Annotated in this window: 108 protein-coding genes (2 of these 108 running past the window's edge); 69 read left to right on the top strand and 39 right to left on the bottom strand. The window is 66.0% G+C overall.

Features of this window, described 5'->3' with window-relative positions; all coding sequences use genetic code 11:
• On the bottom strand, window positions 1-583 hold the 5' portion of the coding sequence (locus CLU87_RS17835; protein ID WP_099731311.1) for a type II asparaginase. The gene continues 494 nt to the left of window position 1, outside the view; 583 of the gene's 1,077 nt are visible here — the first part of the coding sequence; the start codon lies at window positions 581-583; its stop codon lies beyond the left edge, outside the window.
• A gap of 208 nt (window positions 584-791) precedes the next feature.
• Between CLU87_RS17835 and CLU87_RS17840 the strand changes: the two genes are divergently transcribed.
• The gene (locus tag CLU87_RS17840) at window positions 792-1,721 is read left to right on the top strand and encodes a LysR family transcriptional regulator (RefSeq protein ID WP_099731312.1); all 930 of its coding nucleotides are present in this window, start codon (window positions 792-794) and stop codon (window positions 1,719-1,721) included.
• 63 nt (window positions 1,722-1,784) lie between these two features.
• Here CLU87_RS17840 and fabB read toward each other — a convergent pair whose 3' ends face one another.
• From fabB to CLU87_RS17870, 6 genes are all read right to left on the bottom strand, one after another.
• Entirely contained in the window at window positions 1,785-3,008 is a 1,224-nt protein-coding gene (gene fabB / locus CLU87_RS17845) for a beta-ketoacyl-ACP synthase I (RefSeq protein WP_099731313.1), read from the bottom strand.
• Window positions 3,005-3,526, bottom strand: a complete 522-nt coding sequence (gene fabA / locus CLU87_RS17850; RefSeq protein ID WP_008907199.1) for a 3-hydroxyacyl-[acyl-carrier-protein] dehydratase FabA — start codon at window positions 3,524-3,526, stop codon at window positions 3,005-3,007. Before fabA ends, fabB begins: the two co-directional genes overlap by 4 nt.
• Window positions 3,527-3,687: 161 nt before the next feature.
• Window positions 3,688-5,319: an apolipoprotein N-acyltransferase gene (gene lnt / locus CLU87_RS17855; protein ID WP_056059501.1), complete on the bottom strand. Its 1,632-nt coding sequence runs from the start codon at window positions 5,317-5,319 to the stop codon at window positions 3,688-3,690.
• On the bottom strand, window positions 5,319-6,203 hold the full coding sequence (locus CLU87_RS17860; protein ID WP_099731314.1) for an HlyC/CorC family transporter: 885 nt from the start codon (window positions 6,201-6,203) through the stop codon (window positions 5,319-5,321). The genes lnt and CLU87_RS17860 overlap by 1 nt, the downstream gene beginning before the upstream one ends.
• A 107-nt stretch (window positions 6,204-6,310) precedes the next feature.
• Entirely contained in the window at window positions 6,311-7,051 is a 741-nt protein-coding gene (locus CLU87_RS17865) for a GNAT family N-acetyltransferase (RefSeq protein WP_099731315.1), read from the bottom strand.
• Between the two features lie 347 nt (window positions 7,052-7,398).
• Window positions 7,399-7,881, bottom strand: a complete 483-nt coding sequence (locus tag CLU87_RS17870) for an Lrp/AsnC family transcriptional regulator (RefSeq protein WP_015012403.1) — start codon at window positions 7,879-7,881, stop codon at window positions 7,399-7,401.
• A 165-nt stretch (window positions 7,882-8,046) separates the two neighbouring features.
• Here CLU87_RS17870 and CLU87_RS17875 point away from each other — a divergent pair, with 165 nt between their 5' ends.
• The 4 genes from CLU87_RS17875 to phhA all read left to right on the top strand — a co-directional run bounded on the left by CLU87_RS17875 (window position 8,047) and on the right by phhA (window position 12,159).
• Entirely contained in the window at window positions 8,047-8,988 is a 942-nt protein-coding gene (locus tag CLU87_RS17875) for a triacylglycerol lipase (protein ID WP_099731316.1), read from the top strand.
• Window positions 8,989-8,991: 3 nt separating this feature from the next.
• Entirely contained in the window at window positions 8,992-9,981 is a 990-nt protein-coding gene (locus CLU87_RS17880; RefSeq protein WP_099731317.1) for a lipase secretion chaperone, read from the top strand.
• Window positions 9,982-10,170: 189 nt separating this feature from the next.
• Complete coding sequence (gene hppD, locus CLU87_RS17885) at window positions 10,171-11,292, top strand: 4-hydroxyphenylpyruvate dioxygenase (RefSeq protein WP_099731318.1); 1,122 nt, start codon at window positions 10,171-10,173, stop codon at window positions 11,290-11,292.
• A gap of 15 nt (window positions 11,293-11,307) precedes the next feature.
• Window positions 11,308-12,159: a phenylalanine 4-monooxygenase gene (gene phhA, locus CLU87_RS17890; RefSeq protein WP_099731319.1), complete on the top strand. Its 852-nt coding sequence runs from the start codon at window positions 11,308-11,310 to the stop codon at window positions 12,157-12,159.
• 894 nt (window positions 12,160-13,053) lie between these two features.
• On the opposite strand, the gene CLU87_RS17900 is transcribed toward phhA, so the two are convergent.
• Entirely contained in the window at window positions 13,054-13,950 is an 897-nt protein-coding gene (locus CLU87_RS17900) for a triacylglycerol lipase (RefSeq protein ID WP_099731321.1), read from the bottom strand.
• Window positions 13,951-14,048: 98 nt separating this feature from the next.
• Between CLU87_RS17900 and CLU87_RS17905 the strand changes: the two genes are divergently transcribed.
• The 9 genes from CLU87_RS17905 (at window position 14,049) to CLU87_RS17945 (ending at window position 24,153) form a co-directional block, all read left to right on the top strand.
• Window positions 14,049-14,792: a hypothetical protein gene (locus tag CLU87_RS17905; RefSeq protein ID WP_099731322.1), complete on the top strand. Its 744-nt coding sequence runs from the start codon at window positions 14,049-14,051 to the stop codon at window positions 14,790-14,792.
• A 74-nt stretch (window positions 14,793-14,866) separates the two neighbouring features.
• Window positions 14,867-16,549, top strand: coding sequence for an AMP-binding protein (locus CLU87_RS17910; RefSeq protein ID WP_099731323.1), 1,683 nt, complete (start codon window positions 14,867-14,869; stop codon window positions 16,547-16,549).
• Between the two features lie 469 nt (window positions 16,550-17,018).
• Window positions 17,019-17,972 carry a sugar ABC transporter substrate-binding protein gene (locus CLU87_RS17915; protein ID WP_099731324.1) on the top strand — a complete coding sequence of 318 codons (954 nt, stop codon included), beginning with the start codon at window positions 17,019-17,021 and terminating at the stop codon, window positions 17,970-17,972.
• A gap of 87 nt (window positions 17,973-18,059) precedes the next feature.
• Entirely contained in the window at window positions 18,060-19,721 is a 1,662-nt protein-coding gene (locus tag CLU87_RS17920; RefSeq protein WP_099731325.1) for a sugar ABC transporter ATP-binding protein, read from the top strand.
• Window positions 19,718-20,710 carry an ABC transporter permease gene (locus CLU87_RS17925; protein ID WP_099731326.1) on the top strand — a complete coding sequence of 331 codons (993 nt, stop codon included), beginning with the start codon at window positions 19,718-19,720 and terminating at the stop codon, window positions 20,708-20,710. The genes CLU87_RS17920 and CLU87_RS17925 overlap by 4 nt, the downstream gene beginning before the upstream one ends.
• A 35-nt stretch (window positions 20,711-20,745) precedes the next feature.
• Window positions 20,746-21,768: a LacI family DNA-binding transcriptional regulator gene (locus tag CLU87_RS17930; protein WP_099731327.1), complete on the top strand. Its 1,023-nt coding sequence runs from the start codon at window positions 20,746-20,748 to the stop codon at window positions 21,766-21,768.
• The gene (gene rbsK, locus CLU87_RS17935; RefSeq protein WP_099731328.1) at window positions 21,765-22,709 is read left to right on the top strand and encodes a ribokinase; all 945 of its coding nucleotides are present in this window, start codon (window positions 21,765-21,767) and stop codon (window positions 22,707-22,709) included. The genes CLU87_RS17930 and rbsK overlap by 4 nt, the downstream gene beginning before the upstream one ends.
• The gene (gene rbsD, locus CLU87_RS17940) at window positions 22,706-23,095 is read left to right on the top strand and encodes a D-ribose pyranase (protein ID WP_099731329.1); all 390 of its coding nucleotides are present in this window, start codon (window positions 22,706-22,708) and stop codon (window positions 23,093-23,095) included. Before rbsK ends, rbsD begins: the two co-directional genes overlap by 4 nt.
• 125 nt (window positions 23,096-23,220) lie before the next feature.
• On the top strand, window positions 23,221-24,153 hold the full coding sequence (locus tag CLU87_RS17945; protein ID WP_099731330.1) for an MBL fold metallo-hydrolase: 933 nt from the start codon (window positions 23,221-23,223) through the stop codon (window positions 24,151-24,153).
• A gap of 96 nt (window positions 24,154-24,249) precedes the next feature.
• On the opposite strand, the gene CLU87_RS17950 is transcribed toward CLU87_RS17945, so the two are convergent.
• Window positions 24,250-24,840 (bottom strand): DUF4124 domain-containing protein, encoded by a 591-nt coding sequence (locus tag CLU87_RS17950; RefSeq protein ID WP_099731331.1) that lies wholly within the window; start codon window positions 24,838-24,840, stop codon window positions 24,250-24,252.
• A gap of 122 nt (window positions 24,841-24,962) precedes the next feature.
• Entirely contained in the window at window positions 24,963-26,948 is a 1,986-nt protein-coding gene (locus tag CLU87_RS17955) for a lytic transglycosylase domain-containing protein (protein WP_099731332.1), read from the bottom strand.
• 14 nt (window positions 26,949-26,962) lie between these two features.
• Between CLU87_RS17955 and CLU87_RS17960 the strand changes: the two genes are divergently transcribed.
• From CLU87_RS17960 to CLU87_RS17970, 3 genes are all read left to right on the top strand, one after another.
• Window positions 26,963-27,535, top strand: a complete 573-nt coding sequence (locus CLU87_RS17960) for a 5-formyltetrahydrofolate cyclo-ligase (RefSeq protein ID WP_056059531.1) — start codon at window positions 26,963-26,965, stop codon at window positions 27,533-27,535.
• A 132-nt stretch (window positions 27,536-27,667) separates the two neighbouring features.
• Window positions 27,668-28,360 (top strand): glutathione S-transferase family protein, encoded by a 693-nt coding sequence (locus tag CLU87_RS17965; protein WP_099732232.1) that lies wholly within the window; start codon window positions 27,668-27,670, stop codon window positions 28,358-28,360.
• An 8-nt stretch (window positions 28,361-28,368) separates the two neighbouring features.
• Window positions 28,369-28,677 carry an NIPSNAP family protein gene (locus CLU87_RS17970; protein ID WP_099731333.1) on the top strand — a complete coding sequence of 103 codons (309 nt, stop codon included), beginning with the start codon at window positions 28,369-28,371 and terminating at the stop codon, window positions 28,675-28,677.
• Between the two features lie 23 nt (window positions 28,678-28,700).
• Here the strand turns inward: CLU87_RS17970 and CLU87_RS17975 are convergent, their stop codons facing one another.
• A complete protein-coding gene (locus tag CLU87_RS17975; RefSeq protein WP_099731334.1) occupies window positions 28,701-29,156 on the bottom strand; it encodes a hypothetical protein in 456 nt (151 codons plus the stop codon).
• 39 nt (window positions 29,157-29,195) lie between these two features.
• Here CLU87_RS17975 and CLU87_RS17980 point away from each other — a divergent pair, with 39 nt between their 5' ends.
• Together CLU87_RS17980 and CLU87_RS17985 are read left to right on the top strand one after the other, a co-directional pair.
• Window positions 29,196-30,455 carry a multifunctional CCA addition/repair protein gene (locus CLU87_RS17980; RefSeq protein ID WP_099731335.1) on the top strand — a complete coding sequence of 420 codons (1,260 nt, stop codon included), beginning with the start codon at window positions 29,196-29,198 and terminating at the stop codon, window positions 30,453-30,455.
• Between the two features lie 108 nt (window positions 30,456-30,563).
• Window positions 30,564-31,022: a GNAT family N-acetyltransferase gene (locus tag CLU87_RS17985; protein ID WP_099731336.1), complete on the top strand. Its 459-nt coding sequence runs from the start codon at window positions 30,564-30,566 to the stop codon at window positions 31,020-31,022.
• Window positions 31,023-31,043: 21 nt separating this feature from the next.
• Here CLU87_RS17985 and CLU87_RS17990 read toward each other — a convergent pair whose 3' ends face one another.
• Window positions 31,044-31,685, bottom strand: a complete 642-nt coding sequence (locus tag CLU87_RS17990) for a DUF1109 domain-containing protein (RefSeq protein ID WP_099731337.1) — start codon at window positions 31,683-31,685, stop codon at window positions 31,044-31,046.
• Entirely contained in the window at window positions 31,682-32,227 is a 546-nt protein-coding gene (locus CLU87_RS17995) for a sigma-70 family RNA polymerase sigma factor (RefSeq protein WP_056059542.1), read from the bottom strand. The genes CLU87_RS17990 and CLU87_RS17995 overlap by 4 nt, the downstream gene beginning before the upstream one ends.
• A 212-nt stretch (window positions 32,228-32,439) precedes the next feature.
• On the opposite strand from CLU87_RS17995, the gene CLU87_RS18000 reads away from it, so the two are divergent.
• From CLU87_RS18000 to CLU87_RS18015, 4 genes are all read left to right on the top strand, one after another.
• Window positions 32,440-32,733, top strand: coding sequence for a DUF2282 domain-containing protein (locus CLU87_RS18000; RefSeq protein WP_099731338.1), 294 nt, complete (start codon window positions 32,440-32,442; stop codon window positions 32,731-32,733).
• 2 nt (window positions 32,734-32,735) lie between these two features.
• Entirely contained in the window at window positions 32,736-33,584 is an 849-nt protein-coding gene (locus tag CLU87_RS18005; protein WP_099731339.1) for a DUF692 domain-containing protein, read from the top strand.
• Complete coding sequence (locus tag CLU87_RS18010; protein ID WP_099731340.1) at window positions 33,575-34,345, top strand: DNA-binding domain-containing protein; 771 nt, start codon at window positions 33,575-33,577, stop codon at window positions 34,343-34,345. The genes CLU87_RS18005 and CLU87_RS18010 overlap by 10 nt, the downstream gene beginning before the upstream one ends.
• A gap of 70 nt (window positions 34,346-34,415) precedes the next feature.
• Complete coding sequence (locus CLU87_RS18015) at window positions 34,416-34,841, top strand: DoxX family protein (RefSeq protein WP_225581125.1); 426 nt, start codon at window positions 34,416-34,418, stop codon at window positions 34,839-34,841.
• 21 nt (window positions 34,842-34,862) lie between these two features.
• Here CLU87_RS18015 and trxC read toward each other — a convergent pair whose 3' ends face one another.
• A complete protein-coding gene (gene trxC, locus CLU87_RS18020) occupies window positions 34,863-35,300 on the bottom strand; it encodes a thioredoxin TrxC (protein ID WP_099731342.1) in 438 nt (145 codons plus the stop codon).
• 144 nt (window positions 35,301-35,444) lie between these two features.
• Between trxC and otsB the strand changes: the two genes are divergently transcribed.
• Genes otsB through otsA form a run of 3 tightly spaced genes read left to right on the top strand, consistent with a single transcriptional unit; the run spans window position 35,445 to window position 39,410 of the window.
• Entirely contained in the window at window positions 35,445-36,182 is a 738-nt protein-coding gene (gene otsB, locus CLU87_RS18025) for a trehalose-phosphatase (protein ID WP_099731343.1), read from the top strand.
• Window positions 36,179-37,984: a glycoside hydrolase family 15 protein gene (locus CLU87_RS18030; protein WP_099731344.1), complete on the top strand. Its 1,806-nt coding sequence runs from the start codon at window positions 36,179-36,181 to the stop codon at window positions 37,982-37,984. Before otsB ends, CLU87_RS18030 begins: the two co-directional genes overlap by 4 nt.
• A 49-nt stretch (window positions 37,985-38,033) precedes the next feature.
• Window positions 38,034-39,410: an alpha,alpha-trehalose-phosphate synthase (UDP-forming) gene (gene otsA / locus CLU87_RS18035; RefSeq protein WP_099732233.1), complete on the top strand. Its 1,377-nt coding sequence runs from the start codon at window positions 38,034-38,036 to the stop codon at window positions 39,408-39,410.
• 29 nt (window positions 39,411-39,439) lie between these two features.
• On the opposite strand, the gene CLU87_RS18040 is transcribed toward otsA, so the two are convergent.
• Entirely contained in the window at window positions 39,440-39,634 is a 195-nt protein-coding gene (locus tag CLU87_RS18040) for a DUF2905 domain-containing protein (protein WP_056745516.1), read from the bottom strand.
• Between the two features lie 21 nt (window positions 39,635-39,655).
• Window positions 39,656-40,774 (bottom strand): class I SAM-dependent methyltransferase, encoded by a 1,119-nt coding sequence (locus tag CLU87_RS18045; protein WP_099731345.1) that lies wholly within the window; start codon window positions 40,772-40,774, stop codon window positions 39,656-39,658.
• 10 nt (window positions 40,775-40,784) lie between these two features.
• Between CLU87_RS18045 and CLU87_RS18050 the strand changes: the two genes are divergently transcribed.
• The 8 genes from CLU87_RS18050 to CLU87_RS18085 all read left to right on the top strand — a co-directional run bounded on the left by CLU87_RS18050 (window position 40,785) and on the right by CLU87_RS18085 (window position 49,175).
• The gene (locus CLU87_RS18050) at window positions 40,785-41,579 is read left to right on the top strand and encodes an SDR family oxidoreductase (protein ID WP_099731346.1); all 795 of its coding nucleotides are present in this window, start codon (window positions 40,785-40,787) and stop codon (window positions 41,577-41,579) included.
• Window positions 41,580-41,612: 33 nt separating this feature from the next.
• Window positions 41,613-41,996 carry a dihydroneopterin aldolase gene (locus CLU87_RS18055; protein WP_199170844.1) on the top strand — a complete coding sequence of 128 codons (384 nt, stop codon included), beginning with the start codon at window positions 41,613-41,615 and terminating at the stop codon, window positions 41,994-41,996.
• Between the two features lie 43 nt (window positions 41,997-42,039).
• Complete coding sequence (locus CLU87_RS18060; protein WP_099731348.1) at window positions 42,040-43,866, top strand: LTA synthase family protein; 1,827 nt, start codon at window positions 42,040-42,042, stop codon at window positions 43,864-43,866.
• A gap of 33 nt (window positions 43,867-43,899) precedes the next feature.
• Entirely contained in the window at window positions 43,900-44,811 is a 912-nt protein-coding gene (ttcA, locus tag CLU87_RS18065; RefSeq protein WP_099731349.1) for a tRNA 2-thiocytidine(32) synthetase TtcA, read from the top strand.
• Window positions 44,812-44,866: 55 nt separating this feature from the next.
• The gene (locus CLU87_RS18070; RefSeq protein ID WP_099731350.1) at window positions 44,867-45,478 is read left to right on the top strand and encodes a DUF4136 domain-containing protein; all 612 of its coding nucleotides are present in this window, start codon (window positions 44,867-44,869) and stop codon (window positions 45,476-45,478) included.
• Window positions 45,479-45,501: 23 nt separating this feature from the next.
• On the top strand, window positions 45,502-46,143 hold the full coding sequence (locus tag CLU87_RS18075) for a histidine phosphatase family protein (protein WP_056059569.1): 642 nt from the start codon (window positions 45,502-45,504) through the stop codon (window positions 46,141-46,143).
• Window positions 46,127-47,293 (top strand): DSD1 family PLP-dependent enzyme, encoded by a 1,167-nt coding sequence (locus CLU87_RS18080; RefSeq protein ID WP_099731351.1) that lies wholly within the window; start codon window positions 46,127-46,129, stop codon window positions 47,291-47,293. The genes CLU87_RS18075 and CLU87_RS18080 overlap by 17 nt, the downstream gene beginning before the upstream one ends.
• 79 nt (window positions 47,294-47,372) lie before the next feature.
• Window positions 47,373-49,175, top strand: a complete 1,803-nt coding sequence (locus CLU87_RS18085; protein ID WP_099731352.1) for a lysoplasmalogenase family protein — start codon at window positions 47,373-47,375, stop codon at window positions 49,173-49,175.
• On the opposite strand, the gene ruvB is transcribed toward CLU87_RS18085, so the two are convergent.
• The 3 genes from ruvB to ruvA form a co-directional block, all read right to left on the bottom strand.
• Window positions 49,132-50,190, bottom strand: a complete 1,059-nt coding sequence (gene ruvB / locus CLU87_RS18090) for a Holliday junction branch migration DNA helicase RuvB (protein WP_099731353.1) — start codon at window positions 50,188-50,190, stop codon at window positions 49,132-49,134. The genes CLU87_RS18085 and ruvB overlap by 44 nt on opposite strands.
• A 22-nt stretch (window positions 50,191-50,212) precedes the next feature.
• Window positions 50,213-52,132, bottom strand: coding sequence for a trypsin-like peptidase domain-containing protein (locus CLU87_RS18095; RefSeq protein ID WP_099732234.1), 1,920 nt, complete (start codon window positions 52,130-52,132; stop codon window positions 50,213-50,215).
• 93 nt (window positions 52,133-52,225) lie between these two features.
• On the bottom strand, window positions 52,226-52,801 hold the full coding sequence (gene ruvA, locus CLU87_RS18100) for a Holliday junction branch migration protein RuvA (protein WP_099731354.1): 576 nt from the start codon (window positions 52,799-52,801) through the stop codon (window positions 52,226-52,228).
• 80 nt (window positions 52,802-52,881) lie between these two features.
• Between ruvA and CLU87_RS18105 the strand changes: the two genes are divergently transcribed.
• From CLU87_RS18105 to CLU87_RS18125, 5 genes are all read left to right on the top strand, one after another.
• A complete protein-coding gene (locus CLU87_RS18105; RefSeq protein ID WP_099731355.1) occupies window positions 52,882-53,838 on the top strand; it encodes a PhoH family protein in 957 nt (318 codons plus the stop codon).
• Between the two features lie 62 nt (window positions 53,839-53,900).
• Window positions 53,901-54,359, top strand: a complete 459-nt coding sequence (gene ybeY, locus CLU87_RS18110) for an rRNA maturation RNase YbeY (RefSeq protein ID WP_056059581.1) — start codon at window positions 53,901-53,903, stop codon at window positions 54,357-54,359.
• 131 nt (window positions 54,360-54,490) lie between these two features.
• Window positions 54,491-55,273: a sulfite exporter TauE/SafE family protein gene (locus CLU87_RS18115; protein ID WP_099731356.1), complete on the top strand. Its 783-nt coding sequence runs from the start codon at window positions 54,491-54,493 to the stop codon at window positions 55,271-55,273.
• Window positions 55,274-55,347: 74 nt separating this feature from the next.
• Window positions 55,348-56,589 carry a nitrate/nitrite transporter gene (locus CLU87_RS18120; protein WP_099731357.1) on the top strand — a complete coding sequence of 414 codons (1,242 nt, stop codon included), beginning with the start codon at window positions 55,348-55,350 and terminating at the stop codon, window positions 56,587-56,589.
• Between the two features lie 226 nt (window positions 56,590-56,815).
• Window positions 56,816-58,189: an immunoglobulin domain-containing protein gene (locus CLU87_RS18125; RefSeq protein WP_099731358.1), complete on the top strand. Its 1,374-nt coding sequence runs from the start codon at window positions 56,816-56,818 to the stop codon at window positions 58,187-58,189.
• A 55-nt stretch (window positions 58,190-58,244) separates the two neighbouring features.
• Here the strand turns inward: CLU87_RS18125 and dtd are convergent, their stop codons facing one another.
• Together dtd and CLU87_RS18135 are read right to left on the bottom strand one after the other, a co-directional pair.
• Window positions 58,245-58,691 (bottom strand): D-aminoacyl-tRNA deacylase, encoded by a 447-nt coding sequence (gene dtd, locus CLU87_RS18130; protein WP_099731359.1) that lies wholly within the window; start codon window positions 58,689-58,691, stop codon window positions 58,245-58,247.
• On the bottom strand, window positions 58,688-59,638 hold the full coding sequence (locus tag CLU87_RS18135) for a cation diffusion facilitator family transporter (RefSeq protein WP_099731360.1): 951 nt from the start codon (window positions 59,636-59,638) through the stop codon (window positions 58,688-58,690). The genes dtd and CLU87_RS18135 overlap by 4 nt, the downstream gene beginning before the upstream one ends.
• A 127-nt stretch (window positions 59,639-59,765) precedes the next feature.
• Here CLU87_RS18135 and CLU87_RS18140 point away from each other — a divergent pair, with 127 nt between their 5' ends.
• The 4 genes from CLU87_RS18140 to CLU87_RS18155 all read left to right on the top strand — a co-directional run bounded on the left by CLU87_RS18140 (window position 59,766) and on the right by CLU87_RS18155 (window position 63,301).
• Window positions 59,766-61,310, top strand: a complete 1,545-nt coding sequence (locus tag CLU87_RS18140; protein ID WP_099731361.1) for a sensor histidine kinase — start codon at window positions 59,766-59,768, stop codon at window positions 61,308-61,310.
• Window positions 61,300-61,932, top strand: a complete 633-nt coding sequence (locus CLU87_RS18145) for a response regulator transcription factor (RefSeq protein WP_008907145.1) — start codon at window positions 61,300-61,302, stop codon at window positions 61,930-61,932. Before CLU87_RS18140 ends, CLU87_RS18145 begins: the two co-directional genes overlap by 11 nt.
• 138 nt (window positions 61,933-62,070) lie before the next feature.
• Window positions 62,071-62,565 carry a heme-binding protein gene (locus CLU87_RS18150; RefSeq protein WP_099731362.1) on the top strand — a complete coding sequence of 165 codons (495 nt, stop codon included), beginning with the start codon at window positions 62,071-62,073 and terminating at the stop codon, window positions 62,563-62,565.
• Between the two features lie 43 nt (window positions 62,566-62,608).
• Window positions 62,609-63,301 (top strand): ankyrin repeat domain-containing protein, encoded by a 693-nt coding sequence (locus CLU87_RS18155; protein ID WP_099731363.1) that lies wholly within the window; start codon window positions 62,609-62,611, stop codon window positions 63,299-63,301.
• 78 nt (window positions 63,302-63,379) lie between these two features.
• On the opposite strand, the gene dbpA is transcribed toward CLU87_RS18155, so the two are convergent.
• The gene (gene dbpA / locus CLU87_RS18160; protein WP_099731364.1) at window positions 63,380-64,798 is read right to left on the bottom strand and encodes an ATP-dependent RNA helicase DbpA; all 1,419 of its coding nucleotides are present in this window, start codon (window positions 64,796-64,798) and stop codon (window positions 63,380-63,382) included.
• A 93-nt stretch (window positions 64,799-64,891) separates the two neighbouring features.
• Here dbpA and CLU87_RS18165 point away from each other — a divergent pair, with 93 nt between their 5' ends.
• The 4 genes from CLU87_RS18165 (at window position 64,892) to CLU87_RS18180 (ending at window position 70,707) form a co-directional block, all read left to right on the top strand.
• Window positions 64,892-66,967 carry a bifunctional diguanylate cyclase/phosphodiesterase gene (locus CLU87_RS18165; protein WP_099731365.1) on the top strand — a complete coding sequence of 692 codons (2,076 nt, stop codon included), beginning with the start codon at window positions 64,892-64,894 and terminating at the stop codon, window positions 66,965-66,967.
• Between the two features lie 45 nt (window positions 66,968-67,012).
• Window positions 67,013-68,494: an AMP nucleosidase gene (locus tag CLU87_RS18170; RefSeq protein ID WP_056745571.1), complete on the top strand. Its 1,482-nt coding sequence runs from the start codon at window positions 67,013-67,015 to the stop codon at window positions 68,492-68,494.
• A gap of 24 nt (window positions 68,495-68,518) precedes the next feature.
• Window positions 68,519-69,655, top strand: a complete 1,137-nt coding sequence (locus tag CLU87_RS18175) for a GGDEF domain-containing protein (protein WP_099731366.1) — start codon at window positions 68,519-68,521, stop codon at window positions 69,653-69,655.
• A gap of 116 nt (window positions 69,656-69,771) precedes the next feature.
• Window positions 69,772-70,707 (top strand): ATP-binding cassette domain-containing protein, encoded by a 936-nt coding sequence (locus CLU87_RS18180; protein ID WP_056745575.1) that lies wholly within the window; start codon window positions 69,772-69,774, stop codon window positions 70,705-70,707.
• Here the strand turns inward: CLU87_RS18180 and CLU87_RS18185 are convergent.
• Together CLU87_RS18185 and purT are read right to left on the bottom strand one after the other, a co-directional pair.
• Window positions 70,682-73,093, bottom strand: a complete 2,412-nt coding sequence (locus CLU87_RS18185; RefSeq protein ID WP_099731367.1) for a bifunctional diguanylate cyclase/phosphodiesterase — start codon at window positions 73,091-73,093, stop codon at window positions 70,682-70,684. The two genes, CLU87_RS18180 and CLU87_RS18185, sit on opposite strands and share 26 nt — an antisense overlap.
• Before the next feature lie 63 nt (window positions 73,094-73,156).
• Window positions 73,157-74,359, bottom strand: a complete 1,203-nt coding sequence (gene purT, locus CLU87_RS18190) for a formate-dependent phosphoribosylglycinamide formyltransferase (protein ID WP_099731368.1) — start codon at window positions 74,357-74,359, stop codon at window positions 73,157-73,159.
• A 108-nt stretch (window positions 74,360-74,467) separates the two neighbouring features.
• On the opposite strand from purT, the gene CLU87_RS18195 reads away from it, so the two are divergent.
• The 8 genes from CLU87_RS18195 to CLU87_RS18230 all read left to right on the top strand — a co-directional run bounded on the left by CLU87_RS18195 (window position 74,468) and on the right by CLU87_RS18230 (window position 82,600).
• Window positions 74,468-76,099 (top strand): sigma-54-dependent Fis family transcriptional regulator, encoded by a 1,632-nt coding sequence (locus CLU87_RS18195; protein ID WP_233193815.1) that lies wholly within the window; start codon window positions 74,468-74,470, stop codon window positions 76,097-76,099.
• A gap of 233 nt (window positions 76,100-76,332) precedes the next feature.
• Window positions 76,333-77,244, top strand: coding sequence for a sulfurtransferase (locus CLU87_RS18200; RefSeq protein WP_056745584.1), 912 nt, complete (start codon window positions 76,333-76,335; stop codon window positions 77,242-77,244).
• Between the two features lie 87 nt (window positions 77,245-77,331).
• Window positions 77,332-77,901, top strand: coding sequence for an OsmC family protein (locus CLU87_RS18205; RefSeq protein ID WP_008905298.1), 570 nt, complete (start codon window positions 77,332-77,334; stop codon window positions 77,899-77,901).
• Window positions 77,902-77,944: 43 nt separating this feature from the next.
• On the top strand, window positions 77,945-79,102 hold the full coding sequence (locus tag CLU87_RS18210) for an acyl-CoA dehydrogenase family protein (RefSeq protein WP_099731370.1): 1,158 nt from the start codon (window positions 77,945-77,947) through the stop codon (window positions 79,100-79,102).
• Window positions 79,099-80,424 (top strand): FAD-dependent oxidoreductase, encoded by a 1,326-nt coding sequence (locus CLU87_RS18215; RefSeq protein ID WP_099731371.1) that lies wholly within the window; start codon window positions 79,099-79,101, stop codon window positions 80,422-80,424. The genes CLU87_RS18210 and CLU87_RS18215 overlap by 4 nt, the downstream gene beginning before the upstream one ends.
• Before the next feature lie 156 nt (window positions 80,425-80,580).
• A complete protein-coding gene (locus tag CLU87_RS18220) occupies window positions 80,581-81,159 on the top strand; it encodes a DUF3455 domain-containing protein (RefSeq protein ID WP_099731372.1) in 579 nt (192 codons plus the stop codon).
• A gap of 107 nt (window positions 81,160-81,266) precedes the next feature.
• Window positions 81,267-81,833 (top strand): sigma-70 family RNA polymerase sigma factor, encoded by a 567-nt coding sequence (locus CLU87_RS18225; RefSeq protein WP_056059648.1) that lies wholly within the window; start codon window positions 81,267-81,269, stop codon window positions 81,831-81,833.
• The gene (locus CLU87_RS18230) at window positions 81,830-82,600 is read left to right on the top strand and encodes an anti-sigma factor domain-containing protein (protein WP_099731373.1); all 771 of its coding nucleotides are present in this window, start codon (window positions 81,830-81,832) and stop codon (window positions 82,598-82,600) included. The genes CLU87_RS18225 and CLU87_RS18230 overlap by 4 nt, the downstream gene beginning before the upstream one ends.
• Before the next feature lie 196 nt (window positions 82,601-82,796).
• On the opposite strand, the gene cynS is transcribed toward CLU87_RS18230, so the two are convergent.
• The 6 genes from cynS to CLU87_RS18260 form a co-directional block, all read right to left on the bottom strand.
• Window positions 82,797-83,240 (bottom strand): cyanase, encoded by a 444-nt coding sequence (cynS, locus tag CLU87_RS18235; protein ID WP_008905293.1) that lies wholly within the window; start codon window positions 83,238-83,240, stop codon window positions 82,797-82,799.
• A 112-nt stretch (window positions 83,241-83,352) separates the two neighbouring features.
• On the bottom strand, window positions 83,353-84,228 hold the full coding sequence (locus CLU87_RS18240; protein ID WP_099731374.1) for an ABC transporter ATP-binding protein: 876 nt from the start codon (window positions 84,226-84,228) through the stop codon (window positions 83,353-83,355).
• Window positions 84,218-85,087: a nitrate ABC transporter permease gene (gene ntrB, locus CLU87_RS18245; RefSeq protein WP_099731375.1), complete on the bottom strand. Its 870-nt coding sequence runs from the start codon at window positions 85,085-85,087 to the stop codon at window positions 84,218-84,220. The genes CLU87_RS18240 and ntrB overlap by 11 nt, the downstream gene beginning before the upstream one ends.
• A 1-nt stretch (window position 85,088) precedes the next feature.
• Window positions 85,089-86,495, bottom strand: a complete 1,407-nt coding sequence (locus CLU87_RS18250) for a CmpA/NrtA family ABC transporter substrate-binding protein (RefSeq protein WP_099731376.1) — start codon at window positions 86,493-86,495, stop codon at window positions 85,089-85,091.
• A 146-nt stretch (window positions 86,496-86,641) separates the two neighbouring features.
• Window positions 86,642-87,337 (bottom strand): response regulator transcription factor, encoded by a 696-nt coding sequence (locus CLU87_RS18255; protein ID WP_099731377.1) that lies wholly within the window; start codon window positions 87,335-87,337, stop codon window positions 86,642-86,644.
• The gene (locus CLU87_RS18260) at window positions 87,334-88,542 is read right to left on the bottom strand and encodes a PAS domain-containing sensor histidine kinase (RefSeq protein WP_099731378.1); all 1,209 of its coding nucleotides are present in this window, start codon (window positions 88,540-88,542) and stop codon (window positions 87,334-87,336) included. Before CLU87_RS18260 ends, CLU87_RS18255 begins: the two co-directional genes overlap by 4 nt.
• A 90-nt stretch (window positions 88,543-88,632) precedes the next feature.
• Here CLU87_RS18260 and CLU87_RS18265 point away from each other — a divergent pair, with 90 nt between their 5' ends.
• From CLU87_RS18265 to CLU87_RS18275, 3 genes are read left to right on the top strand one after another with little or no spacing between them, the layout of a single operon-like run.
• Window positions 88,633-89,484 (top strand): ABC transporter permease, encoded by an 852-nt coding sequence (locus CLU87_RS18265; protein ID WP_099731379.1) that lies wholly within the window; start codon window positions 88,633-88,635, stop codon window positions 89,482-89,484.
• A complete protein-coding gene (locus CLU87_RS18270; protein ID WP_099731380.1) occupies window positions 89,481-89,996 on the top strand; it encodes a hypothetical protein in 516 nt (171 codons plus the stop codon). Before CLU87_RS18265 ends, CLU87_RS18270 begins: the two co-directional genes overlap by 4 nt.
• Window positions 89,993-91,345: a GAF domain-containing protein gene (locus CLU87_RS18275; protein ID WP_199170845.1), complete on the top strand. Its 1,353-nt coding sequence runs from the start codon at window positions 89,993-89,995 to the stop codon at window positions 91,343-91,345. The genes CLU87_RS18270 and CLU87_RS18275 overlap by 4 nt, the downstream gene beginning before the upstream one ends.
• 27 nt (window positions 91,346-91,372) lie before the next feature.
• Here the strand turns inward: CLU87_RS18275 and CLU87_RS18280 are convergent, their stop codons facing one another.
• Both CLU87_RS18280 and CLU87_RS18285 read right to left on the bottom strand, forming a co-directional pair.
• Window positions 91,373-92,110, bottom strand: coding sequence for a hypothetical protein (locus CLU87_RS18280; protein ID WP_099731382.1), 738 nt, complete (start codon window positions 92,108-92,110; stop codon window positions 91,373-91,375).
• Window positions 92,111-92,298: 188 nt separating this feature from the next.
• Window positions 92,299-93,888, bottom strand: a complete 1,590-nt coding sequence (locus CLU87_RS18285) for a GMC family oxidoreductase (protein WP_099731383.1) — start codon at window positions 93,886-93,888, stop codon at window positions 92,299-92,301.
• Window positions 93,889-94,017: 129 nt separating this feature from the next.
• On the opposite strand from CLU87_RS18285, the gene CLU87_RS18290 reads away from it, so the two are divergent.
• From CLU87_RS18290 to CLU87_RS18345, 11 genes are all read left to right on the top strand, one after another.
• Window positions 94,018-94,866: a 3-hydroxybutyryl-CoA dehydrogenase gene (locus tag CLU87_RS18290; protein ID WP_055396310.1), complete on the top strand. Its 849-nt coding sequence runs from the start codon at window positions 94,018-94,020 to the stop codon at window positions 94,864-94,866.
• An 87-nt stretch (window positions 94,867-94,953) separates the two neighbouring features.
• Window positions 94,954-95,787: a crotonase/enoyl-CoA hydratase family protein gene (locus CLU87_RS18295; RefSeq protein ID WP_199170846.1), complete on the top strand. Its 834-nt coding sequence runs from the start codon at window positions 94,954-94,956 to the stop codon at window positions 95,785-95,787.
• Window positions 95,788-96,058: 271 nt separating this feature from the next.
• The gene (locus CLU87_RS18300) at window positions 96,059-96,523 is read left to right on the top strand and encodes a MarR family winged helix-turn-helix transcriptional regulator (protein ID WP_099731384.1); all 465 of its coding nucleotides are present in this window, start codon (window positions 96,059-96,061) and stop codon (window positions 96,521-96,523) included.
• A gap of 72 nt (window positions 96,524-96,595) precedes the next feature.
• A complete protein-coding gene (locus CLU87_RS18305) occupies window positions 96,596-97,012 on the top strand; it encodes an organic hydroperoxide resistance protein (RefSeq protein WP_056060042.1) in 417 nt (138 codons plus the stop codon).
• A gap of 273 nt (window positions 97,013-97,285) precedes the next feature.
• Window positions 97,286-97,672, top strand: a complete 387-nt coding sequence (locus tag CLU87_RS18315; protein ID WP_099731385.1) for a DUF1304 domain-containing protein — start codon at window positions 97,286-97,288, stop codon at window positions 97,670-97,672.
• Between the two features lie 134 nt (window positions 97,673-97,806).
• Window positions 97,807-98,565 (top strand): metallophosphoesterase, encoded by a 759-nt coding sequence (locus CLU87_RS18320; RefSeq protein WP_056059678.1) that lies wholly within the window; start codon window positions 97,807-97,809, stop codon window positions 98,563-98,565.
• 97 nt (window positions 98,566-98,662) lie between these two features.
• Window positions 98,663-100,099, top strand: coding sequence for a bifunctional serine/threonine-protein kinase/universal stress protein (locus CLU87_RS18325; RefSeq protein WP_099731386.1), 1,437 nt, complete (start codon window positions 98,663-98,665; stop codon window positions 100,097-100,099).
• A gap of 105 nt (window positions 100,100-100,204) precedes the next feature.
• Window positions 100,205-101,299: a DUF2855 family protein gene (locus CLU87_RS18330; protein WP_099731387.1), complete on the top strand. Its 1,095-nt coding sequence runs from the start codon at window positions 100,205-100,207 to the stop codon at window positions 101,297-101,299.
• A gap of 44 nt (window positions 101,300-101,343) precedes the next feature.
• Window positions 101,344-102,402: a serine/threonine protein kinase gene (locus CLU87_RS18335; protein ID WP_099731388.1), complete on the top strand. Its 1,059-nt coding sequence runs from the start codon at window positions 101,344-101,346 to the stop codon at window positions 102,400-102,402.
• A gap of 166 nt (window positions 102,403-102,568) precedes the next feature.
• Window positions 102,569-103,336, top strand: coding sequence for a response regulator transcription factor (locus tag CLU87_RS18340; protein ID WP_099731389.1), 768 nt, complete (start codon window positions 102,569-102,571; stop codon window positions 103,334-103,336).
• 62 nt (window positions 103,337-103,398) lie between these two features.
• Complete coding sequence (locus CLU87_RS18345; protein WP_099732236.1) at window positions 103,399-103,707, top strand: hypothetical protein; 309 nt, start codon at window positions 103,399-103,401, stop codon at window positions 103,705-103,707.
• Window positions 103,708-103,882: 175 nt separating this feature from the next.
• Here CLU87_RS18345 and htpG read toward each other — a convergent pair whose 3' ends face one another.
• The 7 genes from htpG to CLU87_RS18380 all read right to left on the bottom strand — a co-directional run.
• Window positions 103,883-105,856, bottom strand: a complete 1,974-nt coding sequence (gene htpG, locus CLU87_RS18350; RefSeq protein WP_099731390.1) for a molecular chaperone HtpG — start codon at window positions 105,854-105,856, stop codon at window positions 103,883-103,885.
• A 158-nt stretch (window positions 105,857-106,014) separates the two neighbouring features.
• Window positions 106,015-106,950: an exopolyphosphatase gene (locus CLU87_RS18355; RefSeq protein ID WP_099731391.1), complete on the bottom strand. Its 936-nt coding sequence runs from the start codon at window positions 106,948-106,950 to the stop codon at window positions 106,015-106,017.
• 96 nt (window positions 106,951-107,046) lie between these two features.
• Window positions 107,047-108,348 (bottom strand): triacylglycerol lipase, encoded by a 1,302-nt coding sequence (locus CLU87_RS18360; RefSeq protein ID WP_233193816.1) that lies wholly within the window; start codon window positions 108,346-108,348, stop codon window positions 107,047-107,049.
• Window positions 108,349-108,389: 41 nt separating this feature from the next.
• The gene (locus CLU87_RS18365) at window positions 108,390-109,250 is read right to left on the bottom strand and encodes a pseudouridine synthase (RefSeq protein ID WP_233194301.1); all 861 of its coding nucleotides are present in this window, start codon (window positions 109,248-109,250) and stop codon (window positions 108,390-108,392) included.
• A gap of 323 nt (window positions 109,251-109,573) precedes the next feature.
• Window positions 109,574-111,910, bottom strand: coding sequence for a bifunctional diguanylate cyclase/phosphodiesterase (locus CLU87_RS18370; RefSeq protein ID WP_099731392.1), 2,337 nt, complete (start codon window positions 111,908-111,910; stop codon window positions 109,574-109,576).
• Window positions 111,907-112,515, bottom strand: a complete 609-nt coding sequence (locus tag CLU87_RS18375; protein WP_099732238.1) for a methylamine utilization protein — start codon at window positions 112,513-112,515, stop codon at window positions 111,907-111,909. Before CLU87_RS18375 ends, CLU87_RS18370 begins: the two co-directional genes overlap by 4 nt.
• Before the next feature lie 59 nt (window positions 112,516-112,574).
• Window positions 112,575-112,987: the 3' end of a DUF4394 domain-containing protein gene (locus CLU87_RS18380; protein WP_099731393.1), read on the bottom strand. The gene runs 481 nt beyond the window's last position; the window shows 413 of its 894 coding nt (coding positions 482-894); the start codon falls outside the window, past its right edge; it ends in the stop codon at window positions 112,575-112,577.

Genomic DNA, 112,987 nt, shown 5'->3' on the forward strand with positions numbered 1-112,987 from the left:
TGCTCACGTCGCGACCGCTCTGGATCTCGTCGTTCATCGTGACCAGCACGCCCTTGCCGGCGGCGTCCTTGCTGGCGGCCACAGTCACGGCGTCGTACAGGTTCAGCGCGCCGTCAGCCGACAGGGCCGTGCCGGGACGCATGGAGCCGACCACCACGATGGGCTTGTTGGTGCGCACGGTGAGGTTCAGGAAGTACGCGGTTTCTTCCAGGGTGTCCGTGCCGTGGGTGATGACGATGCCGTCCACGTCTGCCTGCTTGGCCAGGGCCGACACGCGCTGCCCGAGGCGCAGCAGGTGCTCGTTGGTGAAGCTCTCGGAGGCGATCTGGAACACCTGCTCACCCGACACCTTGGCCACATTGGCCAGCTCAGGCAGGCCTGCCAGGAGCTTGTCCACCGGCACCTTGGCGGCGGCATAGGTTGCGCTGTTGGCGGCCGAGGCGCCCGCACCGGCAATGGTGCCGCCCGTGGCCAGCACCACCACATTGGGCTTGGCAGCCTGGGCCATGGCAACGGCGGAGGCAGCAGACAACAGCAAACCCGCGAGCCAGCGGCTGGCGGTGGGGGAGGAAGAAATGCGCATGAAGAGGTCTCCTGATTTTTTTGGGTGGCAGCACGCGTTGCGCCGCTTTATTCACAACCGCCGGTGAAGCGGTGCCGCATCCTATGAGAAACCAGAACACAGTCATGCGGAATAATTGACCCACCCTTATGAATTCAGCTCATACCCCAGAACTGCCGTTCGAAGGCCATGAAGTGCCCCTCGGCCACCGCCACAAGCCAACTCCGCCATGAACTTGAGACAACTGGAAGTTTTTCAGGCCGTGCTGCAAACCGGCAACATGAGCGCAGCGGCGCGGTTGCTGTGCATCACGCCCTCAGCAATCAGCAAGGCCGTGGCACACACCGAGTTGCAGCTGGGCTACCGGCTGTTCAACCGCTCGCCGGCAGGCCTGACCCCGACGCCCGAGGCCCAGGTGCTGGCCACCGAGTCCACCGGTATCTACCGGCAGCTGGATGCGCTCAAGCGCACCGCGCGCAACCTGGCCACCAGTGATTCGGGCGATGTGCGGCTGGGCGCCATACCGTCCATCACGCACGAATTTCTGCCGCGCCTGCTGCAGCACCATGCCGAGCAGCATCCGCAGGTGGGTGTGGAGGTGCGCACCATCCACCAGGACCAGATGACGCAGGCCCTGCTCACGCGCAGCGTGGACTTTTGCCTGGGCTTCTACAAACACCCCCACCCACAAATCGCGAGCGACCTGCTGGTCAGTGGTCGCTTGTACCTGGCGGTCGCGACCAGCGTGTGGGCGCGTGCTCCCCGTGCCGCCAGCCCCGGTGCGCGGCTGGCGCAGGTGCCCGTGATCCGCCTAGTGGGCGACGACCCCATGCGCCAGGCGATTGACGAAATCGCACACCGCCTCGGTTCCCCCGCCGGGCCCGGCATCCAGGTGCAGACATCACGCCTGGCGCTGGAGCTGGTGCGCCGGGGCATGGGCTGGACGGTGGTGGACTTTCTCACCGCCAAGGGGCTGGACCCTGCGCAGATGGTGGCACAGGAGCTGCACGAGCTGGCCCCCATGTCGCTGTACAGCTACCACGCGCGCGCCTTTCCGCCCGGTCTGCAGGCCACCCGCATGCTGGGCATGTTGCCCGCCTTGCTGCACGAGGCCCTGCAGCCCAACCCCAAGGCCCGTCAGGCGCTGACGGCCCGATAGAGCCCATGAAAAACGGCCTGCATGTCCAGAGACAGGCAGGCCGTTGCGGTGGGGAGTCCGCGGTCAGTGGTTCCAGCGGCGCAGCACCAGGCTGGCGTTGGTGCCGCCAAAGCCGAAGCTGTTGGACAACACCGTGTTCAGCTGCGCATCACGCGTTTGCGTGACCAGAGGCATGTCGCCCAGGGCCGGGTCAGGTGTCTCGACATTGGCAGAGCCAGCGATGAAGCCCTTGTTCAGCATGATCATGCAGTAGATGGCCTCCTGCACGCCCGTGGCGCCCAGCGAGTGGCCGGTGAGCGACTTGGTGGACGAGAACGGTGGCACCTTGTCGCCAAACAGCGCACGCATGGCGCGCACTTCCTGCATGTCGCCCACGGGGGTCGAGGTGCCGTGGGTGTTGATGTAGTCGATGGGGGCGTCCAGACCTTCCATGGCCTGCTGCATGCAGGCAATGGCACCGTCGCCCGACGGGGCCACCATGTCTTCACCGTCGCTGGTGGCGCCAAAGCCCACCACTTCGGCCAGGATGGTCGCGCCACGGGCCTGGGCGTGCTCCAGGCTCTCCAGCACCACGGCACCGCCGCCGCCAGCGATCACGAAGCCGTCGCGGTTCGCGTCGTAGGCGCGTGAGGCCTTCTCGGGCGTTTCGTTGTACTTGCTGGACATGGCGCCCATGCCGTCAAACAGCAGCGACATGCCCCAGCTCAGCTCTTCGCCACCGCCTGCAAACATCACATCCTGCACACCCCAGGCGATCTGCTGCGCGGCCGCGCCGATGCAGTGGGCGGACGTGGAACAGGCCGATGTGATGGAGTAGTTGATGCCCTTGACCTTGAAGTTGGTGGCCAGGCACGCAGAAACCGTGGAGCTCATGCAGCGCGTGACCTGATAGGGCCCCACGCGGCGGATGCCTTTTTCGCGCAGCGTGTCGGCCGCTTCGATCTGGTTGGCGGGCGAGCCGCCACCCGACCCCATGATGAGGCCGGTGCGCGGGTGGCTGACCTGTTCGGGCGTGAGGCCTGCTTGCTGGATAGCGTCTTCCAGTGCGATCTGCGCATAGGCCGCCGCATCGCCCATGAAGCGCAGCTGCTTGCGGTCAATGCGCGCTTCGATATCGATCTCCGGGGCGCCGCCCACCTGGCTGCGCAGGCCCAGTTCCTTGAACTTCTCCACGGCCTTGATGCCGCTGGTGCCCGCACGCAGCGAAGCTTCCACGGAGGCCAGGTCGTTGCCAATGCACGAGACGATGCCCGCGCCGGTGATGACTACGCGCTTCTTGGTGGTCATGCTGCGTCCTTACCGTCTTCCTCGCGCTTGAACAGACCCACGCGAAGGTCGTTGGCCACATAGATTTCCTTGCCATCGGCCAGCAGGCGGGCATCGCCGATGGCCATGACCAGCTTGCGCTTGATGACGCGCTTGATATCGATTTCGTAGGTGACCAGTTTCACGTCAGGGCCGACCTCGCCGGTGAACTTGACCTCGCCCGCACCCAGCGCGCGGCCCCGGCCCGGCAGTTGCAGCCAGGTCAGGTAAAAACCGATGAGCTGCCACATGGCGTCGAGCCCCAGGCAGCCAGGCATGACCGGGTCGCCCTGGAAGTGGCAGGCAAAGAACCAGAGGTCGGGTTTGACATCGAGCTCGGCGCGGATCTTTCCCAGCCCGTGCGCGCCACCATCGCTGTCGATGTGCGTGATGCGGTCAAACATCAGCATGGGTGGCAGCGGCAGACGCCCGCTGTCAGCGCCGAACAGCCGGCCCTCGCCCGAGGCGATCAGTTGTTCGTAGGAAAAGGAATCTGCCATTTTCAGTCGTGCTCCAGAACGGCGGATGGCCCGCCTCAAATCATCGTTTTACGCAACACCAGCCCCCGGTTGCGGGCCTCTATTATCAAGGCATAGGGAGCCGCCTCTAAACACGGGGGTGCGCAGGCCCCTGCGCCGCCGGGCGCAATGCCTGACCTGGATCAATTGCCACGCGGCCTGCGGCCCCTGCTGGCGACCATGGCCCCCACCAGCACCAGAGCCCCCAGCGCCCACAGCGGCCACAGCCCCCAGCGGGACACCCACCACGCGTAAGGCGTGATGGCCCAGCCACTTTGTGCGTCCAGCCCCCGGCCCTGCACCTCGCCCTTGAGCACTCCGCGCGTGTAGCGGGCCAGCTGGTGCGTGACAACGCCCCGGTGGTCGATGATGACGGTGGCGCCCGTGTTGGTGGCGCGCACCATGGGGCGCTCGAATTCGAGCGCACGCATGCGGCTGATGTGCAAGTGCTGGTCGATGGCCAGGGTGTCGCCAAACCAGCCGATGTTGCTGAAGTTGACAAACACCGTGGGGGCCTGGGCGGGGTCGATGAATCGCGCGCCCAGCTCCTCGCCGAACAAGTCTTCGTAGCAGATGTTCGGCGCGATGCGCTGCCCCGCCACGGCAAACGACGCCTGGCCCACCGTGCCCCGGTTGAAGTCACCCAGCGGGATGTTCATCATGGCCGTGAACCACTTGAAGAACGGCGGAATGAACTCTCCAAACGGCACGAGGTGGTGCTTGTCGTAGCGGTAGGGCTCTGCCTGGGTCGTGGCACTCATGCCCAGCACGGAGTTGGTGTAGCCCTGCGCTTCATCCCCCAGCGGAATGCCCACCATGGCGGCCTGGGCCCCTTGCGCATAGCGTTGCTGGATGCCCTCCAGATACCCCGGAATGAGCTGCTGCGGCAGCAGCGGTATGGCGGTCTCGGGCGCCACCACCAGGTCAGCCTGGGCGTTGCGCAGGGCCTCGGCATACCACTGCAGGGCCACGGGCACGCCGCTGCCGGACTGGAACTTTTCGTCCTGGGGGATATTGCCCTGCAGCAGCTCCAGGCTCAGGGCGGGCGCTGCGCGCCGTGCCGGGGTGTGGCACAGATTGACCGCGCACAGCCGGTCCACCGTGGCCCAGGCCAGCAGGCCGCCCGCCGCCAGCACCAGCGCCCACCAGCGCACGGTGCGCAGGTCGGTGGCACGCACCTGCACCACGCCCATCGCCAACGCCGCAGCCACCGCGCTGATGCCATACACCCCCATGTGGCGGGCCAGCACGGCGAGCGGCCCATCCACATGCGCGTAGCCGCCAGCACCCCACGGAAACCCCGTCCACCAGACGCCTCGTGCCAGTTCGGCCAGCAGCCACAGCGCTCCGAAAAGAAGAGCACTCCCGGCACGATTCATCGGCGCATACCGGCAAAACAAGGCCAAAGCCGCCGAATAGTAGCTGGCAAGAAAGGCAGCGAGCCCCAGCACCGCTGCCACGGCCAAAGGCGCGGGCAGGCCACCATAAGAATGCATGGAAATGAACAGCCACCAGAAAGTGCCTGCCAGCCAGGCGGTGGCAAACAACCCACCCACGAGCGCACCGCGCCGCCAGGGCGCAGCGACGCGCGGGTGCTCCACAGCAAAAGGCCGCACCATCCAGGCGAGCGCAGCCACCGAAGCCAGCTGCAGCCACCACAAGGGTTGGCCGCTGCCCGGCCAGGCCAGCGAGGCCGCCTGGGCCAGGCCCGCCGCCAGTGCCAGCAGCAGTTGCGGCAGCAGCGGCCCGCCCGCCATCCGAGAGCGCCGCGACATCAGCCGTCGGAGGGAGTGTCTTCGACCCTGGACACCTTGAACCAGCGCACCGCCCCGCCCTTGGTGTGCAGCACCACAAAATGCAGGCCGCTGAGCTGCAGATGCTCACCGCGCTTGGGCACATGGCCCATTTCGTGGGCAATCAGGCCGCCGATGGTGTCGAAATGCTCGTTGGGGTCGCTACCCACGATGGTCACCTCAAAGGCCTCGGCCACACGCTCGATGGGGGTGTCACCACTCACACGGTAGGTCCGGTCGGCCAGGCCAAAGATGTCGCCATCGTCTTCGGGGATGTCGAACTCGTCCTCAATCTCGCCGACGATCTGCTCCAGCACGTCTTCGATGGTGATGAGCCCGGCCACGCGGCCAAACTCGTCGATCACGATGGCCAGGTGGTTGCGGTTGCCACGGAACTCGCGCAGCAGGTCGTTCAGGCCTTTGCTTTCGGGCACAAACGCTGCCGGGCGCAGCAACGCACGGATGTTCAGCTCGGGCGCCCGCTGCAGCTTGAGCAGGTCCTTGGCCATCAGGATGCCAATGATGTTCTCGCGCTCGCCCTGGTAGACCGGAAACCGTGAATGCGCGGTGCTGATCACCAGGTGCAGCAGCTCATCGAAAGGCGCGTCAATGTTGACGAGGTCCATGCGCGGTGCTGCCACCATCACATCGCCCGCCGTCATGTCGGCCATGCGGATCACGCGCTCCAGCATCACGCGCGATTCGGCGCCGATGACCTCGTTGTCCTCGGCCTCGGCCAGGGTTTCAATGAGTTCTTCCGTGGAGTCCGGCCCAGGATGGATGAACTCGGCCACTTTCTGCAGGAAGGTGCGCTTGTCTTCCCTCTCGGGCGGTCGCCCGGGGTGCGCGGGGTGCGGGTCAGACACTGTCTGGAGTGCAGGACGTGCGGTAGTGAATCAGGCCCCTAGGATAGCGGATTGCCGTGACAGCCGGCCACCACCGGCGTCACGGCCGGGGGCGTGACCGCCATGGCTCACTCGGCCGATTGGTGGCGCGCGTGTTGCACGCCGCTGCGCACTTCCTGCACATTGGCCAGAAAGTCCCAGAACTGCTTGGCCTGCTTTTTGAGCTGGTAGTCCACCTCGGCGAACTGCTGCTCGACCATCTCGGTCATGCGCGTGTCGAGGCTGGCGGGTGGGATCTGCAAGTAGGCCTCCGACTCGGACCCGTCGCGGCGCACGGTGGCACCGGCGTTGCGCGCGATCTTGAGCATGGCAGTGTTTTCGGACAGCGCATGGATGAACACCATGTTCACGCCCTCATTGCGCGCATGCATCACGGCGCGCTCGAACAGGCGGGCGCCAAAGCCACGGCCCCGTGCCTGCTTGAGCACGGACACACCAAACTCTGCGCAGGGCTTGTGCTCGGGGTTTTCCGAAAATGCCAAGTGGGCCATGGCGATGAGTTCAAGGCGGCGGTTGTAGATGCCAAAGATCTCGTCGCGCTCGAAGTTGAGCTGCTCGGCGTAGCGGCGGATCTGTTCGTCGTTGGCGGCATAGCCAAACCGCAGGTAGCGGTCTGCAGGCTCCAGCTGCAGCAGGTGCTGGGTGATCCGCTCCCGGTAGGAGGGGCCCAGGGAGCGGATAGGAACCATCACGGGCGTCTCCTGCTGGTGGATGTGAATGTCAGAGGCAGAAGAGCCGCCGGTTACCGGGCGCAGCAGGTCCCGGCCTGCGTACCAGGATGCCTTGAGCCAGTCTTTGGTTGCGAACATGTCGCCAAATATAAGGGTTTTCCCTCATTTTTTCCAGTCCAAATTGCTGCGCCGCAACAAAATAGTGATCCTACTCAAAATGCGAAAAAATCAGCCACAAGCGCTAGAAGATCATGCCTCAACAGCTATCAATTTCAGAGCATTCATGATCAGAATCTCCTCTGCACGGGTCGCAGACGCGACGGCTGGGGTGGCTGCACTCCTGTCTTCGCCAACCCTTCTTTGCACACGCCAGAGCGTAAAGCGCGGACCGCGTTACAGCAACCTCCGCCACATCAACAGACGCCACAGAGAGTCACGCCCGTGACGTGCACAGGCTCTGTCAACGAGTGAAGGCCAGCGCCGGATTACACCGGCACGGCCGTGGTCGCCTTCACGCGGTCGAGCACAAAACTGGTCTTGCAGTCCTGCACGCTAGGGTGCTTGAGCAATGTGTCCATGATGAAGCGGCTGTAGTGCGCCATGTCGGCCACCACCACGCGCAGCAGGTAGTCCATTTCGCCGGTGAGCGATGCGCACTCCACTACTTCGGGCCAGGTCTGCACACTGGCGCGAAACAGGTCCATGGGGTTGCGCTTGTGGCTTTCGGTGTGTTTTTCGAGCCGCACATTCAGGTAAGCCGTGAGACCCAGCCCCACGGCTTCGGGCTGCACCAGGGCCACGTAGCGGTGGATCACGCCGCTGTCTTCCAGCCGCTTGACGCGGCGCAGCACGGCACTGGGCGACAGGCCCACCTGTTCACCGATGACGTCGTACGTCTCGCGGCCATTGTCCTGCAGGCGGCGCAGGATGGCGCGGTCCAGCTTGTCGAGTGCGTCAAAGGCTTTCATGACGCAGGATTTTACGAACAACTGCGTAATTTCTGCATGGTGCGCCGCACACACGGGTATGTCCCGATAGTGACTCCATGGGCTGAATACAAAAATTGATCTCGCAAAAAAGAACGGTCGTTCGTTTTTGCGAGCATAAGAAACCATACCAACGGAGACAAACACATGACCGGATTTTTCAGCCGCTTTTTGCGGCGACTGGTGCTGGCAGCAACGGCGGGGTTGCTGCTGCTGGGCGTGGGCGCACAGGCACAAACGGGCTACACCCAGACGCGCTACCCGATCGTGCTGGTGCACGGCCTGTTCGGCTTTGACTCGGCCCTTGGGATCGACTACTTCTACGGCATCCCCGACGCACTGCGCCAGGGCGGCGCCAAGGTCTACGTCGCCCAGGTCTCGGCAGCCAACAGCACCGAGGTGCGCGGCGAGCAATTGCTGGCACAGGTCAAGACCATCCTGGCGCTGACCGGGGCCCCCAAGGTGAACCTGGTGGGCCATTCGCACGGTGGCCCCACCACCCGCTATGTGGCGGGCGTGGCGCCGCAGCTGGTGGCATCGGTCACCTCGATTGGCGGCGTGAACCGGGGTTCGCGCGTAGCCGACATCCTGCGCGGCGTAGCGCCCGCAGGCTCGGTGTCCGAAGCCGTGGCCAGCGCCGCCGCCAAGGCGCTGGTGGGCCTGATCAACCTGACCTCCGGCGGCACCGGCCTGCCCCAGATGCCCACGGCGGCGCTGGACTCGCTGACCACGGCAGGCTCGGCCAAGTTCAACAGCCGCTTTCCGCAAGGCGTGCCCACCTCCGGCTGCGGCAGCGGCGCCGAACTGGTGAACGGTGTGCGCTACTACTCCTGGACCGGCACCCTGCCCCTGACCAACGTGCTCGATGCCAGCGACGCCCTGCTGGCCACGCTGAGCCTGACCTTTGGCGAAGCCAACGATGGCCTGGTGTCGGCCTGCTCGTCGCGCTTGGGCAAACACCTGGGCGACTACCGCCAGAACCACCTCGACGAAGTCAACCAGCTGCTGGGCCTGCGCGACTGGTTCTCCACCGACCCGGTGACGCTGTACCGCCAGCACGCCAACCGCCTCAAGCAACAAGGCCTGTAAGCCATGGCCCAGCCCTCGCGCACCTGGGCGGTTGCCGCCGCAGTCCTGGCCCTCACCACGGTCGCCGTGGTGTGGTGGCTGGGGGGCCCTGCCGGGTTCGGCGCGGGGGATACCCACCCATCGCCGGCGGGGGCGGCCGCCGCCTCCGCCGGTGCCCAGGTACAACCCTCGCCAGCACAGGGCGCGGACCACAGCTTTTTTGCACGCCGCCGCGCCATCACCACCGACGGCCCGGCCGACCCCCTGCTGGTGCACGGCCTGCGCGACACGCTGGAAGCACTGCTGATGGAAGCAGGCGACGCCAGCGACCCAGCCACGCTCAAACAGCGCCTGGCCGCACTGGTCAACCGGCATTTCCCCGCCGCCCTGGCCACGCGAGCCCTGGCACTGGCCGAGCGCTACGTGGACTACCGTGTGGCCCTGGGCAGCTTGCGTGCGCCGCAGGATCTGACCGACCCACGCGCACTGCGCGACGCGCTGGAGGCGCGCCACAAGGTGCGCCTGCAGTTTTTTGACGACGCCGAATACGACGCCCTGTTTGCCCGCGAGGCCGACCTGGACCGCTACACCCTGGCGCGCCTGGAGATTGAGCGCAACACCCAGCTCAGCCCCGAGCAGCGCGCCCAGGCGCTGCAGGCGGCCGATAACGAACTCTCCACCGAGCGCCGCGCCGAACGCAGTGCCGCCACCGCTCACATGGCGGCCGCAGCGCAGACGGCCGCCTTCAACGCCAGCAACACCGACGAGCGCAGCCGCTACGCCACCCGCAGCGCGCAGTACGGCCCGGCAGCCGCCCAGGCCATGGCGCAGCTGGACAGGGACGAACAGCACTGGAACCAGCGCCTCGACCAGTACAGCCAAGCCCGCACCCAGCAGGGCGAGGGCCCCGGCCTGCAGCAACTGCGCCAGCAGCTGTTCTCGCCCGAAGAGCAACAACGCATTGACGCCGCCCTGGCGCTGCGCCAGCTCAACGCGGGCACCTCGGGCTCATAGGGACCTTCTGCCGACCGCGCAGCGCTGCGGCGGCCAACCTCGCCCAACGCGCCGTCAGACTGCGCGAAATTTTGACCATTCACAAGATTCCTGCAAATCAAAGGCCAAAGCCTCTTGATTTCGCCAGAAACATGAGGCAGGCCGCGCCTACAGTCCATGACATTCATCAACGAATGCCGGAGACACCCCATGAATGCCGCCTTGCCGCAAGAAACCACCGCCCAGCTCGCTGCCTGGGACAACCCCATGGGCCTGATGGGCTTCGAGTTCGTCGAATTCACCTCGCCCCAGCCCGGCGTGCTGGAGGCGGTGTTTGAAAAGCTCGGTTTCACCCTGGTCGCCAAGCACCGGTCCAAGGATGTGGTGCTGTACCGCCAGAACGGCATCAACTTCATCCTGAACCGCGAGCCCCACAGCCAGGCCGCCTACTTTGGTGCCGAGCATGGCCCCTCCGCCTGTGGCCTGGCCTTCCGTGTGAAGGATGCGCACAAGGCTTACAACCGCGCGCTGGAACTGGGCGCCCAGCCCATCGAGATCCCCACCGGCCCCATGGAGCTGCGCCTGCCCGCCATCAAGGGCATTGGCGGCGCACCGCTGTATTTGATTGATCGCTTTGAAGACGGCAAGTCCATCTACGACATCGACTTCGAATTCATCGAAGGCGTGGACCGCCGCCCCGTGGGCCACGGCCTGAACTTCATCGACCACCTCACGCACAACGTGTACCGGGGCCGCATGGGTTTCTGGGCCAACTTCTACGAGAAGCTGTTCAACTTCCGCGAAATCCGCTACTTCGACATCCAGGGCGAATACACGGGCCTCACGTCCAAGGCCATGACCGCGCCCGACGGCAAGATCCGCATCCCGCTGAACGAAGAATCCAAGCAGGGTGGCGGCCAGATCGAAGAATTTTTGATGCAATTCAACGGCGAGGGCATTCAGCACATCGCACTGATCTGCGACGACATCCTGGCCACCGTGGACAAGCTGCAGATGGCCGGCGTGCCCATGGCCCCAGCTCCCAACGACATTTACTACCAGATGCTCGAAGGCCGCCTGCCCGGCCATGGCCAGCCCGTGGGCGAGCTGCAGTCGCGCGGCATCCTGCTCGATGGCACCACGGCCGACGGCACGCCGCGCCTGCTGCTGCAGATTTTCTCCACGCCCATGCTGGGTCCCGTGTTCTTCGAATTCATCCAGCGCAAGGGCGACTACCGCGACGGCTTCGGCGAAGGCAACTTCAAGGCGCTGTTCGAGTCGCTCGAGCGCGACCAGATTGCCCGTGGCGTGCTTGAGGCCAAGAAGGCCTGAGCGGGAGCGAACGCCATGACCACCGAGTCTGTCGTCAAACCCGTCGTGTACGGGGCGAGCGACCGCCCTCCCCGTGGCGACTACAGCCGCGCCCGTGCCGACTACACCTGCACCCAGGACTGGGCGAGCTACACCGCCGCCGACCACGACACCTACCGCCGTCTGTACGAGCGCCAGCGCGCCCTGCTGCCAGGCCTTGCCAGCCAGGCGTTCATCGACGCCCTGCCCTCACTGGGCGCGAGCGACCGCATCCCGCGCTTTGAAGAGGTGAACGAGCGCCTCTACAAAGCGACCGGCTGGGAGCTGGTGGGCGTGCCCGGGCTGATCCCGGAGGTGCCCTTCTTCACCCTGCTGGCCAACCGCAAATTCCCGGTGACGGACTGGATCCGCAAGCCCGAAGAGTTCGAATACATCGTCGAGCCCGACATTTTTCACGACCTGTTCGGGCATGTGCCGCTGCTGTTCAACCCGGTGTTTGCGGACTATGTGCAGCGCTACGGCCAAGGCGGGCTGAAGGCGCAGGGGCTGGGGTCGTGCGAGATGCTGAGCCGCTTGTACTGGTACACGATCGAGTTTGGGTTGATCCGCGAAGCGGGGCAGTTGCGGGCCTATGGCGCGGGCATCCTGAGTTCGTCGGGCGAACTGGCGTATTCGGTGCAGAGCCTGGAGCCGCAGCGCATTCCGCTGCAACTGGAGCGCACCATGCGCACGCGCTACAAGATCGATACGTACCAGCAGACGTATTTTGTGATTGACAGTTTTGAGCAGCTGTTTGAGATGACGGCGGCGGACTTTGCGCCGATTTATGAGCGGCTGCGGGGGTTGCCAGAGTTTGCAGCGGATGAGCGGGAGGCTGTGGCGGCTTGATGTTTTGAAGAAACTGGCTGCCAGCGCTAGTGAATCATGCCCTGAAAGCTGCGCTTTTAATAGCAACTTGCATCCAGGAATGCGGGGCTGGGCTGGGGTTTTTGGGCCTTTTGGATGAATCGGTCTCTGTGCCTGGGTTGAGGGCGGGGGCCGGGAGTCGCCCGGCAGGCGAGGCACTTTTCTTTGCTTCGCCAAAGAAAAGTACCCAAAAGAAAGGCGACCCCACTGTCTGCGTCCCCTGCGCTGACGCTACGGGGCAACCTGCGGTGCTCGGGTTTGGCGGGGTCTCGCTCAACTCGCGCCGCTGCGCGTCGCTCAGACACACGCGAGCCCTGATCCGCCAAACCCTGCGCTCCTCGGCGCATCCAGAGGGGCACGGCGAGCAGAACATCATCGCTGCGCTCGGCACCGAATCGCGGGCGCAAGCGCCACGCGCTGCGCAGCCTGGGCCGAGCGAAGCAATGGCCCGTGGGGCTGTTGGGATGTTCGGCTGTCCCACCCCTGCGGGCTGCGCCTGCGGCGGGGCGGCTGCGGGGTGGCACGCGCGTCGGAGCGTGCGTGCTTCGTGCTCTGACTCGCCGTGGATGTCTGAACGAAGCTGCAACGCAGCGCAGTGAGTTCCACGGCGCACCCCGCAACCGACACGACGCAGGTCTGCCCCGTAGCGAAGCGCAGGGGTCGCAGACTGGGGGTCGCCTTTTCTTTGGTGACTTTCTTTTGGCGAAGCAAAAGAAAGTTACTCGCACGCCGGGCGACTCCCGGCCTCCGCCCTACAACCAAACATGCAGTCCGATGTGCAACTCACGCCCGATGTAGCCATCGAAAACACACTACAAAATCAATAGCTACCAGCACCTTGCATACGAGCGCTAGCAGCCAAAAGGCCTCAAAGAATCACCCTCGACTTACCTCCTCCAGACAAGCCTTCATCACCCCAGGGTCAAACGCCATCTGCACATGCGCAACCCCTTCCACCAACCGGTGTTCTGCCCCCGCCAACGCCGCTGTGGTCGCCGGAAACACGATGTTGTCGCAGTTCGAATACCAGCAGGTAAACAACGCTGCCCGCCCCGCAGGCTCCGCCCGCTGCAAGGCCACCACCCAGTCCCCCGCCAAGCTCATCTGCCGCCCATTCACCGTCCGGCTGAAACGCCCCAGCCATGTGCCCCCATGCGGCGTGCCCAGCGTCAACACCCGGTGCACCCGCCCATCCGCCTGGTGCGCCCGCAGCCACGCCCGCACCGCCAAGCCACCCATGCTATGGCACAACAGCACCGGCGCCTGGCCCGTGGCCGCCGTCACTTGGCGCACAGCGTCTTCAATGATGTCCGCGTACTCGTCAATCGAGCCCATCACCGGCTCCAGATTCACCGCCACATAGGCATGCCCCCGCGCCTGCAAAGGCGCAAACCACGGCAGCCAGAGCCCCCGGTTGCACATGAATCCATGCACCAGCACCACGCCCCGCTTTCCGGTCGGCTGCACAGGCAGCCAATCGGGCAATGACTGGTGGCGAAACGGCTGGCGCCAGCAAAACACCATCAGCGCCACCCACCCCTCGGTCCACCAGGCACCCACCACCTGCGACAGGCGGGCACGTGGCGCAGCGTCGGTGCGGTTGGTGATGTGCATCAGCACAAACTCCAGCGCCATCACCACCAGGTACAGACACAGCGGTACCAAGGCCCCCAGCACGGCACGCCAGGGTGAATGGGGCCACTGCCACACCAGCCAGGCGGCCATGGTCAGCAGGATGAACAGAAGCAGGGTTCGTTGCCAGCGCGCGATCATGGTGGTGATGGGCAGATGTTGTAATTGACCAGCCGCATTGTGCGGTCTGACCACCGCCCGACACCGCACCCCGCAGAACGCAGAAAGGACCCCGCCCCATGGATGCCGCCCAGACCATCCGCGACTGCATCGCCGACGTGACCGCCCTGCGCCTGCACCGCACGGGCGACCCGGCGCTGGGGGCGGCGGTGGGCAGCGTCAAAAGCCTGCAGGCCCGGCGCTTTCGCGGCACCTATGCGGACCTGATGGGCTCGCCCGCGTTCGGGCCCGCAGCACAGTTCTTTTTGGAAGAGCTGTACAGCGACACCGACTACACCGACCGCGATCTGCAGTTTGGCCGCATCGCCGGCACGCTGCAGACCATGTTCCCCCAACCGGTCGTGAACACCGCCGTGGCCCTGGCGGTGCTGCACGCACAGACCGAGGGACTGGACCAGGACATGGGCCGCGCGTGGTTGCTGCACGAAGCCGATGCGGCCAACGTTGCCGCCCGCTACACCGCCGCCTGGCGCACTGTGGGCCAGCGCCATGCGCGCCAGCAGCAGCTGCAGCGCGTGCTGGCCATGGGGAATGACCTGGCGCGCCTCACGCGCACCCCCGGCCTGCGGATGATGCTGCGCATGATGCGCGGCCCGGCCAACGCCGCGGGCATGGGCGCGTTGCAGAAGTTTCTGGAGGCGGGGTTTGACACCTTCGGCCAGCTTGCGCGCCAGCGCGGCGGGGTGGAGCAGTTTCTGGCCACCATCGAGCAACGGGAGCGGGCGCTGATGGAGCAACTGTTCGATGCCGATCCTGTCACCTGCGGGACCCAGCTCGCCAGCACACTAGGACAAGCCCGATAGCCCGCAACGCGCCCGCCTTCCACAATCTGTGCCCACCTATCAATGGCATTTGGCGAGCACAAGGAAACAAGCGCATGGAAAAGATCTGGCTCAAGAGCTACCCCCCGGGCGTCCCACACGACGTGAAGCCCGAGCAATACCGCTCTGTGGCCCACCTGCTGGAAGAGTCGTTCCGCAAACACGCATCGAGCCCGTTTTCGGTCTGCATGGACCAGTGGATGACCTATGGCGAGCTGGAACGCCGCTCGGCCGCGCTGGGCGCCTATCTGCAGAGCCTGGGGCTGGAGCCCGGCGCGCGCGTGGCCATCATGCTGCCCAACATCCCGCAGTTTGGCGTGACCATGGCCGCCGTGCTGCGCGCTGGCTACACCTGCGTGAACGTGAACCCGCTGTACACCGCCCGCGAGCTGGAGCACCAGCTCAAGGACTCAGGCGCCACGGCCATCGTGATCCTGGAGAACTTTGCCCACACGCTGGCTGAGGTCATTGACCACACGGCCGTCAAGCATGTGGTGATGGCGTCCATGGGCGACCTGCTGGGCTTCTGGTTTGGCAAATGGATCACCTTCGCCGTGCGCCACCTGGCCAAGATGGTGCCTGCCTACGACCTACCCCTGTCGAACGGCCGCAAGGTCGTCACCTTCAAGAAGGCACTGTCGCTGGGCGAGCACAAATCCCTGGCCCCCAGCCAGGCCACGCTCGATTCGATTGCCTTCCTGCAGTACACCGGCGGCACCACGGGCCTGTCGAAGGGCGCGGTGCTCACCCACCGCAACATCGTGGCCGCCACGCTGCAGGCCGAGGCGTGGTTCACGCCCGCGCTGTCCAAGGTGGGCGACCTCTCCAAGGCCAACAGCATTGCCGCACTGCCGCTGTACCACATCTTCGCGCTCACGCTGTGCCTGCTGGCCATTCGCCAGGGCTCCAGCCTCACGCTGATCCCGAACCCGCGCGACATTCCGAAGTTCGTGGCAGAACTCAAGAAGCGCCCCTTCCACATGCTGCCTGCGGTGAACACGCTGTTCAACGCGCTGCTGCAAAACCCGCAGTTCAAGACGCTGGATTTTTCGCACCTGTGCGTGTCGCAGGCCGGGGGCATGGCGGCCAGCGAGGGCACCGCCAAGCAATGGCAGAAGGTGACTGGCAGCACGATGATCGAAGGCTGGGGCATGAGCGAGACCTGCGCCATCGGCACCAACAACCCGGTGATCAGCACCACCTTCAGCGGCAACATCGGCCTGCCCTTGCCGGGCATCGACATCGCCATCAAGGACGACGAAGGCAACAGCCTGCCCCAGGGCGAGTCGGGCGAGATCTGCATCCGCGGCCCCAACGTGATGGTGGGCTACTACAACCAGCCCGAAGAAAACGCCAAGGCCTTCACGCCCGACGGCTTCATGCGCACGGGCGACATCGGCATCATGGACCCGCAGGGCTACACCCGCATCATCGACCGCAAGAAGGACATGATCCTGGTGAGCGGCTTCAACGTGTTCCCCAACGAGCTGGAGCAGGTCATCAGCCTGTGCCCCGGCGTGGTCGAATGCGCAGCCATTGGCGTTCCCGATGAGAAGCAGGGCGAGGCCATCAAGGTGTTCATCATCAAGAACGACCCGGCCCTGACCGAGGACGAGGTGGCCAACTACTGCCACCAGAACCTCACCGGCTACAAGCGCCCCAAGTACATCGAGTTCCGCGACGAGCTGCCCAAGAGCAACGTGGGCAAGATCCTGCGCCGAGAGCTGCGCAAGGCCTGAGGCCGTTGTTCCGAAGGGCAGAGCGACAAACGCTGCCCTCCATCACCTCCCCCAGGGCGCTTCGGCGCCCTTTTTCTTGGGCGTAAACCCTGCAGATCGCCCCACTGCGCCGGTAGTCCAATGTCTGCATCTTCGGGTTTTTACTGATTAGCAAACGTTTGCGCAAACGTTTGCTTTCGTTATCATCCCGATCGCGACAAGGCACCGGGCATCCGTAGCCGCTCCTTTTTGGGGGCGCTGCCGGGGATTTCCCTCCACGCTGTCGGTCGCCTTAGGGCGACGCTGAATAAGCCTCCGCGATGCGGCGAGCCCTGGATCGGGATGGACTGCAAGGCGCAAACCAGAGTGATAGCCGTAGTTATCGCGAGGATTTGCAACGCTGCAGACCGTCCTGAGCCAGGGATGCGCCGGGCGCGAGAGGCTTGTTCAGCGTTGCCTCAGTCCACATTCCAACCTGGAGACAACACCCATGCAGTTCACCCGCCGTTCCGTTCAGACCGCCGCCGCCCTCGCCGTTGTGGGCAGCCTGCTGGCCAGCCCTGCGTTTGCGCAGGACAAGCCGAAGATCGCGCTCATCATGAAGTCGCTGGCCAACGAGTTCTTCCGCACCATGGAAGACGGCGCCAAGGCGCACCAGAAGGCCCATGCCAAGGAATACACGCTGGTGGCCAATGGCATCAAGAACGAGACCGACACGGCAGCCCAGATCAAGATGATCGAGCAGGCCGTGGCCCAAAAGGTCAGCGCCATCGTGCTGGCACCCGCTGACTCCAAGGCGCTGGTGCCCGTGGTCAAGACGGCCATCGACAAGGGCATCCTCGTGGTCAACATCGACAACCAGCTCGATGCCGACGCGCTGAAGGAAAAGAACATCACCGTGCCCTTCGTGGGCCCCGACAACCGTGCAGGCGCCAAGCTGGTGGGCGACCACCTGGCCAAGACGCTGAAGGCCGGTGACAAGGTCGGCATCATCGAAGGCGTGTCCACCACCTTCAATGCGCAGCAGCGCACTCTGGGCTACCAGGACGCCATGAAGGCCGCCAACATCACCGTGGTGGGTGTGCAGTCCGGCAACTGGGAGATCGAAAAGGGCAACACCGTGGCCGCCGGCATGATGCGCGAGCACCCTGACCTGGTCGCCCTGCTGGCTGGCAACGACAGCATGGCCCTGGGCGCCGTGGCCGCCGTGAAGGCTGCGGGCAAGACCGGCAAGGTGCAGGTGGTGGGCTATGACAACATTGGCGCCATCAAGCCCATGCTGGCCGACGGCCGCGTGCTGGCCACCGCTGACCAGTACGCCGCCAAGCAGGCCGTGTTCGGCATCGAGCTGGCGCAGAAGGCCCTGGCCGCCAAGACGCCGCAGAACCAGCTGCCCGCCACGGTGAAGACGGATGTGGTGCTGGTGACGAAAGACAGCAAGTAAATCCGAGAGCGGCGAACAAGGCCCTTCTGGCGTTGTTCCCCGCTCAACCGATAAACACCGCCCTGCAGCCGCCCACTTCAAGCCCCCATGCCCAGTCGCTCGCCCGCTCCTCAGTCCCCGCCCTTGCTCGCCATCCAGGCAGTAGGCAAGGACTACACCGCCACCGTACTCGACGGCGTGAACGTGGAGCTGTTTGCGGGCGAGGTGCTGGCGCTGACCGGGGAAAACGGCGCGGGCAAGAGCACGCTGTCCAAGATCCTGTGCGGGCTGGAGCAGCCCACGCGCGGCGGCATGCAGCTGGCGGGGCAGGCCTACGCCCCCACGTCGCGCCGCGATGCCGAGCGCCACGGCGTGCGCATGGTGATGCAGGAGCTGGGCCTGGTGCCCACGCTCACCGTGGCCGAGAATTTGTTGATGGGCCGCCTGCCACACCGCCTGGGCTGGCTGCAGCGCGATGTGCTGCACGCCGCCGCCCGTGCGCAGCTGGCCAAGATCGGGCTCGACAACATCGACCCCGCCACCCCGGTCTCGCAGCTGGGCATCGGCCAGCAGCAGATGGTCGAGATCGCGCGCAACCTGCAGGACGACACACGCATCCTGGTGCTCGATGAGCCCACGGCCATGCTCACGCCGCGCGAGACCAATTACCTGTTCGAGCAGATCGCGCACCTCACCGCACGCGGCGTGGCCATCATCTACGTGTCGCACCGGCTCGAAGAACTGCGCCGCATTGCCGACCGCGTGGCCGTGCTGCGCGACGGCCGCCTGGTGGACGTGCGCCCCATGGCGGGCATGAGCGAGGACGACCTGGTGCAGCGCATGGTGGGCCGCGTGGTGAGCGACCTGGACCACCGCCCGCGCCGCCCCATCGGCCCCGTGGTGATGAGCGCTGAAAACCTGGGCCGGGGCACCGCAGTGCAGGACGTGAGCCTGGAGCTGCGCGCGGGCGAGATCTTCGGCATTGCCGGGCTGGTTGGATCGGGCCGCACCGAGCTGGTCCGCCTGCTGTTCGGCGCGGACCGGGCAGACCGCGGCAGCGTGACGCTGCACCCATCTTTTGAGCAAAAACAACCGCAAGCGCTAGTGAATCATGCGCCAGCAGCTACACAAAACATAGCAAATTCACCCACACTAGCACCCACCGCCCCCCGCACCTGGCAGCGGGGTTTCGCGTCGCCGCTGCAGGCCATCGCCGCCGGTGTGGGCCTGGTCACCGAAGACCGCAAATCCCAGGGCCTGCTGCTCACGCAGCCCATCCGCATCAACGCCACGCTGTCCGACCTGTCGGCCGTGTCGCGCGGCGGCTGGCTGCAGCGCGGGCTCGAAAGCCGCCTGGTGCAGGGTTTTGTGCGCACGCTGGGCATCCGCTGCCGCAGCCCCGAGCAGCCCGTGGGGCAGCTGTCGGGCGGCAACCAGCAAAAGGTGGTGTTTGCCCGCTGGCTGCACCGCGAAGGCCGCGTGCTGCTGCTCGATGAACCCACGCGCGGCGTGGACGTGGGCGCACGCGCCGAGCTGTATGGCGAGCTGGACCGCGTGGCCCTGGAAGGCCGCGCGCTGCTCATGGTGTCGTCCGACCTGCGCGAGCTCATGGCCATGGCCGACCGCATCGGCGTGATGAGCGCGGGCCGCCTGGTGGCCGTGTTCGAGCGCGGCGAGTGGTCCGAGCAATCGCTGCTGGCGGCCGCGTTCTCCGAGCCCGGCGGGCGCACCAGTACCACCCCTTCAACTTCTTCTCCTGTGACCGCATGAACGCCCCCACCCCATCTGCCGCGCCCGCTGCGGCGCCCTCCTCCGCCTCGGTCTGGCGCAGCCAGCTGGGCACCTACCTGGGCCTGCTGGCCGTTTTGGCGGGCATGGTGGCGCTGTTCTCGTCGCTGTCCGAATACTTCTGGAGCGCCGAGACCTTCATCACCATCGCCAACGAAATCCCGGCACTGGCCGTGATGGCGGTGGGCATGACCTTTGTGCTCATCATTGCGGGCATCGATTTGTCGGTGGGCTCGGTGATGGCGCTGGCCGCCGCCACCTCGGCCGCCGCCATCCTGCAATGGGGCTGGACGGTGCCCGCCGCCGCCGCGCTGGCATTGGCCACGGGCCTGGTGTGCGGCACCATCACCGGCATGATTTCCGTCGCATGGCGGCTGCCCTCGTTCATCGTGTCGCTGGGCATGCTCGAGGCCGTGCGTGGCAGCGCGTATGTGGTGACCGACTCGCGCACGCAGTACGTGGGCGATGCGATCTCGTGGCTGTCGGCACCCTTCTTTGGCGGCATCTCGTTCGCGTTCTTGCTGGCCGTGGTGCTGGTGGTGGTGGCACAGCTGGTGCTGTCGCGCACGGTGTTTGGCCGCTGCGTGGTGGGCATTGGCACCAATGAAGAAGCCATGCGCCTGGCCGGTGTGGACCCGCGCCCTATCCGCGTCATCGTGTTTGCGATGACCGGCCTGCTCGCGGGCCTGGCGGGCCTCATGCAGTCGGCCCGGCTCGAAGCGGCCGACCCCAACGCCGGCACCGGCATGGAGCTGCAGGTGATTGCGGCCGTGGTGATTGGCGGCACCAGCCTCATGGGCGGGCGCGGCTCGGTGATCAACACCGCGTTTGGCGTGCTCATCATCGCGGTGCTGGAGGCAGGCCTGGCCCAGGTCGGCGCCAGCGAGCCCAGCAAGCGCATCATCACGGGTTTTGTGATCGTGGCGGCCGTCATTGTGGACACGCTGCGCCAGCGCCGCGCCGCCCGCTGAACCTGTTTCAACACACCGATTTTTCTTCTTCCTGCATGGCTACTATCAAGGACGTTGCGCGCCACGCCGAGGTGTCGGTCACCACGGTATCGCACGTGGTCAACGGCACGCGCCGCGTGAGCCCCGAGGGGCGCGAGCGGGTCGAGGCCGCCATCCGCGCCCTGGGCTATGTGCCCAGCGCCATTGCGCGCAGCCTCAAAAGCAACAACACGCGCACGCTGGGCATGCTGATCCCCAACAGCTCCAACCCCTACTTTGCCGAGATCGTGCACAGCGTGGAAGACCGCTGTTTTGGCGCGGGCTACAACGTCATCCTGTGCAACACCAACGACGAGGCGCACCGCCAGGGCACCTACCTGCAGGTGCTGGCCGAGCGGCGCATCGACGGGCTCATCGTGGTCTCCACCGGGCATGACGCCACGCTGGCCACGCAGCTGGCGGGCCTGTCCATCCCCACGGTGCTGGTGGACCGCGAAATCGACATCGCCGGGCAGCAGCCCTGCGACCTGGTGGAAACCGCCCACATGCAGGGCGGCCTGCTGGCCACACGCCACCTGCTGTCGCTGGGCCACCGGCGCATTGCCTGCATTGGCGGCCCCGACGGCATTGCCCCCAGCGAGCAGCGCATTGCCGGCTGGCGCACCGCGCTGGCCGATGCGGGCTGCGGCACGGGCGAGGGCCTGCTATGGCATGGCAACTTCACGAGCCAGGGTGGCTACGAAGCCATGCACGCCGTGCTGCGCGCGCCCGAGCCGCCCACCGCCGTCTTCGTGTGTAACGACCTCATGGCCATGGGCGCGCTGTGCGCCGCGCACGAACGCGACCTGCGCGTGCCCGAGGCACTGTCCATCGTGGGCTTTGACGACATCGAACTGGCCGCCTTCACCAGCCCACCGCTCACCACCGTGGCCCAGCCCAAGCAGCGCATCGGCGCACTGGCCGTGGACATGCTGCTGGAGCGCATCGACGGCAAGCGCCAGGACGCGCGCAAGGTGATGCTGCAGCCCGAGCTGCGCGTGCGCGCCTCCACGGCCCATGCGCCCGGAGGTGCTGCATGAGCACTAATCACGCTCCCCGCATCGCCGTCGTCGGCAGCCTGAACATGGACCTGGTGCTGCAGGTGCAACACGCGCCCGGCCCTGGCGAGACCGTGCTGGCCGACGCCCTGCATCTGGTGCCCGGCGGCAAGGGCGGCAACCAGGCCGTGGCCTGCGCACGCCAGGGCGCCCAGGTGGCCCTGTTTGGCCGCGTGGGCGACGACGGCTACGGCCACACGCTGCGTGCGGGGCTTGACGCCGACGGCATCGACCACAGCGGCGTACAGACCGACACCGACACCACCACCGGCGTGGCCGCCATCACCGTGGAGGCCACAGGGCAAAACCGCATCGTGGTCGTGCCCGGCGCCAATGGCCACTTCGTGCTGGATGCCGCCGCGCTGAGCGCTGCGCTGCAAGGCGCAGGCGGCCTGGTGCTGCAGTTCGAAACGCCCCTGCCCCAGGTGCTGGCCGCCGCCGAGATGGCCCATGCGGCGGGTTGCCCGGTGGTGCTCAACCCCTCTCCCATCCAGCCCCTGCCCGATGCGATGTGGCCGCTGGTGCACACGCTGGTCGTGAACGAGGTGGAAGCCGCCGCGCTGGCGGGCCAGAGCGTGACCACGCCCGCCGATGCCGCGCAGGCCGCACAGACCCTGCGCGCCAAGGGCCCCGCACAGGTGGTGGTGACCCTGGGCGCGGCAGGCGCGGTGGCCGCCGATGCGGCAGGCAACCGCTACCACCCCGGCCTGGTCGTGCAGGCGGTGGACACCACGGCCGCAGGCGATACCTTTCTGGGCGCGCTGGCCGTAGCCCTGGCACGCGGCGAGCCGCTGGACGCCGCCGTGCGCGAAGGCATCCGCGCATCGGCGCTGTGCGTCACCCAGCCGGGCGCCCAGCCTTCCATCCCCACCCGCGCCGCCGTGGCGCAAAGCCCCCAACCGCCCGCCTGGAGCCCCCTGTGAAACGCACCGCCCTGCTGCACGCCGAACTCTCCCACGCCATCGCCACCCTGGGCCACGGCGACATGCTGGTGATCGGCGACGTCGGCCTGCCCATCCCCAACGGCCCGCGCCGCATCGACCTGGCCCTCACGCCCGGCATCCCGGCCGTGGCCGATGTGCTGCGGGTGGTGCTGGAAGAAATGCAGGTCGAGAAAGCCGTGATCGCCACCGAAGCCGTGGAGCGCAACAGTGGCCAGTTGCCCACGTGGTGCCAGCTGCCGGTGGTCCCGGGCACCGTATCGCACGATGAGTTCAAGCGCCTGACCCAGCAGGCCCGCGTGATGCTGCGCACCGGCGAATGCACGCCGTATGCCAATGTGATCCTGGTGGCGGGCGTCACGTTCTGACACAGCCTGGGCGGCCAGGCTGCGGGTTTTGGAGGACTTCGGGCAGGTGCGACCTGCGGTACGCTGGGCAGCAGCCCACGGCGCGGCGTTAAAGCCCGCCACCGAAGCCCCGAATTCCTGCACCCATGCCCACCAAAGCGCCCCACGATCTCCTGCCCCCTGAAATCACCGTTCTCGAACGCGGCTGGCTGTCGGCCAACAACATCCTCTTCATCGGCCAGCACGACACAGCCATCGTGGACACCGGCTATTGCAGCCATGCCGAGCAAACCGTGGAGCTGGTGCGCGATGCTCTCGCGGGCCGCAGGCTGGACCGCCTGCTCAACACCCACCTGCACAGCGACCACTGCGGCGGCAATGCCGCGCTGCAAAAAGCCTGGCCCGGCGTGCTCACGGCCATACCGCCCGGCCAGGCCGATCATGTGCGCCAGTGGGATGCCTATGCGCTCAGCTACACCCCCACCGGGCAGGAGTGCCCGCCCTTTCGGGCCGACACGCTGCTGGTGCCAGGCTCGTGCGTGCTGCTGGGCGACAAGCCCTGGCAGGTACATGCGGCGCCGGGGCACGACCCGCACTCGGTGGTGCTTTTCGAACCCCAGGGCCGCGTGCTGATCTCGGCCGATGCGCTGTGGGAAAACGGCTTTGGCGTGGTGTTCCCGGAGCTGGAGGGCGACGATGCCTTCGCCCAGGTGGGGGCCACGCTGGACCTGATTGAAACGCTGTCGCCCCAGGTCGTGATCCCGGGCCACGGGCCGGTGTTTGCCGATGCGCCCCGCGCCATCGACGGCGCCCGCCGCCGCCTGGACGGCTTTGTGCACAACCCAGGCAAGCACGCGCTTTATGCGGCCAAGGTGCTACTCAAGTACAAGCTGCTCGAATGGCAGCAGATCGGGATTGCCGACCTCACGGCCTGGGCGCAGACCACGCCGTATTTCGGCATGCTGCGTGCACGGCACTTTGCCACGCAGACCGAGGCCGAATGGCTGCAGAGCCTGGCAGATGAACTGGTGCGGTCAGGCGCCGCTGCGCGCAAGGGCGAGGTGCTGCACAACGTGTGAGGCCTGGCGCCTCGGCATGGCTGGGTGCCAGTGCGTGCCCTGACGGAGGGACCCCACCACTGGCGCAAAGCGCCTGGGCGGATCAGCACAACGCCCTCAGTGTTTGTATTGCTTGTCGCAGCCCGTCACGTGGTTCTTGCTGCTGGACATGCACTGGTAAAACGACTTCTTGTTGCCCGATGCGCCCTGGCAGTCGGACACGCTGTACTTGCCCTTGGCTTCGCGGATCTTGGGTGCTGTGGCATCGAAAGCCGCTTGGGTCATGTAGCCGTCCCGCACGTTCTTCTGGCCCACTTCCAGCATCAGGTCGGCCTGGTAGTGGATGTTGTCCACGGCCACGGCGCAGTTCAGGGGTGCCTGCTGGCTGTCCACCGTGCCCAGCGATTTCTTGAGCCCTTCGCCAAACTCCTCAACGTCCTTGGAGACCTTCTTGGTGCCATCGGGGTTGTACTGCTGGCCCGCCTTGGCGCTGGTGCCCTTGCTGCCAGAGGAAGAGCCGCTGCCCCCGCTGGTGCCGTTGTTGCTCTGCAGCTTCAGTGGCTCGGCATCCTGCTTGGCGGGCGGGGGCTGCGAGCCGTAGTGGGTCTTGCCCTCGGCGTCCACCCATTTGTACACGGGTTGCGCCTGAGCACCCGCGCCCCACGCCCACACTGCGGCCACACAGGCCATCCATGCCAGTTTGCCCATCACACCCTCTCTCTTTTAATTAAAACCCACTGAAGCGCCAGTTGAACATGCGCCTTCAGCTCCTCTATTTATAGCAAACCTACTACCCCTCACTGCCTGTCAGCTCGGTGAGCGAAAGAGCCTCAGGGCAAGTCCTTGTTCACCTCGGGCAGGTTCGCGTCGCGGGGGCCAATGGTGCCCAGGCGGCTCTTGAGCGACTGAGGCAGGCCGGTGAGGATGGCTGCGTAGTTGGTGGTGTTGGAAAGCACCTTCTTCACGTAGTCGCGCGTCTCGGCAAAGGGCACGTTCTCGGCCCAGATGGCGGCGTCCAGCACCGGGCCGTTGCGCCAGCTGCGCGGGCGGCCAGGGCCCGCGTTGTAGGCGGCCGCGGCCATGGGCATGGAGCCCGCGAAGTCGTCCAGCGCCAGCTTGAGGTAGGCCGTGCCGATGGTGATGTTGGTGTCGCGGTCGGTGATCTGGTCGGGCGTGAAGTTGGTGAGGCCAATCTTCTTGGCCGTCCAGCGGGCCGTGGCGGGCATCACCTGCATGAGGCCCGAGGCACCGACATGCGAGCGGGCATCCATCACAAAACGGCTTTCCTGGCGGATCAGGCCGTACACATAGGCCGGGTCGATGCCGATGCCTTGGGCACGCTCCACCACGGTGCTGCGAAACGGCATGGGAAAGCGCTGCGTGACGTCCACCACGCCCTTGGTGCGTTCGCTGGTGTTGATGCAGCGGTCCCACACCTCGCGCTGGCAGGCGAAGTCGGCGGCGGCCAGCAGTTCGCGGTCGGGCATGCCGCCGCTCTGGTGCAGGTTGGTGGTGTAGTTCCACTCGCGCACGCCTTCGCTGCGCAGGCCCAGCAGGATGGCGTACAGGGCGCGGTTGAGCCCCGGGTTGGCGCGGGCGGCAGCCTTTTCTTCGGCGGTGAGGGGCGCGGGAGCGGGGGGCGTGGTGATGCGCTGGCCCAGCTCTTCAAGCGCCAGCTGCTCATAGAAGCCGCGCGTTCCGGCAATGCCTTCGAGCAGTTGCCGGGCTTCGGCGCGTTCGGCATCGCTCACGCGGCCCGCCAGCAGCGAGCGTGCCTTCCAGTACACCCAGGTGCTGTCCTGGCGGCCTTCAGGGCCCATGGCATCCACCGCCTTGCCCACGGCCTTCCACTGGCCGGCGCGCAAGGCGGCACGCACCTTCCAGCCCAGCAGGTCGTCGCTGAGGTCGCTGTCCTTGGTCACGTTGGCGAAGTAGCCGTGGGCGTTGCTGGCCAGTTTCTGCGCAGCGGTCTTGCCGATCACGCCCCAGGCCCAGTTGCGCTCTTCGGCCGAGAGGTGCACGCCCCATTTGTTCTCCAGCTGGTAGGCCGCGCCGTCCGGGTCGCTGGTGGCCAGCTTCAACAGGGCGAGCAGCACCAACTCTTGCCGGGCCTTGCCGGCCGCTGTGGCGCGCGAGAGCAGGTATTTGCTGGGCGCATCGAGCACATCCTTGAGCTGCGGTAGCGATTCGGGCGAAACGATCTCGACCGCCGAGCGCACCACGCGGGGGCGGTTGGCCTCCACGCCCAGGCGGGCCTTGCGCCACACGTCCAGGGCCGAGAGCTTCTTGTAGCCATACAGCTCGCGCGCGGCGTGGGTGCAGCCATCGTCGGCGTCGCGGATCGCATACCAGTTGCTGCGCACGTCCTCGGCCACGGTGGCCGGTGCCGTGCCCTTGATCTGGTCGATCAGCAGCGCGTAGCAGCGCACTTCGCGGTCGTCTGACATGCGGTAGCTGGGGTGTTGGTCGGCAAACTGGCCCCAGTCGCGCCGCTGGCCCAGCAGCAGCAGCCAGTCGTTGCGCAGGCGGTCTTCCTGGTAGGTGCCGGCGTAGCGCTGCATGAAGGCCTGAATCTCCTGTGGCGAGGCCTCGCCCAGACGCACGCGCAGCTCCCAGTAGGCGGCCCAGGGCTCGAGCGCATGGCCGCGTGCCGCAGGCAGCAGCTGCGCGAGCTTGTTGCGGTCGCCCTTGCGGAACGCCTGCTGCATCTCCAGCAGGGTATCGTCACCACGGTTTTGCGCCATGACAAGGGGCGCGGTGGCGGCCAGCAGGGTGGCGGCCACAAGGGGTGTCAGAATCGCTCTGAGAAATTGCATGGGGGAATTATCTGATGGACAAAGCAGCCCTTCGGCGCACATTGATAGAAGAACGCCTCAACCTGCCCGACCGCCTACAGCGGGCCGACCTGTTACAGCAGGTGATGCGCATCTGGCTGGTGAACCGGCCGGATACGGTGATCGGCGCCTACTGGCCCATCAAGGGCGAGTTCGACCCCCTGCCCGCCCTGCACCGCTGGAAGGAAGACGGCGAGCTGCTGGACGAACCCCTGCGCCGCCGCATCGGCCTGCCCGTGGTCAACAAGCAGCACAAGACCCTCACCTTCCACGCCTGGTACCCCGGCTGCCCCATGGAAGAAGACGCCTATGGCATCCCCAAGCCCAAGGACACCGAGGTCATCGTGCCCACGCTGCTGTTTGTGCCCTGCGTGGGCTACGCACCGGGTGGCTACCGGCTGGGCTATGGCGGCGGCTTTTACGACCGCACGCTGGCGACGCTGCAGCCCAAGCCGTTCACGGTGGGCCTGGGCTTCACCCATGGCTACCTGGACGACTTCGAGCCCGAGGAGTTCGACCTGCCACTCGACGCCATCCTGAACGACAACGGCGTGGTCTGGCCCATCTGATCCCCGGCCAGGCAGACCTGCACGATGGCCTGTGATGCCGGCAGCGCATCATTCAGGCCAGTTTTTGGCATCGCCGACGCGCCCGGCAGCCGCTAGCATGGCGGGCTGACCTCTTCATCTCAGGTGCCCAACATGCTCAAGCTCTACATCGGCAACAAGAACTACTCGTCCTGGTCCATGCGCCCCTGGGTGCTGCTCAAGCAGGCGGGCATCGTCTTTGAAGAAGTGCGCGTGCGCTTTGACAGCTTTGACGCGCAGTCGGAATTCAAGCGCACCATCGGGGCCGTGAGCCCCACGGCCAAAGTGCCCGTGCTGGTGGACGGCGACCTGGTGGTGTGGGACACCCTGGCGATTGCGGAGTACGTGGCCGAAACCCACTCCTACAAAAAGCTCTGGCCCACCGACGCCAAGGCCCGCGCACGCGCCCGCAGCGTCTGCGCCGAGATGCACAGCGGTTTCACCGCCCTGCGCAGCCACTGCCCCATGAACATCGAAGCGAACCTTGCCGACACCGGCGCCCTGATCTGGCGCGACCAGGCCGGCGTGCGCGCCGACGTGCAGCGCCTGGTGGAGATGTGGGGTGCGCTGCTGCAAGAGCACGGCGGTCCGCTGCTGTTTGGTGAATTCACCGTGGCCGACGCCTACTTTGCGCCCGTCTGCATGCGCATGCATACCTACGCCCTGCCCGTGCCTGCGACCATCCGGGCCTATGTGGACCGGGTGCGCACCCTGCCCGGCGTGCAGGCCTGGATCGACGAGGCCCTGGCCGAGAAGGACTTTCTGGACTTCGAAGAGCCCTACCGCCTGCGCCATACCGAAGGCTGAGCACCACCATGGCCGTCACCATCTACCTGCGCTATGTGCTCAACACCAGCAAGTTGAAAGAGTTTGAGCACTACGGAAAACTGTGGATTCCGCTGGTCGAGAAGTTCGGCGGCCAACACCACGGCTACTTCATGCCCAGCGAGGGCGCCAACAACATCGCGCTGGCGCTGTTCACGTTCGAGAGTCTCGCGGCCTACGAGGTGTACCGCCAGCAGTCGATGCAAGACGCGGAGTGCCAGGCGGCGTTCCGTTATGCCGAAGAGACGGGGTGCATCGTGAGCTATGAGCGGAGTTTTTTCCGCCCCGTGTTCCGCTGAACCAGCGGGGCCGTGCAGCCCCGTTACCGGAACTGCTTGCGCAAGAACGCCTTATGCCGCGCGATGTGGGCCAACTGGGCGGGGGCGATGGTGCCGCCCAGGTCTTCGTCCTCGGTGTTGAGCACCTGGTTCGCGTAGGCCATGGCACGGGTCACCACCTCTTCCTCGCTCACGCCCTGGGTGGCTGCAAGGTCCATCGCCACGCGGCGCATGGCGCGCTGCGACAGCATCCACATCGCGCCGAAGGAATCCCATGCGGCCGCCACCTCCTTGAACTTGTCGTGTTCAGCCAGGATGTCGTTGAGCGGCTTGGCCAGGATCTCCTGCAGCGCCTCCACCTGGGCCTTCAAGGCCTCGAATTGCGCCTCGCGCTGCAGGGCCTCGGCGGCCGCATTGGCAGCGGCGTCGGGTGCCTGGGGCACAGGAACGCTGCCGTCGGGGTTGAGCTGGGCAATGGTGAGGTCGGACGATAGGGACATGGTGGCGGGACTATACGACCCTCGTCCTAAACTACGCCGATGCAAATCTATATGGTGGGCGGCGCCGTCCGCGACAAGCTGCTGGGCCGACCGGTGAATGACCACGACTGGGTGGTGGTGGGCGCGACGCCTGAGCAGATGCTGGCGCAAGGCTACCTGCCCGTGGGGCGCGACTTCCCCGTCTTTTTGCACCCCGAAACACGCGAGGAATACGCGCTGGCCCGCACCGAGCGCAAGATCGGGCGCGGCTACCGGGGCTTTGTGGTGCAAAGCTCGCCCGATGTGACGCTGGAGGAAGACCTCTCGCGCCGCGACCTCACTATCAATTCAATAGCATCCAGCACAGATGAATCCGGCGCCACCCGCCTTTTTGACCCCTACCACGGCGAAAAAGACCTCCGTGCGCGCGTGCTGCGCCATGTGACAGATGCCTTCCGCGAAGACCCGGTACGCATCCTGCGCGTGGCGCGGTTTGCTGCGCGCTTCACCGACTTCACGGTGGCGCCCGAGACGATGCAGCTGATGCGCGAGATGGTCGCGCATGGCGAGATGGACCACCTGGTGGCAGAGCGCGTGTGGCAAGAGCTGGCGCGCGGGCTGATGGAAGCACAACCCTCGCGCATGTTCGAGGTGCTGCGCGAGTGTGGCGCGCTGGCCGTGCTGCTGCCCGAGGTGGCGTGCCTGTGGGGCGTGCCCCAGCGGGCCGAGTACCACCCCGAGGTGGACACCGGCGTGCACCTGATGATGGTGCTGGACATGGCTGCGCAGCTGCAGGCGCCACTCACCGTGCGCTTTGCCTGCCTGGCGCACGACCTGGGCAAGGGCACCACGGCCGCCGATGTGCTGCCGCGCCACATCGGGCATGAGGAGCGCAGTGCCGAGCTGCTGAAAGACGTGGCCGAGCGCCTGCGCGTGCCCGTGGACTGCCGCGAGACCGCCGAAGTGGTAGCGCGCGAACACGGGCACATCCACCGCAGCGCCGACCTGTCTGCCGCTGCCCTGGTGCGCCTGCTGGAGCGCTGCGACGCCATCCGCAAGCCCGAGCGGTTTGCCGAGGTGCTGTTGGCCTGCGAGTGCGATGCGCGCGGGCGGCTGGGGTTTGAAGAGTCCGCGTATCCGCAGCGCCCCCGCCTGCTGGCCGTGCTGGCCGCCGTCCAATCGGTCGTCACGCGCGAGATTGCGGCACAGGCCGCCGCCAGGGGCCAAAGCGGCCCGCAGGTGGGTGCGCTGATCCACCAGGCACGGGTCGAGGCGGTGGCGCAGTGGCTGCACACCCAGGCGCACGGCGCTACCACCTGACCGCGTGCGCTGCGTCGCCAAGATCGGTCCAACCCTCCCTACAATCCGCGTCCGCTCGCACTCTGGAAAGGGTGCGTCTTTTGGCTTTTTTGCGATCACGACGCCTCCATGACCTCTGTGCACATCCGCCCCGCCACCCCGGCAGACGCCGACACCATCGCGCCGCTGTTGGATGCCTACCGGCAGTTCTACGAACAGGCACCAGACCTGGCCGGAGCGCGGGCCTTCATTGCAAAGCGGTTGGAGCGCGAGGAGTCCGTGATCTTGCTTGCGATGGATGGGGCACAGGCAACGGTGGGCTTTTGCCAGCTCTACCCCACGTTCTGCTCGGTGGAGGCAGCGCCCATCTACACGCTGTACGACCTGTTCGTGGCGCCCGCAGCGCGCAAGACCGGGGCCGGGCGCAGCTTGCTGCTGGCGGCAGAAGCGACGGCTCGCGCCCATGGCAAGGTGCGCATGGACCTGACCACGGCCCACACCAACACCACGGCGCAAAAGCTCTACGAATCGCTGGGCTGGACGCTGGACACAGTGTTCCGCGCGTACAACAAGCGTGTCAGCGCCTGAAACTCCATTCCCCCACCAGCGCTACCAGCGCAGCAGACGTGGCCCCAGTACAGCCCCCAGCGCAGTCGGTATGGCCATGCCCGCCAGATACCACACCGCCAGAAACGGGGTGGCCATCTCGGGGCAATGCAGGGCATACACCAGCGCCCCCAGCGCTCCCGCCAGCAAGCCAGCGCCCGCTCCTGCCCACGCCAGCCGCGTGGGCGCAGCGCCCTTGAGCGCCCAGAAGCCTCCAACGAACGCCGGGACCGACAGCAAGGCGATATTGAAGGGACAAGTCCGCCAGGTGCTGCCCAGAATCAGCGGCACACGCTCCGCCGCAGGCACCTGCCACAGAGCCCCCAGGGCCATGGCCCACAGCACCAGCGGCGGCACCGCCAGCCACAGGGCTGCGAGGCCCAGCGGCATGCCCGGGCGGGCCATGCGGCGCAGCAGCGCCAGGCCAGCGGCTGCCAGGGCGGCCGCAAACACCAGCTTGCCCCAGAACATGGGCAACGCCATGGTCGCCAGCAGGTCAGGGCGCAGACCGAACAGGGCCAGCATCAGCCCCCCGGCACCGGCAATGCCCACAGCGCTGGCGACAGCAAACCGTCGCTCAATAGCGACGGGCTGCACCGGCCGGTCATCGGTGGCCAGCAGGTGGATCAATTCATCGGTTTTCATGCCATTCCCCTGATCTTGGCGGCCAAGGCCTTGAGCCCCCGGTGCACGCCGACTTTGACGGCCGACTCCGACAACCCCGTGAGGCGCGCCGTCTCGACCACCGACAACCCTTCCAGCTTCACATACTCAATGGGCAGCCGCTGCTTGTCTGGCAGCGTGCGCAACAGTTGCCCCAGGTCTCGACGGGCTTCGGCAGCCTCGCTGTCGCTGGTGGCAAACAACTCGTCGGCATCGTCCAGCGGGTCGTTGCGGCCCTCCTTCACGGCATGCGAGCGCAGCCAGTCGATGAGCTTGTAGCGCGCAATCGCATGCGCCCAGGCGGTCACCGGCATCTCGGGCCGGTAGGTGTGGCGCTGGTTGTGCACGGCCAGCAGCGTCTCCTGCACCAGGTCTTCCACCTCATCGGGCCGCTGCGCCAGGCGGCGGCGCAGGAAGGCGCGCAGGTGGGCGCTCAGCTCCTTCAAAAAACGCTGGTAAGCGGCTGCATCGGCATCCAGCCCCTGCATCAGCAAGCCGCGCAGGCGCTCTTCCACTATCTCCATGGTGTCTCCCTGCAAGGAATTCGTATGCCGGGGCCAATGGGTTACAGGCAACACAAAAAATATTTGCGCAACGCCGCCACGATTTTTTGAGCAGTGCTGTAACCCGCCTGCTGCACAGCCCGAATTACAACGCAGATCGGGCCACTCAATGCGACCTCAGTGCCGCCACCCGGTCGGATTCAACCTTTATCCAACCCTCGGAGAACCGTACCATGACCACTCGCACCCTCAGCCTCGGCGCCCTCGCACTTGTTGCCCTGACCTCTGGCGCCGCAATGGCCCAAACCAACGCCGCCCCCATGGACGGCGCCAAGCCTGCCATGGAGAAGTGCTACGGCGTCTCGATGGCTGGCAAGAACGACTGCGCTGCAGGTCCCGGCACCACCTGCGCGGGCACGTCCAAGATGGACTACCAGAGCAACGCCTGGAAGTTTGTACCCGCAGGCACCTGCACCACCATCAAGACGCCCAAAGGCATGGGCATGCTGACGCCCATGAAGAGCTGACCATGGCATCCCCTCTCACCGCCGGCCTGGGTCTCAAGCCCCAGCACTACGACGAGGCGCTGCGGTGCACTGCCCCCGGCCTGTGGTGGGAGGTGCACCCCGAGAACTACCTGGCCGACGGCGGCCCGCGCCTGGCTTGGCTCGAAGCCATCCGCTCGCGCCATCCGGTGGCACTGCATGGCGTGTCACTGTCGCTCGCGGCCGATGCGCCGCCCGATGAGGCCTACCTGGCGCGCCTGGCCGCCCTCGCAAGGCGCGTGGAGCCCGCCATCATTTCGGAGCACCTGGCCTGGTCCACCTGGCGCGGGCAGTATTTGCCCGACCTGCTGCCGTTTCCACGCACGCACGCGGCACTGCACCGCATCGCCGGCAACATCGCCCGCACGCAGGATGTGCTGCAGCGCCCCATCGCCATCGAGAACCCCACGCATTACCTGCACATCGACGGCCACGACTGGGCGGAAACCGATTTTCTGGCCGAGCTGGTGCTGCGCACTGGTTGCACACTGCTGCTGGACGTGAACAACGTGTACATCAGCGCCAACAACCTGGGATTTAGCGCGCAAGCCTACCTCGAAGCTTTCCCCCTGCACGCCGTGGCAGAGATCCACCTGGCAGGCCACCATGCCGACCCGGTGCATGGCAATGCTCTGCTGATCGATAGCCACGATGCGCCCATCGCGCCAGCGGTGTGGGCGCTGTACGAGCGAGTGATGGCGCGCACCGGCCCCGTGCCCACCCTGATCGAACGCGACGACCAGTTGCCTACCTTCAATGAACTGCTGGCCGAGCGGGAGCGTGCCCACCGCGCGCTCACCCATACACAGCCCCGGGAGGTTGCATGCAGCTGAGCACCTTTCAGGACGGCTTCTCTGCCGCTCTGCTCGGCCATGCTGCAGATGCACCATGGCTGTCCGCATTGGAAGCTCAGCCCGGTTTTGCCGTGTACCGCAACACCGTGCTAAAGGGCTGCATCGATGCGCTGCAGGCCAATTACCCCACGGTGTGCCAGCTGGTGGGCGAAGACTGGTTCCGCGCCGCTGCGGCGGTGTTTGCCCGCGCGCAGCCGCCGCGTGACGGCTTGCTGGTGGACTATGGCGCCGGGTTTGACAACTTTCTGGCCGGTTTTGCACCGGCGGCCGAACTGCCCTACCTGAGCGCCGTGGCAAGCCTTGACCGCTGCTGGACCGCATGCCATCTGGCGGCAGGCGCCACCGCCGTGGACCGCCACTGGCTGGCACAGCAGGCCCCTGGCACCGTGCCCCACGCGTCACTGCAGCCGCACCCCGCCGCACGCTGGGCCTGGTGTGAAGACTTTCCCGCCTATGCGCTGTGGCACCACCACCGCGAAGGCCTGGCCCTGCCCGAGGCCTTGGACTGGCACGGCGACGGCGCACTGCTCACCCGGCCCCATGCGGACGTGATATGGCGGCCCCTGTCCCGCGCCGGCGTGGCGTTTCTGGACGCGTGCGCCCAAGGCCTGCCACTGGAGACTGCCGCCACCCGCGCCCTGGTGGCCGAGCCGGCGACCGACTTTGCCACCCTGATGACCAGCCTGCTTGACGCGGGCGCCTTGACGATCACCAACCCACACACCACCCACACCGGCTGAGGAGCCCACCATGCACATCCCCAACACCCCGGCCACCCACTTCCCCACGCCCCCAGCCACAGGCCCGCGCATGCTGTGGGCGCGCCTGGCCGATGCGGCCACATGGCTCACGCCCCACAGCCTGCTGGCACTGGTCAACCGCGTGGCCATTGCAGGCATCTTCTGGCTGTCGGCCCGCACCAAGGTCGAGGGCTGGTTCACCATCTCCGACAGCGCGTATGCGCTGTTCCGCGACGAATACAAGCTGCCCTTGCTGCCGCCCGAGCTGGCGGCGCAGATGGCCACCGTGGCGGAGCACCTGTTTCCGGTGCTGCTGGTGCTCGGCCTCTTCACACGCCTGTCGGCCCTGGCGCTGCTGGGCATGACGCTGACAATTCAACTGTTTGTCTACCCGGACGCCTGGCCCACCCACCTGTCATGGGCGGGGCTGATGCTGTACCTGGTGGGGCGCGGCGCCGGCAACGTGTCGCTGGACCGCGCGTTCGGAGTCCGTTGATCCGTTGAAGCAACAGTCTCTTCAACCACCGGCCGTACGCACCCAGCGCACGATGTCTGCCGCCCCCAGCGCGCCCGAGATGCGCGCCACCTCACGCCCCTGCTGGAACAGGATCATGGTCGGAATGCTGCGGATGGCGTAGCGCGCCGCAATGGCCTGCTGGTCTTCGGTGTTGAGCTTGGCCAGGCGCACGCGGGGTTCCAGCTCACGGGCAGCCTGCGCAAAGGCGGGCGCCATCTGGCGGCAGGGACCGCACCACGGGGCCCAAAAATCCACCAGCACCGGGATGTGGCTGCGCACCACATGCTTGTCAAAGCTGGTGGCATCCAGCTCCAGCGGCGCCCCAGCAAACAGGGGCTGATGGCATTGGCCACAGTCGGGCGCGCTGCCCAGGTCGGCGCTCTGCACGCGGTTGGTGGTGTGGCAATGGGGGCAGACGATGTGCAGGGCTTCGGTCATGGCGTGGCGGGGGCGTTGGGATCTCTGAACACATTGCGGCACTGGCTCTCCGTTTCAAGAGGTCGCAAACCTTGCGCGCGTTTACCAGCCCAGAATCCCCCTGGTCGCCATATCTGCATTGCAGCGTCTGCTATGGTTTCGTGCATGCAGCTGCTCCCCACACTGACAACTGCCCATGCGCTTTTTCTCGACTTCGATGGCACGCTCACCGAGCTGGCACCGCGCCCCGAGGCGGTGCGCATCGCGTCGGGGCTGATTCCGACGCTGTCATCGCTGCATACCCAGCTGGGTGGCGCGCTGGCCATCGTGACTGGCAGGCCCGAGGCCGACATCGACGGATTTCTGGCACCGCTGCACCTGCCGCTGGCGAGCGAACATGGGGCCCAATACCGTCTGGGCGAGACTTCCGTTCCCGCCACCGAGCCACCCGCCCTGGAGCCCGTGTTACAGGCCGCCCAAGACCTTGCAGCACGACACCCCGGCCTGCTGGTGGAGACCAAGCGTGTGAGCGTGGCCCTGCACTACCGCCAGGCGCCCCACCTCGAATCCCTGTGCTACGACACGCTGGTGCGGGCCATGCGCGAGGTGGAAGGTGTGGAACTGCTGCGTGGCAAATGCGTCTTTGAAGTGAAACCCCGTGGCGTTCACAAAGGCCAGGCCATCGTCGACTTCATGACACAGCCACCCTTTGTGGGCCGCACGCCGGTCTTTGTGGGCGATGACGTCACCGACGAGGCCGGCTTTGCCGCTGTGCAGACGCTTGGCGGCTGGGGCATCAAGGTGGGCGAAGGGCCCACCATGGCACAACACCGCTGCATGACATCGGCCGCACTGCGGGGCTGGTTGTCGTCTGCACGCACAACGCTGGAGCGCGAACGATGAACACAGCCGCCACAGACCCTCAGACGGGCTCGCTCAACCTCGGGATGATCGGCAACTGCGCCATCAGCGCACTGATCGACGACCACGCCCGCATGGTGTGGTGCTGCCTGCCGCGCTTTGATGGCGACCCGGTGTTCAACGCCCTGCTGCAGCCCGGGGATGAGGGCAGCCACTTTGCGATCGAGCTGGAAGACCTGGCATCGGCCCACCAGTGGTACGAACCGAACACCGCCATCCTGCGCACGCAGTTGTTCGACAAGGCGGGCCACGGCATCGAGATCACCGACTTTGCGCCACGCTTTTACAGCCGGTCACGCTACTTCCGGCCCATGACGCTGGTGCGCCGGGTGCGCCCCATCCAGGGGTCGCCGCGCATCCGTGTGGCGCTCAAGGTGCGCTATGACTGGGGCCAGACCACCCCCGAGATCACGCGCGGCAGCAACCACATCCGCTACGTGGGCGAGAGCATGACGCTGCGCCTGTCCACCGATGCGCCGGTGTCGCATGTGCTGTCGGGCCAGGCGTTTGTGCTTACGCGCGAACACAACTTTCTGCTGGGCGCCGACGAGACGCTGGTGGACGGTATTGCCGACACCGCCCGCCGCTTTGAACAGGAGACCAAGGCCTACTGGCGCAGCTGGAGCCGCGCCTTGGCTATTCCACTGGAATGGCAGGACGCGGTGATCCGTGCGGCCATCACGCTCAAGCTGTCGCTGTACGAAGAAACCGGTGCCATCGTGGCCGCCATGACTACCAGCATCCCTGAGTCGGCCCACAGCGGCCGCAACTGGGACTACCGCTACTGCTGGCTGCGCGATGCTTTTTTTGTGGTGCGCGCACTCAACAGCATCTCCGAGGTGGGCACCATGGAGGACTACCTGCGCTGGCTGAGCAATGTGGTGGTCGAAGGCGGCGACGGCCACATCCAGCCGCTGTATGGCATCGGACTGGAGAAAGACCTGCCCGAAAGTTTTGTGCCCCAGCTGGCGGGCTACCGGGGCATGGGCCCGGTGCGCGTGGGCAACCAGGCGGCCGAGCATTTCCAGCACGACGTGTACGGCAACATTGTGCTGGGCGCGGCCCAAGCCTTTCATGACCACCGCCTGCTGCACCGCGCGGGCCTGGCCGAATTCAAGCGGCTGGAACAGGTGGGCGACAACGCAGTGCGTGTCTACGGTCAGCCCGATGCCGGCATGTGGGAGCTGCGCACGCGCGCCCGGGTGCACACCTCGTCCGCACTGATGAGCTGGGCCGCCTGCGACCGGCTGGCCAAGATCGCCGCCACGCTGCAGCTGGCCGACCGTGCCAGCCACTGGCAGCAACATGCCGACCGCATGCGCGCCGAGATCCTCGACAAGTCGTGGTGCGAAGAACGCCAGGCGTTTGCCGAGAGTTTTGGCGGGCATGAGCTGGATGCCAGCGTGCTGCTGATGGCCGAGGTGGGCCTGATCGACCCCAAGGACCCACGCTTTGTGAGCACCGTGGAGGCTATGGAAAAGAGTCTGTGCGATGGGCCCTACATGCGCCGCTACGAGGCGGCCGACGACTTTGGCAAGCCCGAAACGGCCTTCAACATCTGCACCTTCTGGCGCATCGACGCGCTGGCGCGCATTGGCCGCAAGGCCGAGGCACGGGTCATCTTCGAGACCATGCTGGCCGCACGCAACCCGCTGGGCCTGCTGTCGGAAGACACCCACCCCGAAACCCGCGAGATGTGGGGCAACTTCCCGCAGACCTATTCGATGGTGGGTGTGATCAATGCCGCCGTGCGCCTGTCAGCGCCCTGGGACAGCGTGATTTGAGGCGCTGTCCGACACCGGCCGGGGGCAGTCAGCACGGATGATTGCCCCCATGAGCCGTCTTGTCGTCATCTCCAACCGCCTTGCCGATCCGCGCAAGCCCGCCGCCGGTGGCCTTGCTGTGGCCCTGGGCGAAGCCCTGAACCAGACCGGGGGCCTCTGGTTCGGCTGGAGCGGCACCGTGGTCGAAGGCGGCACACCCGGCGAGGGCGAACTGCACACCCGGCAGGCCGGTGCCGTCACCCTGGCCACCGTGGACCTGTGCCGCGAAGACCACGACAGCTACTACCACGGCTACAGCAACAGCGTGCTGTGGCCGGTGTTCCATTACCGCCTGGACCTGGCCGACTTCAACGCCCGCTACATCACCGGCTACCGGCGTGTGAACCAGATGTTTGCGCGCAAGCTGCTGCCCCTGCTGCGCGACGACGATGTGATCTGGGTGCACGACTACCACCTCATTCCCCTCGCCGCCGAGCTGCGTGCCATGGGCTGCAAGCAGCGCATCGGGTTCTTTCTGCACATTCCCATGCCGCCGCCGCTCATCATGGCGGCCATTCCGCAGCACGAGTGGCTGATGCGGTCTTTGTTCGCCTACGATCTGGTGGGCCTGCAGAGCGAGGCCGACGTGTCACATTTCACGCGCTATGTGCGCAACGAGGGCAGCGCCGAAGCGGTGGACGAAAAGCGGGTGCGCGCCTTTGGGGCTACCGTGGTGGTGCAGTCGTTTCCCATCGGCATCGACGTGGACGAATTCACCCGCCTCACACACGCCCCCGACGCGGTGGAGACCTACGAGAACATGCGCGACGAGTATTCGCGCAGGCGCCTGCTGCTGGGCATTGACCGGCTCGACTACTCCAAGGGCATCCCACACCGCGTGCGCGCATTCCGAGAGCTGCTGGATCGTTATCCCGAAAACCGCGACAGTGCGACGATGATCATGATCGCCTCACCCAGCCGCGACGACGTACACGCCTATGCAGACCTGCGCCAGGAGCTGGAGGGCCTGTGCGGCTCGGTCAACGGCGACTACGGCGAGCTGGACTGGATGCCCGTGCGTTATATCCACCGCATGGTGGCGCGCAAACGTGTGCCGGGCCTGTGCCGCGCCGCTGCCGTGGGCCTGGTCACGCCACTGCGCGATGGCATGAACCTGGTGGCCAAGGAATACGTGGTGGCGCAAGACCCGGACAACCCCGGCGTGCTGGTGCTGTCACGGTTTGCAGGTGCAGCAGAACAGCTGAAAGAGGCGCTGCTGGTGAACCCCTACGACCCCCAGGGCATGGCCGACAGCATCCAGCAGGCCCTGCAGATGCCGCTGGCCGAACGGCAGGCGCGCCACCAGAAGCTGATGGCGCGCATCCGCGAGCACGACGTGCACTGGTGGCGCAAGGCGTTTCTGGACGCGCTGCAGACGGCGGGCTAGCAGGCGCAGCGGCCGCGGTGATGGCGGCCCTACAACAGCTTGGTGATCAGGCTGACCACAAAGCTCAGCAGCAGCGTGGACGCCAGCGGCACATCCCAATCGCGCCCCAGCCAGCGAAACCGGAAGTCCCCGGGCAACCGCCCAAAGCCCATGCGGCGCAGCAGCGGCGACAGCCAGCTGATGAACATTAGGGCCAGGAGAATGACGAGGAGCCAGCGGAACATGGGCAGCGCGGCAGCAGGCGCTCAGAGCCGGTGCGAACGGTCGCCGTGGCTGAACCCCAGCGGCTCCCATGGCTCGCCCGCGCCCACAGCCAGCACCTTGAACAGCTCGCCCATCTCGTGTTCCATGATCAATTTGGCCGCTGTCGCCCGTCCCGCTTGTGGTAGCAGCTCCATTTTGGGGAGCAACCCACAGTTGATGAGGAAATGCGCCTGCGTGGTGTAGCCCAGCACGTTCAGGCCCGCCTCCTGCGCGGCCAGCGCCATGGCGGTGAAGTTGACGTGGGCGGTGATGTCCTTGAGCCCCACCGCCACCAGCGGGTCGCCATCGGCCAGGTGGCCTTGGTGGCACATCACCGTGCCCATGTGGCGCTGGGGGTGGTAGTACTCGTCTTCGCCAAACCCATAGTCCAGCAAGAAGGCCGCGCCGCGCGTGAGCCGGTCGGCCAGCATGCGCATGAAGCCTTCGCCCTGGGCGTGGATTTCGGTCAGGTAGTCCTGCGGGCCTTCGATGGCGATGGGCGGGCGCAGGTCGGTGGGGCGGTCGGCCCAGGCCAAACTGCCGTCCTGAGCTACCGCCACGCCGCGTTCGCGCCACACCCCGCCCTGCTGGCCACCGTGGCGCGCCAGCAGTTGCACGGGCATCGCGTCCAACACCTCGTTGCCCACCACCACGCCTTCGATGTGCTCGGGCAGCGCATCCACCCAGCGCAGCTTGGGCGCGTGGGCCACCAGCTTGGCCTGCTGGCGGGCGCGCAGGCTGCCCGACAGATCGACGATGGTGTAGCGCTGCACCTGGTCGCCCAGCGCATCCAGCAACTGCAGCGCCAGCGCGCCGGAGCCTGCGCCAAACTCCCAAACTTCATGGGTGCCAGTGCGCTCCAGCGCCTCGCCCACCTGCACGGCCAGTGTCTGGCCGAAGAGGGGCGTGAGCTCGGGCGCGGTCACAAAATCGCTGCCGGACTCCGGCATGGCGCCGAATTTGGTGGAGTCGTTGGCGTAGTAGCCCAGGCCGGGCGTGTACAGGGCCAGGGCCATGAAGCGGTCAAAACCCAGCCATCCGCCCGCGGCGGCAATGGCCTGGGTGATGTGCTGGTGCAGGGCGGTCGTTAAACTGTCGGGTCTTTGGGTCACGGCCCGCATTGTCCCCCACATGTCCACCCCTTCCCTCCCCCATCGCCCCCGCACCGTGCTGGTGACCGGTGCCGCCAAGCGCCTGGGCCGCAGCATTGCGCTGGCCCTGGCCGCCGGCGGCTGGCAGGTGGCGGTGCACTTCCGCTCGTCAGCGCAAGACGCTATCAATACCGTAGCTGAATGCGCAAGATTGACTAGCGCAAGCGCCCATTTTGAGGCCGATTTTGATGACGAGGCCGCCGTGCGCGGCCTGTTGCCCCGCGTGGTGGCGCACTTTGGCCGCGTGGACGCGGTGGTCAACAGCGCCTCGCTGTTCGAGCACGATGACGCCGCCACCTTCAGTTTTTCCGCACTCGAAAAGCACCTGCGCAGCAACACGGCGACGCCCGTGCTGCTGGCCCAGGCCCTGCACCAGCATGTGGCCGACCGTGTGGCGGCGGGAGAGGCCGACGCGCAGGGCGCCGTGGTCAACCTGCTGGACCAGAAGCTCTGGAACCAGAACCCCGACTTTGTGAGCTACACGCTGTCGAAAGCGGCACTGGAGGCCGCCGGCACCATGCTGGCCCTTGCCCTGGCGCCGCGTGTGCGCGTGGTGGGCGTGGCGCCCGGACTCACGCTGACCAGTCACATGCTGAGCGACGAAAAGTTCGCCCAGTTGCATGCCTTGAGCCCCCTGGGCCGCTCGTCCACCCCCGAAGACGTAGCCGCCACGGTGAAGTTTGCGCTGGAGAACCGCTCCATCACCGGCACCACGCTGCTGGTCGATGGCGGCCAGCACCTGATGAAGTTTGACCGCGACTTCTCGTTGATGTGAGCCCAGCGCTTGCGCACACAACGAGCCCCCACCATGACACAGACCCCTTCCCAGATGACTGGCACGCAGATCCTGACGCTCACCGGTTTGCGCTTTGATGCCAACCTGGGCATCCTCGACCACGAAAAGACAGACCCCCAACCCATCCAGGTCGATGCCGAACTGAGCCTGGGCGTGCAACCGCTGGCCCCGCGCGACGACGACATTGGCCATGTGCTGGACTACCGGCGTGTGCGCCAGATCATCATCGACGAGTGCACGGCCGAGCATGTGAACCTGCTGGAGAGCCTGATCGGCAAGCTGGCTAACCGCCTGATGCAACTGCCCGGCGTGCTGGGCGTGCGCGTGAAGATTGCCAAACTCGAAATTTTTGACGACTGCGAAGTGGCCATCAGAGTTGAAACGGGATGTTGGTAGTGCCCCGAACAACGCGCATCTAGTTGCCTGCCTGGACAAAAATATGAGTATGGCAAGGAAGAGCAGATTTTCGACTTATTGGACCTGTGCAGGGGTATTTTTAGGCGCCTTCATTAGCCTGATGTGGATGCGATACGCCGCCGTCTCCGAGGCAGTCAACGAGTACGCCCGATGCACAGATAACTGCATAGACTGGCGCCTTCCCGCATATGACGCAGCCAATCTCGGATTCTGTATTGCACTGGTGGGTGTGGCGCATTTGGGGCTTCGGCGCCTGCGCCCCATTCTTGCCGGAGCAGGTTGTTTACTAATCATCCTATACACGGTCGACCTCTTTGTGTATGTGCTGCTGCACCACCGGTTGAACCTGCAGGACGTGCTGCGCTATGTCGGACAAGTACACATGAACATCACCGTCGCTGGGCCAAAACTTGCGTCTTTACGCGGCCTGGAACTTGTGTTCACGCTTGTACTCAGCTGTACTGCGTTCACCATACTTGTGCTCAGAGCACCCACCCGCTTGAAGCGTGGCTTCGCGCTTTTGACCGTAGCCCCCCTGTTGGTATTTGCGCGCCTTTTGCCCGAGGATTCAGGACAAGTGGCGTCCCAACTCTATGAAGACGTCATCACCTACAACGCGCCGAGCGGTATTGACACGCAGTACGCCCCAGAGTTTGTCGAGGAGTTGTTGAAAACTCATCCCAAAAAGGCAATATCGTGCATCTCCTCATCAAGCCCACCACGACCCGTGATTCTTCTGGTGATGGAATCGCTCTCGCTCTACCACAGCAGCTACCAATCTGGTCTCCTTGACTACGTCCCCGAACTGGACAATTTGGCGCGAAAATACAGCTATTTGCATTCCTACTATGCAAATGGATTCACGACGGACGGTGGGCTGATTGCATTGTTGACTGGGCATGTTCCGCTTCCTGGGATCAATCGCTATGCCAGCACGGATGCGTATCTCGGCTACGAGAGCGTCAAACAGGATGCTCTCGACCGGCTCCGCAAAGCTGATATTCCTACGCACTACTTCCGATCAGCAGACCAAAGTTTCTTAGCCACAGGGGACTGGCTGAGGAAGATCGGCTTCCAGCATGTTGAAGGACCGGAACACCCGTTCTATCGGGACCTGCCGCGCGGTTCATTTGAAGAACCGGGCGATGAAGCGCTCTATGCACGCTACTTACAGTGGTTTGACGAGGAGAGAAGCCCTGGGCCATTTTTTTCTGTCGTGCAAACAACTACTACCCACCCGCCCTTCATCATCCCAGACTCCGGTGAAAGCGGCGAGGAAGCTGCCTTTAAATACGTCGACGCGGCAATGGGTACGTTTGTACGGGAGCTGGACAACCGCAGATTCTTTGAGGAGGGAATTCTTGTCATCACTGGGGATCACCGCAGTATGACAGCCCTGCGTACTGGAGAAGTTACCAAAATCGGTCCCGATGCTCCTGCACGCGTTCCCGCGGTCATAGTGGGCAAGGAGTTTGAGGGCCAGGGCGCAATCCCAGGCAAGTGGCAGCACACCGATTTTTTGCCCTCATTGCTCTATACGATGGGGATGACATCATGCACCGATGATTTCATAGGGCGATATCTGGGGAATGACAAGCGCCCTGCGAAATACATCCTGCATGCACAAGGCATGGATCGGGACAAGGTCATGGTCGTGACAGACCAAAAATCCGTCCCGTTCAAGGTCAGACTGGATGGAAAAAACACCTCGTGGGCGGGAGCTATGCCTGGCACGGAGGCCAGCGTGGTCATTGACGAGATCCACCGCCAAAGAGCTCTTTTGCCTGAAACAGCACGGAATTTTGCGCCAGCGCTCTTGCGGGCAAATGGTATAGGTGATCCCCCGTAAATTACAGATAGCGCGCCACTACAGCCTTTAACCATGTACGAACTGCTCAAAGCCCCGCCTCCTGACCTAAAGATCGAGCGTGAAACCCACAAGCTGGAAAAGCGCCTGTGCCGCGAAGTCGGCAAGGCCATCGTCGACTTCAACATGATTGAAGAAGGCGACAAGGTCATGGTGTGCATGTCGGGTGGCAAGGACAGCTATGCGCTGCTGGACATCCTGCTCAAGCTCAAGGCCCGCGCGCCCATTCACTTTGACCTGGTGGCCGTGAACCTGGACCAGAAGCAGCCGGGGTTTCCTGAGCATGTGCTGCCCGAGTACCTGGCCAGCACCGGCGTGCCCTTCCACATCGAGAACGAGGACACCTACAGCATCGTCAAGAAGCTGATCCCCGAGGGCAAGACCACCTGCAGCCTGTGCAGCCGCCTGCGCCGGGGCATTCTGTACCGCGTGGCCGATGAGCTGGGCTGCACCAAGATCGCGCTGGGCCACCACCGCGACGACATCCTGCAGACGCTGCTGCTCAACATGTTCTTTGGCGGCAAGATGAAGAGCATGCCCCCCAAGCTGGTCAGCGACGACGGCAAGCATGTGGTGATCCGCCCGCTGGCCTACGTGGCCGAGAAGGACACCGCCCGCTGGGCTGCGCACCGCAACTTCCCCATCATCCCCTGCAACCTGTGCGGCAGCCAAGAAAACCTGCAGCGCAAGCAGGTGGGCGAGATGCTGCGCGAATGGGAAAAGCGCTTCCCCGGCCGCGTGGAGAACATGTTCAACGCCCTGCAGAACGTGGTGCCCTCGCACCTGCTGGACGGCAGCCTGTACGACTTCAAGAACGCCAAGGCCACCGGCATCGCCAGCGAAGACGGCGACAAGGCCTTTGACAAGGAAGAGTTTGCGGCGCCATCGCCATCGCTGCCCGGCGTACAGGTGGTGCAACTGTCGTGAACCCTGGCGGGCTGCGGCACTCTCACAGAGATCCTTGTTTCAGGACACTCTGACCATGTCACAACGCCGATGGATTCCCGCCCTGCTCCTGGGCCTCACCGTCACCCTGCTCGCAGGCTGCAGCACCACCCGCGTGGTGGAGGGCCAGGTGCAGAGCTTCTCAACGCTGGCGGCCATGCCCGCACCTGCCACGTACCGCATTGAGCGCCTGCCTTCGCAGCAGGCCCCTTCGTTCGACACCATCACCACACTGGCCGAACAGGCCCTGGCGCGCGCGGGCCTGCAGCGCGACGATGCTGCGCCCCGCCTGCTGGTGCAGCTGGGCGTGCAGGCCGACGCCGTGCCGCGCTATGACCCGTTCCGCCCGTACGGCCCTTACGGCCCCGGCCCCTGGGGCATGGGCGGCTGGTATGGACGGGGCTGGGGGGTGCATGGCATGTGGCGTTTTGGCGAGCCCACGCCCCTGCACCGCCGCGCGGTCAGCATCGTGATGCGCGAGGCCAGCACCCAGGCCGTCGTGTACGAAACCTCCGCCGTGCACGAAGATGTGTGGGTGAGCGATCCGGCCGTCTATGGCGTGCTGTTCGACGCCGCACTCAACGGCTTTCCGAAGCCGCCCGGGGGGCCACGGCAAGTACGCCTGCCATTGGTTCCGCCCTCACACTGATTCCCTCCACGCCCGTCTATTGCATGCACGCCACCCGCATCGTTGCCATCCGCCACGGCGAAACCGCCTGGAACGTGGACACCCGCATCCAGGGCCACCTGGACATTCCGCTCAACGACACCGGCCTGTGGCAGGCCGCCCAGGTCGCCCAGGCCCTGGTGGGTGAGCCGATTGCAGCCATCTACTCCAGCGACCTGCAACGCGCGCACGCCACCGCCCAGGCCGTGGCCCACACCACAGGCGCCCCGTTGAAGACCGAGCCGGGATTGCGCGAGCGCAGCTTCGGGCACTTCCAGGGCCGCACGTTTGCCGAGATCGAGGCCGAACTGCCCGAGGACGCATTGCGCTGGCGCAAGCGCGACCCCCACTACACGCCCGAGGGCGGCGAGTCCCTCGTCACCTTGCGTGACCGCATCGAACGCACCGTGACCGCGCTGGCGCAGCAGCATGTGGGCGAGCAGGTGGTGATGGTGGCGCACGGCGGCGTGCTCGATGTGCTGTACCGCCTGGCCACGCGCCAGGACATCCAGGCACCGCGCACCTGGCAACTCTCCAACGCCGCCATCAACCGCCTGCTGTGGACGCCTGACGGCCTCACCCTCGTCGGCTGGGCGGACACCCAACACCTTGACCAGATTGTCCTGCGCGATGAAAACCACGCCTGAATTGCAATCCACCATCGGCCAGCGGGTGGACGCTATCGACACCCCCGCCCTGGTGGTGGACCTGGATGCCATGGACCGCAACATCCAGCGCATGGCCGACTTCGCGCGCAAGCACCACGTGCGCTGGCGCCCCCATGCCAAGCTGCACAAGAGCGCCGAACTCGCGCTGCTGCAGCAACGCGCTGGCGCCCAGGGCGTGTGCGTGCAGAAGGTCGCTGAGGCCGAGGCGCTGGCCGCTGGCGGGGTGGATGACATCACCATCACCAACCAAGTCATTGCCATGCCCAAGCTGCACCGCGTGGCGCGGCTGGCGGCGCTGCTGGCGGCACGCGGCGGTCGCCTGGGCGTGGCCGTGGACCACATCGACGGCATCGAACGCCTGGCCGAAGCCATGGCGCAGTACGGCAGCGACGCGGGCATTGATGTGCTGGTCGAGATCGACGTGGGCCAGGGCCGCTGCGGCGTGCCGCCGGGCGAGGCCGCCGTGCCTCTCGCGCTGGCCGTGTCGCGCAGCCCCCGCCTGCGGTTTGCGGGGCTGCAGGCCTACCATGGGCGCGCCCAGCACCTGGCCAGCAGCGTGGGTCGGCGCGAGACCATCGCCGCTGTCGTTCGCGCGGCGGATCACACGCGCCAGCTCATCGAAGCCGCCGGGCTGCCCGTGCCGCTGATCACCGGATCAGGCACAGGCACCCTGGTTCACGAGGCCGCCAGCGGCGTGTTTGGCGAGTTGCAGGCGGGCTCGTTTTTGTTCATGGACGCAGATTACGCTCGCAACGAACGCGATCCTGCGCAGCCCGCGTTTGAACATGCGCTGTACGTCAAGACCCAGGTGGTGTCGGTGCGCGACACCCACGCCGTGTGCGACGCCGGTCACAAGAGCCACGCCATTGACTCCGGCCTGCCCACGGTGGCCCTGCTGCCCGCCGACCGCACCCTGCGCTATGCCAACGGGGGCGACGAGCATGGCTTGCTCTACGCGGACGCTCCCGATGCCCGCCTGCCCAGCCTGGGACACATGCTCTGGCTCATCCCTGGCCATTGCGACCCCACGGTCAATCTGCATGACTTTTTGATCGGCGTGCGCGGCGGTTTGGCGGCCGGTACGGTGGAGCGCATCATCCGGGTGGATGCACGGGGAGCGCTGACATAGGCGCAGCCCTCTAAACACCGGGGCTATAGGGGTTCACCTGCCCCGGTGTGAGCTGGCTGCTGGACCACAATCCGGCAACATGAGCCCCAGCCAGATCATCGTCCTTGCCACACCCGTTTTCTTCCTGCTGATCGCCCTTGAGCTGGCCATTGGCTTCAAGCGCCAGCGCAACACCTACCGCCTGGCCGATGCCGTCAGCAGCATCAGCCTGGGCATGCTGAGCCAGACCAGCGCAGTGTTCACGCGGCTGCTGCGCATCGGCATCTACACGGCCCTGTTCGAGCATGTGGCGCTGTGGCGCAACGATGCGTTCTGGACCAGCCTGCCCGGCTGGCTGCTGGCGCTGGTGTTCTACGACTTCTGCTACTACTGGCTCCACCGCATGGGGCATGAATCGGCGGTGCTGTGGGCCGCGCACGCGGTGCACCACCAGAGCCAGGACTACAACCTCAGCACCGCCCTGCGCCAGACGAGTTCGGGCGCGCTGCTGGGCTGGATCTTTTATGTGCCCATGGCACTGGCGGGCGTTCCGCCGCTGGTATTCGGCGTCGTGGCGCTGATTGACCTGCTCTATCAGTTCTGGGTGCACACCGAGCAGGTGGGACGCCTGGGCTGGTTCGACCGCTGGTTCTGCAGCCCCAGCAACCACCGCGTGCACCATGCCGTCAACGACGCCTATCTGGACAAGAACTACGGCGGCATCCTGATCCTGTGGGACCGGATGTTCGGCACCTTCAAGGACGAAGACGACCAGGAAAAATGTGTGTATGGCACGCGCGGCCTGCTCAATAGCTGGGACCCACTGTGGGCCAACGCCCAGGTGTACGCGGGGCTGGCGCACGACAGCTGGCACGCACGCAGCTGGCTCGACAAGCTCAAGGTCTGGATCAAGCCGCCGGGCTGGCGGCCTGCGGACGTGGCGGAGCGCTTTCCCAAGCCGGCCTTCAACATGGCGCAGATGGCGCGCTACCACCCACCGATGTCGCGCGCCGTGCAATGGTTTGCACTGGTGCAGTTTGTGCTGCTGCTCGGGGGCGTGGCGGCCTTTTTGTGGCAGGCCGATGCGGCGCCGCTGGCGCACAACGCCGTCTGGTTCGCTGTGCTGCTGACAGTGCAATGGTCGCTGGGCGCTGTGATGCAGGGGCGCCTTCGCATGCTGAAGGCGCTGATGCTGCAAAGCGCGGCACTGGCCACGGCCACCAGTGCGCTGGGGTTCACACAATGGCATTGGCTGTTCAAACCGCTGACCATGGCGGCCGCTATCATTTTGGTAGCTGTCAGTGCATATTCGACTATCGCAAGGGGTGCACCAGGCGCAAAAACGCCCTGGGTCTTGCTGATCGCGGCCCTGGGCGGGTCATTGGCGGGGGATGTGTTTCTCATGTTCCAGGGCTTCTTCATCCCCGGCCTGGTGAGCTTTCTGGTGGCGCATCTGTTTTATGTGGCGCTGTTCAAAAGTGGACAGGCATGGTTTCCGCACCGGGGTGCGCTGGCGGCCACGCTGGGCATTGGCGTGGCGATGTATGCCTTTCTGTGGATGGGTGGCCTGCAGCCTGCACTGCGCGCGCCGGTCGCAGCCTATGTGCTGGTGATTGCGCTGATGGCGGCCCAGGCCATTGGCCGCGCCACCGTGTTGCGCGACACCGCTTCGCTGTGTGTCGCCATCGGCGCCGGGTTTTTCATGCTCAGCGACTCGCTGCTGGCAACCAACCGCTTCGTGACGCCCCTGCCCATGGCCCAAGTGTGGGTGCTGGCGACCTACTACGCTGCACAGGCGCTGATCGTGGCAGGCATGCTGCGGGGCACAGCCCGCGCAGAGCCCAGCTCTGCCACGCCCCTCACACCCCAAACAGATCTTGCCCGCTCGCCTTCGGCGGCGTAACCCCCAGGTGGCGGAACGCCGCCAGCGTGGCAATGCGCCCGCGCGGCGTGCGCTGCAGGAAGCCCTGCTGGATCAGATAGGGCTCGATCACGTCCTCGATGGTGCCGGCCTCTTCGCCAATGCTGGCGGCGATGTTGTCCAGCCCCACGGGGCCGCCATCGAAGCGGTGGATCACGGCTTCGAGCAGCTTGCGGTCCATCACATCAAAGCCTTGCGGGTCCACATCGAGCATGGCCAGCGCCTTGTCGGCAATGGGTTTGGTAATGCGCCCATCGCCCTTGACCTCTGCATAGTCGCGCACCCGGCGCAGCAGCCGGTTGGCAATGCGCGGTGTGCCGCGCGAGCGGCGGGCGATCTCGAAGCCACCTTCCTCATCCATCGGTGCATGGAGCAACCCGGCACTGCGCTGGACAATGCGCGCCAGCTCATCGGCCGTGTAGAACTCCAGCCGCGCCACGATGCCGAAGCGGTCGCGCAACGGGTTGGTCAGCATGCCCGCACGCGTGGTGGCTCCCACCAGGGTGAAGGGCTGAAGGTCCAGCTTGATGCTGCGCGCTGCCGGCCCCTCGCCGATCATGATGTCGATCTGGTAGTCCTCCAGCGCGGGGTAGAGGATTTCCTCCACCACGGGTGACAGGCGGTGGATCTCGTCGATGAAGAGAACGTCGTTCTTTTCCAGATTGGTCAGCAGCGCCGCCAGGTCCTTGGGCTTTTCCAGCACCGGGCCGCTGGTCTGGCGCAGGTTCACGCCCAACTCCGCCGCGATGATGTGCGACAGCGTGGTCTTGCCCAGGCCGGGCGGGCCGAACAGCAGCACATGGTCCAGCGCCTCACCCCGCTTCCTCGCCGCGCCGATGAAGATTTCCAACTGCTCCCTGGCCTTGGCCTGCCCCACATACTCCTGCAAGAGTTTGGGGCGCAGGGCACGTTCGATGGCCTCCTCTTGGGGGGAAACGGGAACTGCGGAGATGACGCGGGCGGGGGCGGGGGTGAAGTCGTCGGTCTGGATGGTCATGCGTTAAATGTGTATGGCAGGCTCAATTGCTGCTCGTCCACGCATAGTAAGCAATGCCCTCGTAGTTGAAGTCTTTGTAATTGGTAATCACAAAATCGCGCTCTGCCGCACTGATCGTGTAGAAGTGGGTTCCCGTGGCTGGCTTGTAAAAGCGATACATCGGCGTAGCACCATTACCGGCCGCTGTCTGTGCATACCAAATGGGGCCTTCGTAATTGAACACCGGATAGTTGGCGCGCACGAAGTCGCTTTCCGTCTGGCTGATTGTGTAGAAGTGAGCGCCGTTACCTGTGTTGAAAAAACGGAACACGGTGCTTTGCCCGGCGGTCGGCTGTGCATAGGCGTAAAACGCTATGTTTTCGTATGCGAAATCAGGATATGTGCGGATGACAAAATCGCGCTCTGCGGCATTCGATGTAAAGAAGTGCGCGCCTGTCTTCGCATTGAAGAAGCGATACACGGCGCTACGTCCTGCTGCAACAACTGTTGTTGCCAGCCAATTCTTCAAAGCAGCGTTGTAGGCCACATCAAAGCGGCCATAAAAGTCTGCCGAGGATTTGTTCGTGCAAATTGCACTCCCCCCATAAAGAGTACCCACGACCTTTCCGTTTCTGAACAGCGCAGACCCACTGCTGCCCCCCTCAGTGGTGCCTTGACTCCAGTTGACCCGGTAGTAGTTACCGCTGGTTCCCCCACACGAGAACTGCGTGTCAGAGATCGTGGTGCAAGCCGATTGGCCGACCACTGCGCCATAACTTAACTTGAGCAAGTCGCCGCGAGGGTGGTGCAAGCCGATGGTTGAAACACCTGCGGCAACGGTGGACGCATCCCATCCCGCAAAAACGGCTCCTGCGGGCGGCGTGTCGTTGAGCAAGAGAAACGATGTATCGGTATCGGCACTGGCGTAGAGAAGTTTGGCCCCTCCTACCTTCTTGGTACTCGAACTCTGCAGTGCACCACTGTTACAGCTCGACGAACGGAAGAACCAGTCCGTCTGCAAGGACGAAGCCACGGTCTGATCTGAAATGCAGTGGTTGGCACTCAGGAAGTAAGGCTTGCCACTGGAGCTGCCATCGTTTAGCAATGTGCCTGTGCACAGGTAGGCACTCGCTCCTTTAACAAATACCATGCGCGCGACCGCATTGCGTTCGTTGGCGCCGTCGTTGTAGCAAGTGGCGTCCAGGTTACAGGTGTCGGCATCGCCGATGGCTTTCGCATTCTGCTGAATTTGTTCCTGGTATTCCTGCTCAGTGGGCACGGACAAGTTCGCGAAGATGTGCGACAGCTGGGGTACCGAAATTTGCAAGGTACTCGCGGCAATGCCAGGTGGCAACTCCACCTCCAAGGTCGCCTCGCCGCCCCCGGTATCAGGTGTCCACCACGTGCGAGCAGCATCCGAACGGTCGCCCGCAGCCTGATTGCGCTCGATCAGTTGGAGAATTTCCTGCCCGGAGATCTCGAACACCTTGTCAGGCGCCGCCTGCGTATAAACGCGCACCACTGCGCTGCCCGGAAGCTGCTGAACAAGCACTCCCAGCCGCAAACCATAGGCCCCTTCCGCGCTGAAGCTCACCGCAGCAACCAGGCCACCCGCAGGTGCTTTGCGCCACTTCCACAGGGCTCCCATCGCAGACACAGACTTGGTCGCCTCCACATCACGGCCTTGCCCCACGAGCCGTGGCCCCACCGAGTCCACTGACTGGGTCTTTTCCGTAGCCAGTTCTTCCAACGCGACCACAGCTGCTGACGGCGCTGCAGTGGCACTGCGGGACTTCACTCGAGAAACATCCTGCACGGCTTCTACAGGCTGAACCCTGCTGTCCACCTGAGACAGCAACGGAGCGTTAGGTGCCGCGTCACCTGTGCCACCACCACACGCCACCAGCAGCGCTGCTGCAGAGAAGAGGGCGGGTACCCAACGCACTACGGAAAAATTTTTCATTGTCTGCATCCTAGAAATCGCTACGACTCACGCTTGCAAGCCTCAAAAGGGTCACCACTAAACCATTGTGGGGCGAACATTTCGCGGCGATTATCAGCGGGCCAACGCCTTCAACGCCAGCTTAATTCCGTCACTCACCCCCACCTCCGCTGGCAGCGCCTTGAGCGCCGCAGCCGCCTCCTTGTCGCTGTAGCCCAAAGCCAACAGCGCCTGCAGAATGTCGGCTTGCGCATCGCTGGTGGCCACGCCACGCACAGCACCCATGTCCGCACCCAGCTTGCCCTTGAGCTCCAGCAGCAAACGCTCGGCTGTCTTTTTGCCGATGCCCGGCACCTTCACCAAACGGCCCGCCTCCTGCAGCGAAATCGCCTGCGCCAGGTCACTCACGCCCATCCCGCTCAGGATGGACAGCGCAGTGCGTGGCCCCACGCCGGAGATCTTGATCAGCTCACGAAACGCCTGGCGCTCAGGGGCGGTTGCAAAGCCGTACAGCAGCTGAGCATCCTCACGCACGATGAACTGTGTCAGCAGGCTCACACGCTCGCCCACGGCGGGCAGGTTGTAGAACGTGCTCATGGGCACATTCACCTCGTAGCCCACGCCGTGGCAGTCCAGCAGCACCTCGGGGGGATTCTTCTCCAGCAGGGTGCCGGTCAATTTGCCTATCATTGATGTCCTTTGACGACGCGGGCATGACATGCCGCGCCGCCGTTCTTGCTGTTTTCCGTTGCCTGACTGGAATTATCCGCGTGATCCTGCGCCACACCTTCACCCCCCACAACAACACCCGGCTCACCCACCTGTGTGGCCCGGCCGATGCGCACCTGCGCACCATCGAGGTGGCCTTGCAGGTGAGCATTGCGCACCGGCACGAGCAGTTCAAGGTCGACGGCCCCAAGGCCAAGGCCACGCAGGCGATGGAGCTGCTGCAGGCCCTGTATGAGATGGCCGAGCGCCCCATTGACGAGGACTATATCCAGCTGATGCTGGCGGGCGACAGCGAACTGCTGGAGGCCCCGGACGACGCCATCATCCTCAACACCCGCCGTGCGGACCTGCGCGGGCGCACCCCCACGCAGAACCTGTACCTGCAGAACATCGCCACGCACGACATCACCTTCGGCATCGGCCCTGCGGGCACCGGCAAGACGTATCTCGCCGTGGCCAGTGCGGTGGATGCATTGGAGCGCAGCAGTGTGCAGCGGATCGTGCTGACTCGCCCGGCGGTGGAGGCTGGAGAGCGCCTGGGCTTTTTGCCCGGCGATCTGGCGCAGAAGGTGGACCCTTATCTGCGCCCGCTGTACGACGCGCTGTACGAGCTGATGGGACACGACAAGGTGCAAAAGGCGTTTGAGCGCAACGCCATCGAGATTGCGCCGCTGGCCTTCATGCGTGGCCGGACGCTGAACAACGCGTTCGTCATCCTGGACGAAGCGCAGAACACCACGCCCGAGCAGATGAAGATGTTCCTGACCCGCATTGGCTTTGGTGCCAAGGCGGTGGTGACGGGCGACGTGAGCCAGATCGACCTGCCCAAGGGGACGCTGAGCGGCCTGATCGACGCAGAACGGGTGTTGAAGCGCGTCAAGGGCATCTCGATCACCCACTTCACCAGCGCCGACGTGGTGCGCCATCCGCTAGTGGCCCGCATCGTGGACGCTTACGACGCCCCCCGCCGTGCCGCAGCGGCCCGCACCCGCGACTGAACTCCTAATTTAATAGCTACGTCCGCTTATAAATTGGGCACCGGTAGCTTAAAACACCTCAAATGTCCTTAAACCAACTCTCCCTGTCGCTGCAGTTTGGCGCGTTTGACGAAGCCGCCGCCCACCGGGCTGTGCTGCCCCGCCACAAGGTCACGCGCTGGATTCGCCACGCCCTGGCCACCGACGCGGAGATCACCGTGCGCATCGTGGGTGCCGAAGAAGGCCAGCAGCTCAACCGCGAGTACCGCAAGAAGGACTACGCCACCAACGTGCTCACCTTCGACTACACGCAGGAGCCGGTGGTGACCGCCGACTTGGTGCTGTGCGCCCCCGTGATCGAGCGCGAGGCGAAGGAGCAAAACAAGAGCCTGGAAGAACACTACGCCCACATGCTGGTGCACGGCACGCTGCATGCCCAGGGGTGGGACCACGAGACGAGCGAGGCCGACGCCGAGGAGATGGAGGCGTACGAGTCCGACATCCTGCGCGAGCTGGGTTTTGAAGACCCCTACGCAACCTGACCGGATTCAGAATTTCCCCGAGAGCCTGCCGATCGCCCACCTGAAAAACGCAGCCGTGGGCAAAGCAGTCGCACCTTTTACGGTCGCAATTCGGACTCGAAAGCGCGGAATCTCCACCTAACATCGGTGCAATGCCGCGCGCGCAACGCCGCGGCCAAGGAGATACTTTGGATACCGCCCTGCTCGTCACCGCCGCCTTCGTCGCTGGCGCCCTCAATGCCGTCGCCGGAGGCGGCAGCTTTCTGACCCTGCCTGCCCTCGTCTTCACCGGCGTGCCGCCCGTGGTGGCCAACGCCACGGGCACGGTGGCGCTGCTGCCGGGCTACATGGCGGGGGCCTGGGGGTTTCGGGAAGACATGCAACCACCGCCTGGCCTGTCCATGCGGGCAGTGGTGCTGCTGGCCCTAATTGGCGGATCGGCCGGGGCGGCGCTGCTGCTGATCACGCCCGATGCCACCTTCCGCAAGGTCGTGCCCTGGCTGCTGCTGGCGGCCACGGCGCTGTTTGCCCTGGGGCCCCGGCTGCGCCAGTGGGCCGGTGCCACGGCCCATGGCCCCGCCGCGCCGTGGAAGGCGGCCCTGGGCATGCTGGCCGTGGCGGGGTATGGCGGCTACTTCAACGGCGGGTTGGGCATCTTGCTGCTGGCACTGTTCGGCCTGCTGGGGCAAACCCAGCTCAACGCCATGAACGGCATGAAGAACCTGGTCTCTGCGCTGCTCACCGCGATTGCGGTGGCCATCTACGCAGCAGGCGGTATCGTGCTGTGGCCGCAGGCGCTGATGATGATGGTGGCCGCCACCGCAGGCGGGTATGGCGGCGCCCGCGTAGCGCGCAAGCTGCCTGCCAACCTGCTCCGCTGGGGCATCGTGGCTACCGGGCTGGTGATGGCGGCGGTGTTCTTCTGGCGGCAGTGAGCAGCAGCCCCTTGGCCTCGCCGCCAACGCCAAGGTCCACGCCTGCGGCGGTACCGGCACCCACACCAGCACCAATGGCAGGCAGCAGCCGCCCGCCGCCCCGCGTGCTGTGGGCCATGCTGCTCACGCTGCTCAGCGGGTTCGCGCTGAGCCAGGCGTTTCGAACCACCACTGCCATCCTGGCCCAGGGGCTGACCGCCGAGTTCGGGCTGTCGCCCGGGTCGCTGGGGGCCTTTGCCGGGCTGTTCGGCCTGTCGTTCGGTGTGGCCCAGTTGCTGATGGGCGTGGGGCTGGACCTGTGGGGCCTGCGGCGCACGGTGCTGACCGCTTTCCCGCTGGCGATTGGCGGGGCCGCGCTGTCGGCGGCAGCGCCCGGCTATGCGTGGCTGATGGTGGGCCAGTTGATGATCGGCGTGGGCTGCTCGCCCGCGTTCCTGGCCTGCACGCTGTTCATTGCGCGGCATTTCCCTGCCGACCGGTTTGCCTACCTGTCGGGCGTGGCTATGGGAGTTGGCGGTCTGGGCCTGCTATTCACCGGTACGCCGCTGGCTTGGCTGGTGCAGCACGGTGGCGGCTGGCGCACAGGCTATGCCGTGCTGGCGGTGCTCAGCGGGCTGTCGTGGCTGCTGATCTGGCTGCGGGTGCACGAGCCTGCCCCGCTGGTGCCGCCCCCGGCGCAGCGCGAAACCTGGGGCCAGGCGCTGCTCGGCTTTGGCCAGCTGCTCACGGTGCCGCACACCTGGGGCATCCTGCTGCTGGGCATGTCGGGCTACGCCGCGTTTTTGTCGTTGCGGGGCCTGTGGCTGGCGCCGTTGCTGATGGAGCGGTACCACCTCACGCTGGTGGACAGCGGCAACGTCGCGCTGGGCCTGTCGTTGATTGCGCTGTTTGCACCCGGTCTGGCGGGCCGGCTGGACCCAGGCATTGGCCGCCGCCGGCGATGGATTGGCAACGCATCGCTGCTGATGGCCGGGCTGTTCGCGCTGCTGGCATTTTTGCGGGTGCACCCTGCCGCCAGCGTGATGCTGATCCTGCTGATGGGGCTGCTGTCGGGCTACGGCGTGCTGCAGTACGCCGACGTGCGCGCCTCGTACCCGCCCGCACTCACCGGCCGGGCCCTGTCGGCCTACACGATGGCAATGTTCCTGGGCGTGGCGCTAATGCAGTGGTTCACCGGCATCGTGGCCACAGGCGCCCAGCACCTGGGCTGGGATGCCCACACGGCCGTCATGCTGGCGATTGCGGCCTGGCTGGCGCTGGCGTCGGTAGCGTTTCGGGCGCTGCCGGTGTCGTCGCTAGTGATAGCGGAAAAATAAGAGAGAAATTAGGCTGCAGTGGTTATCCACTAAGCACTGACAGCTCTTCTTTTCCCCCTTCTGCCATGCAGCCACTCCACGGCTGACGCGCCCCAGCACGCGGGTGCGCGAACTCGCAAAACAGCTTGCGTTGCGGGACGGGCGCATTGAACACGGTACCGCAAAATCTGATCGATAGAATTTCTAAAGACCACAATCCCACCATCTTCACCACCAGGAGATCCTCATGCCCATCGATCCCATACTGAAAGCACCTCTGAGCCGCAGAACTTTGTCTCTGGTCACCGTCGCCATGGGACTCTCGGCTTGTGGAGGCGGGAGCGATGAACCCACCCCCACCTCTGAACTACCGCAGATCACTGAGCACCCGGCTGACGTCACAGCCTCAGCCGGCGAATCTGCAACATTTCGCGTCAAGGTCAATTCCAGTGGGCCGGTGTCTTACCAGTGGCTGCGCAATGGCGCGTCCCTTGATGGCGCCACGACCTCAGAGCTGTCGCTAGCCTCCATCGAAACCACCGATTCAGGTAGCAGTTTCTCCGTCAGAGTCACCAATGCCGCAGGCTCCGTTCAATCTAATGCAGCAACACTTCTCGTCCATCCGCGAGGCGGGGAGGAAGGCATTGCCCTGGCTTCTGGCACTCTCGGCGCACTGGGGCGAAGCCGTACGGTCATCGGCTTCAGCAAGTCTGGCGATTTGTTTGTGTGGGAAAGAGCGGCTCGCCAGCTCACCCGGGTCACAACAGAAGGTCAGATCATTCCCTTACAGGGAGCCTTGCAAGCCCTGAAGTTGGATGTCTCTTGGAAGGTTGCCGTACTGGAGCATCCCGACGGCAATCTCTACGTCACAGAAACCTACTTGGCACCCAGCGGGCAAATCAATACCGAACACGGAGGAGGCGGAAAGCTTCATCGAATCTCAGCAGATGGATCGCATGCTGTCCTCTACCAAGCTGTCATCAGCTTTGGAGAGAGCCCGGCAGGAAAGCTAACCCCCATAGGCGTTGCCCAAGGCCCCTCCGGGAATATCTGCACACTGCATTTCAACTCGCCGACTCTTTACAAAATACCGACAACGGTCACCCAAACTACCCCAACAAAATTTGCAGACCTCTTGGTTGAGCCTTTCGAACAACTGGCAATTGTTCTCCGATACACCGTTTCTCTCAGCTTGACATCTACCTCTTCTGGGAAAATTTTCGCAAGCTCCACGGCAGGACAGTCTGCCTCCGGAATAGCACCTGTGAAGCGTTATGACGCTTTTGATTACGAGATCAGTTCTGACGGCACACGCACCCCCATCAAGTTTGGTGCAACGTCAGCATACGACTTGATCGCGCATGGCGAGTACGTGTACGCATTGGTCAAGAACGAGCAAGGCTACATGTGCCTCGTTCGCCGCAGTCCGGAGGGATCCATGCAACTCATTGCAGGAGGCAGCGGGTCGGCGACCAAGCCGGGGCCACTGCCGGGAGGACTCGGCAATTGGGTCAGGCTGGCCGGGGTAACCCCCGAGGGACGCATTATTTTGGGAGATCTTGCACTCGATGAGACAGGCGAATATTTGCAGTATTTTGTGGTGACGCCCCCCGCCATTTGAGCAGATGGGGCGGCCTGCCATGCGGGCCAGCCCCTGCAATGAATGGGCGTTGCCGTCAGGGCGTCCTCATCCGCAGCGGAATCGTCACCGGCCCGTCATTCACCAGATGCACCTGCATGTCGGCTGCAAACTGGCCGGTGGCCACCACGGGATGGACCTTGCGCGCCTGGGCCACCAGGTAGTCGTACAGCCGCAGCCCTTCATCGGGTGCCGCCGCTTGGGTGAAGCTGGGGCGGTTGCCGCCGGTGGTGTCTGCCGCCAGCGTGAACTGGCTGACCAGCAGCAGGCCGCCACCGATGTCCTGCACGCTCTGGTTCATCTTGCCTGCGGCGTCCGAAAAGATGCGCAGCTTCAGGATCTTGGCCAGCAGCCTGTCGGCTTCGGCCTCGGTGTCTCCACGCTCCGCACACACCAGCACCAGCAGCCCCGCGCCGATGGCGCCCACGGTCTGCCCGTCCACATCCACACGCGCCTCACGCACACGTTGCAATACGCTGATCACTTCACGGCATCCTTCAAATCATCACGGGGGTCGTCGAAATGCGCCTCCACATCCGTGGGCAGCAGCTCGATAGTGGCGCGCAGGCCGGGCACGGCGGTCATCAGCGCGCGCTCGACCTGGCCGCGCAGCTCGGCGGCGTGGCGCAAGGTCCAGTGGGCGGGCATATGCAGGTGCATGTCCACAAACTGGCGCTGGCCTGCGCGGCGCGTGGAGACATGGTCGAACCGCACGGCACCGGGTGCCTGTGCCGCCACAAATTGCTGCAGCGTGGCGTCGATGGTGGCCTGCACCTCGGGCTCCACCGCTGAATCCATGAGGCCCTGGGACGACCGCCACACCAGCTCCACGCCCTCTTTCAGGATGTTCAGCGCCACAGCAATGGCCGCCACCGCATCCAGCCACAACCACCCGGTCAGGGCAGCGCCCGCAATGCCCACCAGCACACCGGCCGAGGTCCACACGTCGGTGACCAGGTGGCGTGCATCGGCCTCCAGCGCGATGGAGCGGTGCTCGCGCGCCGAGCGGAACATCACCCAGGCCAGCAGCCCGTTCAGGGCCGAGCTGAGCACCGACAGTCCCAGGCCCCAGCCCACCTGCTCGATGGGTTGTGGGTCAAACAGGCGGTGCCCGGCCGCCCACAGAATGCCCGCCGACACGCCCATGATGAGGATGCCCTCAAAGCCCGAGGAAAAGTATTCGGCCTTGTGGTGGCCGTAGGGGTGGTCGTCATCGGCTGGCCGTGCCGCCACCGTCACCATGGCCAGCGCAAACATGGCGCTGGCCAGGTTCACAAACGACTCCATGGCGTCAGACAACAAACCCACCGAGCCCGTGACCACCCAGGCCAGCGTCTTGAGTGCAATGGTGACCACCGCCACTGCCACCGAGGCCCACAGCAGGTTGCGGGGTGAAAGCCAGGGGTGGGATGCGGGAGAAGATGCTGACATGGCGGGTGGGAGAAGGAGCGGAAACAGGCGAGTCTGAAATTACACCAGAGCCACCTTAAGAACCTGTTCAGAATCTGAGCGCCGTTTAACAGCAGGCCCCAGCATGCCCCCATGCCAGAATCCGCGCATGCTCCCCACCTGGCGCCGCCTTTTGCCCCGACACGCCCTGCACCTGCCCAGCCTGCTGTTGTGGGTGGCAGTGGCCTGCATCGGTTGCGGCTGGCTGGTGGTGGACCGCCTGCAGCAGCTGCACGCGGCGTTTGAGACCGACGCGCGGATCGTGCACCGGCTGCTGAGCCAGCGCGTGGTGCAGCACGACGCCATCATGGCCACGCTGGCGCTGCTGCAGCCAGCCGCTGCGGTGGATGACCTGCACAACGCGGCATCGCCCCTGCCCCGCCTCACGTCGGTGTATCCGCAGATCCTGGCGGTGCTGCAGCGCTCGGCCCACAGCGACTGGCCACCCGCACTGCAGGCCGAGCTGACAGCCGCCGAGGCCACCTCACGGCGCACCGGTCACGCCGCTACGGCAGGCCTGAACCTGCCCACAGGCCGTTACTACCTGGTGCTGGCGGGCACGCCAGCCAGCTATGCGCTGCACATCGACCTGCGCACCACCATCCCCACCGACGAGTGGCCCATGGACATGGCCGCCAGCCCGGTGCGCGTGACGCTGGAGCATGGCGGCACGGCCTTTGTGGTGCAGCCCGGCCAGGCCGACCAGGGCAGCGGCATCCGCACCTACGACTTTCACAAACTGCTGGCCGCCGCCAGCCAGCCGCTGGACGTGGTGGCCCGCCGCACCGTGGGCCTGCACGAACTGCCCTGGTGGCGCATGTTGGGCTGGTGCCTGCTGACCGCAGCGCTGTGGGCCGCAGGCCGCGCACTGTGGCGCCAGCGCGTGGCGCGCCAGCGGGCCGAAGAGCTGCTGCGCCTGGGCCAGGTGGCGCGGCTGAACACATTGGGCGAATTGGCCGCTGGCATGGCCCACGAGCTGAACCAGCCGCTGACCGCCCTGCTGTCCAGCACCCAGGCCGCCCAGCGCCTGCTGGCAGACGACCCACCCGACCTCGACACCGCACAGACCGCCATGGCCCGCGCCGTGGAGCAGGCGCGCCGCGCATCCACCGTGGTGGGCCGCCTGCGCCGCCTGGTGGAGCGGCCCGACCTGGCCGGTCAGGCCCAGCCCCTGGCACTGCCCACCGCCGTGCAGGACGTGCTGCACCTGCTGGAGCCCGAGCTGGCACAGCGCGGCGTGGTGCCCGAGGTGTTGGCCGCCGCAGACCTGCCCCCGGTGCTGGCCGAACCCGTGGCCCTGCAACAGATCATCCACAACCTGCTGATGAACGCGCTGCAGGCGCTGGAGCAAGTGCCCCTCGCTGAACGCCAGCTGCACCTTGCAATGGCGCAGGCTGGTGCTGGACAGGTGGCGCTTTCGGTGCGCGACCACGGCCCCGGCATCCCGCCCGAAGCACGCCAGCACCTGTTCGAGCCCTTCTACACCACACGCAACGGCGGCCTGGGCCTGGGCCTCACGCTGTGCGAGAGCCTGGCGCAGGCCATGGGCGCGCAGCTGAGCCTGGCGCCCGAGGCCACGCCCTCATCCGCCGCCCAACGGGGGGCTGAGTTTGTGCTGACCCTCAACGTCGCACCACCCACCGATGACCGATAGCGCCCCCTCCCTCTCGCCCCTGATCCACCTGGTGGACGACGATGCTGCCGTGCGCGAGGGCCTCTCCCTGCTCATCAGCACCGTGGGCCTGCGCGTGCAGACCTGGGCCGACCCGCAGTCCTTCATGGCCGGGTTTGACCGCGCCAGCATCGGCGCCATCGTGCTGGATGTGCGCATGCCGGGCATCAGCGGCCTCACGGTGCTGGAGCAACTGCTGGCGCAGGGCGTGGACCAGCCCGTGATCCTGCTCACCGGCCACGGCACGGTGGAGATGTGCCGCCGCGCCTTCAAGACTGGCGCGGCCGAGTTTCTGGAAAAACCGGTGGACGACGAAGTGCTGATCGAAGCCCTGCAAAACGCCGTGCGCCAGCATGTGCGCTCGCGCGAACGCCACCAGGCCGACCAGCAGGCGCGCGAGCGTTTTGCGCAGCTCTCGGCCCGCGAGCGCGAGGTGCTGGGACTGATCGTGGAGGGTCTGACCAACAAGGAAATCGGCCGGGCGCTCGAACTCTCGCCGCGCACGGTGGAGACCCACCGCGCCAACCTGTTTGCCAAGCTGGGGGCCGAGTCGCTGGCGCAGCTGATCCGGCGCTACGCGGCGCTGGTGGATGCCGCATCCTGAATCGGCCGGCATAGGCCTTCCGTAGTTCTACGGAGGCCCGCGCGTAGCCGCCCGAATGGCCGAAAACGGCGGCCATTTCTACAGTTCTCCCACGGCGCCACAACGGGTGGCACCGACCCAGAAACACCGGAGAACACCATGCAAAACCGCCTCGCCACCGTCGCCGCCCTCACCCTGTCCCTGATCGCCACCGCCGCCAGCGCCGAAGGCGTGCGCACCGAAAAGAACATGTCGCTGGACCTGGCCACGCAGATCGCCGCGCAAACCGTGGCCACCTGCACCGCCAACGGCCACGCCGTCACGGCCACCGTGGTGGACCGCGCAGGCACCGTGCGCGCTGTGCAGCGCGCCGACAACGCCGGCCCCCACACGCTGGAGGCCAGCCGCCTCAAGGCCTACACCTCGGCATCGGCCAAGAACACCACGCTGGCCATGATGGAAGGCGCACAGAAGAACCCCGCTGCGGCCAACCTGGTGAACATCCCCGGCTACCTGCTGCTGGGCGGCGGCGTGCCGGTGAAGGTGGGCAACGAGGTGATCGGCGCTGTGGGCGTGGGCGGTGCACCCGGCGGCCACCTGGACGAGCAGTGCGCGGTGGCGGGCATCGCCAAGGTGCAGGACTTGCTGAAGTAAGCCAGCCCAACCACAGGCAACTGAGCATTCAACGGAGGCCTCCATGAAGCCGTGGAATCTTGTTTTCGCCCTGGCCGCCGCACTGGCCTGTGCCACCCCGGCCCAGGCCCAGGTGCCGCCCACGGCGGCAGAAACAGCGGCCTACCAGGGCCTGCATGCCGCTGCGGCGCGGGGCGATGTGCCCAGGCTCACCCAGCTGATCGCAGCGCGGGCCGACGTGAATGCCCGCGATGGCTACGGCCGCACGCCACTGCATGTGGCCACCTTTGCCCGGCAGGCCGATGCCATCCGCGCCCTTGCCCAGGCTGGGGCCGACATGAATGCGCTGGAGAACGACCGCTACGACGCCGTGACCATCGCCGCCGTGGCGGACGACGAGGCCACGCTGCGCGTGCTGCTGCCGCTGGGCGCCAGCGCCAAACAGGTGACCAGCCGCTACGACGGCACGGCCCTGATCGCCGCCGCCCACCTGGGGCACGACGGCGTGGTGCGTCAGTTGATCGCCGCCGGGGCGCCGCTGGACCATGTGAACAACCTGCACTGGACGGCGCTCATCGAGTCCATCGTGCTGGGCAAGGGCGGTCCGCGCCACCAGGCCACACTGCAAGCCTTGCTACAGGCGGGGGCCAGCCAGGCACTGACCGACCGGCAGGGCAACACGCCCCTGCAACTGGCGCGCCAGCGGGGCTTTGGAGAGATGGTGCGGATGCTGGAGGCTGCCGCAGCACGGCGCTGATGCCGCCAGGGCAGGACGCGCACCAACTATCAAATTGATAGCTATTGACACATGATTGACTAGCGCATCCGGCGCTTTTTACTCAAAGTCCTGGGTTCCAGTCACCAGGCGGGCCTTCACAGTCTTGCCCTTCACCCGGCCCTGGTTCAGACGCTGGGCAGCTTGGGCGCCGATGGCACGGTCCACCGCCACATAGGTGGAGAAGTCGTTCACGTTGATCTTGCCGATCTGCTCTCGGGTGTAGCCCATCTCACCGGTCAGCGCGCCCAGCACGTCGCCCGCACGGATCTTCTCCTTGCGGCCACCGATGATCTGGATGGTGACCATGGGCGGCACCAGCGGGCCGTTGCCGGTCGGTGTCAGGTCGGCCACAGGGAACCAGCGCGACTCTCGGCCTTGCAGTTGCTCGATCTTACCCACGCTGCCCATCTCGTCCAGGCTGGCCAGGTTCAGCGCCAGCCCTTCGGCATCGCCCCGGCCCGTGCGGCCGATGCGGTGGATGTGCACCTCGGGGTCGGGCGTCACGTCCACGTTGATCACGGCGGCCAGGTTGGCAATGTCCAGCCCGCGCGCGGCCACGTCGGTGGCCACCAGCACCGAGCAGCTCTTGTTGGCAAACTGCACCAGCACCTGGTCGCGCTCGCGCTGCTCCAGCTCGCCAAACAGCGCCAATGCGCTGAAGCCCTGGGCCTGCAGCACGGCCACCAGGTCGCGGCACTGCTGCTTGGTGTTGCAGAACGCGATGGACGAATCGGGCCGGAAGTGGTTGAGCAGCAGCGACACGGCATGCAGGCGCTCACTGTTCTTCACCTCGTACCAGCGCTGCTCGATCTTGCCCTCGGCATGCTGCGCCTGCACAGTGATCTGCTCGGGCGACTTCATGAACTGGGCGCTCAGCTTGGCGATGCCCTCGGGGTAGGTGGCCGAGAACAGCAGGGTCTGGCGCTCTTTGGGACACTGCTTGGCCACCACGACGATGTCGTCGAAGAAGCCCATGTCGAGCATGCGGTCGGCCTCGTCGAGCACCAGGGTGTTGAGCGCCTCCAGCGTCAGGTGCTGGCGCTCCAGGTGGTCCATCACCCGGCCGGGCGTGCCCACCACGATGTGCGCGCCATGCTCCAGGCTCAGCATCTGGCCGCGCAGCGGCACGCCGCCGCACAGGGTCACGACCTTGATGTTTTCTTCGGCACGCGCCAGGCGGCGGATTTCAGTGGTCACCTGGTCGGCCAGCTCACGCGTGGGGCACAGCACCAGGGCCTGTACCGCAAAGCGGCGGGGGTTGAGGTTGGCCAGCAGCGCCAGCGCAAACGCGGCCGTCTTGCCACTGCCAGTGCTGGCCTGGGCGATCAGGTCCTTGCCCAGCAAGGCGGGCGGCAGGCTGGCCGCCTGGATGGGCGTCATCGTGGTGTAGCCCAGCTGCTGCAGGTTGGCCAGCATGGCGGGGCTCAGGGCCAGCGCGCTGAAATCAGCGCGGGCTTGGTTTTCTTTGGAGGTCATGGGCCGATTATCCGGTGCGGGGTATCCGGGCAACTACCTTACGCCCCCGTCAGGTGTATCGGCTATAACAAACAGATACGTACCGAGCGGTCCATGCCAGACTCATCCAACGCAGCCAACACGCCAGGTCAAGGGGGTTCCAGCGACTCGCTGCTGCGCCTGATCGCCGACTCGGTCCCGGCCCTGATGGCTTACTACGACCTGCCAGGCCTGCGCTGCCAGTTCGCCAACCAGGGCTACGCCGCCTACAACGGCCACAGCACCGAATCCATCCTGGGACTGACCGTGCAGGAGGCGATTGGCGACAAGGCCTGGCAGGCCATCCAGCCGTACGTGGAGCGCTGCTCACACGGTGAGCGCGTGAAATACACGCGCGAGCAAACCCTGCCCAACGGCGAGGTGCGGATGATCGAGGTCAACCTGATCCCGCATTTTGGCAACGCGGGGCTGCAGCTCGGCTCCTTTGTGCTGATCACCGACATCACCGAGCGTTGGCGCGCCGAGCGCGAGGTACGCCAGAGCGAAGAACGCATGCGCAAGTTCACCGAGGCCACGGACGAGGCCATCGTGTTCCATCGCGACGGCATCATCACCGACGGCAACGAGGCACTGTACCGCTTGACGGGATTTGCGCTGCACGAAGTGCTGGGCCTGTCGATCTTCAACTTCATCAGCCCCGAGTGGCGCGCCACCGCGCTGGAATACACCCGCAGCGGACGGGAGGATCCGTACGAAGTCACCATCCGCCACAAGGATGGGCATCCCATCCCCGTCGAGGTCGTCGGCAAGACCATGCCCCTGCACCATGCCGACTACCGCATCGTGGTGGTGCGCGATATCACGGCCCGCAAACAGGCGCAGGAGCGCGAAGCTTTCATCGCACTGCATGACCCCCTCACACAATTGCCCAACCGGCACTTCCTGATGGAGCAGCTGTCGCAGGTGCTGTCGCTGGCCCGCCGGCGGCATGGCCGTGTGGCGGTGCTGTTCATGAACCTGGACCATTTCAAGACCGTGAACGACTCGCTCGGCCACCATGCGGGCGACCAGCTGCTGTGCAACGTCGCCGAGCGACTGCGCCAGGGTGTGCGCGATGCCGACGTGGTCGCGCGCATCGGCGGCGACGAGTTTGTGGTGGTGCTGACCGACGTGCAGACGCCCGAAGACGCGGCCATGGTGGCCGACAAGCTGCTGGAGTCCATGCACGGCGTTTTCACGGTCGATCAGCTGCCGCTCACCATCTCCCCGTCCATCGGCATCAGCCTGTACCCGGACCACGGCGGCAGCGCCGACATGCTGCTGCGCTGCGCCGATGCGGCCATGCAGCATGCCAAGGACAGCGGGCGCGGCAACCGCCAGTTCTACGCCACCAGCATGGAGGCCAGCGCCCTCGACGTGCTCCACCAGGAGCGCCTGCTGCGCGACGCCATTGCACGCAACGACTTCGTGCTGCACTACCAGCCGCAAATTTGCCTCGCCGACGGCTCGCTGCAAAGCCTGGAAGCGCTGGTGCGATGGCGCCATCCCGAGCGTGGGCTGGTGGGCCCCGATGAGTTCATCACGTTCTCGGAGTCACGGGGCCTCATCACGCCCATCGGCCGCTGGGTGATGCGCGAAGCCTGCCGCCAGCTCAAAGCCTGGCAGGACCAGGGCCTGGCCAAGGTGCCCGTGGCAGTCAACCTCTCGGCCCTCGAATTCCGCCAGCGCGATGTGGCCGCTGAAATCGCGGCCGTCCTCCAGGAAACAGGGCTGGCACCGCAATACCTGGAGATCGAACTGACCGAGTCCGTGCTCATGCACCAGACTGGCCAGACCCTGAACACCCTGCACGCCGTCAAGGCATTGGGCGTCGGCATCTCCATCGATGACTTCGGCACCGGGTACTCCTCCCTGGCATATCTGAAGCGCTACCCCATCGACAAGCTCAAGATCGACCGGTCATTTGTCACCGACACCCCCGGCAGTGCCGACGACGTCGCCATCGTCACCGCCATCATCCAGATGGCCCGCAGCCTGCAGCTCAAGACGGTGGCGGAAGGGGTGGAGACGCAAGGGCAGATCGCATTGCTCAAGGAACTGGGGTGCGATGTGATCCAGGGGTTTGTGGTGTCGGTACCCATGGATGCCCTGGCCACCGGCAGCTGGCTGGAACGCCAGCCACCGCAATAGCGGCAAGTTGTCCGCTGGCCCCCCTGGCTTGTGGACAATAGCGGCATGCCCCTCATCCCCGACTTCATCGCCCCCACCCGCCACACCGACCCGGCCGACGCCCTGGCCCAGGTGCAGCGCATATACCAGCAACAAATTGGCCACCTGCGCGACGCCATGCAGCGTTTTGTGGCGGGCGAGACGCCCGAGGGCCCGGTGCGCGCGTTCTACCCGTTTGTGCGGGTACACACCACCACCGTGGCGCGGGCCGACACCAAGCTGGCCTACGGTTTTGTGGAGGGCCCGGGGCGCTATGAGACGACGCTGACCCGGCCCGACCTGTTTGCCAACTACTACGCCGAGCAGTTCCGCCTGCTGCGCGCCAGCCACAACGTGGAGCTGGAAGTGGGAACCAGCACCCACCCGATTCCCATCCATTTCTCGTTTGCAGAGCACGACCACATCGAGGGCACGCTGACCCAGGCCCGCCGCATGCTGATGCGCGACGTGTTCGACCTGCCCGACCTGGCCGCCATGGACGATGGCATCGCCAACGGCACCTGGCAGGCCGCGCCCGGGGAGGCGCAGCCGCTGTCGCTGTTCACCGCGCCGCGCGTGGACTACTCGCTGCACCGCCTGCGCCACTACACAGGCACTGCGCCCGAGTGGTTCCAGAACTTCGTGCTGTTCACCAATTACCAGTTCTACATCGACGAATTCGTGCGCCTGGGCCACGCCGAGATGGCCAAACCCGACAGCGAATACATTGCCTTCATCGAACCCGGCAACGTGGTCACACGCCGTGTGGGCCTGAGCGCCGAAGCTGGCGACGACCTGGGCGCCGCTCCACCCCGCCTGCCGCAGATGCCCGCCTACCACCTGGTGCGCAAGGACGCGAGCGGCATCACCATGGTCAACATCGGCGTGGGCCCGGCCAACGCCAAGACCATCACCGACCACATCGCCGTGCTGCGCCCCCATGCCTGGATGATGCTGGGCCACTGTGCGGGCCTGCGCAACAGCCAGCAGCTGGGCGACTATGTGCTGGCCCACGCCTACGTGCGCGAGGACCATGTGCTCGACGAAGACCTGCCGCTGTGGGTGCCCATCCCGGCGCTGGCCGAAATCCAGCTGGCGCTGCAGCAGGCGGTGGCCGATGTCACACAGATCAGCGGCGCAGACCTGAAGCGCGTGATGCGCACCGGCACCGTGGCCAGCACCGACAACCGCAACTGGGAGCTGCTGCCGGACAACACGCCGCAGCGCCGCTTCAGCCAGAGCCGCGCCGTGGCGCTGGACATGGAAAGCGCCACCATCGCCGCCAACGGCTTCCGCTTCCGCGTGCCCTATGGCACCTTGCTGTGTGTGAGCGACAAGCCTCTGCATGGCGAGATCAAGCTGCCCGGCATGGCCAACCACTTCTACCGCGAGCGGGTGGACCAGCACCTGCGCATCGGCATGCGCGCCATCGAGATCCTGCGCAATGGCGGCGTGGACCGCCTGCACAGCCGCAAGCTGCGCAGCTTTGCCGAGGTCGCATTTCAGTAAACGACAGGCCCGAGGCCGCTGCGCATGCCACTGGATTTCCTCACCCTCATGACGGTCATGGCGGCCAACCTGTTCATGATCTCGGCCGCGCTGCCGCTGATCATGGGCCGGGACGTGAGCCGCGCGGCCCGCAATATGCAGGCCAGCATGCTGCTGCAGGCGGTGGCCTGGTCGACCATCATCGCCTCGGCCACCCTGTGGGACCAGGCCCTCTCCACCCTGTCGATTGCCTGCAACGCGGCCGCGCAGTGGATGCTGTACCGGGCGCTGGAGGAATGGCTGGGCCCCCGCCCCTTGCGCCGCGTGCTGCTGGTGTTGGTGATTGCCGCCCCGCTGGGCTACACCCTGGGTTTTGGGCACTACGCCTGGCGCGTGGGCTGGGCCAACTTTTTGATGGCCACCATTTTGTGCATCGTTGCGCGCGCCACCCTGGCGCCCGTGGTGGAGGCCAACCTGCGCTGGCGCAGCCTGCTGATGGGCTGCCTGCTGACGTCGGCCGCTTTCACGCTGGCGCGGGGCATGCTGGGCGCCTTCACCGACCAGTACCCGAGCTTTCGCACGCCCCATCCCGTCAACCTGGCAGCTGCTGTGGCCACCAATGTGAGCCTGGTGCTGGGCACCGTCGCCCTGCTGGTGGCGTGGCGGTCGGAGGCAGAACACAAGCTGCGCACGCTGGCGATGACCGATGGCCTCACCGGCGTGCTCAACCGGCGAGGCTTCACCACCCAAGGCAGCAGCCTGCTGGCACACGCCGCACGCCACCAGTTGCCCATGACGGCAATGATGCTGGACCTGGACCACTTCAAGCAGGTCAACGACACCCACGGCCACGAGGCCGGAGACCGCGCCCTGCAACTGTTTGCCCGCCTGCTGGGTGACACCTGCCGCAGCGGCGACCTGGTCGGGCGCCTGGGGGGCGAGGAGTTTGGCGTGCTGCTGTTGCACAACAGCGCACCCGCTGGACTGGCCCTGGACCGGCGACTGCGCAGGCGCCTGCATGCCGCCAGCGTGGCAGAGCTGGGCTTTGCGCTGGACTACAGCGCCGGGATGGCCGTGCTGCAGCCGGGCGAAGCTGGCTTGGCCGAACTGATGGCCCGTGCCGACGGTGCCCTCTATGCAGCCAAGACGGCGGGCCGGGGGCGGCTGGTCGCGGCGGACTGAGGCAAGCAGTCCTGTTTTGATAGCATCAGGCGCAATACCCACTAGCGCCTGCGGCAGATTCTGGCAAAAATCCGTCCCCAAGCACCACGGACGCACTCGTCGCACACAATCCCTCCATGACCGCACTTTTTGAAGCCCTGCACCTGCGCAAACGTTATGGCGAGACCACGGTGGTGGACGACGTGTCCTTCGCCATTGCTCCCGGCGAATGCCTGGGGGTCATCGGCCCCAACGGCGCGGGCAAGACCACCACCATCCGCATGTGCCTGGGCCTGGCGTCGCCAGACGGGGGCGAAGTGCATTTCACGCCCCAGCCCGGCACGGCCCCGCTGCTGATGCCCCGCGATGCACTGGCCATCAAGGCGCAGCTGGGTGTGGTCACGCAGTTCGACACCCTCGACCCGGACTTCACCTGCGCCGAAAACCTGCGCGTGTTCGGCCGCTACTTCGGCCTGAAGGGCCCGGTGATGGACGAGCGTGTGCCCCAGTTGCTGGAGTTCGCGGCCCTCACCCACAAGGCCGACGCCAAGCCGGGCGAGCTGTCGGGCGGCATGAAGCGGCGCCTCTCGCTGGCGCGCGCGCTGGTCAACAACCCGCGCCTGCTGCTGCTGGACGAGCCCACCACCGGCCTGGACCCGCAAGCCCGCCACCTGATGTGGGAGCGGCTGCAACTGCTGCTGCAGCAAGGCAAGTCGATCCTGCTGACCACCCACTTCATGGACGAGGCCGAGCGCCTGTGCTCGCGCCTGCTGGTGCTGGACCACGGCCGCAAGATTGCCGAAGGCCGCCCGCGCGAACTGATCGCCCAACACCTGGAGCCGGATGTGGTGGAGGTGTTCGGCGTGGGGGCCGTCCAGATGGCCGAAGACACCGCGCTGCGCGCCCTGGCCGCCCGCGTGGAAATCAGCGGCGAGACCGTGTTTTTCTACACCCAGAACGCCCAGCCACTGCTGCAGGCCTTGGCCGCACACGGCCACCTGCGCACGCTGCACCGGCCAGCCAATCTGGAAGACCTGTTCCTCAAGCTCACGGGGCGGCAGATCCGGGAATAGGGCCGGCGGAACGGCCTGCCACCCGCCCCTGCCACCAGCCTTCGAGGGCTTGCGGTCCGCAAGGCTGCGAGAACAGATAGCCCTGCAGTTCGTCGCACCCCAGCCGGGCCAGCCACTGTGCCTGGTGCTCGGTTTCCACGCCCTCGGCCACCGTGCGCAGGCCCAACTTTTGCGCCAGGGCCACGATGGCGTCCACCAGTGCTTCGCCCCGGTCATTGCTCCCCAGGTCGCTGACGAAAGAGCGGTCGATCTTGAGCTTGCGCACCGGAAACCGCTTGAGCTGGCTCAGTGACGAATAGCCGGTGCCGAAGTCGTCGATGGCCAGCTGCACCCCCAGCGCGGTGAGGCGCTGCATGGTCTGCAGGGCCTCCTCCACGGGCTCCATGATCGAGCTTTCAGTGATCTCCAATTGCAGCAACCGGGGTGGGCACCCGGTGCTTTGCAGGGCGCGGGCCACCACCTGGTCCAGCTCGGGCTCCTGAAACTGACGGGCCGAGAGATTCACCGCCACCGGGATCTCCCCCCAACCGGCATCCAGCCACCGGCGTGCCTGCGCGCAGGCCTCGTTCAGCACCCATTCGCCCAGGGGCACGATCAGCCCCGTTTCTTCCGCAATGCCGATGAACTGCAGCGGAGACACCAGCCCACGCTCCGGGTCCGCCCACCGCACCAGCGCCTCCACCGACGACACGCGCCCCGTCCGCGCATCCATGATGGGCTGATAGTGCAGGCGCAGCCCGTCGTGCTCGATGGCATGGCGCAGGCCCGCCTCCACCCGCAGGCGCTCCGTCAACACCTCCGTCATGTGCGGGCTGAAGAAAGCCAGCCGATTCCCACCCAGGTCCTTGGCGTCGTACATGGCCACGTCTGCATTGCGCAACAACAGGTCGCCAGAGTCCCCATCCTGCGGGAAGACCGCAATGCCCAGGCTGGTGCCCAGCAACCAGCTGGACGTGCCGGTCTCCACAGGCAGGGTCAGCGCCCGCACAATGCGCCGCGCCATGGGCTCCACCACCGCCGGGTCCGGCAGGTCGGGCAGCACCACCACAAACTCATCCCCACCCGGCCGGGCCACCACATCGCCAGGACGCACACAACCCTGCAACCTGGCCGCCACCTCCTTGAGCAAGGCATCGCCCCGGGCATGGCCCAGGCTGTCATTCACTCCTTTGAACCGGTCCAGGTCCATGGCCAGAACGGCCACGCAGTGGCCCTGCTCCCGCGCCCGGTCCAACGCTGCGTCCAGCCGCTCCGTGAGGCTGTAGCGGTTGGCCAAGTCGGTCAGGGGGTCTCGCCGCGCCTGGCGCTCCAGCGTCTCCGTGTGCAGCGCGATGGACTGCTGCTGGCGCAGCAGGGACTCCGCCATCCGGTCCAGTGCCCGGGCCACCTGCCCCAGCTCTCCCGGTGGATAGGGTGTACCAATGGGTTCGGCGTAGTTGCCAGCATCCATGCGGCCAATGGCACGTATGGCGCGCATGGCATGGCGGCGCACTGCAAATTCCACCAACAGAAAAGCAGCAACGAACACGATGACCGCCAGCGCCAGCACCCCCAGCAGTGCGCTCCGGAACTGGCGCTCCACCGGGCCACGCAGGTCGTCCTCGGGCACGGCCAGGGCCAGACGCAGATCCGAGCCCTGTGCGCGCGGCAACTGGGCGCGCACCCAGACGCGACGCACGCCATCGGCCCCCTCCATCACGGCATGCCCTTCGACTGCTTGCAACATGAAAGTGCGTTCGGCGTCCCCCAGGGTCAGCGGCGCCACCTCCGGCCGGCGGAAGTCCATGATCACCGAACCGTCGGCATTCCATACCTGCAGATGCATACGCTCATAGCGCTGTGCATGCACTGTGGCCTGCCCGTAGTCCTGCATGTCGAGCGAGGCCAGCAGGATGAAGCGCAACGCGCCTCCCGCATCGCGCACCGGATACGCCACCTGCAGCACCCCCTTGCCCGTCAGGCGGCCTATGACCGCTTCCAGCACCGGCCCGGAGGCTGTCAGCGCACGCTGAAAGTAACTGCGGTCCCGGAGGTCCAGCGTACGGCCACTGCGCAGCGAATCACAGAACAGGGAGCCATCGGGCTGGATGGTGAGGATGCCGGTGTACTGAGGATGTTCCTTGAGGACATCTGCCAGGAAATCAGAGCAGGCGGCCTTGTCGCCCGCTGCCAGCAGGGGGACGCGCCCAAGGCCAAACAAGAGCTGCCCGGTACCAGCGATCTTGTCGTCCAGGTTGCTGGCAATGATGCTTGCCCGGGCCACCAGCCGGTCGCGCGCCTGTCCGGTGGTGGTCACCCGGAACTCCAGCAGCAGCCACACCAGGGCCGGCACAGGCAACAAAGAGGCTGCCAGCACCAGCCACAGGATCCGCGCACTCAGGCTCACAGGGGTTTCTCCTTCAGAAGCGCCGTCGTCGCACCGGCCCGCCGCAACAGCGGCCGCAGGCTTTCAGGCCACGCGGGGCCTGACCTTGCTCGCCGCCAGCTTGGCGTTCGCACGCGCCGTGTCCACATTCTCAGCCCGCGCCAGCGCCACGCCCATGCGGCGCTTCACAAAACTCTCGGGCTTGCCGAACAGGCGCAGGTCGGTGCCCGGCACGCGCAGCGCTTCTTCCACGCCGTCGAACACGATGCCCTGGGCTTCCACACCGCCGTAGATGACGGCACTGGCGCCGGGGTTGCGCAGACTCGTGTCCACCGGCAGGCCCAGGATGGCGCGGGCGTGCAGCTCAAACTCGCTCTGGTGCTGGGTGCACAGCGTGACCAGGCCCGTGTCGTGCGGGCGGGGGCTCACTTCGCTGAACCAGACGTCCTGGCCCTTGACGAACAGCTCCACACCAAACAATCCCTGGCCGCCCAGGTTGTCGGTGACGGCCTTGGCGATCTGGCGCGACTTTTCGAGCGCAGCGGGGTGCATGGGGTGGGGCTGCCAGCTTTCCACATAGTCGCCGCTCACCTGCACATGGCCGATGGGGTCGCAGAAACTGGTGGTGATTTGGCCGTCGGCGCCCACCGACCGCACGGTGAGCTGGGTGATTTCGTAGTCAAAGTCGATGAAGCCCTCGACGATCACACGGCCGTGGCTCACCCGGCCACCGGCCATGGCGTAGTCCCAGGCCTTCTTGACGTCCGCCGGGCCGTCGATCTTGCTCTGGCCCTTGCCCGAGCTGCTCATGACGGGCTTGACGATGCAAGGGTAACCAATCCCGCCATCAATCGCGGCCTGCAACTCTTCGAGCGAATTACAGAATTTGTACGGGCTGGTGGGCAGGCCCAGCGTCTCGGCGGCCAGCACGCGGATGCCTTCACGGTCCATGGTCAGGCGCGCAGCGCGGGCCGTGGGGATCACGCGCACGGTGCCCGCGGCTTCCAGCTCTTCGAGCATGGGGGTGGCGATGGCTTCGATCTCGGGCACCACCAGGTGGGGCCGTTCTGCTTCGATCAGCGCCTTGAGCTGGGCCGGGTCGCTCATGGTGATGGTGCGCGCGTGGTGGGCCACCTGCTGGCCGGGCGCGTTGTCGTAGCGGTCCACGGCAATGGTTTCCACCCCCAGGCGCTGCAGCGCGATCAGCACCTCCTTGCCCAGCTCGCCCGAGCCCAGCAGCATGACTTTGGTGGCATGGGAGGACAGGGGGGTTCCGAGAGTGGTCATGGCGGGGGCTTTCGAGAAGGTGAAAAAGTCGGTAAATGGCTGGACGCAGGCGACTTTAATGCACCCGGGCGCAGAACTTGCAATCGCCCTGGCATGTCCCCACCGCCCATGCCCTCCCCTTCCAGCACGGCCCGCTCGCACAGCCCCACCGACTGGCACGCCCAGGAGCTGCTGCTGATGCGCGAGGTGATGCGCCTCATCGGCCGCAGCCTGGCGCCCGGCCTGGTGCTGCGCGAAATGCTGCACCTGATGAGCGAACTGCTGGGCCTGAACCGGGGGCGCATCGTGCTGGTGGACAACGCCCCGTCCTCCCCAGCCGGCGCGCCGCGCACCGCCTCCATCCAGCACGCCTACGGCCTCACCCAGGCCGAGGTGCAGCGCGGGCGGTACGCCTGGGGCGAGGGCATCACAGGCCGCGTGCTGGCCACGGGGCAGCCTGCCATCGTGCAGGACATTGATGCCGAACCGCTGTTTCTGGCACGCGCAGTGGAGCGCAGCCAGCTGCCGCCCGAGACGGTGGCCTTCATCGCCCTGCCCATCGAGGTCAACAACGCGCCCATCGGCGTGCTGGCCTGCCACCGCATCCGCAGCCGCCAGCGCCACCTGAACGACGACCTGGCGGTGCTGCGCGTGCTGGCCACGCTGGTCGGGCAGCTGCTGCAGCTGGAAGCCCTGGTGGCCGAGCAGACGCGGCAGCTGCAGGCGCGCAACGCCGTGCTGGCCAATGCGCTCAACACCAAAAGCGCGCGCTACGGGCTCATTGGCAGCTCGCCACCGCTGCTGCAGGCCTTGAGCGAGCTGGAGCGTGTGTCGCAAACCCAGGCCACCGTGCTGCTGCTGGGCCAGTCGGGCACGGGCAAGGAGCTGTTCGCACGCGCCGTGCACCTGGCCAGCGGGCGGCGCGACCGGCCCTTCATCAAGGTCAACTGCTCGGCCATTCCGGACGCGCTGTTCGAATCCGAACTGTTTGGCTACGAAAAAGGCGCGTTCACCGGCGCCAGCACAGCCCGCGCGGGCTGGTTTGAGCAGGCTGACAGCGGCACCATCTTTCTCGACGAGATTGGCGAGCTGCCGCTGGCCCTGCAGTCCAAGCTGCTGCGCACGCTGCAGGAGGGCACGCTGGTGCGCCTGGGCGGGCAGCGCGAGGTCAAGGTCAACGTGCGCCTGGTGGCGGCCACCCACCGCGACCTGGCGGCCGATGTGGAGGCCGGCCGCTTTCGGCAGGACCTGTACTACCGCCTGAATGTGATTCCGATCCATCTGCCCTCGCTGGCCGAGCGGCGCGAGGACATCCGCGCGCTGGCGCTGCACTTTGTGAGCCGCGCGAACCAGGCGCACCAGCGCAATGTGAACCTGTCGCCCGACGCGCTGGCGCGGCTGGAGGAACACCCCTGGCCCGGCAACATCCGCGAGCTGGGCAATGTGATCGAACGCCTGGTGCTGCTGACCAATGACACGCTGGTGGCGCGGGCGGAGCTGGACCGGTTTCTGCCGGCTGCGTCCGTGCCGTTGCCTCCGCAGCCCGCACCACGGCCTCCTGCAGCCACCACGGCAGCAGAACGCCCGGCCATTGCCCCGGCGCCGCTGGTGCGTGACTACGCGCCGGCCCAATCGCACAGCGTGTTGGTGCTGCAGACAGCACTGGCCGAGCACCACGGCAACCAGTCGCGTGCAGCGCAGAGCCTGGGGCTGACGCTGCGGCAGTTCAGCTACCGGCTGCGCAAGGCGGGTCTGAAGTGACGACGGACACTGTGTCGACAATTTGTAGACACAGTGTCTGGCGCGGTCTGCTCCACCCTGGCTACCGACGCATGGCCACGTCCGGTTTACTATCAAATTAATAGCTACCAGCGCATATTTCACTATCGCTTCCAGCCATTTTGTTCAAATTTACCTATCTCCACCCGCTCTGGCACACCTGTTGCGATAAGGAAGGCAGGCATCCCGCCCACCACCGCACCGAAAGGTTTTCCATGAGCACCGTGACCGCCACCGCCTCCGACGCCGTCCTCATCTCACCCACCCAGCTGTTGGCCCTGCAAGCCGCAGAACCTGTGGTGCTGATCGACACCCGCGACGCCGACACCTATGCCCTGGGGCACATCCCCGGCGCGGTGAACCTGCGCGAGACATTCACGTATCTCGCCACCTCCACGCCCCAAGGCCTGCAGGAGCTGAAAGACACCTTTGCCGCGCACCTGGGCGCCATCGGCCTGTCGGGCGCCGAGACGGCCGTGTTCTATGAAGATGCGCTCAACAGCGGCTACGGCCAGTCGTGCCGGGGCTACTACCTGCTGACCTGGCTGGGCTACCCCAAGGTCAAGGTATTGAATGGCGGCTACTCGGCCTGGAAGGCGGCAGAGCTGCCCGTCTCCACCGAGGCCGTGGTGCCCACGCCCGCCATCTTCCCCACCCAGCTGGCCACCACCGATGTGATGCTGACCAAGGAAGATGTGATCGAGGCCCTGGGCACCGACACCGTGCTGCTGGACGTGCGCGATGTGGACGAGTGGATTGGCGACAGCTCCAGCCCTTATGGCAAGGACTTTGCGCCGCGCAAAGGCCGCCTGCCGGGCGCCAAGTGGCTGGAGTGGTACCGCTTCATGAAGCCCTCGCCTCAGGGTCCGGTGTTCAAGTCGCCCGACGAAGTGCGCGCCGAATGCGCCACGGCGGGCATCAGCCCGGCGGACACGGTGTACCTGTATTGCTTCAAGGGCGCACGCGCGTCCAACACCTTCCTGGCGCTCAAGCAGGCGGGCTTTGCCGATGTGCGCATGTACTTCGGCTCGTGGAACGAATGGTCGCGCGACGACAAGTTGCCGATCGAAAGCGGGCTGCCGCTGGTCAAGTTCCCCAAAAAGCCTGCGCTGGCACTGGCGGCCTGAGCCCCGTGCGTTGTTGCAGCGGGCATGGCCCGCTGCGAACCCTGTCCTTCTTTTTTTGCATTCCCTTCTCTTTCTCCAAGGAACACCATGTCCACCGATCTGCTGGAACCCTCTGCCCCCGTCACCACCGTGCACACACACCTGCGCCCCATCGACCGCGACGGGCTGATGGCCTTTGCCGACAAGGGCCGCAACAACCCTGCCAGCCGGGGCACCAACAAGGTCCATACGGTGATGGAGGGGCAGTACCGCTCGCTGAGCTATGTGGGCAACCATGCGCCGGTGGTGGTGGACGAGCCCCTGCACCTGTTCGGCCAGGACACGGCGCCTGCGCCCGGCGAGATCGTGCTGTCGGGCCTGGGCGGCTGCCTGGCCGTGGGCATCACGGCCGTGGCCACCTGGAAGCAGGTCAAGCTCAGCAAGATCGAGGTGTTCATGGAAGGCGACATCGGCAACCCCGCCGCCTGGGGTGCGGGTGGTGCGTTGCAGAAGACGCCGCCGGAGATGGGCTTTCAGGCGATCCGCGTGAAGGTGCTGGTGGAAGGCGATGCACCGCGCGAGGTGCTGGACGAGATCGTGCAGCACGCCAACTTCTACTCGCCCGTGGCCAACAGCATGCGCAACCCCATTCCGTTCGAGATCAGCCTCGCGGACTAAATAGCCCCGCCACCGAGCCCGCCCTGCGCACCCAAGGAGCCCCATGAACCCCGCCGACCTCCCTCCCCAACTCCACCTGGACGGCGCCCTGCAGGGCGATGCGCTGCTGGCCGCCGTGCGCCAGATCGCCCAGGGCCCGCTGGCCGCGCAGGTGGAGGCAATTGACCGCACCGGCTACTACCCCTGCGCGGAGCTGCAGCAGCTGGCCGCCGTGGGCGCGATGAGCGCGCACCTGGACAGCACGGCCGGCCCCGGCGACTACGGCCTGGCCATCCGCGCCATGGCCGAGGCCTCGCGCGTGTGCGGCGCCACCGGCTTCATGATGTGGTGCCAGGCGGTGTGTGGGCTGTACCTGCAGCAATCGGGCAACCCCGCGCTGATGGGCGATGTGCTGCAGCGCCACGCCAGCGGCGCAGGCATGGGCGGCACGGCGCTGTCCAACCCCATGAAGAGCTATGCGCAGATCGAAAGCCTGCTGCTCAAGGCCACGCCAGTGGAGGGGGGCTACCTCATCAACGGCACCCTGCCCTGGGTGAGCAACCTGGGGCCCGACCACTACTGCGGCGCGATTGCGGCGGTGGTGGAGGCCGACGGTGCGGCCAGTCAGCGCGAGGTGATGTTCCTGCTGCGCTGCGATGCCCCCGGCGTGGAGATGCGCGAATGCCCCAGCTTCTCCGCCATGGAGGGCACGGGCACCTATGCACTGCGGCTCAAGGACCATTTCATCGGCACGGCCGACACCATGGCCGACCCTACCCGGCCTTTCATCGCCCGCATCCGCGCTGCGTTTGTGATGCTGCAATGTGGCATGGCCGTGGGCATCACCCAGGGCGCCATCGACTCGATGTGGGCGGTGGAGGCCCAACTGGGCCACGTCAACCAGTTCCTGGAAGACCGGCCCGACGGGCTGCAGGCCGAGCTGGATGCACTGACTGCACGCGTCATGCAACTGGCCCAGACTCCGTTCGACACAAGCACCGATTTCTTCATCGACGTGCTGGACGCCCGCGCCCATGGCGCGGAGCTGTGCCTGCGCGCCGCCCAGTCGGCCCTGATGCACCAGGGGGCCCGCGGCTACCTGATGAGCTCGGACGTGCAGCGGCGCGTGCGCGAGTCGCACTTTGTGGCCATCGTCACGCCCGCCATCAAGCACCTGCGCAAGGAGATCGCCCGGCTCAGCACCGAGGAGATGCCTGCATGACACCCGCCCTCCCCACCGCCACCACGCCGTCGGTTGCCTCCGAGTTCGTGTTGAGCGCGGCATCGCAGGCGCTGTGCGATGCGTTTGCCGACGCGGCCGCCCAGGCGCCCTGGCAAAGCTACATCTGCAACGCCTGCGGCTACGTCTACCACGAGGCCGACGGCGACCCCGATGGCGGCCTGCCGCCGGGCACGCGGCTGGCGGACATACCCGACGACTGGGCCTGCCCGCTGTGTGGAGTGACCAAGGCCGATTTTTCTCCGTACGAAGCCCCCACGCTGGAGGCGCTGCGGGCGCAGGCCAGCGCAGCGCCAGCCGCCTCCCTCCGCGTGCGTGGCGAGCCGGGCGTGGTCATCGTCGGCGCGGGCCGTGCAGGCTGGCAACTGGCCGAAACCCTGCGCCAACACAGCGCCACGCTGCCCATCACCCTGGTGACGGCCTGCGCGGGCGACCGGTACGACAAGCCTTTGCTGTCGGTGGCCATGGCGCGCCAGCTGGACCCGCTGGCCCTGGTGTCCGAAACCGGTCGCGATGCGGCGCACCGCCTGGGCGTCATCCTGCTGGCCCACACCCATGCCGTGCGCATCTGCGCCGACACCCGCCAATTGCGCACCACGCGGGGCGTGCTGCGCTACGGCCACCTGGTGCTGGCCCACGGTGCGCAGGCCGCCTTGCCTCCGGGCTTGCCCGCCAGCCTGTGCTGGCGCGTCAACCACCTTGACGCCTACCAGCGCCTGCGCCAGCACCTGGGCGACCAGCCCAAGGACGTGCTCATCATCGGCGCGGGCTTGATCGGCAGTGAGCTGGCCAACGACCTGGCCCTGGGCGACCACCACATCACGCTGCTGGACACGGCCACCGAACCACTGGCGCGCTGGCGCGACCAGCAGGCGGGCCCGCAGCTGCTGGACGCCTGGAAAGACCTGTCCATCCGCTTTGAAGGCGGTCTGCAGGTGGAGCAGGTGGAACGCGTGGGCTCGCGCTACCGCGTCTCCACCACCAGCGGGCGGCGTTTTGCAGCGGACGAAGTGGTGGTGGCAGCAGGCCTGCTGCCCCCCCACCGCCTGGCGCAGAGTGCAGGGCTTGATTGGACCCATGGAATTGCGGTGGACGCAGGCACGCTGCAAACCAGCGTATCCCGCATCCATGCACTGGGCGATTGCATCAGCATCGACGGGCAGTGCAGCCGCTATATCGAACCGATTGCCCGGCAGGCGCGCACGCTGGCGGCCGCCATCCTGGGCCAACCGGTGGCCCCCTATGAGCACCGGGCGGCCGTGGTGCGGGTCAAGACCACCACCCGGCCGCTGACCCTGCATTGAGGCAGCCTCGGGCCCGGGCGGCAATCTTGCCCGGGCTGGCACAGGCAAAAAATTTTTGGCATCCACTGCATCCAAACGGCGTTTTCGTGGGTAGTACCTACAGCAGCGCATCTTGTCGCTGCTGTCCTATCAACCCACAGACCAGAGAGAAACGCCATGACCATCCACACGTCCCCCATCTCCCGCCTGCTGCCCCTGACGGGTGCCATTGCCGCCGCCGTGCTGCTGAGCGCCTGCGGTTCGATGATGTCGTCGTCCTCCAAATCCATGTATTCGCAGGACAGCCTGCCCGACAGCATCAAGGTGCCGGCTGGCAACAAGGTGGCGATGGAAACCGTGGGCGTGGGCGAGATCACCTACGAATGCCGCGACAAGGCCAACATGCCCGGCCAGACCGAATGGGTGTTCGTAGGCCCCAAGGCCGTGCTGAATGACCGCAGCGGCAAACAAGTGGGAGCCTACTACGGCCCGCCGGCCACCTGGGAGTCGAGCGATGGGTCCAAGCTGACAGCCACCCAGCTGGCCGTGGCGCCATCGGGCACGGGCAACCTGCCCTACCAGCTCGTCAAGGCCAACCCCGCCATGGGTTCGGGCGCCATGACCGGCGTGACCTTCATCCAGCGTGTGGCCCTCAAGGGCGGCGTGGCACCCGCTGCTGCCTGCACCACCGCCAACAAGGGCGAGCGCCAGATCGTGAAGTACCAGGCCGACTACATCTTCTGGAAGGCCGCGTAAACCACGCACACGCAATCCCCTGCCCAGCGGGGGCTACCGCCAGGCGGTGGCGGGTTTGCGGCTACGATGCGCCCACCCTTTAGCCAAGGCCCCGCTGCCTGCACACCGTGCCCGACACCCCTGGCGATTTTGACTACGAAGCCGCTCTGGCCGCCTGCGCAGCCGGCGACCGGCAGGCCATGCACCGCCTATATGAACAGGAGGGCGCGCGGCTGCTGGGTGTGGCGCTGCGCATCGTGCGCCAGCGCGCGCTGGCCGAGGACATCGTGCACGATGCCTGCGTGAACATCTGGACGCGCGCCACCAGCTACGACGCGAGCCGGGGCAGCGCACGCGGCTGGATCTACAGCGTGGTGCGCAACCTGGCCCTGAACGCCGTGCGCGACGCGGGCCGCCACGTTGATGTGGACGACACCACCACCCAAGCCCTGGAGGCCGACATGTCTGTGCAGGCCCACCACGAGGTCGAGGAAACCTTTGCGCTGAACGCCAGCCTGGGCCGCCTGCAGCATTGCCTGGAGGCCCTGGACCCCGCGCGCCGCAACTGCGTGTTGCACGCCTACGTGGACGGCTGCTCGCACGGCGAAATTGCGGAGCGCCTCGGCGCGCCGCTGGGCACCGTCAAGGCGTGGATTCGGCGCAGCCTGGTATCGCTGCGGGAGTGCATGGCATGACCGACCAGCGCAACACACCGCCTACGCCCTTGCCGGAAGACCTGAGCGTGCTGGCTGGTGAGTACGTGCTGGGCACCCTGCCCGCCGCCGAACGCCAGGGCGTGCAGCAACGCCTGCCAGGTGACAAGGCATTGCAACAGGCGGTGGCCGAATGGGAAGCCCGCCTGCTGCCGCTGACCCAGCTGGCGGAGCCCATCGCGCCGCCCGCTGCCTTGTGGGCGCGCATCGACCAGTCGCTGCAGGCCACCAGCGCACAGCCGGCTGCGACGTCCGTTACCTCCCAACCCCGCGCAAAAACCGAGCGCAAGCCATCCGTGCGCTGGTGGGACCACCTGGGCCTGTGGCGTGCCCTCGCCGGCTCGGGCTTTGCCATGGCAGCGGTGCTCGCGGCAGTGCTTGTCACCCGCACCGCCCCTGTGGCCGCGCCGCCACAGTTCATGGTGGTGCTGGTCGCCCCGCAGGACAAGGCCCCAGGCTGGGTGGTGCAAGCCAGCTCGCCCCGGCAGATCAGCCTGATTCCGCTGGGTATGGCAGAAGTACCAGCCGACAAGGCCCTGGAGTTCTGGACCAAGGCCGACGGCTGGAGCGGCCCCGTATCGCTGGGCCTGGTGCAGCCCGGTCAGCCCCTGCAGATCCCGCTGGACAAGCTGCCGCCGCTGCAGCCCAACCAGCTGTTCGAGTTGACGCTGGAGCCGCCCACGGGCTCGCCGATTGGCAAGCCCACAGGGCCCATCCAGTTCATCGGCCGCGCCGTCAAGGTGCTCTGACCGTCTTGGTTACCCCACTCGGTGCAATGTCTAGACCCACGCCGGCATAACGAGCACGGCCTATACCTGCGACCGCCGCGCAAGGGCCGCCAAGCCGCACAGGCGGCGCTTCGCTGGCGGGCGCTGGCGGTGTCCCCCTTCCCGAATTGCGCAGCAATTCGAGAGAAAGGGGGAAGGCGCGAAGCGACTCAGGGGGTTAGTACTGTTTATACGGCAGGAACTTGCCGGACAGGACCACATTCACGCGGTCGCCATTGGGATTGGCTTCGCGCTGGATGTCCATGCTGAAGTCGATGGCGCTCATGATGCCGTCGCCAAACTCTTCGTGGATCAGCTCCTTGATGGTGGTGCCGTACACACTCACCACCTCGTACCAGCGGTAGATCAGCGGATCGGTGGGCACTGGCGTGGGCAGCGAGCCCTTGTAGGGCACCACCTGCAGCCACTTCTGCTCCTCGGCCGTGAGGCCGAAGATCTTGCCGACGATCTTGGCCTGCTCGGGCGTGGCCGTCATCTGGCCCAGGCACAGGGCCGTGGTCCATTCCTTGGACTGGCCGACCTTCTTGGCAATGGCCTCCCATTGCAGGCCCTTGGCGACCTTGGTGCTGATGATCTTTTCGGTAACGTCGTTGCGATTCATGGTGATAGCTCCTTCGGTTGGATGGGTTTTGGAACAGGGAACAGGAACTTCAGGGTGCAGCACTCCCTGCCCCCCCAAGGGGCAACACGGCAGTGCTGGGTTATTCAGGAAATCAGTGGGCTTTGGCTCGGGTGACGAGAAAGTCCACGATGTGGTTGCGCAGCGCGTAGTAGCCGTCCAGGTGGTGCAGGCTGGTGCGCGTACGTTCGCGTGGCAGCGGGTTCACCACCACCTCGGCGATGCCGCCGGGGCGGTAGCCCTCGGGCGTCTCGTTGCCGTTGCTCATGAGCAGGATGCGGTCGGCCAGCAAGATGGCTTCGTCCACATCGTGCGTGATCATGAAGACCGTCTGCTGCGTCTGGCGCACGATGGCCATCAGCTCGTCCTGGATGGTGCCGCGCGTGAGCGCATCGAGTGCGCCAAAGGGTTCATCCAGCAGCAACATCTTGGGCTGGATGGAGAACGCGCGCGCAATGCCCACGCGCTGCTTCATACCGCCTGAGAGTTGCGACGGCTTCTTGTCAATGGCGGGGCTCAGGCCCACCAGCGCCACGAACTTCTCCACATGCGCATCCACCTGGCCCTTCTTCCAGTCAGGCCAGCGCGACTTCACGGCGAACGCGATGTTCTGGCGCACCGTGAGCCAGGGCATGAGCGCGTGGCTCTGGAACACCACGCCCCGATCCAGACTGGGGCCGGCCACTTCTCGCCCGTCCATGATGACGGTGCCCGAGGTGGCGGTGTCCAGCCCCGCCAGCACGTTCAGGATGGTGGTCTTGCCGCAGCCCGAGTGGCCGATGATGCAGACGAATTCGCCCTTGTCGAGCGTGAACGACACATCGGCAAACACGGGCTTGGCGGGCACAAAGGCTTTGCTCAGCCGGTCGATCTGGAGGAAGCCTTGGGTCACGGCAGAGGCCTTTCGTTGCGGGGCGTCAGTGGCAAGAGGGGCTGGAACAGCCGGGCGCTGGGCGACATCACTCCACATAGGTCACCACCTTCTGCAGCTGGCCGAAGGCCAGGTCGAGCAACATGCCCACCACGCCAATCACCAGGATGGCAAAGATCACGTTGGTGAGCGACAGGTTGTTCCACTCGTTCCACACGAAGTAGCCAATCCCCGTGCCGCCCACCAGCATCTCGGCCGCCACGATCACCAGCCAGGCGATGCCCATGCTGATGCGCATGCCCGTGAGGATGGTGGGCGCTGCGGCGGGCAAGATCACCAGGAAGGCCTTGCGCAGCGGGTTGACCTGCAGCGTGGCCGACACGTTGAGCCACTCGCGCTTGACCGATGCCACGCCAAACGCCGTGTTCACCAGCATGGGCCACACCGAGCAGATGAAGATCACGAAGATGCCCGAGATCGATGAGTCCTTGATGGTGTAGAGAGCGAGCGGCATCCACGCCAGCGGGCTGATGGGCTTGAGCACCTGAATGAACGGGTCGAACGCACGGCGCAGCAGCGGCGACATGCCGATGACGAAACCGAGCGGTATCGCCACCAAGCAGGCCAGGCCGAACCCTAGCGCGACCCGGCCCAGCGAATGCGCGAGCTGGATGGCGATGCCCTTGTCGTTGGGGCCGTTGTCATAGAACGGGTTGGACACGTGCCCCCACACGGTACGGCCCATCTCTGCCAGTGAGGGGAAGCCGCTGCCCTTGGCGCTGGCGCCTGGGTCCTTGCCCATCATCTTGGCGTACTCGATCTGCTCGGCGGTCATGCCGGCCGTGCTGTTGCCCGCGCCCGAAGAAGCGGTGGCGATGTACCAGATCCCCAGCAGGGCCAGGAAGATGAGCACGGACAACAGGCCCGCGCGCAGGTTGAGGTTCTTGGCGGGAGTCATGTCATGCCGCCTTGCGGATGGGGAAGCTCTTTGCGTACTCGCTCGCCTTGGCGGCATCGAATTCGCGCCCCATGATCTTGAACTTGGGGTATGCGCCTTCGGGCACCTTCTGATCCAGCGCCTTCATCTGCTTTTTCGCATCGGTGATGAGGAACACCTTTTCGGCAATCTGCTTGTAGTCCACATCGCCCTTGATGTAGCCCCAGCGCTGCATCTGCGTGAGCATCCACACGGCCATGCTCTGCCACGGCATGGGGTCGAAGTCCGCGCGGTCCGGCACGTTCTGGATCTTGCCCAGGCCGTCGGCGAACTTTCCGGTGAGCACCTGGTTGAGCACTGCCTCGGGCTGGTTCAGGTAGGCCTGGGGCGCAATCACCTTGGCGATGAGCTCCCTGTTGGCCGGGTCGCGCGCCATCGCGGCCGAGGTGAGCACCGCGCGGTACAGCGCGGCAAAGGTGTTGGGGTTCTTCTGGATGAACTCGGTGCTGGTGCCGAAGGCGCAACAGGGGTGGCCGTTCCACAGGTCCTTGGTGAGCAGGTGGATGAAGCCGACTTCCTCGAACACGGCACGCTGGTTGAAAGGATCGGGGCCGAGGAAGCCGTCGATGTTGCCCGCGCGCAGATTGGCCACCATCTCGGCGGGTGGCACCACGCGCAACTGCACGTCGGTGTCGGGGTTCAAGCCCGCCTCGGCCAGGTAGTAGCGCAACAGGAAGTTGTGCATGCTGTACTCGAAGGGGATCGCGAACTTGAAGCCCTTCCAGTTCTTGGGATCGCGGTTGTCCTTGTGCTTGAGGCTGAGCGTGATGGCCTGGCCGTTCACGTTCTGGATGGTGGCCACGTTCATCGGCGTGGCGTTGGAGCCCAGGCCCATGGAGATCGCCAGCGGCATGGGGCTCAGGAAGTGCGTGGCGTCGTACTCCTTGTTGATCATCTTGTCGCGGATCAGTGCCCAGCCGGCCGTCTTGGTGACTTCGACGCTCAGGCCCTGCTTGCTGTAGAAGCCCAGCGGGTGGGCCATGATCAGCGGGGTGGCGCAGGTGATCGGGATGAAGCCGATCTTGAGGTTGGTCTTCTCCAGTGCGCCCTGTTTCTCTTGCGCCATGGCCTGCATGCTGGCCACAGGCAACACGCTCGCGATGGCCGCCATGGCCGTGCCCTTGCCCACCGCCTTGATGAAGCGGCGGCGCACCGCGTCTTGCGGAAACAGCGCCTTGACCAGCGTGGCTTCGATGAACTCGTTGCTGTAGAGCTCGAACTCACGGGTCTCGCTGCGCTGGCGCAGGGTGGCTGCGGCGGCATCGGCCGACACCTCGGCGTGGTGGTCGGCCACCGTGTGGTCGCGGCCACAGCTGCATTTCAGCATCAACGGGCGGTCGGCATCGTAGGGCGAGAAGAATTCGGACATGGCACACCTCGAAGAAGTTGGTGCCAGGCGTTACGCAAAGCGCGGGCCAGTTTTTGCCGGTGTCGGCCCGCTGTCATGAATTCGTGGGTGTGGTGTCTACAGCGTGTAGGGCCAGCACTACAAATCGGTCGTGCAACGCACCGAATTCACTCTGCCGGTGCGCCACGTGCCAGCAGCGCAAGCTCCACATCGTTGCGCGCGCCGGTCTTTTCGAGGATGCGGGCGCGGTAGGTGCTCACCGTGTTGGGCGCGAGCTTAAGCTGCGCACCAATTTCGCTCACGCTCTGCCCGGCAGTGAGCAGGCGGAACACTTGGTGCTCCCGATAGGAGAGCGCGTCCACCCCGGCGGGCGTGCCCTGCTGGGCGGTGCGCACCACCCCGGTGCGTTCTAGTGCACCTGCCAGGGCTTGCGCGGTCGCTTCCGTCAGGTAGCGCCCGCCAGCGGCCACCTTGCGCACGGCGGCCACCATGTCGTCGGGATCGGCGCTTTTGTGCAGGTAGCCCGCCGCGCCCATCTGGATGCAGCGCACCGCGTATTGCCGCTCGGGGTAGGTGCTGAGCATCAGCACCGGCAATGCAGGCCAGGCCTTGCGCAGCGCCTGCAGCACTTCGAGGCCGTCCATGCCTGGCATGGCGATGTCCAGCAGCACCACATCTAGGGCCAGCGTACCCGTGGACCCTTGCAGTGCGGTGACCTGCTCCAGCACCTCGCTGCCCTGGGTGGCCTCAGCCACCACAGTGATCTCGGGCGCGCCATTGGCCGGGTCGCCCAGCACCTGCTTGAGCCCCTCCCGCACGATGCGGTGGTCATCCCCGATCAATACGCGAACCACGGAATTCATGACAGCTCCAGAGGAATCAGCAATTGCAGGCACGAGCCCTGCCCCGGCTCGCTGGTGATGCTCAACCGGCCCCCAAGCTGCCGTGCCCGCTCGCGCATGCCCATCACGCCATAGGCGGTGGGCGCCTCTAGGGCCTGGCGAGTGGCGCCCACGCCGTTGTCGCGCACGCGCAGTTGCAGCATCTCGTCCTGCACGTCGATGGCAATGTCGATGGCACTTGCCTGCGCGTGGCGGCCCACATTGCTCAGCATCTCCTGAAAGATGCGGAACACCGCGATGGCTGCAGGCTCGGGCAGGTGCAGGGTGGCAGGCACGTCCATCTGCCACGCCAACTCCAGCTCGGCCGACTGCACGAATTCCTGCGCCTGCCACTCCAGCGCCGCCCACAGGCCCTGGTGGTCCAGGATGCTGGGGCGCAGGTCGGTGATGATGCGGCCCACGTTGTCCACGGCGTTTTCGATCAGGCGGCTCATGTTCTGGCACTTGCAGCGCATCTGGGTGCGCATGTCGCCCGCGGCCTCGGGCGTGCGCTCGCCCTGCTCGCCCAGGCGCTTGTGAAGCCAGTTCACATCCATCTTCAGCGCCACCAGCAGGCTGCCCAGCTCGTCATGCACCTCACGGGCGATGCGGGTGCGCTCGTCCTCGCGCACCTGCTCCGAGTAGGCCGACAGCTCGCGCAGCTGCGCCAGCGCCTGCGACAGCTCTTGTGTGCGCGCTGCCACTCGGCGCTCCAACTCGTCATTGGCGCGGGCCAGCTCATCGTGCGCGCGCTGCAGCTCATCGGCGGCACGCTTGCGGCTGGTAATGTCCACAAAAGCGATCACGGCGCCCTGTACCTGGTCACCTTCCAGAATCGGGTGGCTCGAATACTCCACGGCAAACGCCGAGCCATCGCTGCGCCAGAACACCTCGGTGTCCACACGACAGGGCAGACCCTGGCGGAACGCATTGAAGATGGGGCAGTCGCCATCCGCATACGGGCTGCCGTCGGGGTGGCTGTGGTGGGTGAGCGCGTGCATGTTGCGCCCCATCACCTCATCGGCCGCAAAGCCCAGCATCTGCGCGCCCGCCCGGTTGATGAACACGCAGTTGCCCGCCAGATCAATGCCAAACACCCCCTCGCCCGTGGACTCCAGCAGCAGCCCCAGGCGGTTCTGCCAGAGGGCACTGGCACCGGCGGGCAGGTTCAGGACGTGGGTGGACATAGGGATACCCAAGCAATGGCCGTGCCCAGGTGGCGACGATGAACACATCGGGGACTGTGCGCCCGCCCGCCAACATCGCACAATAAGCGGATGCAAACCGCTCACCCGCCCTCTGTGGCCACTGTGGCCCCGCCCCCGCCTTCGGTATGGCGCCCGCCCAGCCTGTCCGTGCGCTGGTGGCCCGTGTTCATGCGCAACCTGCTGGTCTGGCGCAAGCTGGCCATCCCCAGCCTGGTGGGCAACATTGCCGAGCCGCTGATGTGGCTGGTGGCCTTTGGCTACGGCATGGGGGCCCTGGTGGGGCAGGTGAACGTGGGCGGCGCGGCGGGCGACACCAAGGTGCCCTACATCCTGTTCCTGGCCAGCGGCTCCATCTGCATGAGCGCCATGAACGCGGCCAGCTTTGAGGCGCTGTACTCGGCCTTCTCGCGCATGCATGTGCAAAAGACCTGGGACGGCATCATGAACGCGCCCGTGAGTCTGGACGATGTGGTGCTGGCCGAGATGCTCTGGGCGGCGTTCAAGGCGCTGTTCACCGTCACCGCCATCCTGGGCGTGATGCTGGCTTTAGGCATCAGCCACAGCCCCAAGCTGCTGGTGGCCTGGCCGGTGCTGCTGTTTGTCGGCATCATGTTCTCCAGCATCGCGCTCATCTTCAATGCCCTGGCCAAGGGGTATGACTTCTTCACTTACTACTTCACACTGGTGCTCACGCCCATGATGTTTCTCTCGGGTGTGTTCTTCCCGCGCGAGCAGTTGCCCCCCATCGTGCGCGCCATCTCCGACTGGCTGCCGCTGACCAACGCGGTCGAGCTGGTGCGCCCGCTGTTTATGGACCAGTGGCCTGCCCACCCGCTGCGCCATGGCCTGGTGCTGGTGGTGACCACCGTGGTGGCCTTCTGGGTGGCCCTGGCCCTGACCCGCAAGCGCTTCAAGGCATGACCGCACTGCTCGGCTCCAGCCATATCGCCATGGTGGCCAAAGGCGTGTCAGCCATCGTGGCGTCACGCGACGCGGCCCTGCGGCCGAGCATCATGCGGGCCGTGGGCAGCCACATCAGCGACGATGGGCAGGAGGTCACGGTGTACCTGCGGCGCAGCCAGTCTGAACAATTGCTGCAGGACATTGCGCACACTGGAGAGATTGCCGTGGTGTTCAGCGTGCCGTCCACCCACCAGACGCTGCAGCTCAAGGCCCGCCGGGCCACGCAGCGCCCGGCCCATGACGGTGACCTGCCGGTGTTGCAGGCCTACCTGCAGTCCATGGTGCAGGAGGTGGGCCGGGTCGGTTATGGGCCGCAGTATGTGGGCGCCATGCTGGCAGCACCGCTGCAGGATGTGGTCGCAGTGTCCTTCACCCCCACCAGCGCGTTCGACCAGACCCCAGGCCCGCGCGCGGGCGCGGAGTTGTGTGCGCCGCCCGCACCACCCACGCCGCCCGTACTACAGCCATGAGCTCCGCAGCGCCGTCCCTGCACAGCATCCGCCCCTGCCTGGAGGGGGCGATTCCCGCCATCATGGCGACCTGCGACCCTGACGGCACACCCAACGTGGCCTACATCTCGCAGGTGGTCTATGTGGATGCCGGGCATGTGGCGCTGTCGTTCCAGTTCTTCAACAAGACCCGCCAGAACATCCTGCGCAACCCGCGTGCGTCCGTGCTGGTGCTGGACCCGCTCACCGCCCATTTCTACCGCCTGCACCTGCTGTACGAACGCACCGAGGACAGTGGCCCGGTGTTCGAGAGCATGCGCGCGCAGCTGGCGGGCATTGCGTCGCATGCGGGCATGGCCGAGGTGTTTGAACTCAAGGGGGCCGACATCTACGCTGTGGAGCGCATCGAATCGGTGGCGGGCGAAGGCCTGCCGGCACCGGCGCCACGTTCTGGCTTGCTGCACACGCTGCGCCTGTGCAGCGAAAGCATCGCGCGATGCTCGGGGCTGGATGAATTGCTGCAAGGCGCGCTGCAGGGCCTGCAAGACAAGCTGGGCATCCAGCACGCCATGGTGCTGATGCTGGATGCCAGCGCCCAACAGCTCTACACGGTGGCCAGCTGCGGCTATGCCACATCGGGCGTGGGTTCAGAAATCCGGCTGGGCCAGGGAGTGATCGGCATGGCCGCGCGCGAGCGCACGCCGGTGCGCATCAGCCACATGACGCACGCGGCCCTGTACAGCCATGCCATCCGCGAAAGCATGGACGCACATGCCTCACCCGATGCGCCCCCGTTGCGCGGCCTGGACATCCCCTACCCCGGCCTGCCAGAGCCGCACAGCCAGGTGGCGGTGCCGCTGCTGTCGGCCGGGCGCCTGCTGGGTGTGCTGTTTGCCGAGAGCCCCGAGGACATGCGCTTTGGTTTCGAGGATGAAGACCTGCTGGTGGCCATTGCGGGCCAGCTGGCCGCCGCCATCGACCTGCTGCAGGCCGCGCCCGATGCGCCCGAGCCGCTGCCTACTCCGACAGCGGCACCGCCGGTGAGCGGCAGCGCGCTGCGGGTACGCCACTTTGCGGCCAACGACAGCGTGTTCATCAACGACGACTATTTGATCAAGGGGGTGGCGGGCGCCATTGTCTGGAAGCTGCTGCGCGACCACCAGCACACCGGGCGCGTGGACTTCACCAACCGCGAACTGCGGCTGGACCCCGCACTGCGCCTGCCCGATGTGGCCGATAACCTGGAGGCCCGCCTGCTATTGCTGCAGCGCCGCCTGCAGGAGAACTGCCCGCACATCCACATCGAAAAAACGGGGCGCGGGCGCTTTCGGCTGTGCGTGCTGCGCCCTGTGGTGCTGGAAGACGCCTGAAGCCTTCACGCCACTGATTTCTCAAAGTCAGTGCACCAGACCCGGCACCACCGGCAGGCCCAGGCTGCGCATCAGCTTGGTCCACTCAGGCTGCGTGAGGTGCGGCTGCACCTGCGCCAGCACCGCTGCCAGCACAGGGGCAGGCGCATGCTGTTTCATATCCGACAGCATGGCCGTGCGCTCGGCGGGTGACATGTAGGGCACCATCCAGCGGGCCACCACCATCATTTCGTGCGGCGGGATCGAGGCCACCAGCGCATCGTGCACGCCCGCCAGTTCCGCGTCGGTGTAGCACTGCCAGAGCACGCGGTTGTGCGCAGTCTCTTCCTCGTGCATGTGCTCGAAGTTGTCCGCCACAAACAGCGCCAGCTGGCGGTACAGGGCCAGGGTGGCTGCAGCTCGTGCGGGCTTGGCACAGGCCATCAGGTGGTTCACGCCGTCTGCCAAAGCGACGATGGCCTGTTCGTGCTCCACATGTTCACCAGCAATGCTCTGGCTGGAGCCGGGCTGGCGCGCTTCCATGGCGGCGTGCACAAACTGGTTCTCGTGGTGCAGGTGCGCGCGGCACAGGTCCAGCAGCTGCATCACGCGGTCGCAGGTGTGGGCAAACTCCAGGTCGTCCTCGACATCCATGCGGCCCAGGCCCAGCAGCGTGTCGGCCATGAAGGCGCGCAGCGCCTTGTGGATGCTGGCGTACATGTCCATGCGGGGGGCGGCGGGCTGGGCTTGGGTCAGTGCGGCAATTTCGCGGGAATCAATCTTCATCACGTTCTTTCATGGCCCCGGTGGGCTCTTTCAGCGCCTTTTTTTGGGCGCCGGGCCGGGTGCACCATGCACCCGTTTCCATGCAAAGAAGTCTAGAAATTCGCCGCGCTTTTGCCTGTTAAAAACTCCTTAAACAGACCCTTTGAAAACCTTAAAAATCGCGTTCCGGGCGCCAAACGTGAAATCGTTCACGGCGTGGCGCGCAGCAGGTCCACCGCTTTTTCAGCAATCATCACCGTGGGCGCATTGGTGTTGCCGCTCACGATGCGCGGCATGATGGACGCGTCCACCACACGCAGGCCCGCGAGGCCATGCACCCGCAGTTCGGCATCCACCACATCCAGCGGCCCAGGCCCCATGCGACAGGTGCCCACGGGGTGGTAGATGGTGTCGGCGTACTGGCGGATGAACTGCTCGATCTCGGCATCGCTGCGCGCACTGGCCGAGGCCGTCAGCTCCTTGGCGCCGAACTTCGCGAGCGCCGGTTGCATCAGGATCTCGCGCGTGCGCTTGAAGCCACGCACCATGCGCGCCATGTCATCGGGATCGGCCAGGAAGTTCGGGTCCACCAAGGGCAAGGCCATGGGGTCGCGGCTGGCCAGCGTGACAGAGCCCCGGCTCTTGGGCTGCAGCAGGCACACATGGGCCGAGTAACCATGGCCGAACACGGTCTTGCGTCCGTGGTCCACCAGCTTGCCAATCACAAAGTGCAGCTGCAGATCGGGCGCGGGCTCGGACGGGTCGCTCTTGATGAAGCCCCCCGCCTCGGCAAAGTTCGTGGTCAACATGCCCGTGCGGTGCTTGCGCCATTCGGCTATGCCGCGCAGCGTCTGCGCCATGCCCGACAGTGACAGGCCGAACAGGTCCTTGAGCTCGGGTGCGTCCAGCACCTGCACCACGTCGGGGTGGTCGTGCAGATGCTGGCCCACGCCCGGCAGGTCGTGCAGCACCGGGATGCCGTGTTGCTGCAAATGCGCGGCAGGCCCCACGCCCGACAGCATCAGCAACTGCGGCGACAGCAGCGCGCCCGCACTCAGCAGCACTTCGCGTCCCGCCCGCACCTGCTTCAAGGCGCCGCCCTGGCGGTATTCGACACCCACGGCGCGTGTGCCCTCGAACAGGATGCGCGTGGCATGCGCACCGGTGATGGCCTGCAGGTTGGGCCGCGCCAGGTGCGGCGTGAGGTAGCCCTTGGCTGCGCTGTGCCGCTCGCCGTTCTTGTGCGTGACCTGGTACAGGCCCACACCTTCCTGCGTGGCGCCGTTGAAGTCGGTGTTGTGCGGGTGCCCGGCCTGTACACCTGCGTCGGTGAAATATTGGCTGAACCGGTTGGGTGCACGCAGGTCTGCCACGTTGAAGGGGCCGCCCCGGCCGTGCCAATCGTTGGCACCGCGCTCGTTGTTTTCGGCACGCACGAAGTAAGGCTTCACATCCTCCCAGCCCCAGCCTGGGTTGCCCTGCGCGGCCCAGTGGTCGTAGTCGGCGTGCTGGCCCCGGATGTAGACCATGGCGTTGATGGAGCTGGAGCCCCCCAGCACCTTGCCGCGTGGCTGGTAGCCGCGCCGGTTATTCAGCGCGGCCTGCGGCGTGGTGTTGAAGCCCCAGCCGTTCAGTTCGAACTTGGCCATCACGGCCAGCCCAGCCGGGCAGTGGATGAGCACGCTCTTGTCGGCAGGCCCTGCCTCCAGCAGGCACACGCGGACGGCGGGGTTCTCAGTCAAACGGCCGGCCAGCACGGAGCCCGCCGAGCCGCCACCGATCACGATGTAGTCAAACATGTTGTTGTGTCTCCTCCGCCATGCTGCGCAGCGGCTTGTTGGTTCAGGTTTGACGCACGATAACCGAACGGTCGTGCGATTCCCCTTACCATTCCGGCCATCCGTTTCACTTTGAAGAGGGCTCTCTATATGACGATTCAGACCGTAGGCATCATCGGCGCAGGCACCATGGGCAACGGCATTGCACAGGCCTGTGCGGTGTCGGGCATCAACGTGGTGATGGTTGATATCTCCGATGCTGCAGTGCAAAAAGGCCTGGCCACCGTGGCCGGCAGCCTGGACCGCCTGATCAAGAAGGAAAAAATCACCGAGGCCGACAAGGCCGCCGCGCTGGGCCGCATCAAGACCTCCACCAGCTACGACGACCTGAAGGCCGCGCAGCTTGTGATCGAGGCCGCCACCGAAAACTACGAACTCAAGCTCAAGATCCTGAAGCAAGTGGACGCACTGGTGGGCCCCGAGGTGCTGATCGCATCCAACACCTCGTCCATCTCCATCACCAAGCTGGCCGCCGCCACCAGCCGCGCCGACCGCTTCATCGGCATGCACTTCTTCAACCCCGTGCCCATGATGGCGCTGGTGGAGATCATTCGTGGCCTGCAGACCAGCGATGCCACGCACGACGCTGTGAAGGCCCTGGCCGAGGCCCTGGGCAAGAGCCCCATCACCGTGAAGAACGCGCCCGGTTTTGTGGTCAACCGCATCCTGGTGCCCATGATCAACGAGGCCTTCTTCGTGCTGGCCGAGGGCCTGGCCACGCCCGAGGACATCGACGCGGGCATGAAGCTGGGCTGCAACCAGCCCATCGGCCCGCTGGCACTGGCGGACATGATCGGCCTGGATGTGTGCCTGGCCGTGATGGACGTGTACCTGACCGAGTTTGGCGACAGCAAGTACCGCCCCTGCCCGCTGCTCAAGGAAATGGTGGCCGCAGGCCGCCTGGGCCGCAAGACGGGCCAGGGTGTTTACACCTACTAACCGTTGAACGCGCTGCGTTGTCCCCCTGGGGACGGCGCAGTCCGCGCACCGGGTTTTCAATCGTGGAAACGAAAAGGAGACCCGGCCATGTCAGAAGTCAACACCATCACCCCATCCAGCACCACGCCCCCGCCCGAGGGCTGCATTGACACCCTGGTGCTCGGCCACGTGCTGCTGATCGGCATCAACCGCCCTGCCAAGCGCAACGGCTGGACACCGCCCATGTTCCGCCAACTGGCGGAGGCCTACACCCGACTGGATGATGACCCCGACCTGCGCGTCGGTGTGCTGCATGCCATGGGCGACCACTTCACGGCCGGACTGGACCTGCCCGCTGTGAGCGCCTACATGCAGCGCGGCGAAAAAGCCATCCCCGAAGGCCTGGTGGAGCCCCATGACTACGGCCTGCCCGGCTACCGGCGCCGCACCAAGCCCATGGTGGTGGCGGTCAAGGGCATCTGCTTCACCGTAGGCATCGAGCTGATGCTGGGCGCCGACATCGTGGTGGCGGCCGACAACTGCCGCTTCTCGCAGATGGAGGTGCAGCGCGGCATCATGGCCACAGGCGGCGCCACGCTGCGCATGGCCGAGCGCGCGGGCACGGGCAATGCGCTGCTGCACCTGCTGACGGCCGACGAGTTTGGCAGCGCTGAGGCGTACCGCCTGAACTTTGTGCAGAAAGTGGTGCCGGCTGGCCAGGAGCTGGACGAGGCATTGGCGATCGCCCAGCGCATTGCCGCACAGGCGCCGCGTGCGGTGGTCGCAACTCGCCTGAATATGCTCAAGGCCATCGAGCAAGGCCAGGCGGCTGCGGTGGCGGACTTCATCCCGGTGCAGAAGGAACTGGCCAACAGCGAGGATGCGGCCGAAGGCGTGCGCGCTTTTGTCGAGCGCCGGCCCGCGCAGTTCAGCGGGCGATGAGGGCATTGTGGTGCATCGCCGGCAGAGCCACCACGCGCCATATTTCAAGCCCAATTGACCGCTAGCGCAGATAAATCATGCGCTACCAGCTTCACTATTGATAGCACCTCCTGAGGGCGACTTGGATGCGGCGCCCCCCGCATGCGCCAGCGGAGCGCGCGAATAGCACCGATGGCGCGACGCCGCTCCCCCACCGGCACAATCCCATCCATTAACAAAGTTTTTCACAATTCAATTGTACACAATTGAATTCACGCTCACAATTCACCCCATGCCCAGCCACAGCACACCCCACACTCCCAGCCCCGCCATCCTGCGGCTGGACAACCAGGTCTGCTTTGCGCTGTATTCCGCCTCGCTGGCGATGACCAAGCTGTACAAACCGCTGCTCGACCAGATCGGCCTGACCTACCCCCAGTACCTCGTGATGCTGGTGTTGTGGGAACAGGATGGCGTGACCGTCTCCGAGCTGGGCGAGCGCCTGTTCCTCGACTCCGGCACGCTCACGCCGTTGCTCAAGCGCCTGGAGGCGCAGGGCCACATTGCCCGGTTGCGCGATGTGCAGGACGAGCGCCGCGTGCGCATCACCCTCACGTCACAAGGCCGCGCGCTGCGCAACCAGGCCGAAGCCATTCCACCGTGCGTGCTGCAAAGCAGCCAGTGCTCGATTGCCGAGCTGACCACCTTGACCACCGAACTCAAGCAGCTGCGAGACCGGCTCAGCGAGCAACGCTGACGGCCTGCAGACAACGCAAGAACCGATTCCCTCCACCGCCCGCCAGTGGGCAACAACCGCAAGGAAGACACCATGACCACACTCGAAAAAGTCCTGTACACCGCCAAGTCGCACGTGACCGGTGGCCGCGATGGCGCCGCCAAGACCGATGACGGCCGCCTGGACGTCAAGCTGTCCTCGCCTGGTACGTCCGGCACCGGCACCAACCCCGAGCAGCTGTTTGCCTCCGGCTACGCAGCGTGTTTCATCGGCGCGATGAAGGCTGTGGGTGGCAAGATCGGCATCCCCGTGCCCCAGGATGTGTCCATCGACGCCGAAGTGGACCTGGGCCCCATCCCGAACGCCTACGGCATCGCTGCCCGCCTGGCCATCAGCCTGCCCGGCCTGGACAAGGCCACGGCCCAGAAGCTGGTAGACGCAGCCCACCAGGTCTGCCCCTACTCCAACGCCACGCGCGGCAACATCGACGTGACCATCACGATCGTCTGAGAACGTGTTGACGACCTCTCAGTGGCCGCGCAGCGGTCTTTGCGGGAGGGGATGCAAGGCGCGGTGCGCAGCCAATAGCTCGGCTATTGGCAAGTGCCGCAACGCCGCAGACCACCCGCAAAGACCACTGCCCGAAGGGTTGAAGCGAAATCGGGCGATTGAACGCCCCGGCTGCTTGCATGGGCATAAGCCCATGCGGCGCACCCGACGCATCCACTCATCCCGATTGCGCTCCAACGCGGTCGCTGCGAGGCCGCCAACACGTTCTGCACCATGGGCCGCCTGCTGATCCCCCGCATCGCGGTGGCCCTGGTGGCCATCGAGCATGTGTACATCCTCGTGCTCGAAATGTTCTTCTGGAACAAGCCCCTGGGCATGAAGACCTTCAACCTGACCCAGGAGCTGGCCGACGCCACCACCACGCTGGCGGCCAACCAGGGGCTGTACAACGGTTTTCTGGCGGCAGGCCTGTTCTGGGGGCTGTTCACCGGCACCCGGGTGTTCAAGATCTTCTTCCTGGCCTGCGTGATCGTGGCCGGGGTGTTTGGCGCCGCCACCGCAGCGCCCAAGATCTTCTTCAGCCAGGCGCTGCCCGCGATCATTGCGCTGGGCCTGGTGCTGGCACTGGACAAAAAAGCCGCCGCACAGCGCAGCCTCTGAGCTACCAAAACCATCGCTGCCAGCGCTTGATCAACAAGCGCTGGCAGCTATTTTTGCTTTGAATCCACGCAGGTACTGCCACCTGCAAGCTGGCGTTCAGCGACACCCGCGATGATGGGGTTGGAGACAACCCCATGAAAATCGCCCTGCTGTCCGACATCCATGCCAACCGCCAGGCCCTGGACGCCTGCCTGCAACACGCCCGCGCACAGGGCGCCGAACAATTTGCGCTGCTGGGCGACCTGGTGGGGTACGGCGGCGAGCCCGTGGCCGTGGTGGAGCAGGTGCGCGACCTGGCCCAGCAAGGTGCCCTGTGTGTGCTGGGCAACCATGACGCCATGGCCCTGGCCCCGCCTGCCAACCCACGCAACCGCAGCGAGCTGGGAGCGCAGTGGACGCACGACCAGCTCGGCAACAGCCACATCGCCTTTTTGCAGTCGCTGCCGCTCACGGCGCGGCTGGGCAGCAGCGCCTTGCTGGTGCACGCCAGTGCCGACATGCCCGCGCAGTGGCGGTATGTGGAGGACTCCAACGCCGCCGAGCGCAGCATGACCGCAGCGCAGGGCATCGACCCCGCCATCCGCTACGTGTTCAGCGGCCATGTGCACGAGCAGGTGCTGTACTTCCTCACGCCCACCGCCAAGCTGATGCGCTTTGCGCCCGAGCCCGGCGTGCCCGTGCCCGTGCCGACACACCGCCAGTGGCTGGGCATTGTGGGCTCGGTGGGCCAGCCGCGCGACGGCGATGCACGCGCCATGTACGCGCTGTTCGACGACACCGCCAAGCAGATCACGTTCTACCGCGTGCCCTACGACCACCTGGCCGCCGCCGCCGCCATCCGCGCGGCGGGCCTGCCAGGCTTCTACGCCGACCGCCTCGAAAAAGGCCAGTAGGGATGCGACACCCCCTGAGCGGCTACGCGGCGTCTCTCGCTGAGGGTATGCCAGTTTCTTGAGGCGTGGTCGGCAGGCAGCAAATGGAAGAACCGACATGAAATTGCTTGAGCCCGGCACCGAGATCGACGGCTTCCGCGTGGTGGACTGCATCCACGCGGGCGGCATGGCCCACATCTACGCCGTGGAATACGCGCAGGCCGACCGCAGCCCCGGCTTTGCCATGGCGATGAAGATCCCGCGCATGACGGCGGGCGACGGGGCCGAGAACATCGTGAGCTTCGAGGTCGAGCTGCAGATCCTGCCCGTGCTCAGCGGCCCGCATGTGCCGCGTTTTGTGGCGGCGGGCGACCTGGTGCGGCTGCCCTACCTGGTCATGGAATACATCCCCGGCCAGACGCTGCAGCACTGGCTGGATGCGCCAGGGCGCTGCGACATCGCCACCATAGCCCGCCTGGGCGCGGCCACGGCGCGCGCCGCGCACAGCCTGCACCAGCAGAACGTGTGCCACCTGGACCTCAAACCCGCCAACGTGCTCATCAAAGACGATGGCACGGCCGTGCTGCTGGACTTTGGCCTCTCGTGCCACGCCCACTACCCTGACCTGCTGGCCGAGGAAATGCGCCAGGCCGTGGGCTCGCCCGCCTGGATCGCACCGGAGCAGGTGGTGGGCGTGAGGGGCGACCCGCGCAGCGATATCTTTGCCATCGGCGTGATGCTGTACGAGCTGGCCACGGGCGAGCTGCCCTTTGGCGCACCCACCACCAGCGGCGGCATGCGCCAGCGCCTGTGGATGACGCCCGCGCCGCCGCGCAAGCACCGCGCCGACATCCCGCCCTGGCTGCAGGAGGTCATCCTGCGCTGCCTGGAGCCCGAGGCCGCAAGCCGTTACCCCTCGGCCGCGCACCTGGCGTTTGACCTGTCCAACCCCGAGCAGGTACTCATCACCGAACGCGGCGAGCGCACCGAGCGCACGCCGCTGCGCACCCACCTGCGCCGCTGGCTGCGCGCAGCGGGCATGCACTACACCCCCAGCCCCCTGCCCTCGCAGCAGATCGAGGACACGCCCATCCTCATGGTGGCCGTGCCCCATATCGACGTGACGGACGCCACCCTGTATTCGCTGCGCCAGGCGGTGGCGCGCTCCCTGGGCATCCGCCCCGGCGCACGGCTGGCCTGCGTGACGGTGGTGTCGCCCGGCGCCAGCAGCACCAGCGACAGCGAGCGCAGCGAAACCACGTTGCACCGCCAGCACATGGCGCGCCTGCGCCAGTGGGCCCAAGGGCTGGACCTGACCGGCCATGCCGTGAGCTACCACGTGCTCGAAGCGGGCGACGTGGCCCAGGCGCTGGTGCGCTATTCGGCCAGCAACCACGTGAGCATGATGATCCTGGGCGCCGCCACCCACGGGCTGCAAACCCAGCGCTTTTTTGCCACGGTGCCCATGCGCGTGGCGCGCGATGCGCCCTGCACGGTCATCCTGGTCAAGCAGGCGCTGCCTTTCGAGCAACTGGCCCAGCCCACGGCGGACTGAGCCAGTCAGCATTCCGGCACTCCGGCGCACCGCCACGCCGCGCACCTGTCGCCCAGGCGGCGCGCGCCGCTTGAGCGCACGCCCGCTTTGGTTTAGCGTCGCAGCATGAGCACCACCACCCTTCTCGTGCGCCAGGACCAGCTGGCCACCACCCGCCTGTTGACCACCGACGACACCCCGCTGGCCGAGGGCCAGGTCCGCGTGCGGGTCGAGTCCTTTGCCCTCACGGCCAACAACATCACCTATGCCGCGCTGGGCGACATGCTGAACTACTGGCAGTTCTTCCCCACCGGCGAGGCCGGCTGGGGCATCGTGCCCGTGTGGGGCTTTGGCACCGTGGTGCAGTCGCTGCACCCGGCCGTGGCGGTGGGCGAGCGGCTGTATGGCTACTGGCCCATGGCCAGCCAGGCCGTGCTGTCGCCCCAGCGTGTCAACCCCACGGGCTTCAGCGACGGCGCCCCGCACCGCGCGGGCCTGCATGCGGTCTACAACCACTACCTGCGCACCAGCACCGACGGGCTGTACCGCGCCGACAACGAGGACGTGCAGGCGCTGCTGCGGCCGCTGTTCATCACCTCGTGGCTCATCGACGACTTTCTGGCCGACCAGCAGTTCTTTGGCGCCAAGCGCATGCTGCTGTCCAGCGCGTCGAGCAAAACGGCCTACGGCACCGCCTTCCAGCTTGCACAGCGCGACGGCATCGAGGTCATTGGCCTCACCTCGCCCGGCAATGTGGCTTTTTGCGAAAGCCTGGGCTGCTACAGCCGCGTGGTCACCTACGACGCACTGGACCAGATTGACGGCGCCACACCCAGCGTCTACATCGACTTTGCGGGCAGCGTGGGCCTGCGCCAGCGCATCCACGCCCACTTCACGGGCCTGGCCTACAGCTGCTCGGTGGGCGCCAGCCACGTGCAGGACCTGGGCGGCGCAGGCCAGCTGCCCGGCCCGCGCCCGGTGATGTTCTTTGCGCCCGCCCAGGTCAAGAAGCGCCACACCGACTGGGGCGCCCAGGGCCTGAACGACCGCCTGGTGGCGGCCTGGAACCAGTTCAGCGCCGCCGTGTCGGCAGGGCCACAGCCCTGGCTGGTGGTGCAGCGCCATGCGGGCCCCCAGGCCACGCAAACCCTGTTTGCCAGCGTGCTGGCGGGCAGCGGTGACCCGCGTGCGGGGCATATCGCGACGATGCTGCCCGCTTAAAGCACGCAACCCGGCGGTCAAGGGCATGGCGGCGACAATGGGGCATGACCCCATTGCCCCCCGATACCGCTACCAACCCCGCCAACGACCAGCACCCCTACGCCCGCCTCACCCCCGACCAGGTGCTGGACGCACTGGCTGGCGTGGGCCTGTACGGCGATGGCCGCCTCATGGCCCTGTCGTCGTACGAAAACCGGGTGTACCAGGTCACTCTGGAAGACGGCGAGCGCGTGGTGGCCAAGTTCTACCGCCCGGGCCGCTGGAGCGAAGCGCAGATCCTCGAAGAACACGCCTTTGCCGCTGAGCTGATGGCGGCCGAAGTGCCCGCCGTGGGCCCGCTGGTGCTGAACGGCGCCACCCTGCACCAGCACGATGGCTTTGCGTTCTCCGTCAGCCCCTGGCGCGGCGGGCGCCAGCCCGAGCTGGACGACTTTGAAGTGCTGGAATGGATCGGCCGCTTTCTGGCCCGCATCCACACCGTGGGCGCCGCCCAGCCCTTTGCACACCGGCCCACGCTGGACCTGGCCACCTTCGGCACGGCATCGCGCGACTGGCTGCTGATGAACGAGATCATCCCGCTCGACATGCAAGCCGCCTGGAAGGCCCAGTGCGACAAAGCTCTTGATTTGATAGCTGCCAGCGCATATTCCACTGGCGCTACAGGCCAATTTGGCTTGAACAATGCCACCATGATCCGCCTGCACGGCGACTGCCACCCCGGCAACATCCTCTGGACCCCGCTGGATGAATGGGGCCGCGGCGGTCCGCACTTTGTGGACCTGGACGACGCGCGCATGGGTCCGGCCGTGCAGGATCTGTGGATGCTGCTGTCGGGAGACCGGCGCCAGCGCACCCACCAGCTCGGCGCCCTGATCGACGGCTACGAGCAGTTCCGCAGCTTCGACCGCCGCGAGCTGGCACTCATCGAGCCGCTGCGCACCTTGCGCCTGATCCACTACAGCGCCTGGCTCGCGCGCCGCTGGCAAGACCCGATCTTCCCGGTGAACTTTCCCTGGTTTGGCACCAGCGACTACTGGCGCGGGCAGGTGGACATGCTGATCGAGCAGATCGAGGCGATGGAGGAAGAACCGCTGGTGGCCTGACAAGGCGGATCGGGCGGGGACAGGCCCCACCAGCGCAGGCTCGGCCATTGCAAACGATTGTCAACCCGCGCGCACGGCGGGCAGATGTGGGGCAACATCAAAGCGCTCCCCAATTGGGGGTGTTTTGTTGATTCCAACGGGGTGCCAACCCCCAGAGCCCATCCCCATGCGCATCGCAGTCCTTGACGACGACCCGCTCCTGCTGGAGCAGATCAAGGGCACCCTGGAATGCCACCAGCACGTGTGCCACACCTTTGCCGACGGCACCAGCCTGCTGCAGGCGCTGCGCAACGACACCTTCGACCTGCTGATCGTGGACTGGCACCTGCCCGACATGGAGGGCACCGACGTGGTACAGACCGTGCGCAACACCCACGGCATGCAGCCGCCCATCCTGTTCATCACCCGCCGCAGCGATGAACGCGACGTGGTCGAGGCCCTGTCGCGGGGTGCCGACGACTTTATGAGCAAGCCCCTGCGCATGGGGGAACTGGTGGCCCGCGCCACCGCCCTGCTGCGCCGCGCCTTTCCCCAGTCCATGGGCGCCCGGCTGGAGTTTGGCGTGTACCGCTTTGACGCGGAACAACGCACCCTGCACATCCACGGCCAAGCCATCGGGCTCAAACACCGCGAATACGAACTCGCGCTGTTCCTGTTCCGCAACGCGGGCCGCCTGCTGTCCCGCTCACACCTGCGCGAAGCGGTATGGAGCGACGCCACCGACACCCCTTCGCGCTCCCTGGACACCCACATGTCGCGTCTGCGCAGCAAGCTGCAGTTGAAGGAGGCCAACGGCTACACGATCACGGCGGTGTATGGGGTGGGGTACCGGCTGGATGCGGTGTCGCTACCGCAGAAAAGTGGAACTACAGCACCCGCTACCGAGCCATTGCCAGAGCGCAGCGACCTCCAGCCGCAACTGGCAACAAGCTGATGGCATTGCGGGCGACGCTGGGCTATGCTGCCAGGCATCCCACCCCGTACGCAGTGCCCCCCATGAAAGACTGGATCCGCAACGCCCTATCGATCCGCCAACCGCGTCGGCCAGCGCCTGTGGGCTCGCTGCCTGTTGTGGGGGTGTTCATCGTGCGGGGAACGCTGAAGATGCTGGTCACCCACCCTGTGTCCACTGAGTTGTGGGACTGGCTGGTGCTATCGGGCTGGCGCAACATGCCGGTCAAGGCCGATCGCCGCAAAGGCCTGCTGCTGCCCGACGGTGCACTCAAGATGCTGATCGACGCCGACCCGGCGGAGCGCAACCAGGCGCATGCACGCATCCTGGAACTGGCCGAGTCCCAGGACTGACGAGCCATACGCACCCTCGCCACCAGGGGCAAAAAGTCCAGCCGCAGCGGCTGCCACCGTCCGTCGGCAAGAAAAAAACCCTGTGACGCCTGGCACCACGGGGATTTAAATTTGATAGCAGCCTGCGCATATGGAACTAGCGCCTGCTGCCGTTTTACCTGCAAAACGTCCAGGATCAGACCAGCAAGGCGTTCACACGCTTCACATAGGCCGCAGGGTCTTCTGGCAAGCCGCCTTCGGCCAGCAGGGCCTGGTCGAACAGGATGTGCGCCAGGTCATGGAAGTGCACGCTGCCGTCGAGCTTCTTGACCAGCGCGTGCTCGGCATTCACCTCCAGCACAGGTTTGGTCTCGGGGGCCTGCTGGCCGGCCTGCTTGAGCATGCGCGCCAGCTGGGTGCTCATGCCGTCGTCCTGCACCACCAGGCAGGCGGGCGAGTCGACCAGGCGCGTGGTCACGCGCACGTCTTCGGCCTTGTCCTTGAGCGCTTCTTTCAGCTTGGCCAGCACAGGCTTGAAGGCTTCGGCAGCTTCTTCGGCGGCTTTCTTCTCGGCCTCGTCCTGCAGCTTGCCCAGGTCCACGGCACCCTTGGCCACGCTTTGCAGCGGGGTGCCGTCAAACTCGTGCAGGTAGTTCAGTGCCCACTCGTCCACGCGGTCGGTCATCAGCAGGACCTCAATGCCCTTTTTCTTGAAGACTTCGAGCTGTGGACTGTTCTTGGCAGCAGCCAGGGTGTCGGCAGTGATGTAGTAAATCGCCTCCTGGCCTTCCTTCATGCGGGCCTTGTAATCGGCAAAACCGACCGTCACGGCGTCGCTGGTGGTGGATGCAAAACGCAGCAGCTTGGCCAGGCGCTCGCGGTTGCCAAAATCTTCGCCCAGGCCTTCTTTCAGCACGGCGCCAAACTCGGCGTAGAACGCGGTGTACTTGCCTTCCTTGGCTTTGTCGTCGGCATCCACCACGTCGGTCACGCCGTCCGCGCCCGCTGCGGTGTCGTGCTTGTCGTGCTTGGCCAGGTCTTCCAGCATCGAGAGCACGCGCTTGGTGGAGCCTTCGCGGATAGAGCGCACGTCACGGCTTTCCTGCAGCAGCTCGCGGCTCACGTTCAGCGGCAGGTCGGCCGAGTCGATCACACCCTTGACGAAGCGCAGGTAGGTGGGCATCAGCGCTTCGGCGTCGTCCATGATGAACACACGCTTCACATACAGCTTCACGCCAGCCTTCTTGTCGCGGTTCCACAAATCGAACGGCGCCTTGGCGGGGATGTACAGCAGCTGCGTGTACTCGGTGTTGCCTTCCACGCGGTTGTGCGCCCAGGTCAGTGGGGCTTCGTGATCGTGGCTGATGGTCTTGTAGAACTCGGCGTACTGCTCGTCGGTGATGTCCTTCTTGGGACGCGTCCACAGGGCGCTGGCCTTGTTGATGGTTTCCCACTCGCCTGTCTTGAACATGCCGCCGGGCTGGCGGCCACCGTTTTCGTCGTTGGGGTTGATCAGCTCGCCGTCTTTCCACTCTTCCTTTTCCATCAGGATGGGCAGGCTGATATGGTCGGAGTATTTGGCGATGACCTGCTTGAGCTTCCAGGCGTTGAGGTATTCCTCGGCGTCGTCGCGCAGGTGCAGGATGATGCTGGTGCCGCGCTGGGCGCGGGTGATGGTTTCCACCTCAAAGTCGCCCGTGCCACCGCTGATCCAGCGCACGCCTTCGTCGGCCTTGAGGCCCGCACGGCGCGATTCCACCGTGATCTTGTCGGCCACGATGAAGCCGGAATAGAAACCCACGCCGAACTGGCCGATGAGCTGGGCGTCCGCCTTCTGGTCGCCGCTGAGCTTGCCCATGAAGTCCTTGGTGCCGCTCTTGGCAATGGTGCCCAGGTGGTCGATGGCCTCCTGCTGGCTCATACCAATGCCGTTGTCGGTGATGGTCAGCGTCTTGGCGGCCTTGTCGAAGGTCACGCGTACTTCAAGGTTGGGCGCGTCTTCGTACAGGGCGGGCTTGTCCAGCGCCTCAAAACGCAGCTTGTCGCAGGCGTCCGACGCGTTGGAGATCAGCTCGCGCAGGAAGATTTCCTGGTTGGAATACAGCGAATGGGTGACCAGGTGCAGCAGCTGGGCCACTTCGGCTTGGAACGACAGGGTTTGCTTGCTCATGGAGGGGTTCTCTCTATGGAAATCGGTCTGAACGAATACGAATGGGATCGGCACAAAAAATCACGCCTGCCGAACCAGCAGGCGTGATGTAGGGGTGTGCGCCCGTTTTTCAAGGGCCAGGCATGGCGATCGTTGACCGCCCGGCCGGGCCTCTGTGCTCAGCCGTCGGTGGTGATGCGCTCGATCAGCGTCTTGAGCATGGTGTCGGCCTTGTCGTTGGCCACCTGGCAGGTGCCCGCCGCCGCGTGGCCGCCGCCGCCAAACTCCAGCATCAGGTTACCCACGTGGGTCTTGCTGCTGCGGTCCAGAATGGACTTGCCGGTGGCAAACACCGTGTTCTGCTTCTGCAGGCCCCACATCACGTGGATGGAGATGTTGCACTGTGGAAACAACGCATAGATCATGAACCGGTTGGTCGCCCAGATGGTTTCCTCGTCGCGCAGGTCCAGCACCACCAGATTGCCGATGCGAATGGCACAGCTTTGCAGCTGGGCCTGGGCCTTGGGGGCGTGCTCGCGGTACAGATTGACGCGCTCTTGCACATCGGGCAGCGCCAGGATCTCGTCGATGGTGTGGTCGCGGCAATACTGGATCAGGTCCATCATCAGCGCATAGTTGCTGATGCGGAACTCCCGAAAACGCCCCAGGCCCGTGCGCGAGTCCATGAGGTAGTTCAGCAACACCCAGCCCTGGGGGTTGAGGATGTCGTCGCGTGAATACTGCGCCGAGTCGGCCTGGTCCACGGCGGCCATCATCTCGTCGGTGATGCGCGGGAACGCGGCCTTGCCGCCATAGTGGTTGTAGACCACGCGCGCGGCCGAGGGGGCGTGGGCCTCGATGATGTGGTTCTCGTCGCGGCGACCCGAGTTGCGGATGGTTTCGGACTCGTGGTGGTCGAACACCAGGTGCGCACCCGGCACGTAGGGCAGGTTGGTGGTGATATCGCGGCTGGTGATAGGCACCTTGCCGTCCTGCATGTCCTTGGGGTGGACAAAAGTGATCTCGTCGATCAGGTTCAGCTCATTGAGCAGCACCGCGCAGACCAGGCCGTCAAAGTCACTGCGGGTCACCAGGCGGTATTTCGCATCACTCACTAAATTCTCCTTGTTACGTAGCGCACCGCGACATGGTAGCCGCGCCCCGGCCCCTGGCAAGCGCCGCCTGCGTCAAAAAGCAGGCCGCCCAGGTACTCATGCCTGCATCCATTCCTGAAGCTGCCGGGCCACGCCCGCATCTGCCAGCAGGTCCAGGTGGCCCAGGCGGTAGAACACCGCCTGCCGGGGCTTGGCAAAGCCCAGCGTCCTCTCGGGATCATCGTGGATGCCCAGCGCACTGTGCAAGGGCACCAACCCGTCCCCCACCAGCCGCTCGCCCACCGGGCTGCGCCGCGCAGCCAGGGTGGCCGCCACCGCGTGGCACGCCACGGCGGAAGGCAGCGGCACCGGGGTGCGCTGGTCGGGGCTTTTGCGAAAGCGATCGCGCCCCTGCCAGTCCGTATCGAGCACATGGCCGTAGCGCAGGTCGGTGATGCCCGCACTGCGCAACTGGGCCAGGCGGGCAAAGGGGCGTGAGTACGCGGTGCTGCCCAGCAGCACATCCACCCAGTGGCCCGCGCGCTCCAGGGGCGCGCCGTGGTGCGGGGTGCCCAGAAAAACCAGGTGGCGCAGCCGGGGCAACCAGCCGCCGGAGCCCGCCGGGGCCTGTGCGGCATGGTGACAGGCGCTGCGCGCCACCAGCCCACCCATGCTGTGGGCCAGGATGGACAACTCCGTCACCGGCACGGGCCACGAAGCCACCAGGGATGCAAGCAGGGCCGATAACTCGGCACCGTTGGTGGATGTGTGCTGGCCGGTGTTGTAGCGCAGGTAGACAGGGGTATAGCCCAGGACCTCGGCCAGATGGGCGCCATGGTCGTGGCCATGGCGCAGCCACTGCAGGTCGTTCATGCACAGGCCATGCACCAGCACCAGGAGCTTGCCCGTGGCGGCGCCCGGTGCAGCCAGCGCGCGCAAGTCCAGGGGCAGACCGTGCTGGTACCAGCCCATCTGCGTGCACAGCGGGTTGCCGTCGCGTTGCAGGCGGTCGCCCATCACGCCATTGAGCGCGGCGATGACCGCCTCGCGCTCCCAATGCACTGCGTCGGATGGCGTGGCCGGAGCAAAAAACGGCTCCAGCCGCGCCAGCCCGGCCTGCAGGCCCGCATCCACCAGCTGCGTTACCCCCCGGATGCTTTGGTACACCAACCCGGTCAGCCCCCGCGTACGACCCGGCTGGTCACCGCCCGGCAGCCCCAGCGTGCCCAGCACCGACTGGTGCACCCCCTCGGCCACCCGGCTGATGCCGGTGGTGGCCTGCGCGGCCAGGCGCGCGACACCGCGCAGGTCGGACGCCCGCAACTGACGCAGCGGGTTGGCGTTCGCTGCAGTGGCGCCGTCGACCGGAGGGACAGAAGCAGCAGGCTTGCGCGGCCGGGGTGTGGACGGTGGGGGCATGAAAGGGCTCCGTTTGAAAAGTGTCAGGGAGCCCGGGGCTCTCAGAACCGCTCGTTGGGCGAAAGATAACGCCACTGCCCCACAGGCAGGTTGCCCAAGGTCACGCGGCCGATGCGGATGCGCTTGAGACCCACCACCTTGAGCCCCACCAGTTCGCACATGCGGCGGATCTGGCGTTTTTTGCCCTCGGTGAGCACAAAACGCAGCTGCTCGGGGTTTTGCCAATCGACCTTGGCGGGCTTGAGCGGTTCGCCGTCGAGGCTCAGGCCATGGCGCAGGCGTTCCAGCAACTCTCGGGGAAACACCGCCTGCACATTGGTGCTGACCGGGTCACGCTCGTCGATTTCCTGCAGCGGCGCGGAGCGCTCGCCGGGGTGGCGTGGCACCGCCTGACCGGGGGCCTGGTAGACCACGCGCACCAGGTACTCCTTTTCCATCTCGGAGTCCTCGCCAATGATCTGCCGGGCCACGCGGCCGTCCTGGGTCAGCACCAAGAGGCCCACAGAGTCGATATCGAGCCGCCCGCAAGGTGCCAGGCCCCGCAGCTGCGGCGGGGAGAAGCGGTTGCGGCTGGGGTCATCGCGCCAGTGGGTGCGGGGGTTGATCAGCGCCACGGCGGGCGTGTGACCGTCCTCGGCCTGGCCGCTCACATAGCCAATGGGCTTGTTCAGCAGGATGGTGACGCGCTGCTCCTGGAAACCCTGGGCAATCTTGTCCACCTCGATGCGATCGGCCGCCGTGACCTGCTGGCCCATGGTCGCCACCACGCCGTTGACCTTGACCCAGCCCTGCTCCACCCAGTCGTCGGCCTCGCGGCGCGAGCACAGGCCCAGCTCGGCCATGCGCTTGTTCAGGCGCGAGGTGGGCAAGCCGCCCACGGTGCTGGTGGCAGGCGCAGGCACCTGGCGCACGGGCGCCACAAAGGCGCCTGACGCGACGCGGTAGCTGGACGGCGCTGTAGCGCGGGAGGGACGGGGGGCCCTGGGTGGCGGCGCAGGCCGTGCAGGCGCAGGCTTGGCCGCCAGGGTCGGGCGGCGCAGCACGGGACGCGCGGCAGGCGCAGAGGAAGAAGCAGGCGTGGAGCCGCCAGCGTCAGAGGCTGGGGCAGCAGCGGAGCCCGCAGGCGGGCGAGAGGAGGAGGAAGACATTGCGTGTATTTTCGCCTGTGAACTGCTTTGAACAGGTTCTTAGCCCCCAAACTTGAGATGCAACGGCCTGGCGCCAGCTACCCCTGGCGGGCCTGCCAGGCCAGGAAATCATCCACCGGCAGGGGCCGCGCAATGTGATACCCCTGCGCCTCGTCGCAGGCCAGGAGGCGCAGGCGCTCCAGGATGGCGGCTGTCTCCACGCCTTCGGCCACCACTGTGAGCCCGAGGTTGTGCGCCAGGTCGATGGTCGAGCGCACGATCATCGCGTCGTCTTCGCCCGTCTCCATGCCCATCACAAATGACTTGTCGATCTTGAGCTCATCGACCGGCAGGCGCTTGAGGTAGGCCAGCGACGAATAGCCCGTGCCGAAATCGTCGATGGACAGCTTGAAACCCTGCTCCGACAGGCGGTTGAGCATGGCCTCGGCGCGCTGCGGGTCGTCCATGATCGCGCTTTCGGTGATCTCCAGGCAAAAGGCACTGGCCGCCACTCCGTGGCGCGCCAGGATGTCAGCCAGCCGGTGGCTCAACTCGGGGTCGAGAAGGTCGCGGGTGGAGAGGTTGACCGACACCCTGAGCGGCAGGCCCTGCGTGCGCGGGTCGGCCAGCAGGCGCGCGACTTCTTCAAACATCCACAGCGTGAGGTGGCGCACAAACCCGGTCTGCTCGGCAAACGGGATGAACTGCATGGGCGGCACCAGCCCGCGCTGCGGGTGCTGCCAGCGCACCAGCGCCTCGGCCGCCAGGCCCGGCTGCCCGTGCAAGGGCACCTTGGGCTGCAGGTACAGGCGCAACTCATGGTGCTCCACGGCGTGGCGCAGCTCGGTCAGCAGCGACAGGGTCTGCGCACTGGACGAATCAAACGCTGCGTCGTACTGCAGGGCTCCGCTGAGCTTGCGCTTGGCGGCATACATGGCGATTTCAGAGCGGCTGAGCAGCGTGTCGGCGTCACCCGCATTGCCCGGCCAGCAGGCAAAACCAATGCCTGCGCTCAGGTCCACCGTCTGGTCCTCAAAGGCCAGCGGTTCCTCGAACGACTGGTTGATGCGCTGGGCAATCTCGTGTGCCGCAGCGGCATCGGCGCGCTGCAGCAGGATGGCGAACTCATTGCCCCCCAGGCGCGCCACCATGTCATCGGGCGAACGCACCTGCTGGCTCAGACGCTCGGCCACGGCCTGCAGCAGGCGGTCGCCAAAGGCGTAGCCCAGCACGTCGTTGACATGCTTGAAGCGGTCCAGGTCCAGCGTGAGCACGGCCAGCGGCTGCGCAGGATCGGCACTTGCGGCGATGGCCTGCACCACGGCGTCACGAAAGCGCTCCCGGTTGGGCAGGCCCGTCAGGCGGTCCCAGTAGGCCAGGCGGCGGATTTCGGTTTGCTGCGCGCCGATGTCCACGCGCATGTGGTCGAACGAGCGCGCCAGGTTGCCGATCTCGTCCGTGCGGTCGGTGTGCTCTAGCGGCACATCGTATTCACCGCGCGAGAGCCGCTGCGTGGCCGCCAGCAGCGAGCGCAGGGGCGTGGTGAGCCGTTGCGCCACCAGGCCCGTGCCTGCCGCAAACAGCAGCACGCCCGCCACGGTGATGATGGCCAGCAACACCTGCAGCTGGCGATAAGGCGCCACCACCTCGTCCACCGAACGCAGCAGCAGCGAGTGCACCTCCCCCCCCACGCTGTCGAGCTTGCTGGAGCGCGCAAGCAAGGTGCCCTCGACTGTCTGCAGCTCGCCTGCCGCGCCACCGGTGCTCAGCAGCAAGGCCCGCGCATCTGCGGGCAAGGTGCTGACCGACAGGGTCATCGCTCCCTCCGGGGACTTGATCATCAGGGCCACATGCACCGACAAGAGCTGCCGCATTTCGTCGGCACGCGACTGGTCGATGCGAAAACCCATCAACACCCAGCCAATGACCACCGGCGCACGCATGGGCACCATCACGAACTGGTAGGGCACGCCATCCATCACCGCAATCTGGCTGCCCTGGGGCTGCTGCGCCAGGCGCGGCACCACCTGCCGCAGCGTGGCCGGGAATTGCTCCATGCTGTCGGACAGGCTGACCGCGCGCAGCTCCAGGTCCGTTCCGAGCAGCGCAGTCACGGCTGCGCCGATGCGGCTGCCATGGTTCTCCAGCACCGACTGGATGGTTTCCTCGTCCCCCGAGTTGACCGCCGAGCGAAAGCCATAGTCAGCCGCGAGCAGGGCCGATCCCTGGCGCAGCTGCTCGGCATTCTGGTCGAGCAGGCGGCGCCAGATGTTTTCGTCCAGGTCCAGGGCCCGCGCGATCTGGGCGCGGGCATTGCGGTCGATGGAGGCCCGCACCACGGCAAACCCTGCCGCCTGCACGATGAGCAGCAGCAGCAGCGACAACCCCACCAACCGCAGGATCAGGCTGCGCCGGGCCAGGCGCAGCCGCTTCAAGGTTGCAACCCCGTCATGCGCACCGACGCCATGGCGGAGCCTGTTGCGGGCACGGTCAGCGCCTGCTCCAGGGCTGGGGCACCCACCGGCAGGCGGGTGTGCCAGGTGCGCAGCGTGTAGGTGCCGGGCGGCACATTGTCGAGCTGCGCCTTGCCCGTGGCGGCGGGGGTACGGGCGTAGTACGGCGTGTCCACCACCAGCACCCAGCCCACCATCTGGTCATGGATGTTGCAGCCCAGGGCCACCACACCGGCCTTGTCAAACAGCACCGGGTTGGATGGCGTGCCGCTGTAGAGCTTGAGTTCGAACTTCTTGGCCGGCGAGAAGGAGTACACATGGTGCCGCACCGAGTCGCGGTTGGGGAACAGCACCTCGGTGCCCACCGGCACCACCAGCAGGCCGGGCACAAACTGCCGTTTCTCCTGCGCCATCTCCACACCGGTCAGCGGTTTGACCTGCTTGCGCGCCTCGGCCGAGTCCAGGAACACCACCGCATCGGCCACAGGCTTGCCCGCAGCGTCGGACACATCCACCTGCACGGTGCCTGCCTGTGCGCCGCCGGCCACCAACGCCAGCGCAGCGAGTGCCGCTGACGAGGTACGCATGGCGTGACGCAAGGCTTGGTGCACCGCGCGCGGCCGCAGCGTCGGCAGGCCGTCCGGCCTCATGGTTCGATCGCCAGGCCCACCAGGGGCGCGCCATCGCCCACCAGGCCCAGGGGGCGGGTGGCGCCGGTTGCCAGGTCCACCTGGTGCAGCCGGGTCTGGATATCGGCGGCGGTGCGCACGGCGATGAGAGCGGTGTTGCCCACGTCGGCGATGTCAAAACCCACGTCCGTGAGCGGCCCCAGCCCCAGCGGGCCCACGGTGCGCAGCTGCCCGGCGTTGGGCGACACCACGGGCTGGGTGCCCTCGCGCGAGCCCTGCATCACCAGCACGCCCAGCGCACGGTCGATGGCGTAGTTGGTGGTGATCTTGCTGTCGTTGGGGTTGTAGGTGTAGGCGGCACCGGCAATGTCGGGCCTGCGGCGGGCGTTGACGTCGCCCCAGGCGTAGCGCAGGCTGGGGTCGGGCTGCA

This window comes from Acidovorax sp. 59, assembly GCF_002754175.1.
Classification (GTDB): domain Bacteria; phylum Pseudomonadota; class Gammaproteobacteria; order Burkholderiales; family Burkholderiaceae_C; genus Acidovorax; species Acidovorax delafieldii.

Coding starts and splice junctions, on each gene's coding strand:
- CLU87_RS17840 (WP_099731312.1), top strand. CDS start 792: ATGAACTTGAGACAACTGGAAGTTTTTCAGGCCGTGCTGCAAACCGGC.
- fabB (WP_099731313.1), bottom strand. CDS start 3,008: ATGACCACCAAGAAGCGCGTAGTCATCACCGGCGCGGGCATCGTCTCG.
- fabA (WP_008907199.1), bottom strand. CDS start 3,526: ATGGCAGATTCCTTTTCCTACGAACAACTGATCGCCTCGGGCGAGGGC.
- lnt (WP_056059501.1), bottom strand. CDS start 5,319: ATGTCGCGGCGCTCTCGGATGGCGGGCGGGCCGCTGCTGCCGCAACTG.
- CLU87_RS17865 (WP_099731315.1), bottom strand. CDS start 7,051: ATGTTCGCAACCAAAGACTGGCTCAAGGCATCCTGGTACGCAGGCCGG.
- CLU87_RS17870 (WP_015012403.1), bottom strand. CDS start 7,881: ATGAAAGCCTTTGACGCACTCGACAAGCTGGACCGCGCCATCCTGCGC.
- CLU87_RS17875 (WP_099731316.1), top strand. CDS start 8,047: ATGACCGGATTTTTCAGCCGCTTTTTGCGGCGACTGGTGCTGGCAGCA.
- CLU87_RS17880 (WP_099731317.1), top strand. CDS start 8,992: ATGGCCCAGCCCTCGCGCACCTGGGCGGTTGCCGCCGCAGTCCTGGCC.
- hppD (WP_099731318.1), top strand. CDS start 10,171: ATGAATGCCGCCTTGCCGCAAGAAACCACCGCCCAGCTCGCTGCCTGG.
- phhA (WP_099731319.1), top strand. CDS start 11,308: ATGACCACCGAGTCTGTCGTCAAACCCGTCGTGTACGGGGCGAGCGAC.
- CLU87_RS17900 (WP_099731321.1), bottom strand. CDS start 13,950: ATGATCGCGCGCTGGCAACGAACCCTGCTTCTGTTCATCCTGCTGACC.
- CLU87_RS17905 (WP_099731322.1), top strand. CDS start 14,049: ATGGATGCCGCCCAGACCATCCGCGACTGCATCGCCGACGTGACCGCC.
- CLU87_RS17910 (WP_099731323.1), top strand. CDS start 14,867: ATGGAAAAGATCTGGCTCAAGAGCTACCCCCCGGGCGTCCCACACGAC.
- CLU87_RS17915 (WP_099731324.1), top strand. CDS start 17,019: ATGCAGTTCACCCGCCGTTCCGTTCAGACCGCCGCCGCCCTCGCCGTT.
- CLU87_RS17920 (WP_099731325.1), top strand. CDS start 18,060: ATGCCCAGTCGCTCGCCCGCTCCTCAGTCCCCGCCCTTGCTCGCCATC.
- CLU87_RS17925 (WP_099731326.1), top strand. CDS start 19,718: ATGAACGCCCCCACCCCATCTGCCGCGCCCGCTGCGGCGCCCTCCTCC.
- CLU87_RS17930 (WP_099731327.1), top strand. CDS start 20,746: ATGGCTACTATCAAGGACGTTGCGCGCCACGCCGAGGTGTCGGTCACC.
- rbsK (WP_099731328.1), top strand. CDS start 21,765: ATGAGCACTAATCACGCTCCCCGCATCGCCGTCGTCGGCAGCCTGAAC.
- CLU87_RS17945 (WP_099731330.1), top strand. CDS start 23,221: ATGCCCACCAAAGCGCCCCACGATCTCCTGCCCCCTGAAATCACCGTT.
- CLU87_RS17950 (WP_099731331.1), bottom strand. CDS start 24,840: ATGGGCAAACTGGCATGGATGGCCTGTGTGGCCGCAGTGTGGGCGTGG.
- CLU87_RS17955 (WP_099731332.1), bottom strand. CDS start 26,948: ATGCAATTTCTCAGAGCGATTCTGACACCCCTTGTGGCCGCCACCCTG.
- CLU87_RS17960 (WP_056059531.1), top strand. CDS start 26,963: ATGGACAAAGCAGCCCTTCGGCGCACATTGATAGAAGAACGCCTCAAC.
- CLU87_RS17965 (WP_099732232.1), top strand. CDS start 27,668: ATGCTCAAGCTCTACATCGGCAACAAGAACTACTCGTCCTGGTCCATG.
- CLU87_RS17970 (WP_099731333.1), top strand. CDS start 28,369: ATGGCCGTCACCATCTACCTGCGCTATGTGCTCAACACCAGCAAGTTG.
- CLU87_RS17975 (WP_099731334.1), bottom strand. CDS start 29,156: ATGTCCCTATCGTCCGACCTCACCATTGCCCAGCTCAACCCCGACGGC.
- CLU87_RS17980 (WP_099731335.1), top strand. CDS start 29,196: ATGCAAATCTATATGGTGGGCGGCGCCGTCCGCGACAAGCTGCTGGGC.
- CLU87_RS17985 (WP_099731336.1), top strand. CDS start 30,564: ATGACCTCTGTGCACATCCGCCCCGCCACCCCGGCAGACGCCGACACC.
- CLU87_RS17990 (WP_099731337.1), bottom strand. CDS start 31,685: ATGAAAACCGATGAATTGATCCACCTGCTGGCCACCGATGACCGGCCG.
- CLU87_RS17995 (WP_056059542.1), bottom strand. CDS start 32,227: ATGGAGATAGTGGAAGAGCGCCTGCGCGGCTTGCTGATGCAGGGGCTG.
- CLU87_RS18000 (WP_099731338.1), top strand. CDS start 32,440: ATGACCACTCGCACCCTCAGCCTCGGCGCCCTCGCACTTGTTGCCCTG.
- CLU87_RS18005 (WP_099731339.1), top strand. CDS start 32,736: ATGGCATCCCCTCTCACCGCCGGCCTGGGTCTCAAGCCCCAGCACTAC.
- CLU87_RS18010 (WP_099731340.1), top strand. CDS start 33,575: ATGCAGCTGAGCACCTTTCAGGACGGCTTCTCTGCCGCTCTGCTCGGC.
- CLU87_RS18015 (WP_225581125.1), top strand. CDS start 34,416: ATGCTGTGGGCGCGCCTGGCCGATGCGGCCACATGGCTCACGCCCCAC.
- trxC (WP_099731342.1), bottom strand. CDS start 35,300: ATGACCGAAGCCCTGCACATCGTCTGCCCCCATTGCCACACCACCAAC.
- otsB (WP_099731343.1), top strand. CDS start 35,445: ATGCAGCTGCTCCCCACACTGACAACTGCCCATGCGCTTTTTCTCGAC.
- CLU87_RS18030 (WP_099731344.1), top strand. CDS start 36,179: ATGAACACAGCCGCCACAGACCCTCAGACGGGCTCGCTCAACCTCGGG.
- otsA (WP_099732233.1), top strand. CDS start 38,034: ATGAGCCGTCTTGTCGTCATCTCCAACCGCCTTGCCGATCCGCGCAAG.
- CLU87_RS18040 (WP_056745516.1), bottom strand. CDS start 39,634: ATGTTCCGCTGGCTCCTCGTCATTCTCCTGGCCCTAATGTTCATCAGC.
- CLU87_RS18045 (WP_099731345.1), bottom strand. CDS start 40,774: ATGCGGGCCGTGACCCAAAGACCCGACAGTTTAACGACCGCCCTGCAC.
- CLU87_RS18050 (WP_099731346.1), top strand. CDS start 40,785: ATGTCCACCCCTTCCCTCCCCCATCGCCCCCGCACCGTGCTGGTGACC.
- CLU87_RS18055 (WP_199170844.1), top strand. CDS start 41,613: ATGACACAGACCCCTTCCCAGATGACTGGCACGCAGATCCTGACGCTC.
- CLU87_RS18060 (WP_099731348.1), top strand. CDS start 42,040: ATGAGTATGGCAAGGAAGAGCAGATTTTCGACTTATTGGACCTGTGCA.
- ttcA (WP_099731349.1), top strand. CDS start 43,900: ATGTACGAACTGCTCAAAGCCCCGCCTCCTGACCTAAAGATCGAGCGT.
- CLU87_RS18070 (WP_099731350.1), top strand. CDS start 44,867: ATGTCACAACGCCGATGGATTCCCGCCCTGCTCCTGGGCCTCACCGTC.
- CLU87_RS18075 (WP_056059569.1), top strand. CDS start 45,502: ATGCACGCCACCCGCATCGTTGCCATCCGCCACGGCGAAACCGCCTGG.
- CLU87_RS18080 (WP_099731351.1), top strand. CDS start 46,127: ATGAAAACCACGCCTGAATTGCAATCCACCATCGGCCAGCGGGTGGAC.
- CLU87_RS18085 (WP_099731352.1), top strand. CDS start 47,373: ATGAGCCCCAGCCAGATCATCGTCCTTGCCACACCCGTTTTCTTCCTG.
- ruvB (WP_099731353.1), bottom strand. CDS start 50,190: ATGACCATCCAGACCGACGACTTCACCCCCGCCCCCGCCCGCGTCATC.
- CLU87_RS18095 (WP_099732234.1), bottom strand. CDS start 52,132: ATGAAAAATTTTTCCGTAGTGCGTTGGGTACCCGCCCTCTTCTCTGCA.
- ruvA (WP_099731354.1), bottom strand. CDS start 52,801: ATGATAGGCAAATTGACCGGCACCCTGCTGGAGAAGAATCCCCCCGAG.
- ybeY (WP_056059581.1), top strand. CDS start 53,901: ATGTCCTTAAACCAACTCTCCCTGTCGCTGCAGTTTGGCGCGTTTGAC.
- CLU87_RS18115 (WP_099731356.1), top strand. CDS start 54,491: ATGCCGCGCGCGCAACGCCGCGGCCAAGGAGATACTTTGGATACCGCC.
- CLU87_RS18120 (WP_099731357.1), top strand. CDS start 55,348: ATGGCAGGCAGCAGCCGCCCGCCGCCCCGCGTGCTGTGGGCCATGCTG.
- CLU87_RS18125 (WP_099731358.1), top strand. CDS start 56,816: ATGCCCATCGATCCCATACTGAAAGCACCTCTGAGCCGCAGAACTTTG.
- CLU87_RS18135 (WP_099731360.1), bottom strand. CDS start 59,638: ATGTCAGCATCTTCTCCCGCATCCCACCCCTGGCTTTCACCCCGCAAC.
- CLU87_RS18140 (WP_099731361.1), top strand. CDS start 59,766: ATGCTCCCCACCTGGCGCCGCCTTTTGCCCCGACACGCCCTGCACCTG.
- CLU87_RS18145 (WP_008907145.1), top strand. CDS start 61,300: ATGACCGATAGCGCCCCCTCCCTCTCGCCCCTGATCCACCTGGTGGAC.
- CLU87_RS18150 (WP_099731362.1), top strand. CDS start 62,071: ATGCAAAACCGCCTCGCCACCGTCGCCGCCCTCACCCTGTCCCTGATC.
- CLU87_RS18155 (WP_099731363.1), top strand. CDS start 62,609: ATGAAGCCGTGGAATCTTGTTTTCGCCCTGGCCGCCGCACTGGCCTGT.
- dbpA (WP_099731364.1), bottom strand. CDS start 64,798: ATGACCTCCAAAGAAAACCAAGCCCGCGCTGATTTCAGCGCGCTGGCC.
- CLU87_RS18165 (WP_099731365.1), top strand. CDS start 64,892: ATGCCAGACTCATCCAACGCAGCCAACACGCCAGGTCAAGGGGGTTCC.
- CLU87_RS18170 (WP_056745571.1), top strand. CDS start 67,013: ATGCCCCTCATCCCCGACTTCATCGCCCCCACCCGCCACACCGACCCG.
- CLU87_RS18175 (WP_099731366.1), top strand. CDS start 68,519: ATGCCACTGGATTTCCTCACCCTCATGACGGTCATGGCGGCCAACCTG.
- CLU87_RS18180 (WP_056745575.1), top strand. CDS start 69,772: ATGACCGCACTTTTTGAAGCCCTGCACCTGCGCAAACGTTATGGCGAG.
- purT (WP_099731368.1), bottom strand. CDS start 74,359: ATGACCACTCTCGGAACCCCCCTGTCCTCCCATGCCACCAAAGTCATG.
- CLU87_RS18195 (WP_233193815.1), top strand. CDS start 74,468: ATGCCCTCCCCTTCCAGCACGGCCCGCTCGCACAGCCCCACCGACTGG.
- CLU87_RS18200 (WP_056745584.1), top strand. CDS start 76,333: ATGAGCACCGTGACCGCCACCGCCTCCGACGCCGTCCTCATCTCACCC.
- CLU87_RS18205 (WP_008905298.1), top strand. CDS start 77,332: ATGTCCACCGATCTGCTGGAACCCTCTGCCCCCGTCACCACCGTGCAC.
- CLU87_RS18210 (WP_099731370.1), top strand. CDS start 77,945: ATGAACCCCGCCGACCTCCCTCCCCAACTCCACCTGGACGGCGCCCTG.
- CLU87_RS18215 (WP_099731371.1), top strand. CDS start 79,099: ATGACACCCGCCCTCCCCACCGCCACCACGCCGTCGGTTGCCTCCGAG.
- CLU87_RS18220 (WP_099731372.1), top strand. CDS start 80,581: ATGACCATCCACACGTCCCCCATCTCCCGCCTGCTGCCCCTGACGGGT.
- CLU87_RS18230 (WP_099731373.1), top strand. CDS start 81,830: ATGACCGACCAGCGCAACACACCGCCTACGCCCTTGCCGGAAGACCTG.
- cynS (WP_008905293.1), bottom strand. CDS start 83,240: ATGAATCGCAACGACGTTACCGAAAAGATCATCAGCACCAAGGTCGCC.
- CLU87_RS18240 (WP_099731374.1), bottom strand. CDS start 84,228: ATGTGGAGTGATGTCGCCCAGCGCCCGGCTGTTCCAGCCCCTCTTGCC.
- ntrB (WP_099731375.1), bottom strand. CDS start 85,087: ATGACTCCCGCCAAGAACCTCAACCTGCGCGCGGGCCTGTTGTCCGTG.
- CLU87_RS18250 (WP_099731376.1), bottom strand. CDS start 86,495: ATGTCCGAATTCTTCTCGCCCTACGATGCCGACCGCCCGTTGATGCTG.
- CLU87_RS18255 (WP_099731377.1), bottom strand. CDS start 87,337: ATGAATTCCGTGGTTCGCGTATTGATCGGGGATGACCACCGCATCGTG.
- CLU87_RS18260 (WP_099731378.1), bottom strand. CDS start 88,542: ATGTCCACCCACGTCCTGAACCTGCCCGCCGGTGCCAGTGCCCTCTGG.
- CLU87_RS18265 (WP_099731379.1), top strand. CDS start 88,633: ATGCAAACCGCTCACCCGCCCTCTGTGGCCACTGTGGCCCCGCCCCCG.
- CLU87_RS18270 (WP_099731380.1), top strand. CDS start 89,481: ATGACCGCACTGCTCGGCTCCAGCCATATCGCCATGGTGGCCAAAGGC.
- CLU87_RS18275 (WP_199170845.1), top strand. CDS start 89,993: ATGAGCTCCGCAGCGCCGTCCCTGCACAGCATCCGCCCCTGCCTGGAG.
- CLU87_RS18280 (WP_099731382.1), bottom strand. CDS start 92,110: ATGAAGATTGATTCCCGCGAAATTGCCGCACTGACCCAAGCCCAGCCC.
- CLU87_RS18285 (WP_099731383.1), bottom strand. CDS start 93,888: ATGTTTGACTACATCGTGATCGGTGGCGGCTCGGCGGGCTCCGTGCTG.
- CLU87_RS18290 (WP_055396310.1), top strand. CDS start 94,018: ATGACGATTCAGACCGTAGGCATCATCGGCGCAGGCACCATGGGCAAC.
- CLU87_RS18295 (WP_199170846.1), top strand. CDS start 94,954: ATGTCAGAAGTCAACACCATCACCCCATCCAGCACCACGCCCCCGCCC.
- CLU87_RS18300 (WP_099731384.1), top strand. CDS start 96,059: ATGCCCAGCCACAGCACACCCCACACTCCCAGCCCCGCCATCCTGCGG.
- CLU87_RS18305 (WP_056060042.1), top strand. CDS start 96,596: ATGACCACACTCGAAAAAGTCCTGTACACCGCCAAGTCGCACGTGACC.
- CLU87_RS18315 (WP_099731385.1), top strand. CDS start 97,286: ATGGGCCGCCTGCTGATCCCCCGCATCGCGGTGGCCCTGGTGGCCATC.
- CLU87_RS18320 (WP_056059678.1), top strand. CDS start 97,807: ATGAAAATCGCCCTGCTGTCCGACATCCATGCCAACCGCCAGGCCCTG.
- CLU87_RS18325 (WP_099731386.1), top strand. CDS start 98,663: ATGAAATTGCTTGAGCCCGGCACCGAGATCGACGGCTTCCGCGTGGTG.
- CLU87_RS18330 (WP_099731387.1), top strand. CDS start 100,205: ATGAGCACCACCACCCTTCTCGTGCGCCAGGACCAGCTGGCCACCACC.
- CLU87_RS18335 (WP_099731388.1), top strand. CDS start 101,344: ATGACCCCATTGCCCCCCGATACCGCTACCAACCCCGCCAACGACCAG.
- CLU87_RS18340 (WP_099731389.1), top strand. CDS start 102,569: ATGCGCATCGCAGTCCTTGACGACGACCCGCTCCTGCTGGAGCAGATC.
- CLU87_RS18345 (WP_099732236.1), top strand. CDS start 103,399: ATGAAAGACTGGATCCGCAACGCCCTATCGATCCGCCAACCGCGTCGG.
- htpG (WP_099731390.1), bottom strand. CDS start 105,856: ATGAGCAAGCAAACCCTGTCGTTCCAAGCCGAAGTGGCCCAGCTGCTG.
- CLU87_RS18360 (WP_233193816.1), bottom strand. CDS start 108,348: ATGCCCCCACCGTCCACACCCCGGCCGCGCAAGCCTGCTGCTTCTGTC.
- CLU87_RS18375 (WP_099732238.1), bottom strand. CDS start 112,515: ATGCGTACCTCGTCAGCGGCACTCGCTGCGCTGGCGTTGGTGGCCGGC.